Here is a 115,343-nt window from a genome sequence, read left to right on the forward strand (position 1 = left end):
TGTCCATCGCGGTGAGATATTCGCGCTTCGGCGCCGGCTGCCGCGGATGCAGCAGGCTGGCCTCGAGCGTCGCCGCCGCCAGGATCTCCAGATTAGTACGGCCGACTTCGGCGTTCGAATATTTGCTGGAGATGATCTCGCCCTGCTCGGTGATGCGGATCTGGCCGTTCACGGCGCCGCCGGGCTGCGCGATGATGGCGTCATAGCTCGGGCCGCCGCCGCGGCCGACCGAACCGCCGCGACCGTGGAACAGCCGGAGCCGAATGCCGTGGCGCTCGAAGATGTCGACCAGCCCGATCTCGGCCTTGTAGAGCTCCCAGCCCGAGGTGACGAAGCCGCCGTCCTTGTTGCTGTCGGAATAGCCGAGCATGACCTCCTGCACGGCGCCGCGGCTGTCGACGAGGCGGCGATAATCGTGCAGCGCCAGCATCCGGTCCATGATGCCGCTGGAGGCCTGCAGATCCTCGATGGTCTCGAACAGCGGCACGATGTTGACAGCGCAGCGACCGGAGGGATCGATCAGCCCGACCTCCTTCAACAGCAGCGCGACCTCCAGCATGTCCGACATGCCCTTGCACATCGAGATGATGCACTGGGAAATCACGTCGGCGCCGAACGTCGCGTGCGCCTCTGCGGCGGCACGGAACAGGTCGAGCTCGCCGACCGTCTCGTCGCTGTACTTGACGAATTGCGACACCAGCGGCCTGTTATTGCGCAGCTCGCTCACCAGCAGGCCGACGCGCGCATCCTCGCTCAGCGCCATGTAGGACATGCCGGGCATCGCGGTGTCGATCAGCTCGGCCACCGTGCGCTCGTGCACCGCCGAGTTCTGGCGGATGTCGAGCCGCGCCAGATGGAAGCCGAAGCAGTCGACCGCACGCCGCAGCATCCGCAGGCGGCCGCGCGCGATCACCTCGGCATTGTTGGCGATCAGCGAACGATGCAGCACGTCGAGATCGTCCTGCAGCTGCTTGACGCTGTCATAGGGCGCGACCGCCGCCACCGGCAGGCGGCTGATCTGGATGCCGAGCTTTTTCGCGGTGGCTGCGAGGCGCGCGTAGATGCCGGACACCGCCAGCCGATACGGCTCGCCGCTGCGATGGGGCGACGTGTCGGGGGAGCGCTCGGCGAGCACACGCAGCTCCTCGGAGACATCGGCGAGATGGGCCGCCATCGACAGCTCGCTGCCGAGCAGATGCAGCTCTTCAAGATAGTAGTGCAGCGCCAGGCTCGACTGCAGCTTCAGCGTGCCGCGCATCACCTCGGCGGTGACGAACGGATTGCCATCGCGGTCGCCGCCGATCCAGCTGCCCATGCGCAGGAACGACGCGAGGTCGCCCGCGACCTCGGCGCCGTCGTTCAGCCGGTCCTCCAAGCTGCACAACAGCCGCGGCACCTCGCGCAGGAAGGTGTAGTCGTAGAACGACAGCCCGTTGGTGACCTCGTCGAGCACGGTCAGCTTGGTCCGGCGCAGCAGATTGGTCTGCCACAGGGTCAGCACCGCGCGGCGCAGCGCCTCGTCATTGGCTTCGCGCTCGTCCGGGGTCAGCTGCATCCGCTCGCGGCGGTCGAGCAGCATCGCCACCTCCATCTCGCGATCCATCGTGCTCTTGCGCCGCACCTCGGTCGGATGCGCGGTCAGCACCGGACTGACGAGCGCGGTCGAGAAGAACTTGCGCAGCTCGGCGGCCTCGAAGCCCGCCGACTTGGCGTGCGCCAACGTCGCGGCCAGCATCCCGGCGCCGCCATTGCCATCACTCTTGGCGCGCATGCGGCGGATATTGTTCTGGTCCTCGGCGATGTTGGCGAGGTGGGAGAAATAGCTGAAGGCGCGGACGATCCGGACGGTCTCCGCCGTGGTCATGCCGTCGAGGATCTGCTCCAGCTCGCCCCTCGCCTGCCGATCCTCGTCCCTGTGGAAGCGCACCGACGTCTGGCGTATCAGCTCGACCAGGTCGAACACATCAGCGCCCTCCTGGTCGCGGACGGTGTCGCCGAGAATGCGGCCGAGCAGCCGGATGTCGTCACGGAGCCGCGCATCCTCCTCCATGGCTTGCGCCTCGGCGGCGCGGTTGGGACGGATTTCCTCTGGCATGACATCTTGTATGGCTTGCGGCGACATGGATGCGCTCTCCAGCAGCTGCCCATTTACGGGTCAGTCTGCCGTATCCGTACCGCAGCGCAAGATCAAGAAAGAGGCGTCGCCTGCCTTATTGAATGCGACGCTCACCTTCTGTCCCCGACGGCCGCATCAGATCTGCCGTCCCGCCCGTTCCCAATAGGGATCTCGCAGGCGTCGCTTGAAGATCTTGCCAGAATCCTCGCGGGGCAATTGGCCATGGATTTCGATGTGCCTGGGCACCTTGTAGTCGGCCAGCGACGCCTTCAGCCGCGCCTTGACCTCGCCGGTGTCCAGCGTCACGCCGGGCTGCGGCTCGACCACGGCCATCAGCGCCTCGCCGAACTCGGCATCGGGGATGCCGAACACGGCGCAATCATGCACACCGGGCACCGCGTGCAGCACGGCCTCGATCTCGGCCGGATAGATGTTGACGCCGCCGGAGATCACCATGTCGCGCTTGCGGTCGCAGAGGAACACGTAGCCCTCTTCGTCCATGTAGCCGACATCGCCGGAGGTGATGAAGCCGTCGCGGTCGATCTCAGCGCGCTTCTCCGGCTTGTTGTGATAGGTGAAGTCCGGATTGCCGGCGATGCGGGAATAGATCTCACCGACCTCGCCCTGCGGCAGGACACGGCCGTCCTCGCCGAGGAAGCGCAGTTCGGCGCCGGGCGAGATCTTGCCGACGGTGCCAGGCTTGCGCAGCGCATCTTCGGAGGTCGCGAAGGTCACCGCACCCGACTCGGTCGAGCCGTAGAACTCATAGATCACCGGTCCCCACCATTCGATCATCGCGCGCTTGACGTCGGCCGGGCAAGGCGCCGCGGCGTGGATGATATGGCGCAGCGAGGAGACGTCGTAGCGGCGGCGCACCTCCTCCGGCAGCTTCATCAGCCGGATGAACATCGTCGGCACCATGAAGATGGTGTCGATCCGTTCGGCCTGGATGACCTCCAGAAATGCCTCCGGCTCGAAGCGCGGCATCAGCACCAGCGCGCCGCCGAGCCGGCCGGCGCGCAGGCCGAAGGCGTTCGGAGCCGAATGATAAAGTGGTCCCGGAAGCAGCGCCCGCGAGCCAGGCCTCAGGCCATAGATCAGCGCCCGCATTCGTTCGGCGGAGGCCGCCTGCTCGACCGTCGGCGCGGCGCGGCGGACGCCCTTGGGGTGTCCGGTCGTGCCCGAGGTGTAGATCATGTTTTGCGGCTGCGGCACCTGCGGCCCCTCGTAGGGGGTCTGCTCGGCGAGCCAGTGCTCGAACTCGATCGCGAAGTCAGGCGTCTCCAGCAGCTCCGCGCTGATCTTGTAGTTCGACAGGATCTCCGGCGGTGTCGGCACGCTGAGCACAGTCACGCCGGCCGGAATCAGGCCACGAAGCTGATGCAGCAGGTCGGCATGGCCGATCAGCACCCGCGTCGCGGAATCCTTCAGGATGTAATCGATCTCCTCCGGCTTGAAATGCCAGTTCACCGGCACGCCATAGGCGCCGAGCCGCATCGCGCCATAGGCGGCCTCGATGAAGGCGATGTCGTTGCGCATCAGCATGCAGACGCAATCGCCCTGGCGCACGCCAAGCTGCGCAAGGCCGCTGGCGATCCGCGCGGCGCGGTCGGCGATGTCAGGGTGGCTGCGCCGGCGATCGCCGGAGATGATGCCGCAGAACAAAGAGGACGCTTCCATTCTTGTGGCCTTGTCCGATCTAACGTCGGTTCGAGTGTTGTCGTCATTCCGGGACGATGCGGAGCATCGAACCCGGACTCTCGAGATTCCGGGTCTGCTCCTTCGGAGCATCCCGGAATGACAGCGGGGTCAATCCGCGAATTTCGGCGCACGCTTCTCGATATTGGCCCGCACAGATTCGAGTTGGTTGGGACTACCGATCAGCTTTTGCTGCTCGACGGATTCAGCCAGCAGCGCCGGCCCCGGGTCGACCGAGAGATTGTTCAGCATCCGCTTGGCGGCGCGGATCGCATCGGGGTTCTTGCCCGCGATCTCCCGCGCCGTCTCCAGCGCCGCCGCCCGTGGATCGGCGCAGATGCGCGTGACGAGGCCGTAAGCCTGCCCCTCTTCCGGCGAGAACACCCGGCCGGTGTAGGTCAGCTCACGCAGGATGTCGTCGCGCATCAAGGTCGCGAGAACAGGCGTGCCGGCCATGTCGGGCACGAGACCCCATTTGATCTCCATGATCGACATCTTGGTATCAGGCGCGACGTAGCGCATGTCGGCGCCGAGCGCGAGCTGGAAGCCGCCGCCATAGGCCACGCCATGCACCGCAGCAATCACCGGCACCGGCAGTTGTCGCCAGCCCCATACCGCCTGCTGGGCGAAGTTCGCCTTGCCGTGGGTGCGAATGGTGAGATCACGCTTCTCGCCGCCAGCGATACCATTGCCGCCGGACTCCTTCATCGCCGCGAAGCGGCCCATGTCGAGCCCGGCGCAGAACGCGCGGCCCTCGCCGGACAACACCACGGCGCGCAGCCCCTTCTCGTTCGCCAGCCGTTCGGTCGCCGCCACCAGCGCCGCGAACATCTCCTGATCGAGCGCATTCATCTTGTCGGCGCGGATCAGGCGGACGTCGGCGACGCCGTCCTTGATCTCGATCGCGATGCGGTTGTCCATCGGGCGGTCTCCTCACGATTGTCTTTGTGACTTTACAGAAGGCTGCCGGAGCAGTTTAGTCAATCGACCAATTAACTCACAACATGTCAGGCGGAAACTTCCATGTTCAAGGACAATCTCCTCGAGGGTCGACGCATTCTGGTGACCGGCGGCGGCACCGGCCTCGGCAAGGCGATGGCCGCCCGCTTCCTCCAGCTCGGCGCGGAAGTGCATATTTGCGGACGGCGGAAAATCGTCTGCGACGAGACCGCGACCGAGCTGATGGATCTCTATGGCGGCCGCGTCACCAGCCACGGCGTCGACATCCGCAACGCAATGGCGGTCGAGGAGATGATCGAGGCGATCTTCCAGGAAGGCGGACTGACCGATCTCATCAACAACGCCGCCGGCAATTTCATTTCCCGCACCGAGGAATTGAGCCCGCGCGGATTCGACGCAGTCGCGAACATCGTCATGCACGGCACGTTCTACGTGACGCATGCGGTCGGCAAGCGCTGGATCGCGGCGAAGCAGCCGGGCAATGTGGTGTCGATCACGGTGACCTGGGTGCGCAACGGCTCGCCTTACGTAGTGCCGTCGGCGATGAGCAAGTCGGCGATCCACGCGATGACTATGTCGCTCGCGACCGAATGGGGCCGCTACGGCATCCGCCTCAACACCATCGCGCCCGGCGAGATCCCCACTGAGGGCATGAGCAAGCGCATCAAGCCGGGCGACGAGGCCGGCGCGCGCACCAAGGCGATGAACCCGATGGGCCGCGTCGGCACCATGGAGGAGTTGCAGAACCTCGCGGTGTTCCTGATCTCCGGCGGCTGCAACTGGATCAACGGCGAGACCATCGCGATGGACGGCGCCCAGGCGCTGGCGATGGGCGGCAATTTCTATCAGCTGCGCGACTGGAGCGACGACGACTGGACCAAGGCCAAGGAGTCGATCAAGGCGCAGAACGAGAAGGACCGGGCGACGCGGACCAGCTGACGACGCTGTTGATCGGCGGCGTGCGGTCGGTAGACTGATTGCAAGATGCTCGCTCCGGGGCAATCCGGGGCGAGAACGACAAGAATATAAAACGAAGAACACGGCACAATCGGAGGGGAAACATGTCCGTAACGACGGCAGCGTCGACGCTCGTCGATGTCGTGCGGAAGCAGGCGCAGGCACTCGGCTCCGCGACCGCCTATGAGTTCGAGGGCCGCAGCACCAGCTTCGCCGAATTCGACCGCAAGACCAATCAGGTCGCCAACGCGCTGAAGGCGCTCGGCCTGAAGCCGCATGAACGGATCGCCTATTTCGGCAAGAACAGCGACGTCTATTTCGAGCTCCTGGTCGGCGCCATGAAGGCCAACGTCGTGATGGCGCCGGTGAACTGGCGGCTCGCTGGCCCAGAAGTCGCCTTCATCGTCGAGGACTGCAAGGCCCCTGCCCTGTTCGTCGGACCCGAGTTCATCACCATGATCCGGCAGATCCGCGATCAGATCCCGAGCGTGCGGCACATCATCACCACCGAAGGCGGCGCGCCGGAGTGGCAAGACTATCCGGCGTGGCGCGACGCGCAAAATGCCGATGATCCGGGCGTTGATATCACGCCGAAGGACATCGCGCTGCAGCTCTACACGTCAGGCACGACGGGCAAGCCGAAGGGCGCGATGCTGTCGCACGCGAACTTCCTCAACCTCGTCAACACCGGCAATCCGGAGGAGAAGCCGGACTGGAACAAATGGTCGACCGACGACGTGTCGCTGATCGCGATGCCGATCTTCCATATCGGCGGCTCCGGCTGGGGTCTGATGAGCCTCTACCACGGCGCCCGCGGCGTCATCGCGCGCGAGTTCGATCCGACCAGGATCCTCGACTTCTTCGAGCAGTCCGGCATCACCAAACTGTTCATGGTGCCCGCCGCGATGCAGTTCGTGGTGCGGCAGCCGCGCGCGAGGCAGGTCGATTTCTCGCGGCTGAAATACATGCTGTACGGCGCCTCGCCGATCCCGGCCGCGCTGCTGAAGGAATGCATCGACGTCTTCAAATGCGGCTTCGTGCAGATGTACGGGATGACCGAGACCACCGGCACCATCATCGCGCTGCCGCCGGAGGACCATGTCGAGGGGCTGGAGCGGATGCGCTCGGCCGGCAAGCCGCTGCCCGGCGTCGAGGTCGCGATCATCGACCCGCTTGGCAATCCGCTGCCGCCGCGCGAGGTCGGCGAAATCGCGACCCGCTCCGGCTCCAACATGGCAGGCTACTGGAATCTGCCGGAGGCAACGGCGCGCACGCTCGGCAAGAACGGCTGGCTGCGCACCGGTGACGCCGGCTACATGGATGAGGACGGCTACGTCTACATCCACGACCGCATCAAGGACATGATCATCTCCGGCGGCGAGAACATCTATCCCGCCGAGGTCGAAAGCGCGATCTGCGATCATCCTGACGTCGCCGAGGCTGCCGTGATCGGCATCCCCGACGACAAGTGGGGCGAGGCGGTGAAGGCGATCGTCGTGATGAAGCCGGGAAAGCAGGTAACCGCGACCGACATCATCAACTTCACCCGCACCCGCATCGCCGGCTTCAAGACGCCCAAGACCGTGGATTTCCTCGATGCGCTGCCGCGAAATCCCTCGGGCAAGATCTTACGGCGAAATTTGCGCGACCCGTATTGGGCTGGAAAGGACAGACAAGTGAATTGACCAAGGGCTTGCCCGACGACTCCTGGATCGCTTCGCTTGCGCTCGCGATGACGTGGAGAGAGTGTGCGCTCTCTCAACACCGTCATTGCGAGGCGCCCTTGCGCCGAAGCAATCCAGGGGCCAAGTGACAGGTCTGAATCGCCGCCCTGACGCTTACGATGACCATACTCAAACGACGACCACCTTACCTCTTGTTCGCCCCCATATACCCGAACAGGAAGCCCGCGACTTTCCGCATCTGGATCTCCTCACTGCCCTCCGTGATGCGGTAGCGGCGGTGGTGGCGGTAGATGTGCTCGAACGGCTTATGGCGCGAATAGCCCATGCCGCCGTGGACCTGGATGGCGCGGTCGGCCGCCTCGCAGCACAGGCGGTTAGCCCAGTAGTTGCACATCGAGACCTTGTCGGACAGCGTGTGCTCCACCTGCGCCTGGGTCAGTTGGTCCATCTCCCAGGCGGTCTTGCGGATCAGCAGCCGCAGCATCTCGGCCTGCGTCGCAAGCTCCACCAACGGCCACTGGATCGCCTGGTTCTCCGCCAGCGCCTTGCCGAACGGCTTCCGCTCCCGCGCGTAATTCACGCTCTCATTGATGCAGAACACCGCGGCGCCGAGCGAGCTCGCCGCCTGCCGGATGCGATTTTCGTGCACGAAGCATTGCGCCAGCGACAGCCCACGCCCGACCTCGCCGAAGACAGCATCCTCCGGCACGAACACATCGGTGAAGCTGACGCGAGGGTGATCGGTGGGCATGTTGAAGGTCCAGAGATACTCCTCGACCTTCACGCCCTCACTCTTCGCCGGCACCAGGAAGCAGGTGATGCCGCGCGCATCGCCGTCATTGCCCGAGGTGCGCGCGAACAGCGCGCAATGGGTGGCGACGTGCATGCCGGTCGTCCACATCTTCTCGCCGTTGATCAGCCAACCCTTGACGTTGTCGCGCGTGGCCGGAACAGCCTTGGTCTCCATATGGGTCGCGTCCGAGCCGTGATGCGGCTCGGTGAGGCCGAAGGTGATGCGGTACTTGCCGGTGATCGAGCCGTCGATCATGGCCTTCTGGTCGTCGCGGCCATAGCGGTCGAGCATGGTGACGATCGGCAGGTTGCCGACGATCGAGTGCTCGTTCTGCAGATCGTTGTGCAGCCCGAGGCCCTTCGAGGCAAAATGTTCGCGGATGACGGCCATCCAGAGATTGGAGCCGTCCTTGCCGCCGTAGCGCTTCGGGATCGCGAAGCGCAGATGCCCGGCCGCGTCGGCGCGGTCCTTGGCCTTGCGCAGCAGCTGCTCCCACTCATGCCGCGGCAGCCCGCCATTCTCGAAATCGGTCCGCGCCCATTCGCGGCGATGATCGAAGAAGCGGATGTTGTCGTCGGCCTCCTCCAGCGGCTTGATCTCGGCGGCGATGAAGCGGTCGAGCTCGTCGAGATAGGCGACCAATTCCTTCGGCAAGGAAAAATCCATGGCGTGTCTCCCTGTGTGTTGTTGTTCTTAATCTTGGTCGTGCCGGCTCTCCGCCGCGTGCTTGTGGCGCGCAGCGCGGTTGCGTATTTGGATGACCGCAGATGCAGCGCAGGCGCTAAGCTCGCGCAACGTTGCCAATCACCAACCAGGAGGAGCGGCCGATGGAGCTGAAGTTTTCGAAGGTCACGCGCAAGGGACCGGTCACGATCGTCACCCTTGCCCGTCCCGAGGTCTACAACGCGCTGCATACCGACGCGCATTACGAGCTCGAGGCGGTGTTCGACGGCTTCGCGGCCGATCCCGAGCAATGGGTTGCGATCATCACAGGTGAAGGCGACAAGGCGTTCTGTGCCGGCAATGATCTGAAATGGCAGGCGGCCGGCGGCAAGCGCGGCTGGGGACGGAGCGGCTTCGGTGGCCTCACCTCGCGCTTCGACTGCGACAAGCCGCTGATCGCCGCCGTCAACGGCGTCGCGATGGGCGGCGGCTTCGAGATCGCATTGGCCTGCGACCTGATCATCGCGTCGGAGAATGCCACCTTTGCGCTGCCCGAGCCACGTGTCGGCCTCGCGGCATTGGCCGGCGGCCTGCAGCGGCTGCCGCGCCAGATCGGCATGAAGCGCGCGATGGGCATGATCCTCACGGGGCGCCATGTCGGCGCGCGCGAGGGCCACGAGCTCGGCTTCGTCAACGAGGTGGTGCCGCAGGGCGAAGCGCTGGCGGCCGCGGAGCGCTGGGCAGAGACGATCGCCAAGAACTCGCCGATGTCGATCCGCGCCTCCAAGCAGGCGATCGAGAAGGGTCTGGCAGTGTCGCTGGAGCAGGCCATCACCGAGCAGCGCGACTATCCAGCGGTGCAGGCGATGATCCATTCGCAGGACTACATCGAGGGACCGAAGGCGTTCTCGGAGAAGCGGCCGCCGAAGTGGCTGGGGCGATAACTCCTCGCTGAGCTCGTCATTCCCGGGCGCGACGCAGTCGCGAGCCTGGAATTTACATCCGCGATCGGGAATATGGATTCCGGGCTTGCGCCTTACGGCGCATCCCGGAATGACGGTGGAGATGGTGGACGGACCTGCTCCGCTCTCACCCCCGTCATTGCGAACGAAGCGAAGCAATCCAGACTGCATCTGCAGAAACAGTCTGGATTGCTTCGTCGCTGACGCTCCTCGCAATGACAAGGGAGAGTTAGGCGCCATCGTGGCCCCTCCCCGCCTCGCGCTTGTAGGATGCGTAGTTGGGTTGGTCGACGGCGAGCTTATCGAGCGTGGTCTGCCAGAGGTGCTCCTTCAACCCTGGCGTCGCGACGTCGACGGCGCCGCTCGCGATCTGCTCCGCCAGAGCACGATTGAGGTCGGGCAGCGCGCCGTCTTGCCTCAGCAGCTGTTTCAGCCGCGCATGCTCCATCGCATCGGCTGCAGCCGCCTGCGTCAGCTGACGCACGACAAGATCGAGCGCATTGATGCCGACGCGCAGCTTGAAGGCTTGATGACCCGAGATCAGCGGGGCGATATCGTTGCGCAGGAAGTCGGCTACCGCTTGCACCAGTTCAGTCGGCGTCGGTTCGTCCTGCATCAGCCCTCTCCTCGCGGTGCCAAAAGCCGCAACAGATCGATCTCGGTCTCCGACGCCCGGCGTCCGATCATGGCGCGCTCCATCGAGTGGTCAGGACCTTCGCGAAACCGCTGCATCATGCCGCAACACATCACGCCCCAGCGCAACGTGCCCATGACCTCCCAGAATTTCACCCTGTCGGGATCGACCTTGCGCCCGGCGGCCTCGTAGCCGGCGAACAGATCCTCCCGTGCGCCGAAGCCGCCGACGGGCTTGTCGATTTCGCCGAAGCGCCAGGAGTTGACGCAGATCCAGCCGAGGTCCTCCATGGGATCGCCGAGATGGGCGAGCTCCCAGTCGAGCACGGCGCGCACGCCGTCGGGCCCGATGATCAGGTTGCCGTTGCGGAAATCGCCGTGCACCAACGTCACCTCGGCCGAGGGACCGGGATCGTTCTGCGCCAGCCAGCGCAGCGCCAGCTCGAACACCGGGCGCGGCCACTCGAAGCTGTGATATTCGCGCGCGAGCTCCGCGATCTCCGTGGTCGCGTTCATCTCGCGCAACGATGGCAATGCCTCGCGCGCGATCCCGTGGATGCCGGCGGCGATGCCGCCGAGCTGGCACGCGAGACGCGGCCGCGCCTCGGCGAATTCAGCATCGCGCAGAATCTTGCGTGCGATGGTCTCACCCTCGACCCGGCGCATGATGAAGCCGGTGCCGAGACCGTCCTCCGGCCGCAGCACGTGCAGCACTTCCGGCGACGGCACGCCGGCAGCGTGCGCCAGCCGCATCAGCGCCGCTTCATTGTCGAGCCCAGCAGCGCGGCCGGGCGCGGCGCCGTAGCCCTTCGGCGAGCGGCGCAGGATGGCACCGATATCGCCGTCGGGATGGAGGATGTCGAAGCGCCACGTCTCCTGGCTGGCGCCGCCGGAGAGTTTTGCGGCGCCACGCACGCCGGTCGCTCCCGACATGAACGCGGCGACGCAGCGGGACAGCTCGGTCTCGATCATTGGCCCTTGAACTTGGCCGGACGCTTCTCGAGGAACGCGGTGACGCCTTCCTTGAAGTCCGAGGTGCTGCCCGCGATGCGCTGCGACTGGAATTCCTCGTTGAGCTGCTCCTCGAACGAGTTCTCCGGGCTCTCCCAATACAGCCGGCGGATCTGCGCCAGCGCCACCGTCGGCCCGTTGGCGAGTTCGTACGCGAGCTTCATCGTCTCCTCCTTCAGCGCCACGTCGTCGTAAACGCGGTTGACGAGGCCCCATTGCAGCGCCGTCTCGGCCGGTAGCTTCTCACCCAGCAGCGACAGCTCGATCGCGCGCGCCTTGCCGACCAGGCGCGGCAACAGCCAGGTCGAGCCGCAATCCGGCACGAGGCCAATGCGGCGGAAGGCCTGCAGGAAGTAGGCGGATTTGGCGCACAGGATCATGTCGCCCATCAGCGCGAAGCTCATGCCTGCGCCCGCGGCCGGGCCGTTGACCGAGGTCACGATCGGGCAATGCAAATTGCGCAGGCGGCGCAGGAACGGATGGAAGGCGGTCTCGAGCGCGGCGCCGGCATTGCTGCGGCCGGGCTTGGCCTGCGCGTTGCGCCCTTGCAGATTGGCGCCGGTGCAGAACGCGCGGCCCGCGCCGGTCACGACGAGGCAGCGCACATCCGCCTTCCTCTCCTCGATCTCGTCGAGCGCCTCGGCGAGACCGCCGAGCATGTCGATCGACACCGCATTCATCACCTCCTGATGATCGAGCGTGAGGATGGCGACGGGCTCGTCGAAATCGAGCGTGACGTGCTTGAACTGCATTGTTTCCTCTCAAGAGCTTGTCGAGCGCTGCATTCTTCGCGGCGGAAATTCGCAGCACCGCTAGGTTCGTGCAGCATATTTGATTTTTGCGCTTCGCTTGTCCATGCTTGCGTCATCCAAATAACCGAAGCGCTGAGAGCGCGCTCGCACCTCATGGAAACGCTCATGACCATGTTCGATCTCACCGGCCGAGTGGCCGTCGTCACCGGCGGCAATGGAGGCATAGGCCTCGGCATCGCCCAGGCACTTGCGTCCAGTGGCTGCAACGTCTCGATCTGGGGGCGCAACGCCGAGAAGAACAAGGCGGCCGCGGCATCGATGGCCGCAGGCCCTGGCGAGGTCGATACGCGCATCTGCGACGTCACGAGCCCCGCCTCCGTCGCGGAGGCGATGAAGGCGACGCTCGACACGTTCGGCCGCGTCGACGGCTGCTTCGCCAATGCCGGCATCGGCGGCGGCGGCCGCAAGCCCTTCATCGAGCGCAGCGAGGAGGAATGGCGCGCGATGTTCGCGACCAATCTCGACGGCGTCTTCCATGCCTTCCAGGCCGCAGCGAAGCACATGACCGCGCGCGCCGACGCCGGTGATCCGTTCGGCCGCCTGGTTGCGACATCGAGCCTCGCGTCGCTGTTCGGCACCGCGCGCAACGAGCACTATGCCGCGACGAAAGCCGCGCTCAACGCGCTGTGCCGGGCGCTGGCGGTCGAGCTCGCCCGCTACGGCGTCACGGCGAACGCGATCCTGCCGGGCTGGATCAAGAGCGACATGACGGCGGGCATCATGGGCAACGAGAAGTTCGTCGCTAATGTCATGCCACGCATCCCGGTGCGCCGCTTCGGCGAGCCGTCGGATTTCGGTGGTATCGCCGTCTACCTCATGAGCAAGGCGTCGTCCTATCACACTGCCGACTGCTTCGTGATCGACGGCGGCTATACGGCGTTCTGAGCCGCTCCGGCGCAAGGTGGACCGGTGCGCCGGTCCACGAAACCGGGATTTGTTCCCGCCCCATATTCCAAGATTTCCGAAATTTAATCCGGGCTCGGGTGCCACGCCCCCGTGACCTCGGCGTTGTCTCGCATCACATGACGGGGAGACATTCAGGGGAAGGATGCCATGAAGCGCGGTGTGACGGTTTTGGCCTGTGTCTCTGCCCTGGCTGTGGCCGGTTACTTTGCGATGGCCAAATGGGGCATCCAGCACGAGAGCCGTGAATTCTATGACGCTGCGCGGCAGCGGCCGATCAATGTCGATATCGCGGTCCGCAAGGACTACGAGATGAAGGCCAATGCCGGGCTGTGGCGCCTGCCGGTCGCGGTCATCTCCAACGGCAACACCGTGAAGAACACCGAGTACTCGTTCCTCGCGAACGTCTTCGCCGCGCGCGGCTATCTCGTCGCGAGCGTCCAGCAGGATTTGCCGACGGACCCGCCGCTCGTCACCAAGGTCGGGCTGCCCTATGTCGGCCGGCTCGACGTCTACAAGAAGGGCGAGGCCAACATCCTGTGCGTGCTGAACGAGATGAAGAAGCGGCATCCCAATGCCGATTATGATCATCTCACTTTGGTCGGCCATTCCAATGGCGGCGACACCGCGATGTATTTCGCCAAGGAGCATCCGAACATCGTCTCCCAGGTGGTGACGCTGGATAATCTACGCGTGCCCTTCGTCATCAGGGACAAGCTCAAGATCCTGTCGTTCCGCTCCGACGATCCGCAATTCCAGACCGATCCGGACGTGCTGCCCAAGCAGCTCGGCAAGAAGAGCGGCATCGACATCATCAAGACCGAGTTCCAGCATACCTGGATGAGCGACCGTGGTCCCTATACGGCGCGCGAGCGGATCCAGGCGACGCTCGACAAATATCTCGGCGGCGATGCGACCAGCGAGCTGGCGCCGGCGGATACGGACAATCTGATCGTCACGAACGGCGCGGCCGCCCTGCCGTAATACGGCTGAGATTCTTGGGGCTTCATTATGAGAGCGCGAGAATGAAGCGAGGCGGCTGCGCAGGCAGCCGCCTCCCCGCATGCGGATTTACTCCTGAGGCTTCTTGGCCGGCGGGCCGTTCTTGTTGCCCGGCATGCCCTTGATGTTCGAAGGATCCTGGGCGCTGACGTCGGGGTTCTGCCGGTTGATGGTCGAGGACGAGCCCACCGTGCCCGAGTCGGTTGCCGATGGCCCGTTCTTGTTGCCGGGCGCGCCCTGGATGCCCGCTCCGGAATTCTGCGCGCTCGGCGGCGTGGTGGTTGGCTGCTGGGTGCCCTGCGCCCAGGCCGAGCTGGCCGAGACGATGAACGCGCACGCAATCAGGCTGATCATGGGTTTCACGGCGTGACCTCCATTTGTAGTTGCTGTGCTGTTCGAACGTGGCGTCGCCGGAGCCGTTCCAGGGAACACCGAATTTCGCCGGGCGATCGCCGCGGATGCACGCAGCCTTTGCCCGCTTTATCGGCTTCCGCAACGCAGCGTCGCCGACTACGGTCGGCTCACCAACGCATCAGGGGCCGCGACACATGCAATACCTCTCCACCGATCTCAGCCCGCGGGAGCGCTACAAGATCCTGACCTCCTTCGTGTTGCCGCGGCCGATCGCCTGGGTCACGACCAAGGGCGAGAACGGCGTGGTCAACGCCGCCCCGTTCTCGTTCTTCAACGTGATGGGCGAGGATCCGCCGCTGTGCGTGTTCGCGATCAATCTGCGGCCGGACGGCCGGGTGAAGGACACGCTGGTCAACATCCGCCGCGCGGGCGAGTTCGTCGTCCACATCACCGACGAGCCGCTGGCCCAGGCGATGCACGAAACCGGCGGCGACTTCCCGCCCGAGATCGGCGAGCCCGATCATCTCGGATTGAAGCTTGCGCCATCGCAGATGATCGGCGTGCCGCGGCTGGCGGACGCGCCGTTCGCGATGGAGTGCAAGACCTGGCAGCTGATCGACGTCAACGGCGATCGCGTGCTGGTGCTCGGCGAGGGCCTTGCCTTCCACATCCGCGATGAATTGTGGGACAGCGAAAAGATGCGGGTCGAGATGGAGCTGTTCCATCCCGTGGGACGCATGTTCGCCGATCGCTATTGCCGCACGAACGACCGGATGGATTTTCCGCCGGCGAAGGGCGCCGGCTGCGCTGGCCGCGCCGGGCCGGAGGGTCAGTAGGTGGCAGCGAGATAGTCGACGATCTTGCCGACATCGGCATCGTCGATCGGAGCGCCATAGACCTTGATCATCTTGGTGACCTCGGCCTGCCAGAACTCCTTCTTGTTCTTCATCGGCGGCTGCGTCTTGATGTAGTCGGCGGAGTGGCAGGCCGTGCAATTGCCCTGCACGACGGCGAGATCGGGCCCCGGCTTGAAGGCCGCCGTCTCCTGCGGAATCTTATAGTTGACGGGGGCGGCGATGAGCGCGGCAGGCCCAGCCGCAAGACAACCGAGCCCGACAGCCAGCGCGGCGAGGAAAGACATCCGTTGCATGGTCGTGCTCCTCAAGCCGCGGTGACGCGGACGGTTTCAACGACGTTGCGCAGATAGCCGGCCGGATTCCAGCGCGGCGTCTCGGGCTGCGTCTCACCGGCATTGCTGGTGGCCCGCACCTTGAGCTCGTGCGCCCCGGCAGCGAGCTTCACCGGCAGCTTCCACTCCCGGAACGAGTACTTCCCGAGATCCCTGCCAAGCTTCGCGTCGGTCCAGGTCTGGCCGCCATCGGTCGAGACGGCGACCTGCTTGATCCCGCTCCCGCCATCGAAGGCGATGCCGCGCAGGACAGCCGTCCCAGCCTTGAGCTTCGCGCCATCGCTGACGCTGGTGATGAAGGAGCGCACCGTGAAGCGGTTGATCGGGATCGTCGCCTTCGGCGCAGTGCCGGGCTCGACCGCATTGTTCGGCGTGTCCGGAATGCGATACGCCGATTTCATCCAGAAGCCGTCGAACACATTGTCGATGACGGTGATCTGGTTGAGGTGTTTGACCCAGTAGGTGCCGTAATAGCCGGGAACAATCAGGCGCAGCGGAAAGCCGTTGAGGAACGGCAGATCCTCGCCGTTCATGGCGTGATCGACGTCCAGCGCTTTGACGAAGTCCGGCGTCTTGTCGACGATCGGGCCATCCATGCCGTTGAAGGTGACCTGCTTGGCGCCCGCCTGGACCCCGGCCATCTCGAGCACGGTCTTGAGCGGCACGCCGCGCCAGCGCGCATTGCCCATGGCGCCGTTGCCGAGCTGACCGCCGGCAACGCGCGGCTCGAAGAAGCCGCGGCTGTTGCCGGAGCACTGATTGACGGCGACGATCTCGGTCGCCTTCAGCTTGCGGATATCCTTGAGCGACAGCTTGATCGGCTTGTCGACCTTGCCTTTGATTTCCAGGGTGAACTTGTCCGGATCGAGGTCGTAGGGAAGCCCCGCCAGATGATAGCGAACGAAGAAGGCGTTGTTCGGCGTGATCACGCCGTCATTGAACACGGCGAACGGCGTCTCGAGCTGCGGCGGCCGGCTCGTCAGGCCGATCATCAATCGCTTCTGCGGATATTTCACCAGCGGGCGCTCGCCATTGGCGAACGGCAGGGTCACGATGTCCTCGGCCAGCGCACGGCTTGCGCCAAAGCTACCCAGCAAGGCGGCCAGCCCCGCTCCCTTCAGCAGATCACGCCTGTCGATCATGCAACTCCCTCCGGAGTGGACGTTCTCGCCCGAGGTCATCACCTCAGGCGAGGTCGTCAGTTAGTCCGGCGCGCGGCCAGATTTCTGCGGAAGATGATAGTTGCACGATTCTCTTGGGCCGAGAAACGATGTGAAGGTCGGAGGTCAAGCCATCGCGATCCGCCGCAGTGCGGCAAGAATTGCTTGAGCTTCGACCGCGGTGGATACGTAGGGTGGGCAAAGCGGCGCCGTCAGGCGGCGCGTGCCCACCGGCGCTGGTTGTGGGGGACGATGGTGGGCACGGCGCGCGCGAGCAGCTGTGCAAGTCTACAACGATTGAGGCGCGCCTTTGCCCACCCTACGGCAGCAACGTAACTACTTGCCCTGCCCGATCTTGTCCTGCGTCTTCGTGTCGAAATCGCTGGCGTCATGGCGTTCGTGGAGCTGGCTTGCGGGATCGCCGGAGACACGGTTGACCATGCGGCCGCGCTTGACCGGGGCACGCTGCGCGATCTGGTCGGTCCAGCGCTGGACGTTCTTGTAGTCCTGCACCGAGAGGAACTCGCCGCCTTCGTAGAGCAGGCCCTTGGCGAGCGCGCCATACCATGGCCACACCGCGATGTCGGCGATGGTGTAGTCGGGGCCGGCGAGATATTCGCTGTCGGCGAGGCGTCGGTCGAGCACGTCGAGCTGGCGCTTCACTTCCATCGAAAAGCGGTCGATGGCGTATTCGATCTTCATCGGAGCATAGGCATAGAAATGACCGAAGCCGCCGCCGAGATAAGGCGCGGCGCCCATCTGCCAGAACAGCCAGGACAGGCATTCGGCGCGCTTGGCAGGCTCGGTCGGCAGGAAGGCGCCGAACTTCTCGGCGAGATAGACCAGGATCGCACCGGATTCGAACACGCGGATCGGCTCGGGTCCGCTGCGGTCCAGGAGCGCCGGGATCTTCGAGTTCGGATTGATCGCGACGAAGCCCGAGCCGAACTGATCGCCCTCGCCGATGCGGATCAGCCAGGCATCATACTCAGCGCCGCTGTGCCCGAGCGCCAGGAGCTCCTCGAGCATCACGGTGACCTTCACGCCGTTCGGCGTGCCCAGCGAATACAATTGCAAGGGATGACGGCCGACAGGCAATTCCTTCTCATGCGTCGGCCCTGCGATCGGGCGGTTGATGTTGGCGAAGCGGCCGCCGCTGGCCTTGTTCCAGGTCCAGACCTTGGGCGGCACATAGCTGTTCTGTTCGGACACGACTGACTCCGGCGTGAGCGGCAAAAGGAGCGACGGTTTTAGGCGCTTATGCCGCCGAGCGGAAGCCATGCCGCGCGCGGGCGGCCTCGGCATTTTCTGCATTGCGCGGTCGAACCTGCGATGACAGAACGAAGACAAGATCACAATGACGGTTCGCCACGAACCGCTTTTCGGAAACGCCCATGACTGCTGCTGCCCTCCCCCCGGACCGCATTCCCGTGATCGTCGGCGTCGGCGAGATCGTCGACCGTCCGAAGGACGTCGCGGAGGGGCTGGAGCCACTGGCGCTGCTAGAACAGGCGATCCGTCGCGCGGAAAATGATGCGGGCGCCAAGCTGATCCAGGACACCGGCTCGCTCGATGTCGTCAACTTCCTGAGCTGGCGCTATCGCGATCCCGAGCAATTGCTCGCGCAGCGGCTCGGCGCGAAGCCGGCGCACTGCACTTACGGCCCGGTCGGCGGCGAGAGCCCGATCCGCTATCTGCATGAGGCGGCGCTGCGGATCGCGCGCGGCGAATGCGAGGTCGCCGTCGTCTGCGGCGCGGAGGCACAGTCGACCGCGACCAAGGCGGAGCGCGCCGGCGTGACCTTGCCGTGGACGCCGTTTGCCCATGACGTCGAGGAGCCGAAGCGCGGGGCGGCATTCCAGAAGCCGCTCGCGGTGAAGCTCGGCGTGTTCCGCCCGGTCTCGGTCTATCCGTTCTACGAGGTCGCGAGCGCAGCCAAATGGGGCCAGGCGCCGCGGCAGGCGCTCGCCGAATCCGGCGAGCTGTGGTCGCGCTTCTCGGCGGTCGCCGCCTACAATCCGAACGCTTGGCTGAAGCGACACTTCGCGCCGGACGAGATCACGACGCCTTCCGCCGACAATCGCCCGATCGCCTGGCCCTACACCAAGCTGATGGTCGCCAATCCCATGGTCAACATGGGCGCCGCGTTGATCCTGACGAGTCTCGCGAAGGCGCGCGCCGAAGGCGTTCCCGAGAACCGCATGATCTATCCCCTCGGCGGGGCCTCGGCGGAGGATCCGCGTGATTATCTGACGCGCGATCAGTTCGCCGAAAGCCATCCGCAGAACGCCGTGCTGCAGGCGGCGATGAATCTCGTCGGTAGCAAAGGCACGGCGTTCGACGTGATCGAGCTCTACAGCTGCTTCCCGTGCGTGCCGAAGATGGCGCGGCGGACGCTCGGGCTCGGCGCCGATGTCGGGCCGACCGTCACCGGCGGGCTGACGTTCTTCGGCGCGCCGCTCAACACCTACATGACGCACGCGGCCTGCGCGATGGTCCGGCGGCTGCGCGGCGGCGGCGCCAGGCGCGGCCTGCTGTATGGCCAGGGCGGCTTCGTCACCAAGCATCATGCGCTGGTGATCTCGCGCGAGCCGCCCTCGTCGCTGTCACAGGACGTCAGCGTGCAGGCGGAGGCCGATCGTCATCGCGGCCCAGCGCCGACGTTCGTGAGCGAAGCGTCCGGCAACGGCAAGGTCGAGAGCTTCACCGCGCTGTACGATCGCAACGGCGAGGTCGAGCACGGCGTGGTGATGCTGCGCACCGAGCAGGACACGCGCACGCTGGCGCGCGTGCCGGCTCAGGACAAGGCGACGCTGGCGCGGCTGATGGACCTGGACCGGACTCCGGTCGGCACGGTCGGTGCGATCAAGATGGCCGCCGATGGCGTGCCGGAGTGGCGGGTGAGTTAGATCGACCAGCGGACGCGATCACTCGTAGCTAGACCTCCCGCGCCTCGCGCTGCCAGCGCGCATAGGCCGTGTCCCAACCGGGATCGGCGTCGGCCGGGAAGCCGAGCGTCTTGCCGCCACCGAGATCGCGAAAGCCGATCATGGCGCGGCGGTGCGCGCCGCTCCTGACATAAGCGCGCATGCTGGCCTCGTCGCGCCACACCGTCAGCGTGTGATAGATGCCATCGACGGGCCGCAGCTCGACGCGCAGGTTTCCCGGAGCACCGCGCGCCTGCCTCACGGCACGCGAGGTGTGCCACCAGAAGCGCAGCAGCCGGACCAGCCCGGGATGCGGACGGAAGCCGGTGACGGAAACGTAAACGCTCATGAGGCGCCCCTGGGATCACGGACCGCGCCGCACGGCAACGGCTGCTGCGGATCGGCGTGAGCACAACGATGCAGGGAGCGTTCTGGATGTCATGCCGCTCAGCGCGCGGTGCGCTTGGGCTTCGCATCCTCAGGGAGCGTACCCGTGGTCTCGGCAGGCGCTGGACCGGGGCGGCCGTCGCCGGCCAGCACCTGCTCGCGCTTGCGTGCGAGCGCATCGTCGCGGCGCGCCACCGCGGTCGCCAGCTCCGGGTTCAGCTTCAGGGCCTGGTTGAAGTCGGCGAGCGCGCGGTCGTAGCGCCCCTTCGCCAGCCAGACCGCGCCGCGATCGCTGTACAGTTCGGCGTCGCTGAAGCTCATGCGCACCGCGCGATCGAGATCCACCAGCGCCTCGTCGAGCTCGCCGGTCTGCTGCAGCGCCAGCGCGCGATCATGCAGCAGCGCCGGATTGTTGGGATCGAGCCGGATCGCCTTTTCATAGTCCGCCACGGCGCGGTCCCAGCGGCCCCTGCGGCCGAGGTCCCGCGCGCGATAGCGGTAGAGGTCGGCATTGCGCGGCGCGAGCTGGACGGCCTCGTCGAAATCGGCGATGGCGCCGTCGAGGTCACCCTGCTGGCTGCGCTCCAGCGCCCGCCTGACGAAGCCGGCCGCGGTGGTCGGCTGTGCCGGCGAGACCTGCTGTTCAGCGGTTGCTTCCTTGGCCGGAGACGGCGCCGGGCTTGCTTCAGGCGCCGGTGGCGCGACCGGCAGCACCGCACCCGTCGCGTCCTGGGCGGCCGTCGCCGCTTCGCCACCGACGTCGCGCGGCGGCTCGAAGCGAGGCTGCGCTGGAGGTTGCAGGGTCACCGAGCGCGTCGTTGGCGACCGAATTGTCCAATCGCCGAGCGAGGGAAACAGCAGGATTTCCAGACCTATCAGGATCGCACTGAGCACCGTGGTCGCGGCGGTGAACTGGAAGATCGCGTCCCAGCGTTCGCGCCGGATCCGCGCGCGCTCGGAGGCGAGCTCCTCGTCATATTCGGCGCGGCGGCCGGGATCGCGCAGGACGTTGTAGGCGATAATGATCAGCTTGAGCTGATGCTCGGACGCGGCGTCGCGCCCTCCCGTGAGGTCGGGATGATGCGCCTTGGCGGCCTGCCGGAACGCCTTCTTGATCGTATCGAGATCGGCGCGCGGCGAAACCCCGAGCACCTCGTAATGCGTTTTCATCAATCTGCCTCGCGGCCCCCTTCCGCGCTCGCGTCGTGATCATGCCGAGAACATGTCGAGCGCATAATGGGCGCCGTCGCGAACGAGCCGGCCAAATCCGGGCCATGGAAAATGCGAGCCGCAGATCAGCATGCCGTCTGCGACCACCCTGTCGAGCAATCTGCGCCGGCTGACCTCCGCAGCCGGAGCATCCTGGTCATAGGCACCGTGCCATTCGGGATGGCGCAGGCTGAGCGCCGGCACATAGGCCGTGTCGCCGGAGATCATCAGCTGCTCCTGGCCGGAGCTGAGGTGAAAGGCGGTATGTCCGGGCGTGTGGCCGTGGACGCTGACGAAATGGATGCCGGGCACCACCTCATCCTCGCCCTCGACCGGCAGCACGTTCTTCCAGCTCGGGATCACGCTCTGGATGCGGCGGGCCAGCGCCTGCCGCCACGGCGGCAGGCGGCTGGTCAAGGTTGGATCGGTCCAGAACTTGTACTCGGCCGCGGCCACGATGATCTCGGCGTTGGGAAACACCGGCGCGTTGCTGTCTTCGCCGAGCAGTCCAAAAATATGATCGGGATGAAAATGCGAGATCAGGATGGTGTCGATGTCCTGCGGACGAAGGCCGGCCGCCTTCAGATTGTCCAGCATGCGGCCCGACAGAAAGATCGAATCGGAATTGTAGCCCTGCACCTGGCCGCCGCCGCCGGCGTCGCACAGCACCGTCTTGCCCTTCAGCCGCACCACATAGGTGCTGATCGGCACGGGGACGAAAGCCGGGCTGAGGCCGGCTGCGCGCAGCGCCGCCTTGACGTCGTTGACGCCGGCATTGCTCAGGAAGCCCGCCTCATGCGGCTTCTCCCAGATGCCGTCATAGAGCGCGATCACCTCGGCCTCGCCGACGGTGAGCCGACGGAAGCCGCGCTCCGGGTCCACGGTGCGGCGGCGAGGCTTGGCGGCGATGGCGAGCGGCGCGTCGAGACCGAAGCCCGCCGCCGCGATGGCGGCCGACAGCACCAAGGTCCTGCGCGAAGGTCCGCACGCGATCACATTGCCCGCCAATAATTTGTACCGCTGGTTGAACAAATCTTGGATGCAAGGAACCTTTGCACCTTAGCGGGATTATGGCGTGACGGCGACGTTTGTGGTTGCTGCGGTGCTTCCTGGCCAAGCGATGCACGAAACGCACAGTTCAGCCCGGCCGGCAGGCGAACCCAAGGGCCGCGCTGCGAACGGCTGGCAGATTCAGGTTTTCTCGGCCGCCGATGTCGAACGACAAACGGCGCCCAGCGGGCGCCGTTCAACTATCGCACCTGATGTGGCCAGTCCGGTCTTCGGCCGCCGAGCTCAGGCGGCGCGGACCGACTGGAGGAAGCGGCTGACCTCCTGCTTGAGGCGGTTACTGTCGCCCGAGAGCTGGCGCGCGGCGGTCAGCACGAGGCTCGACGTGTCCCCCGTCTCGTTGGCGCCGCGCTGAACGTCGGTGATGTTGACTGACACCTGCTGCGTGCCGGTCGCGGCGTGCTGAATGTTACGGGAGATCTCGGAGGTGGCGGCGCCCTGCTCCTCGACTGCCGCGGCGACCGCGGCGGCAATCTCGGACAGCCGTTCGATCGTCGTCGAGATCTCCCGGATGGCGCCGACGGATTCGTTGGTGGCAGCCTGGATGCCGGAAATCTGCTGGCCGATCTCGCCGGTCGCCTTGGCCGTCTGCTCGGCCAGCGCCTTGACCTCGGAGGCGACCACCGCGAAGCCACGGCCCGCTTCGCCCGCACGCGCAGCCTCGATGGTGGCGTTGAGCGCCAGCAGGTTGGTCTGGCCGGCAATGGTGTTGATCAGTTCGACGACGTCGCCGATGCGGGTGGCCGCCTTCGACAGTTCGCCGACCCGGTCGTTGGTCCGCCGCGCCTGATCGACGGCGTCGGAGGCGATGCGCGCGGATTCCTGCACTTGGCGGCTGATCTCCTTGACCGAGGACGTCAGCTCCTCCGTTGCGGAGGCGACGGCCTGGACGTTGGCCGATGCCTCTTCGGAGGCTGCGGCCACGGTCGTCGACAGCTCCTGCCCGCGCAGAGCGGTGCTCGACAGCGAATTCGCCGAGCTCTCCAGATTGCCGGAGGCCGAGGAGACGGTGTCGACGATTCTGCCGATGGCCCCTTCGAAACTATTCGCGAGCTCCGACATCTCCTGCTTGCGGGTGCGCTGGGCCCGCTGCTCCTGCTCGATCAGCTCCCTGGCATTGAAGCGCACCATCGTCTGCACGGTCTGCAGGTTGCGCAGGGCGCGCCCGATCTCGTCGTCGCGCTCGATGCGCATGCGGGTGTCGAGCTTGCCCTGGGTGATGCTCTCCATCGTCTCGTTGAGATGATCGAGCGGGCCGACGATGACCTTCATCGTGCGAAGGCCGATCGCTCCGCACAGCAGGATACCCGCCGCCGCGATCATGGCGCCCAGTCCGCCCTCACCGAACGAGATCGCGCCGAGCACGATGAAAAACACGGTCTGCACCGCGATCAGCGTGCTCAGCCGCGACACGATCTTGCCGGTGAACATCGCGAGATGATCGAACATCGACCGGCGGCGGACGATGCCGTCCTCGATCTTGTAGCCGTGCGGCTTCTTCTCGCGGATCGCCGCATAGACCTGCTCGGCCTCGGCCCGCTGGTCGGACGGCAGCTTGGTGCGCACCGACGTATAGCCGACGACCTGGCCATCTTTCCGGATCGGCGACGCCGTCGCCAGAACCCAGTAGTAGTCGCCGTTCTTGCGGCGGTTCTTGACCGCGCCGACCCAAGGCCGCCCTGCCTTCAGGGTGCTCCAGAGATTGTCGAACGCCTCCGGGGGCATGTCGGGATGGCGCACGATGTTGTGCGGCTGGCCCATCAGCTCGGCCTCGGTGAAGCCGGCGGCCTTGACGAAATCCTCGTTGAAGAACGTCAGCTTGCCCTTGGTGTCGGTCTTCGACACGATCAGGGTGTCATCCGTGATCGGATATTCGACGTTGGTGACAGGCAGGTTTTTGCGCATGGCGCGGCTTCCGATCTCAAAGGATGGGGTGAGGTCACGCCGGCGCTGGCATGACTAATGTTTCAGCACTCGATGTGCCGAGTATCTCCGCAGTCCATTAACCTAGGCTAAAACGCCTCAACCGCGAAAATACGGTCATCGACGCTAACGCTTCCTGGTTGCAAGCCCGCGCGAGTTGGCGGCGCCCTCGATTCCGGACAGAGCAAAACAGCGGCGAATGCGTTTGCCGCCGTCCGCTCTGATTGTCGGTAGTCGTCCCGATCAGGCGGCGCGCACCGTCTGCAGGAAACGCGAGACTTCCGCCTTGAGGCGCGTGCTGTTGGCGGAGAGCGATTGCGCGGCCGAGAGCACCTGCGACGAGGCGCTGCCGGTCTCGGTGGCGCCGCGCTGAACATGCGCGACGTTGGAGGACACCTCGCCGGTGCCCGCGGCCGCCTGCTGGACGTTGCGGGCGATCTCCTGGGTCGCGGCGCCCTGCTCCTCGACGGCGGCGGCGATGGTCGAGGAGATCTCCGACAGCTTCTCGATCGTGATCGAGATCTCCCTGATCGCGCCGACCGAATCCTGCGTCGCCGCCTGGATGCTGCCGATCTGCTGGCCGATCTCTCCGGTGGCTTTCGACGTCTGCTCGGCCAGCGCCTTGACCTCGGAGGCCACCACAGCGAAGCCGCGGCCGGCCTCGCCGGCGCGCGCCGCCTCGATGGTCGCATTGAGCGCGAGCAGGTTGGTCTGGCCGGCAATGGTGTTGATGAGCTCGACGACGTCGCCGATGCGGGTCGCGGCCTTCGACAGTTCGCCGACGCGATCGGTGGTCGAGCGCGCCTGGCCGACGGCCTCGCCCGCCATCCGCGCCGATTGCTGCACCTGGCGGCTGATTTCGGTGACTGACGACGACAGTTGCTCCGTCGCCGATGCAACGGACTGGACGTTGGTCGATGCCTCCTCTGACGCCGACGCGACGGTGGTGGCGAGATGCCTGGAGCGATCCGCGCTCGACGACAACGACGTCGCGGACGCCTCCAATTCGGCGGACGCCGAGGTCACCGTCTCGATGATCTGGCCCACCACCGCCTCGAAGTTGTCGGCCATCTGCTGCATCTCGGCGCGCCGCTGCTGCGCGGCGATCTGGTCCTGTGCCAGCTTGGCCTCGGCCTCCTGCCGCGCCTTCTCGGCGAGCATGTTGCCGACGCCCTCGACCGCGCGCGCGGTGTCGCCGATCTCGTCCTTGCGGCCGAGGCCGACCATCGCTGGCGACTCGCCGCGGGCCATCCGCTGCAGCACCTCCGCAAGCGCCTGCATCGGCCGCGCGATTCCGAAGACACCGACGGCCAGGGCGGCGCCGATGGCCATGATCGTCGCGATGGCGGCCAGGACGAGCGTGGTGCGCGTGTCGGCGGCGACCGCATCGTGCTGTTCGGCGGCCTTGAACTCAGAGAAAGCCACCACATCGCTGACGGCTTTCAGCAAGTCGGTGATCGCCGTGTTGAGAACCGGGCTGCACTCGGCGCGCAGCTTCTCCCCAGCCTTGGCACTCTGCTCGGGAGTCGTCGCCTTGCTCGCAACTTGAATGGCCGGATCGCAGCCCGCAAAAGCGCGGTTGAAGAGCTCGGCGATCTTGCCGGTCTGCTCGGCCTTCTCGGGCAGATCGGTCCTGACCTTGTCCAGCCCGCTCCTCACCTGCGCTGCCGCATCCTGTGTCGCCTTGAGCAGACGGGCGTTGCCCGCATCGGTCGCCTCGGCGACCAGCTCGAAAGCGGACGCGCGATAGGTCTCCGCCCGGCGGCCCGTCCGCGCCAGCAGCACAGTGGTACTGTCTATCCGCTTGACCACGTCGGTGTAGCCGCGATCGACCGCCGACATCTGTAGCGACATGTAGCTGGCGAGACCGATCATCGCCGCCCCCATCAGGAGAGCGATGAGGCCGACCTTGAAAACCATGCGAAGATTGCTGAGCACGACAATGAGTTCCGTATTCCTGAACAAAAGGTTGTAACAACGTCGACACTCGCCGATTTGGAATTAACGCAAGTTAAAGATCGGCCGGCTTGCACGGGATTTCACGGGCCCCTGCACCGGGCGCATGGTTCGCTGACATCACGCCGGCAAAGCACACGCAGGCAAAGCAAAAGGGCGCGGCCCTGAGGCCACGCCCTGATGTGTTGCGGCTGATGAATGAGCTTACGCGGCGCGCACGGTCTCCAGGAAGCGGCTGACCTCGGCCTTCAGGCGATTGCTGTCGGACGACAGCGCCTGCGCGGCGGTCAGCACTTCCGAGGAGGCCGAGCCGGTTTCGCTGGCGCCACGCTGCACCTCGATGATGTTGGTCGACACGTCCTTGGTGCCCTGCGAGGCGTGCTGGACGTTGCGCGAGATCTCCTGGGTCGCGGCGCCCTGCTCCTCGACGGCGGCGGCGATGGTCGAGGCGATCTCGGAGAGGCGCTCGATGGTGCCGGAAATCTCCTTGATGGCGCCGACCGATTCCTGGGTCGCGCTCTGGATGCCGGAGATCTGCTGGCCGATCTCTCCGGTGGCTTTCGACGTCTGCTCGGCCAGCGCCTTGACCTCGGTGGCGACGACCGCGAAGCCGCGGCCGGCTTCACCGGCGCGCGCCGCCTCGATGGTCGCGTTGAGCGCCAGCAGATTCGTCTGGCCGGCGATGGTGTTGATCAGTTCGACGACGTCGCCGATGCGCGCGGCGGCCTTGGACAGCTCGCTCACCTGATCGTTGGTCCGCCGCGCCTGGTTGACGGCCTCGCTCGCCATGCGGGCCGATTCCTGCACCTGCCGGCTGATCTCGGTGACCGACGAGGACAGCTCCTCGGTGGCGGAAGCAACCGACTGCACGTTGCTCGAGGCGAGCTCCGAGGCGGAGGTCACGGTGGTCGTCAGCTCCTGCGCCCGCTCGGCGGAGCGGCGCAGCGTGTTGGCGGAGCCTTCCAGACGGCCCGACGCGCTCGACACGGCATTGACGATGTCGCCGACGGTCTGCTCGAAGCGGCCGGCGAGATCCATCATGTCGCGCCGGCGGTTCTCGGCCTGGCGACGCTCGGTCTCCTTCTGCTCGGCTTCGAGCGCCTGGACGCGGATGGCGTTGTCCTTGAAGATCTGCACCGCCTTGGCCATCTCGCCGACTTCGTCGCGGCGATCGGCATAGGGGATGGTGACGCTGAGATCGTTGTTGGCGAGCCGTCCCATCGCGGCGGTCATGCTGGTGATGCCGCGGGTCACGGCGGCATTCAACACGAGCAACGAGACGACCGCGATCAGCGCCATGACGATGCCGCCGGTGATGATCGCCGTCTTCGACGAGGAGAGCGCCGCATCGGCCGCGTCCGCGCGGGTCTGCAGCAGCGACGCTTCGGCGTCGATGACCTCCTTCACCAGGGCGCGGAGAGCGTCCATGTGTTTCTTGCCGGCCCCGGAGGTTTCGATGTTGCGCGCCTCAGCCACCGTCTGCGGATTGCGCATCAGCGCGATCTCTTTCTCCGCGATGTCCTGGCGCCAGCTGGCCGCGGCCTTCGCGATCTCGTCGAAGCGACGCCCCTGCGTCGGATTGTCCGAGGTCAGCTGCTTCACCTCAGCCAGCGCCTTCTTGAAGGCGATGTCGGAATTCTTGTAGGGCTCGAGGAAATTGTCGGTGCCGCCGACCAGGAAGCCGCGCACGCCGGTCTCGGCATCGACCATCGCGGAGACCAGCGCCTTGGTCTGATCAATGACCTGATAGGTGTGGACGGTCCAGCCGTTGTTCTGCGCCAGCGTGGAGAGGTTCTGCCACGTGATCAGGCTGGCGACCACGGAGACGATGATCGTCATGAGGAAGCCGGCCGCGAGCTTGCGCGACGTCTTCATGTTCATCAGCAGGGAAAGCATCAGGTTCTTCTCTCGGAGGCTGGACCTCCTGCAGCACGCAGGAGGCGAGTTGGGTTGAATTTCAATCAATTCGCCAGAGCAGATTGAAACATACGTTAAGTTTTAAGCCCGTGGTTTCCACGCGACAGCGGCGCGCGCGGCTACGGCCGCTGCGGCGGATGGCCCTGGGCGAGGCGATGGCATGCAAGCGCCGGCTTCTGCTGAAGCCTGACGAATCGAACGTCTCGCGCTGCAAACGAATGAGATCTTAATTTTCCGTCCCGTAGGACTCCGGCCCGGCAGCAGCGGACAGAAATGACGAGACGCGCGGTGCGACCGCGCGTCTGGTGCCGAACCTGTTGACGTTGTTAGGCAGCGCGCACGGTGTCCAGGAAACGGCCGACCTCGAGCTTCAGCCGATTGCTGTCGCCCGACAGCATCTGGGCCGCGGACAGCACCTGCGACGAGGCCGAGCCGGTCTCGTTGGCGCCGCGCTGCACCTCGACAATGTTGGCGGACACCTGCTGGGTACCGATCGAGGCCTGCTGGATGTTGCGCGAGATCTCCTGGGTCGCCGCGCCCTGCTCTTCGACTGCGGCGGCGATGGCCGACGAAATCTCCGACAGCCGCTCGATGGTGCCCGAGATCTCTCTGATAGCACCGACAGACTCCTGCGTCGCTGCCTGGATGCTGCCGACCTGCTGGCCGATCTCGCCGGTCGCCTTCGCCGTCTGCTCGGCCAAGGCCTTGACCTCGGAGGCGACGACCGCAAAGCCCCGCCCGGCTTCGCCGGCGCGGGCCGCTTCGATGGTCGCGTTGAGAGCCAATAGGTTGGTCTGGCCTGCGATCGCATTGATCAATTCGACGACGTCGCCGATGCGGCTCGCGGCCTGCGACAATTCACCGACGCGATCATTGGTGCGCCGGGCCTGCTGAACGGCATCGCTCGCCATGCGCGCGGATTCCTGAACCTGCCGGCTGATCTCGTTGACGGAGGACGCCATCTCCTCCGTGGCCGAGGCAACCGACTGCACGTTGGTCGAGGCTTCCTCGGAAGCCGCAGCAACCGTGGTCGCCAGCGTCTGCGAACGCGCCGCGGTCGAGCTCAGCGACGTCGCCGACGCTTCGAGCTCGGTCGACGCGTGCGACACCGTGCCGACGATCTGCCCGACCGCCTGTTCGAAGCCGTTCGCCATCTGGTGCATCTCGGCGCGGCGCTTCTCGGCCATCAGCTTGTCCATGGCGATCTTGGCCTCGGCCTCCTGCTGCGCCTTCTCGGCCAGCATGATCTTGATCGCGTTGACGGCCTGCGCCGTCTCGCCGATCTCATCGCCGCGGCTCTCACCGGAGATCGCGACGTCCTCACCCCTGGCCATCCGCTGCAGCACCGCCACCAGCGCCCGCATCGGCTTGGCGATGCCGAACTGGCCGATGACGAAGCCGAGCGACAGGCCAAGCACGATGCCGACAGCCGCCACCAGGATCAGCATCCGCGAGGTCTGCTGATACTGCTCATCGGCGGCCTTGGCGAGATTCTCGACCCGCGCGTTCAGGCGATCGGCGACCTCCCTGATCTTGCCCTGGAGCCTCTCGGAATTGGCGCGGCTCTTCATCGCGGCATCGCGCATCTTCTCGGTCTGCTCGCTCAGCTGCGTATCTTTGGCGGCACCGATGACGCGGAAGGTCTCCTCCATGCCCTTGATATACTCTTCGTACAAGCTGCGGACCTCGGGGATCATCGCCCGCGCCTGATCGTCCTTGGTCTTGGCGACCTCCTCCAGGCGCTCGGCAAACAGCTTGCGCTGCTCCTCGACGACCTTCAGCGCGGCCTCGCGGTTGTCGTTGCGCGGATCGAGCGCAGCGCGGAATTCGGCACGGTTCAAGGCGATGACGTTCTGATTGGCGCGGGCGGCAAGCAACGATCGGTTCGCCGCGGCCTTCATGAGGACGGCGCCTTCCGCGACGGTTTCAAGCGCGCCGATGGCGAACCAGCTGATGATGCCGGCCACGATGGCCATCAGCACCACGATGGCGAGGATCTTGGTGAGAACACGGAAGCGGGACAGGAGCGACATCGATGACCTCGTCGGAGCTCTCTGATGCGGCAGACGAGGACCGTGTGACCGTGAAGCGAAACGCTCGTCCGGCATCATTGGCGGATGTGAAACCGCGCCAGTCTGTTCCGTGCGCACCCCAAATTGATTAAAATTCGGTGCCGTAGAAACCCGTCCGGAACGCCCCGGTGAGGTTGCGTCCCTTTCGACCGACCAGCGCCACGGAAGGTCGTCGCGACGCGGGAAGAATGAAGGGCGTCACCAACGGCGACGCCCTTCAGTGATGGCCGGTGTCCTGCGCTCAGGCCGCGCGCACCGTGTCCAGGAAACGGCCGACCTCGAGCTTCAGCCGGTTGCTGTCGCCGGACAGCATCTGCGCCGCCGACAGCACCTGCGATGATGCCGAGCCGGTCTCGTTGGCGCCGCGTTGCACCTCGGCGATGTTGACCGACACCTGCTGGGTGCCGATCGAGGCTTGCTGAATATTGCGCGAGATCTCCTGAGTGGCGGCACCCTGCTCTTCGACTGCGGCGGCGATGGCCGACGAAATCTCCGATAGCCGCTCGATGGTGCCCGAGATCTCTCTGATAGCGCCGACCGACTCCTGCGTCGCCGCCTGGATGCTGCCGACCTGCTGGCCGATCTCGCCGGTGGCCTTCGCAGTCTGCTCGGCCAAGGCCTTGACCTCGGAAGCGACGACCGCAAAGCCCCGCCCGGCCTCACCGGCGCGGGCCGCTTCGATGGTCGCGTTGAGCGCCAAGAGGTTGGTCTGGCCTGCGATCGCATTGATCAATTCGACGACGTCGCCGATGCGGCTCGCGGCCTGCGACAATTCACCGACGCGATCATTGGTGCGCCGGGCCTGCTGAACGGCATCGCTCGCCATGCGCGCGGATTCCTGCACCTGCCTGCTGATTTCGTTGACCGAGGACGCCATCTCCTCCGTCGCCGAGGCGACCGACTGCACGTTGGTCGAGGCTTCCTCCGAAGCCGCAGCAACCGTGGTCGCCAGCGTCTGCGAACGCGCCGCGGTCGAGCTCAGCGACGTCGCCGAGGCTTCGAGTTCGGTCGAGGCATGCGATACCGTGCCGACGATCTGCCCGACCGCCTGCTCGAAGCCGTTGGCCATCTGGTGCATCTCGGCGCGGCGCGTCTCGGCCATCAGCTTGTCCATCGCGATCTTGGCCTCGGCCTCCTGCTGCGCCTTCTCCGCCAGCATGACCTTGATCGCATTGACAGCCTGCGCGGTCTCGCCGATCTCGTCGCCGCGGCCCTCGCCCGAGATCGCGACCTCCTCACCCCTCGCCATCCGCTGCAGCACCGCCACCAGCGCTCGCATCGGCTTAGCGATGCCGTACTGGCCGATCAGGCCGCCCATCAGCAGGCCGGCAATGATGCTGATGCCGGAGATGAGCATCATTTCCCGTGATGTCTCGACATACTCTTCGGCCGTCGACTTGGCCAATTCCTCGACCCGGTGGTCCATCCGCTCGGCCACCGCTCGCATCCTGGTCCGGAGCGTCTCGGCAACGGCATCGCTAGCCTTGACAGCCTCGAGCAATTTCTGCGCGGAGTCGCTGATCTGGTTGGAGGACGCCGCCTCGACAACGGCCATCGTCTTGGCGATGCTGCCCTGATAGGCCGCGAGCGCGTCGCGCACGCCGCCGAGCATCGCCTGGGCTTCCTGATCGCTGGTCTTGGCGACTTCGTCGAGGCGTTCCTTGAAGACCTTCATCTGCTCGTCGATGATGCGGTGGGCTGCATTGCGGTTGTCGTCCCGGGGATCGAGAGCGCTGCGATACTCGGCGCCGACGATCGACATCACGTTGGTGTTGGCGCGCGCCGCCAGCATCGAGCGCCGCGCGGCACGCGCCATGCGCTCGGCATTGTCGTTGAGGTCACGCATGGCTCCGGTCGCAATGTAGCTCAGCACGCCCATCATGGCGCTGAGCAGGAGCACGATCGCAAGAATCTTTGTGAGCACGCGGAAGCGGGATAGGAAGGACATCGTTAGCCTCTGATGCAATTCACGAGCGGATGGGCCATGGCGGTCCCGGCGGAAAAGCGCCGATCCGAGATCGTGAGTGGCGTTGAATCAAAGCGAGTCTGATCCGTTCAAACCGCGTTTGTGTTAATTTGTCCGCCCGTGGAACTCCGAGCCGGACAAATACGGAGGGCGCGCCGACGGTCAGACGGCGCGCCCCGAACTCCGAAGACTGATCCGTTCTTGGCTACGCCGCGCGGACGGTTTCCAGGAAGCGGCTGACTTCGGTCTTCAACCGATTGCTGTCAGTCGACAACGACTTTGCGGCGGACAGAACCTGCGAAGAGGCCGAGCCGGTCTCGCTCGCGCCACGCTGCACGTCGGCGATGTTGGCGGAGACCTCCTGGGTGCCTCGCGCAGCCTGCTGGACGTTGCGCGAGATCTCCTGCGTCGCCGCACCCTGCTCCTCCACCGCAGCCGCGATGGCGGACGCGATCTCCGACAGCCGTTCGATCGTGCCCGAAATCGTCCGGATCGCATTGACCGATTCCTGCGTCGCGGCCTGGATGCCGGAAATCTGCTGCCCGATCTCGCCGGTGGCCTTCGACGTCTGCTCGGCCAGCGCCTTGACTTCGGTGGCGACGACGGCAAAGCCCTTGCCGGCTTCGCCGGCGCGCGCCGCCTCGATGGTGGCGTTGAGAGCCAACAGGTTGGTCTGCCCTGCGATGGTGTTGATCAGCTCGACCACGTCGCCGATGCGGGCGGCCGCCTTCGACAACTCGCCCACCTGATCGTTGGTGGTGCGCGCCTGCGTCACCGCCTCGCTGGCCATCCGCGCCGACTCTTGCACCTGGCGGCTGATCTCGGTCACCGACGAAGACAGCTCCTCCGTTGCGGAAGCGACCGACTGGACATTGGTCGACGCCTCCTCGGAGGCGGAGGCAACCGTGGTCGCCAGCCGCTGCGAGCGATCGGCCGTCGAGGTCAATGTATCAGCCGACGATTCGAGCTGACGCGACGCCGAGAACACCGTGTTGACGATGTCGCCGACGACGGTCTCGAACTGACGCGTCACCGCGTCGACCCTGCGGCCGCGCTCGATCTTCGCCTCGGCGTCCTTGGCGGCGGCTTCGTCCGCCGCCTTCTTGGCGATCAGGGCATCCTTGAAGATCTGCAGCGCGTCGGCCATCACGCCCATCTCGGTCTTCGCGCCGCGGTGCGGGATGTTTGCCGACAAATCCCCTTCGCCCAGCGCCTGCATCGGCTTCACGATCGAGGCGATGCCCGCCGAGATGCTTCGCACCATCAGGAAGCTGACCAGCGCGCCGAGCAGCAGCATGACGGCGTTGATCGCGCCGAGCGTTGCGAACGAGCTCGAATAGGTCGAGGCCGCGTCGGTCGACGCCTTGTCGGCGCCGGCATTGTTGAGATCGATGCTCTTCCTCAGCACCTCATCCGCCTCGAGGCCGATCTTGTTGACGGTCCCCTGGTTCAACACGTGGGCCTCGTGCGGCACCTGGCCAACCGCCTTGCGCGACAGCTCCATCACCTTCTGGGCGCCCTCGAGATATCGATCCCAGACCGCCTTCCACTGCTGATAGATGGCCCGCTCCTGCGGCGTGGAGATCATCGACTCGTACGTCGTTGCCGCCTTCTTGATGGTCTCGAACACCGTCAGAGCCGTCTTGTCCTGCGCCTGCTTGTCCTCGAGCGTCTCCGCCAGCATGTGCTCGCGCACGACGTTGCGGTAGGTGATCGTGCCGGCCCGGAGGTCGCCGAGGACCCGCACGCTCGGCAGCCAGTTGCTGGTGATGTCGACCGTGTTGGCGTTCATCGCGCGCATGCTGGAGATGGCGAGCAGGCCCACGCCGGTGAGGACGAGGAGAAGCAGCGCGACGACGGACATGATCTTGGTGCGGATGGACATGCTGGCAAACATCAAAGGCCCCCTCGGATCGGCGTTGATCCGTGATGCGGCCGGTCAGCAAGACGCCCGGCCACACAACGTTAAAAAACTCCCTACATCTTTAGAGACGCATGGACGGAACCTCGTTAACATCGCGCACCGTAGAGTTACGGAGGCGAGCGGGACTCTGCTGACGGCCCGCTCTGCCCAGAAACAAAAAGGGCGCGGCCTGTGGCCACGCCCCTCGAAAACGTAGCGTCCATCAATCAAGCCGCGCGCACGGTCTCCAGGAAGCGAGATACCTCCGTCTTCAGCCGGCTGCTGTCGCCGGACAGCATCTGAGCGGCGGACAGCACCTGCGACGAGGCCGAGCCGGTCTCCGTGGCGCCGCGCTGCACGTCGGTGATGTTGGACGAGACCTGCTCGGTGCCGGCGGCCGCCTGCTGCACGTTGCGGGCAATCTCCTGGGTGGCTGCGCCCTGCTCCTCGACGGCAGCGGCAATAGCCGAGGAGATCTCCGACAGTTTCTCGATGGTGCCGGAGATCGCCCGGATCGCATTCACCGACTCCTGCGTCGCCGCCTGGATGCCGGCGATCTGCTGGCCGATCTCGCCGGTGGCCTTCGAGGTCTGCTCGGCCAGCGCCTTCACCTCGGTGGCGACGACGGCAAAGCCCTTGCCGGCTTCGCCGGCGCGCGCCGCCTCGATCGTGGCGTTGAGTGCCAGCAGGTTGGTCTGGCCGGCGATGGTGTTGATCAGCTCGACGACATCGCCGATGCGGGCCGCGGCCCTCGACAATTCGCCGACCTGATCGTTGGTCTTGCGCGCCTGCTCGACCGCACCGCTGGCCATCCGCGCCGAGTCCTGCACCTGGCGGCTGATCTCGGTGACCGACGATGACAGCTCTTCGGTGGCCGAGGCGACGGACTGCACGTTGGTCGACGCCTCCTCGGATGCGGAGGCAACGGTGATCGCCAGCTGCTGCGACCGCTCCGCGGTCGCGGTCAGGGTCCTGGCCGAGGCTTCGAGTTCGTCGGACGCCGAGGACACCGTGCCGATGATCTGGCCGACCGAGGACTCGAAGGCATCGGCAAGCTGGTGCATCTCACGCTTGCGCTGCTCGGCGGCCTTCTTGTCGGCGATCGCCTTGGCTTCCGCCTCCTCCCGCGCCTTGGCCTCGGCATTCTCTCTGATGACGACGACGTTCTTGGCCATGTCGCCGATCTCGTCGCCGCGGCTCGCGCCGGGGATCTTGATGGCGATATCGCCCGAGGCCATGCGGCCCAGCGCGCCGTCGAGCAAGGTGATCGGCCGCGCCACGCCCAGGAAGCCGAAGGCGACCGAGCCCACCAGCACGAGCACCATCACGCCGGACAGGATCAGGCTGACACGTCCGGCGCTCGCGAGCTCGGCATCAGCCGCCTGCTTCGCCTCGCTCGCACGCTGCTCCGCGCTCGCAACCGCTTCGCCCATCAGCTTGGTCGCTTCGGCTGCGGCAGGCCGCGCCTTCTCGGTCACGCTCCTGTTCTTGGCCTCTTCCGCAGCGACGGTCTGGCCGACCGAATCGCCATAGCTCTTCAACAGACCGCGCAAGCGTTCGACATCGGACTTCGCCGCCGGCAGATTTGCAAGCGCCGAGGACAGCTCGTCTCCGGCCAGCTTGATGCGCTTGATGATTTCGTCCTTGAGCGCGGCCTCGTTGGTGGCGGCGAAGCGCCAGGCTGCGGCGCGGACGGCCGTCATCGCGGAGTCAGCCGCATAGATATGCTTCTCGCTTTCGGCAGCCTCGGCCGAGGCCTTGATGGCGGCCGAGCCGAGCAGCGCATCGACCTGCTTGCGCCAATCGCTGGAGATGACGTTGCGCGCCTCCTGCAGCGACAGCATCTGCTTGTGCAGCTTGGCTGTCTCCTCTGCCGCCGTCATGTAGTCCGAGGTGAGCGATTTGATCTTCAGCAGCCGGTCCTTATTGGCCGGGACCTTCGCCAGCTCCGCGCCGGCATCGATGCTTTTGCCGATCTTGGTCAGCGCCTGCCGCTCCTCGTCGAGAAACTTGTCGACTTCAGCCGCCGTCTTCGAGAGGCGAACGCCGCGGTTGGCGAGTTGCAGATTGCGTAGATCGGCATCCGCCATCAGCACGCTCTTGCGGATCGAATTCTGCGTATCGGCAGCCTTCATCGCTCCATCGATCGCGCTCTGCGACGACTGCTGGTTCATCAGCATGCCGAGCGACAGGAGGATGCCGACGAGGCCGGCGGCTCCCATCTTGTAGCCGATGCGATTGAGCTTGATCATGTAGCCTTCCTCTGAATCGATCGCGGCCCGAGAGACCGGGTTGCTTGCCGCGCGAAAAATTGTTCCAAGTTGGCGCCAATCTCGAAGTCAGAGTTCTAGGAAGACTTAACCACCCGGTCCGTATGATTACGGAGCTGCAAGGCGCGAGACATACGTCCACACGCTCTTCGTTCCACACTCGCCTCTTACATGCGCGCCGGCTGCCGAACCGGCGGCCTTGGGCCGCTCGTCACTCCAGCTCGATCGCCTGATAGGCGCCGGTCTCGTCGAGCGCCGTGCCCCAGATCTTGTGCGAGGCCTGGTGCTCGGCGGGGCCGAAATTGAGCAAGGCGCCAAGACCGAGATCGATGTTGCGCATGGATTCGAGCGTCTCGATCAGCCGCTCGGTATCGAGCTGCGGACCCGTCCGCTTCAGGGCTTGAACGAGGATGCTCGCCTCGATGTAGCCCTCGAGCGACGTGTAGTCCGGCGGCTCGCCGGGAAAGTGCTTGGCAAGCGATGCCTTGTACTCCAACACCAGGCTGGAATAGCCGGAGACGGCGGGGACCGCCTGGGTCACCACGACACCCGCTGCATAGCGCGGGCCGAGCAAGGTGAGCTCATTGGCAAGCGCCGAGGCGCCGACCGCCGACACGTTGACGAAGATGACGCCGGGAAGCGCGGCGTGCGCCTTCTCGATGAACTTTGCTGCCGCGCGCGAGGTCGCGACCATGATGACTGCGCGGACGGGCGTCTTCTGCGCCTTCAGCTGATTGATCGCGGGCTCCACATCCACCGTGTTGCGGACGTAGTTCGCGCGCAGGATGGCAGCGTCGTTGAGCCCGAGGGTGCGAAACGCCTTGGCCACGCCGGCGAAGCCGGCATCGCCGAAGGAATCGTCCTGGGCGAACAGCGCGATCTGGCGCGGCGGCACGCGGCGCAGCTTCACCAGATAGCGCACCAGCGCATCGGCTTCCTCCGAATAGCTCGGACGGTAGTTGAAGACGTAACGGTCGGGCGGATCGTGCCGCGTGACGTTGGCGCCGGTGTAGGGGCTGAAGAACAGCACGCGCCGTTCGAGCGCATAGGGGATGGCGACGGCCGCCGTCGCCGTCCCGAAGCTGCCGACGAAGCCGAACACCTGCTCCTTCTCATAGAGCTGCTTCATGGCGTCCAGCGTGCGGTTCGGATCGTAGCCATCGTCGGCGACGGCAAGCCTGAGCATCCGGCCGTGGACACCGCCGGCCTCGTTGGCGCGGTTGAAGGCGGCTTCGATCCCCAGCTTGAGCAGGCGGCCGGATTCCTTGTTCGCGCCCGACAGCGGCACGACGCTGCCGAACGTGATCTCGCGCTCCGTGACGCCGCGAGCCGGCGATCCGGCGATGGCGCCGACTGCGGCGACGGTGAGCCTGTCGTCGGGCGCAGCATGCGCCGGAGCCGCGAACATGAGGGCGAGGATGAGGGGCGAACGATATGCAACGAAGCGCGTGCGGGTCACGACCTTGCTGCGAGGCCGGACGGGACGAAAGATCATCATGACAGGAGTTCAAACTCGTTGAGGGATGTTGGAGCTGGCGTCGGCTAATGGTGCGGTCGATGCAGGCCTGTCAGGAGGCGCGGACCGATTGCAGGAAATGGCTCACCTCGCGTTTCAGCCGGTTGCTGTCCGTCGACAGTCCTTGCGCCGCCTCCAGCACCTGGGTCGAAGCCGAGCCGATCTCTTTGGCGCCGCGCTGCACGTCGGTGATGTTGACAGAGACCTGCTGGGTGCCCTGCGCGGCCTGCTGCACGTTGCGCGAGATCTCCTTGGTGGCGGCGTTCTGCTCCTCCACCGCCGCGGCGATGGTCGAGGACACTTCCGACAGCCGCTCGATGCTGCCGGAGATCAGCCGGATGGCATTCACCGACTCCTGCGTGGCCGTCTGGATGCCGGCCACCTGCTGGCCGATCTCGTCGGTCGCCTTGGCGGTCTGCTCCGCGAGCGCCTTCACCTCGGCAGCGACCACGGCAAAGCCGCGTCCGGCCTCCCCTGCCCGCGCCGCCTCGATGGTGGCGTTCAGCGCCAGAAGATTGGTCTGCCCGGCGATGCTGTTGATCAGCTCGACGACATCGCCGATGCGGCTCGCGGCGCGCGAGAGTTCGCTGACGCGCTCGTTCGTTCGCTTCGCCTGCTCCACCGTCTCCGTGGCCATGCGCGCCGATTCATGAACCTGACGGCCGATCTCGGTCACTGACGACGTCATCTCCTCGGTGGCGGAGGCCACGGACTGCACATTGGTCGAAGCTTCCTCGGACGCCGCCGCGACGGCGGTGGCGAGCTCGCCGGCGCGCACCGCCGTCTTGCTCAGCGTGTCCGCCGACACTTCCAGCCGCGACGAGGCGGACGACACGGTCTCGACAATCTCGCCGATCGCCGCTTCAAAATCGTCGGCCATCTTGTGCATGTCCGCCTTGCGCCGGGCGAGCGCCCGCTGCTCGCCTTCCTTCTGCTCGGCCTCGAGCGCCTGACGCTCGATGGCATTGCTCTTGAACACTTCGACAGCGCCGGCCATCTCGCCGATCTCGTCGCCGCGTCCGATCCCTGGCACGTCGACGTCGAGACGGCCGCCGGCGAGACTCTTCATCGCCGCGGTCATCCGATGCAGCGGGCCGGTAATGCCGCGTCCGACGATGGTCGACACAACGAGCAGAACGAGAAGCACGAGCCCTGCCGCCATCAGCGACTGGCGAGTCGAGGCCCACGCCTGCGCCGAGAGGTCGTCGATGTACACGCCGGTGCCGACCAGCCAATTCCACGGCGCGAAGCCCGCGACATGGGTGAGCTTCGGCTGCGGCGTCTCGGAGCCGGGCTTCGGCCAATCATAGTCGACGAAGCCGCGGCCGTGCTGCCGCACGACGTCGACCATCTCGACGAACAGCTTCTTGCCGTTGGGATCCTTCATGTCGGCGACGTCCTGCCCGACCAGCTTGGTCGAGATCGGATGCATCAGCATGCGCGCCGACATGTCGGTGACGAAAAAGTACTCGCTGCCGCTATAACGCAGCTGAGAGGCGCGCTCCAGCGCGCGCTTCTGCGCATCTGCGACCGAGATAGCTCCCTTCTGCGCGGCCGCATGCTCTTCGGCGAAAATAGCGAGCGCGAGCTCGGTCAGATGCCGGAGCTCGAGCTGCTTCTGCTGCTTGAGACCGGCGGAAAGCTCACGCGAATTGAAGGCGGTCAGGCCGATCAGGCCGATAAAGCTCAGGCCAATCAGCGCATAGATCTTGATGCCGATTGTGAGCTTGAAACGCTGGGGTAGTGCAAGCGACATGTCAGTCTCCACGGGCGCGACTGTTTGAGAGGGCGCTCGGGGACAGACCGTGTCGTCGATGGGCTGGGCTCGCCCGTCCTGTGCACGCTAACGGGCCCCACCGCCCATAGGTGCAAACGTAGGGACCACCGGGTTAGGCCGGGTTAACGCGATGTCCGTGCAAATACGGAGCGACGGCCGAAATTGGTCGTCACCCTGCCCAGATCGGTAACGCGCTCCGGCCTGGCCGTGCGGCGCGTTGTCTCATGTGCTGCGGCCGGACCAGACAAGCGCCGTTTTGCCCGTGGAGCTCGACTGCGTATCGGCCGCTGATGACGCGACCCTAAGGGCCGGAAGTTAAAGCAAGTTAAAAACCTGGATTGACTACGCAGGTTATTTTGCCAGAGCGGCGACACGACCGGCGCCCTTGCGCGCCCGCCGAACGAAAAAGCCGCAGGCGTTGCGCCTGCGGCTGAGTGAGAATCGGCGAACGACGCAGCGACTATGCGGCGCGCACCGTCTGCAGGAAGCGGCCGACTTCGAGCTTGAGTCGGTTGCTGTCGGTCGACAAGGTCTGCGCCGAAGGCAGCCGCCCCGATCGGCGACGTGGTCGAACTGATCAACACCATTGCAGGACAGACCAACCAGCTGGCGCTCAACGCCACCATCGAGGCGGCGCGAGCCGGAGAGGCCGGCGGGGTTTTTGTCGTCGTCGCCACCGAGGTCAAGGTGCTGACCGAGCAGACCTCCAAGGCGACCGGCGATCTCGGCCAGCAGATCTCCAGCATTCAGGTCGCGACGCAGGAGTTGGTCAAGGCCATCCGGACCATCTCCGGCACGGTCGAAGCGCAGCGCGCAAAGGTAAAAGGCCGGAGCGTCGCCGCTCCGGCCTTTTCACAAACTCAGCAAGCTGTCAGTGGCCGCAATCGGCGTTAGGCCGCCCGCACCGATGACAGGAAGCTCGCGACCTCCTGCTTCAGTCGGCTGCTGTCCCCCGACAGCGCCTGCGCCGCCGACAGCACCTGCGAGGAGGCCGAGCCGGTCTCCGCCGCGCCGCGCTCGACCTCGGTGATGTTGGCTGAGACCTGCTGCGTGCCGTGCGCCGCCTGCTGCACGTTGCGGGAGATTTCCTGCGTCGCTGCGCCCTGCTCTTCGACCGCCGCGGCGATCGTCGAGGAGATTTCCGACAGCTTCTCGATCGTAGAGGAGATCTCCTTGATGGCGGTGACCGACTCCTGCGTCGCGACCTGGATGCTCGAGATCTGCTGGCCGATCTCGCCGGTCGCCTTCGCCGTCTGCTCCGCCAGCGCCTTGACCTCGGAGGCGACGACCGCGAAGCCGCGGCCAGCGTCGCCGGCGCGCGCCGCCTCGATCGTGGCGTTGAGCGCCAGGAGGTTGGTCTGTCCCGCAATCGTGTTGATCAGCTCGACGACATCGCCGATGCGCGTCGCAGCCTTCGACAGCTCGCTGACGCGGCCGGTGGTGGTGCGGGCCTGGCCGACGGCATCGTTGGCGATGCGCGCGGATTCCTGCACCTGGCGGCTGATCTCGGTCACCGACGAGGCCATCTGCTCGGTCGCGGACGCCACCGACTGCACGTTGGTGGTGGCCTCCTCGGAGGCCGCGGCCACCGCCGTCGTCAGTCCCTGAGACCGCGACGCGGCCTCGGTCAACGTCGTGGCCGACTGCTCGAGCTGGCTCGAGGCCGAGGACACGGTGTTGACGATCTCGCCCACCGCGGCCTCGAACTGCTCGGCGAGCCGCTGCATGTCGGCCCTGCGCTGGCGTGCCGCGATCGCGTCCTGCGCGCTCTTCTCGCCGGCCTCGGCGCGCGCCTTCTCCTCGGCATTGCTCTGAATCACCGTCACGGTCTTGGCGAGATCGCCGATCTCGTCACCGCGCGATGCGCCGGGAATGACGATGTCGAGGCGGCCGCGCGCCATCTCGCCCAGCGCCCCGTTCAGCCGCGTCAACGGCCGCGCGATTCCGAGGAACGAGAACACGACCGAGCCGATCACCGACAGCAGCACGGCAAGTCCGACGAACAGCGTGATGTAGCTCGCCCGCGCGGCGACCTGGTCGGCATCGAACCGGGCGCTGGCGTTGCGCGCGCGCGCGTCCTGGATCGCCGCATTCATCAGCTCGCCGGCCTCGCCGAGATAGATCAGGGTGCGGTCGCGCAGCACGGCCTCCTTGATCCCCTCGATCTTCACCACCTCATCGTTGGCGGCGACGAAGTCGGAGGCAATCCCATTCAGCTTGGTGATCGTGGCCTGGACCTCGCGATCGTCGGCCAGCATGCGCGCATCGGTCAGCGAGCTCTTCAGGCCCGGGATCGTCTGCTTGACCGTCTTGATCGTCGCGGCATCGCCGGTCATGCCGAAGCGCCAGGCCTGGGCGCGCATGTAGTTCAGCTTGGCGTCGGCCGTTTGAAGCTGACGCTCGACGCGTTCGCGGAAGGCGAGGTTCGGCAGCGCCGGGGAAGCCAGCAGGGCCTTCAGACCGTTGCTCCATTCGTTGGACACCCCGCTGCGCTTGTCGATCTGGATCAACAGCGCCTTTTGCGCCTCGGCGAGATCGACCGCGCCCGCGGCATAGCTCGTCATCAGCTCCTTGATCCGGGTGAGCCGGGTGCGGTTCTCGGCCGTCGACACGTTGGTGAGCGCCGCGTCGATGTCGGTGACCATCGCGGTCGAGAACTGCTGAATGTCGGCAGCAGCCTTCTCCGCCTCGGCCTGCGACCGCGCCAGCCGCGCCGAGCGGCCGCCGAGCTGGGTCTGCTGCATGTTGGCGCTGGCCGACAACACGCTCTCGACCACCCGCCGCGCGCGCTCGGCCTGCTGGTTGGCCTGGTTGACCGCTCTCTCCGCCATCATCTGGTTGGCGATCATGCCGACCGCGAGAGATGCGCCGATGGCGCCAGCAAGCCCGAGTTTGTAGCCGATCCGATTCAGTTTCATTGCCCTACCCACAGAAGAACGCGCGCCGCGCGACGGTCCGTGTAGGAGGTATAGAGGTGAGGTCCATAGAGACCGTTAATTTACGGGAGTCATCGTGCATTACACGCGAAAAACTTCTGCATTTTCTGTGTGCGTCCCGATGCTTATGGCGGCACGACGCGCTGGCGCGCCGTGTTAAGGCTCACAAACTATGCAGACTATGCAGGGAATCGCGCCGCTACACCGGAGCGTTCCGAAATCCGGAACGGGGTGGCGCTCATAGCCCGTCGAGGCGGGCTAGCGCATCAACTCCAGCGCGTCGGCAAAGAAGCGCGGCCCACCGAAATTGCCGGACTTCAACGCCAGCAGCATCTCGCCGTCGGCAGCGCCGATCGCGCGCAGCACCGGCACGCCGGCCGCGATCTCCGGCCCGACCAGGAAACCCGGAATCCCGAGCCGATCGACCACGGCGCCCGAGGTCTCGCCACCCGCGACAATCAGTTGCCTGACGCCGGCGTCGATCAATCCCTCCGCCAGATCGGCCATCGCCTGCTCGATCGCGTGTCCCGCCGCCTCGCGGCCATGCCTCGCCTGCAGCGCACTGACCTGATCGGGCGTTGCGCTGGAGGCGATCAGCACCGGGCCCTTGCCGATACGCTCGCGCGCCCAGGCGAGCGCCCGCTGCGCCTCGTCGGCACCGGCGACCAGGCCCGCGGCGTCGAGATGCAGCACCGGCATGATCGCCTCGGCCTGCGCGATCTGCTGCAACGTCGCCTGCGAGCAGCTACCCGCGAGGCACGCCGCGAGGCCGCCGACCGGCGCATCGTGGTGATGCCCCAGACCGTGCGAATGCACATGCCCGGCCGCGACCAGCGCCCGCGCCAGCCCGAGCCCGATGCCGGAGGCGCCGACCGAGACCTTGTGCTTCAAGGCCGCCGCGCCGATCGCGGTCAGGTCGGCATCGAACACGGCGTCAACGACGGCCGCGCCGATGCCCTGCCCTGACAACTCCTGCAGCCGGTGTCCGATCGCCTCGGGACCATGCACGACGGTCGCGAGATCGACGAGGCCGATCTTGCGGCGGCTCTGGCGTCCGAGCACGCGCACCAGATTGGCGTCGTGCATCGGGTTGAGCGGATGATCCTTCAGCGGGCTCTCATTGAGCGGCACGTGGCCCACGAACAGGTTACCCTGATAGACGGTGCGCTTGGTCTCCGGGAAGGCCGGCGTCACGAGCACGATGTCGTCACCGGCGTCGCCAGCGAGCGCATCCATCACCGGACCGATGTTGCCGGCGTCAGTGGAATCGAAGGTCGAGCAGATCTTGAACAGGACATGACGGGCGCCCCGGGCGCGCAGCCACGTGTCAGCCTCGCGCGAGCGAGCGACCGCCTGCGAGGCCTCGATCGAGCGGCTCTTCAGCGACACCACGACGGCGTCAACCTCAGGCAGCGCGAGATCGGAGGCCGGCACGCCGATGGTCTGTACCGTGCGCAGCCCGGCGCGGGTGAGCGTGTTGGCGAGGTCGGAGGCGCCGGTGTAGTCGTCGGCGATGCAGCCGAGCTTCAATGTCACGGCTTCACTCCCTTGTAGGCTGCGAACCAGCCGAGCCCGTCCTCGGTGCGGCCGCGCGGATTGTATTCGCAGCCGACGAAGCCGGCATAGCCGAGCCGGTCGAGCTCCTCGAACAGGAACGGATAGTTCAGCTCCTCACGGTCGGGCTCGTTACGCGAGGGAATGCTGGCGATCTGGATGTGGCCGATGATGTCCATCATCGCGCGCAGCCGCATGGTGACGTCGCCGTGGATGATCTGGCAGTGGTAGATATCGAACTGCAGCTTCAAATTCGGGATCTTGAGCTCGCGGATCAGATCGCGGGCGAAGCCGAAATCGTTGAGGAAATACCCGGGCACGTTGCGCGAATTGATCGGCTCGATGACGACGTCGAGGCCATGGGGCGCGAAGAACTCCGCCGCCCAGGCGACCGACTTGTAATAGGCTTCGACCGCTTTGGCATCATGGCGGTCGGCGATGCCGGCCATCAAATGCAGCCGCTTCACGCCGGTGGCCTTGGCATAAGGCAGCGCCGTCTCGAGACTCGCCTTGAGATCATCGAAGCGCTCCGGCAGCGCCGCAAAGCCCTTCTCGCCGGCGTCCCAATTGCCGGGCGGTAGGTTGAACAGCGCCTGCGTCAGGCCGTTGCCGTGCAGCCGCTTGCCGACCTCCTCGACCGGATGATCGTAGGGAAACAGAAATTCGACCGCGGTGAAGCCGGCCTTGGCCGCGGCTTCGAAGCGGTCGAGGAACGGATGCTCGGTGAACATCATCGAGAGGTTGGCGGCGAAACGGGGCATGGCGAACTCGCGTCCTATTATTACTATTTGGATGAGCCCGGCAGCGTCGTGCCAGTGACCTGCGCGTACATCCGCGCCACCGATGCGTCATCGTCGCGGCCCATGCCGGCGGCCGCCGTCATCAGGAACATCTGCAGCGCGGCGGCCGAGACCGGCACCGGGAAGCGGTGATTGCGCGCCATGTCCTGGATGATGCCGAGGTCCTTGACGAAGATCTCGACCGCGCTGCGCGGCGTGTAGTCGCCGTCGAGCACATGCGGCATGCGGTTCTCGAACATCCAGGAATTGCCGGCCGAGGCGGTGATGACCTCATAGACCTTTCTGATGTCGAGGCCCTGCTTGGCGGCAAACGCAATCGCCTCGCTGGCGGCGGCGATATGCACGCCGGCGAGCAGCTGGTTGATCATCTTGAACGCGGCGCCCTGCCCCGCGGCATCGCCGAGCTCGTAGAGCTTGGCCGCCATCGCATCGAGCGCCGGCCGCGCCTTGGCAAACGCCGCCGTGCTGCCCGAGGCCAGAATGGTTAGCTCGCCCTGCGCCGCCCGCTGCGCGCCGCCGGAGATCGGCGCGTCGAGATAATGCCGGCCGGTCGCCTCCAACTGCTTGGCGAGACGCCGCGCCACGTCCGGGTCCATGGTCGCGGAGGAGACGAACACGGACTCCTTCGGCATCGTCTCGGCCGCGCCGCCCGGACCGAACAGAATGGCTTCGGTCTGCGCCGCATTGACGACGACGCTGACGACGATATCAGCCCCCGCGGCCGCCTCGGCCGGGCTCTTGGCGCCCTTGCCGCCATCGGCCACGAACCGCGTCACCGCATCTGCCGAGACGTCGCATCCGGTCACCGCGAAGCCCGCGCGCTTGAGCGAGGTCGCCATGCCATATCCCATCGAGCCGAGCCCGATCACGGCGACGTTCAATTGCGATGACGACATGCAGCAAATCCTCGAAGCGTTTCCCGACCTGTCCGGTTGATCCGGCTCGTCCCTGGGTATCACGGCTTGGCCACGCTGCCAAAGCGTGAGACAAAGCATCGAGGGAACGAGGAAGAATCCGTGGCGGACACTGCGATTCGCGAGGCCATCTGCCGGTTCGGCCGCTCGCTGTTCGAGCGCGGGCTGACGCCGGGCTCGTCCGGCAATATCAGCGTGCGGCTGGATGATGGCGGCTGGCTGGTGACGCCGACCAATGCCTCGCTTGGCTTTCTCGATCCGGCCAAGCTGTCGCGGCTTGATGCGAGCGGCAGGCTGGTCTCGGGCGATGCGCCGACCAAGGAGGTGCCGCTGCACACGGCGCTATACCAGACGCGTGAGGCCGCCCGCGCCGTGGTGCATCTGCACTCCACGCATTCGGTCGCGATCTCGATGCTGCCGGAGATCGATCCACTGATGGCGCTGCCGCCGCTGACGCCTTATTATTTGATGCGCTGCGGTCAGACCGCGCTTATCCCCTATCATCGTCCGGGAGATGCCGCCGTCGCCGACGCCATCAAGGGCCTCGCCGGCAAATACGCCTCCGTGCTGCTCGCCAATCACGGCCCCGTCGTCTCCGGCGACACGCTGGAAGCCGCGGTATTCGCCATGGAGGAGCTGGAGGAAACGGCCAAACTCTATCTGCTGCTGCGCGGGCTCAATCCCCGGCACCTGTCGCCGCAGCAGGTCGCCGATCTCGTCAAAGTGTTCGGCCTCACCCTGCCCGATCACGACGATCATCATTGACCGAACCGGCGGCCGATGCGCATGCAGTACCCTGCACCTTCGCCCGCCGAGATCGAAGCCGCTGCCCGCGTGCTGTTCGAGGAAGCTCGCTTCTATCGCTGGTTTCCGATCACGACTGATTCCTACGAGATCTTCGCCGAATCCGATCGAATCGGGGTCGCGGAATTACGCGGCATTGCCGAACGCATGTTGACGGCGGCAGCCGTGGCCAAATTGCAGACGCGGTTGCGCTAGCCTGGGGAGGCTGCACCGTCATGTCGCCCGACGCACCGCCTTGCCTCTGATCGGCTTTGATGCCTAATATTCAGGCAGAAATCGGCTGCGCAGGCAATCAGCGGCCGCTCGATCGATAGGCAGACGCGCCCCGGTCTGACGCACAATCGCGGCCAGAGCCTCTACCATCGATTGCAGCGGATTCCGCTCCACACGCCTGATGCACAGACAGGAACAGGCAAAGTGCCTCCACGACACCGTGGTTGCTGCTGTTTTCCCGGCCTATCGCACGGGATGTGCCCGGCCGACGCCGATGCAGACGGCTCGCGGCCGCCGATTGCATACGCATCGCCGAGAGCGCGCGCTCTTTATGCACAGGGCCATCCGGCTGCCAGCCATTGGCATATCCGTTGCAGACACCACGCAGGTCGGGAGCCGGGCGCCCGACCGCGCGAACCATGAGTCATGCCCGGGTCTCGATAATGACGGACGATATGGAGGGCGGATGGCGGCGGGCGCGAGCTTGGAACTGGTGAAGGTGACGAAGATGTACGGTCACGTCACCGCCGTCGACGCAATCGACCTGCGGATTCCCGCCGGCTCCTATTGCTGCCTGCTCGGTCCCTCAGGCTGCGGCAAGACCTCGACGTTGCGCATGATCGCAGGCCATGAGTCCGCGACCTCAGGCGACATCATCGTCGGCGCCAAGAACGTCACCGAGCTGCCGCCCGCGGGCCGCGGCACCGCGATGATGTTCCAGTCCTACGCGCTGTTTCCGCATCTCTCCGTCATCGACAACGTCGCCTTCGCGCTGAAGATGAAGGGCGTATCGAAGCCCGAGCGTCACGCCAAAGCGCGCGAGCTGCTCGAGCTCGTGGACATGCAGAGCTATGCCGGCCGCCTGCCCGCGCAGCTCTCCGGCGGCCAGCAGCAGCGCGTGGCGCTGGCGCGCGCACTGATCACCTCGCCGCAGATCCTGCTGCTCGACGAGCCCCTGTCGGCGCTCGATCCGTTCCTGCGGCTGCGGATGCGCGCCGAGCTGAAGCGGCTGCAGCGCGAGCTCGGCCTCACCTTCATCCACGTTACCCACGGCCAGGACGAGGCGATGGCGCTGTCCGATCTGGTCGTGCTGATGAATGGCGGCAAGATCGAGCAGCAGGGCACCCCGCGCGAAATCTTCAACCATCCGCGCACGGAATTCGCCGCGCGCTTCATCGGCGGCCACAACGTCATCCCGCTCAAGGGCGAGACCTTCGCCGTGCGCGTCGACCGCATCCAGCTGAAGGCGCCGAACGCCGCGATCGACGGCCCCGCCGTGCCCGGCACGATCAGCAAGATCGAATATCAGGGCACTTACGTGCAGGTCGCGGTGGCGACCGACGGCGGCCCGGAGATCTCGGCGCAGCTCAGCGACGACCAGTTCGACGCGGAGACCCACGTCATCGGCGAGCGCGTCGTCGTGACCTGGAATCCGGCGCAAGCCGACGCGCTGACGCCTCGCCCCGCAACTGCAGCCGCACCGGCTGCAGAACTCGTGGCCTGATTTTCTGGCCTGATTTCGCCTTCTCGTTTTTATCCCAAGAAGATGATCAAGGAGATGATCATGACTGATCGATCGAAGAAGACATCCATCAGCCGCCGCTCGCTGCTCAAGGGCGCGGCCGGCGTTGCCGGTCTCGCCGGTACGGGGACCCTGCTCAGCGCGCCCTATGTGCACGCCGCGGACCCGAAAGTGCTGAGCTATCTCGGCACCGCCGTGAACGAGGGCGACGAGATCGCCAAGAAGTGCCTCGCCGACACCGGCATCAAGATCGAATACATCACGGCGACGACCGATGACGTCACCAAGCGCGTCATCACCCAGCCGAACTCGTTCGACGTGCTCGACACCGAATATTTCTCGCTGAAGAAGCTCGTGCCGTCGGGCAACATCTTCCCGCTCGATGCGCGCAAGATCAAGGAGTTCGACAACATCACGCCCGTGTTCACCAAGGGCGAGCTGCCGAACGGCAAGAAGATCGGCGGCCAGGGCACCGCGCCGTGGAAGGTGCTGTATCTCGAGGGAGCGAACTCCAAGACGTTCTCGGCCACGCCCACCGAATACGTCACCTTGATCCCGACCGTGTACAACGCCGACACGCTCGGCATCCGTCCGGACCTGATCAAGCGTCCGATCAATTCCTGGGCCGAGCTGCTCAATCCCGAGTTCAAGGGCAAGGCCTCGATCCTCAACATCCCCTCGATCGGCATCATGGACGCCGCCCTCGTCGTCGAGGCGACCGGCCAGTACAAATATGCCGACAAGGGCAACATGACCAAGGCCGAGATCGACCTCACGATGAAGGTGCTGACCGAGGCCAAGAAGGCCGGCCAGTTCCGCGCGTTCTGGAAGGACTTCAACGAGTCGGTCAACCTGATGGCCTCCGGCGAGACGGTGATCCAGTCGATGTGGTCCCCGGCCGTCACCAAGGTGCGCTCGATGGGCATCGCCTGCACCTTCCAGCCGCTGAAGGAAGGCTATCGCTCCTGGGCGTCGGGCTTCTGCGTCTCCAAGGCCGTCGGCGGCAGCCCGAAGCTCGACTGGGCCTATGAGTTCGTCAACTGGTACCTGTCGGGCTGGGCCGGCGCCTATCTCAACCGCCAGGGCTACTATTCGGCCGTGCTCTCCACCGCCAAGGCCAACATGACCGAGGACGAGTGGGGCTACTGGATGGAAGGCAAGCCGGCCAAGAGCGACATCAAGGCGCCGGATGGCACCCTGATGGAGAAGGCCGGCGCGGTGCGCGACGGCGGCTCCTATGACGACCGCATGGGCGGCGTCGTCTGCTGGAACGCCGTCATGGACGAGAACGACTACATGGTCCGCAAGTGGAACGAGTTCATCGCCGCCTGATGTGACCGCCATTGCTGCCGCGCCCGCGCCGTAGTGGGCGCGGCAGTTTTCTCAGCCGTATCCTCCGCGACCGGACGACAGGTATTTTCCGTGGCCGTGACGATCGACAATTCGCCCGACACCGTAGCGCCGGCGCAAGGCACTCTCCGCAAACTGACCACGCGCTCGATAGCCTGGCTGCAAGCGGGGCCGATGACGCTGGTGTTCGCGCTGTTCTTCCTGCTGCCGCTCGTGCTCGTCGTGATCGTCAGCGTCTGGGACTACAATGAATATGAGATGATCCCGGCGCTCAGCTTCCGCGGCTACACCGATACGTTCGAAGGCTGCCTAGCCAACCTGCCCGAGCTGTGCACCATCCTGAAGACCTATCTGAAGACACTGAAGCTGTGCCTGCTCACCTGGGCCCTGACCTTGATGATCGGCTTCTGGGTCGCCTACTTCCTCGCCTTCCACGTCCGCAGCAAGACCTGGCAGATCGTGCTGTCGCTGCTGTGCACGATCCCGTTCTGGACCTCCAACGTCATCCGTATGATCGCCTGGATCCCCCTGCTCGGCCGCAACGGCTTGGTCAACCAGGGGCTCGTCGGCGCAGGTGTCGTCAACAAGCCGATCGAATGGCTGCTGTTCTCGGAATTTTCCGTGGTACTGGCGCTGGTGCACCTGTTCACGTTCTTCATGGTGGTGCCGATCTTCAATTCGATGATCCGCATCGACAAGCGCCTGATCGAGGCCGCCTATGACGCCGGCGCGTCGGGCTGGCAGACGCTGGTCAACATCGTCATTCCCTTGTCGAAGCCCGGCATCGTGATCGGCTCGATCTTCGTCATCACCATTGTGATGGGCGACTTCGTCACCATCGGCGTGATGGGCGGCCAGCAGATCGCCTCCGCCGGCAAGATCATCGAGGCGCGCCTCTCGGCGCTGCAATTCCCGGCGGCCGCCGCGAATGCCGTGATCCTGCTCGGCATCACCATCATCATCATCTCCGCGCTGACGCGGATCGTCGACGTGCGCAAGGAGCTCTGAGATGGGAGACAAGCGCCCCCGCTCCTTTTACATCCTCGCGCTATTCTTCACGGCCTATGTGCTGTTCCTGTACGGCCCGATGATCGCGATCTACATCCTGTCGTTCCAGGGCCCGGACGGCGGTCTTACCTTCCCGATGAACGGCGTCTCGCTGACCTGGTTCGGAAAAGTGTTTTCCGGCGGCGGTATCGTCGACATCGGCGCCGCCTTCAAACGGTCGCTGGCGCTGGGCCTCGTGGTGATGGTGATCACGGTGGTGCTGTCGGTCGCCGCCGGCATGGCGTTCCGCAAGCCGTTCCGCGGCGCCTCGATCCTGTTCTACACCGCGATCGCGAGCCTGATCATGCCCTCGATCATCACTTCGCTCGGCATCGCCTTGGAGTTCCGCCTGATCGACGACTTCATCAACAAGCACGCGGCTGATTACGGCTTGGGCTGGCTGGCCGAGGGCCACACCACCGCGATGGGCCTGTTCACGTCGGGCTTGGGAGCGCACCTGACCTGGACGCTGCCGTTCGGCCTCCTGATCATGTTCGCGATCTTCAACCGCTTCGACGGCCGCCTCGAAGAAGCCGCCCGCGACCTCGGCGCCACCCCCTGGCAAACCTTCCGCCACGTCGTGCTGCCGATCATCCTGCCGTCGGTCGTCGGCATCGGCCTGTTCGGCTTCACGCTGTCCTGGGATGAACTGGCGCGCTCGAGCCAGGCGATCGGCTCGGTCAACACCCTCCCGCTGGAATTGCAGGGGCTGACGACGACAGTGACTAAGCCCGACATCTACGCGCTGGGCACGCTGACCTCGGCGGTGTCCTTCGTGGTGATCTTCGCCGCCCTGTCAGTCATCCTGGTGCTGCAGGCCCGCCAGCGCCGACAGGGCTCGGATGCCGGCAAGGGGATGGTGTAGTTGCTTAGCTGGGCAGCCGTCGTGGTACAGCTCGTCGGCGCAGCTGTTATGAATAAGCAGCAAGCGCGGTGCTCATGAATGCGCCCTCGCCCCTTGTGGGAGAGGGCATGTATGACAGCGCAGCAAACTCGGTTGGGTGAGGGGTCTGCCTCAACAAGTCGGGCTTGCCGAGAGAACCCCTCACCCAACCGCGTACGCGGTAAGGCCGTACATGCCCTCTCCCACAAGGGGCGAGGGCACTATTGGGCACCGCGTGGATGCGCTAATAGGTCCGTAGGGTGGGCAAAGGAGCGCCCTACTCTTCATCGTGGAAATGATTGCTTCGCGCGCCGTGCCCACCGGCCGCACTCACCGGCACCGGCGGTGGGCACGCGACGCCTGACGGCGCCGCTTTGCCCACCCTACGAGGCCATTGCCTCACAGCCCCAGATACGCCTTCCTTACATCCTTGTTGCCGCTGATCTCCGCGGCGGTGCCCTGCATCAGCACACGGCCGGTCTGCAGGATGTACGCCCGGTCCGCGATCTCCAGACACTCCGCCATGCGCTGTTCCACGATCAGCACAGTCATGCCGGCGTCGCGGATTTTCTTCACGGCCTGGAAGATCTCATCCACCAGCTTCGGCATGATGCCCTGTGATGGCTCATCGAGCATCAGCAGCCGCGGCCTCGTCATCAGCGCGCGGCCGATCGCCAGCATCTGCTGCTCGCCGCCGGACAAGGTCTCGGCGCGCTGCTCGAGCCGCTCCGACAATCGCGGGAACAGCTTGAACACGAACTCCAGCGGCTCCTCGCGATTGGCCTCGCTGCGATAGAGGTAGCTCCCGAGACGGAGATTGTCGCGCACCGAGAGCCGCGGGAACAACCGGCGGTTCTCCGGCACATAAGCGATGCCGCGTGCCGTGATCAGATGCTGCGCCATGCCGTCGATGCGGTTGCCGTCGAAGGTGACACTGCCCGCGCGGGGCCGCTCGGCACCGGCGATCGATTTCAACAAGGTCGACTTGCCCGCGCCATTGGCGCCGGCGACGCAGACGATCTCGCCCTTCTCGACGTCGATCGAGACGTTCGAGATCGCAACCAGGCCCTGATAGGCGGTGGTGACGTCACGCACCGACAGCATGGCGGTCTCCAAGATAGGCGGAAATGACTTTGGGATCGCGGACGACGTCCTTGGGGATGCCCTCGATCAGCACCTTGCCGAGATCGAGCACGATGGCGCGGTCAACCAGCGGCATCACGATCTCCATGACGTGCTCGACCATCAACACCGTGATGCCGGTGTCGCGCACACGGCGCACGAGCTCGACACCCTTCTGCGATTCGACCGGCGTGAGACCGGTCAGCACCTCGTCCAGCAGCAGCAGCTTCGGCTCGGTCGCAAGCGCACGCGCCACCTCTAAGCGTCGCTTCTCCGACGGCACGAGGTCGCTCGCCAGCACGTCGGCGCGTGCATCGAGGCCGCAGAACGCCAGGACCTCATGCGCCTTGCGGCGGGCGTCGCGCATATTGGTGGTGCGCACCAGCGAGCCGACGATGACGTTCTCGATCACCGTCATGCTCTCGAAACTCTTCACGACCTGGAAGGTGCGGCCGATGCCGCGCTGGCAGCGCTCAGCCGCCGGCAGCGCGGTGACGTCCTCGCCGTCGAACAGGATCGTGCCTTCGGTCGGCTTGAACGCGCCGGCGATCAGGTTGAACAAGGTCGACTTGCCGGCGCCGTTCGGCCCGATCAGGCCGACGATCTCGCCGCGCCCGACCGAGATCGAAACGTCGGAGTTCGCCGTCAGGCCCGAGAAGCGCTGGGTGATGTTGCGGGTTTCCAACAATGCGGTCATGACGCCACCGCCTCTCGCGCCGGCTGCGCGGCCGGCTTCGGCTTGCGGGAGAACAGGCTGACCAGGCCTTGCGGCCGTGCCAGCGAGATCGCGATGATCAGGCCGCCATAGACGATCAGGTCGACGCCGCGGCCGGAGCCGCCGATATAGGAGCGCGTCAGCTCGGTCAGCGGGATCAGGATGACCGCGCCGAGCATCGGGCCCCAGAGCGTGCCGATGCCGCCAAGCACCGCGGGCAGCGCCATCAGCAGCGAGAACTGGAAGCCCATCACGCTCTCGGGATCGATGTAGGTGACGTACATCGCATAGAAACCGCCGCCGACGGCGACGAGGAACGCCGACACGGCCGCCGCGCCCATCTTGGAATTGAACACGACAACGCCCAGGCTCTCGGCCGCAACCGGATTGTCCTTCACGGCCCGCCACCAATAGCCCCACTTCGAATCCTCCAGCCACCAGGTCACGAACCAGGCGACGCAGGCCAGAGCGAGCGCGAAGTAGAAGTAAGGCAGCTTGTTCTTGGCGAATTGAAGGGTAAGCCAGCTATCCTGCTTCGACAGCGGGATCGTGACTCCGAGCGCTGCTCCCGCCCATTCCCAATTCTGGAACAGCACGAGTGCAATCTCGGCGATCACGATGGTAGCAATGACGAAGTAGTGTCCGCCCAGTCGGAAACAGGGATAGCCGAGCGCCATCGCGATGACCGCCGACAGCAGCCCGCCGGCGAACATGCCGAACCAGGGCAGCATCCCGAACTTGGTGTACAGAAGCGCGGTGACGTAAGCGCCGAGCCCGAAATACAACGCGTGGCCAAGCGAGATCTGGCCGCAATAGCCTGACAGGATGTTCCAGCTCTGCGATAGCGCTGCATACATCAGGGTCATGATCATCATGTTCTGGATGTACACATCGGTGACGTAGCGCGGCACCTGGGTCGCGAGCAGTGCTAGGCAGGCCGCGACGATCAGGTCGCGCCGGCGACGGTGAGTGAATGCCTTGTCCATCAGATCGATCCGAACAGGCCGCGCGGGCGGATGAAGACGACGAGGAGATAGACGCCATAGATGCCGACCGTCTTCAGCGACGGCGGCAGGATCAGCGTGGTGATGGCCTCGACGAGGCCGACGACGATGCCGCCGGCGAAGGCGCCGAACACGCTGCCGAAGCCGCCGAGCGCAACCGTTACATAGGCGATGGTGGCGAACGACGCGCCGACATCCGGGAAGACGTAGAAGAAGATCGCCATGACCGCGCCGGCGAGGCCGACCAGCGCCGCGCCCAGGCCCCAGCCGAGCGCGAACACCTTGTTCTTGTCGATGCCGACCAGAGCCACCGCCCCGGCATCCTCACGGGTCGCCTCCAGCGCGCGGCCGAAATCGGTGCGGTGGATGAAGAAGTACAGGCCGGCGAAGGCCGCGATCGCAATGAGCGCGCCGACCAGCTGCGGCTGCGGCAGATAGATGCCGGCAATCGAGATCGTCTTGCCGCCCAGATAGGAGTGCGGAATGCTGCGATAATCGGGGGTGAAGAAATACTGCGCGACGCCACGCATCAGCACCGCGAGACCGAAGGTGGAGAAGATCTGCACCATGCCGGTGTTGGCCTTGGCGCGGACGGCAAATCTGACAATCAGCAAATAGACCACCGCGCCGAAGACGAACAATCCGGCCGCGACGATCGGGGCCGACAGCAACGGGTCGAGCGCGAAATAGGCGAACAGGAAGAAGGTCGCGTACATCGCGATCATCAGGAACTCGCCATGCGCGAAGTTCACGACGTCCATCAGGCCGAAGATGAGCGCCAGGCCTACGGCGATCAGGCCGTAGAGCAGGCCCATCAACAGGCCGCTGGCGAGACTTTGGATGATTGTTTCTGCTGTCACAGATCTTGCCCCACTCTCGATGTGACTCGGGGTGTCGTCCTGGCGAACGCCAGGACCCATAACCACGACTGTTTGTGTGGGGCACGACGACAGCCAGTCATCGTCCAACCACGGCCTCGGCGTATGGGTCCCGGGTCAGCGCCGCCACGCGCTGGTGCGCGTCGCGGCTTGCCCGGGACGACATCCGAGAAAGTTACTTCATCGGCCAGCTGGCTTCGGCGACCGCGGCCTGGGTCGGGAAGATCGTGACGAACTTGCCGCCGACATATTGCAGCAGCACCGGATCGGCGTCGTTGTTCTGGCCGTTCTCGTCGAACTTCACCCGCTTCCACGGCATGATGGTCGCCTCACCCGGCATGTCGGTCGCGGCGAGCGCGTCGCGGATCTTCTCGCCGTCGGTGGACTTGGCGCGGTTGATGGCGTCGGCCATCACGATCAGGCCCATGAACTGGCGCGACGAGTAGTCGTTGAAGTCCTTGCCGGACTTGGCCTTGAACATGTCGTTGATCTTGCCGACCATCGGCCGCTTGGCGGCGAGGTCGAGCGAGAACGAGCCGCGCGAGATCACGCCTTCGAGCTTGTCGCCGACCGCGTCGTACAGCGCCTTTTCCGAGAAGCCGGCGTCCTGGGCCACGATCGCATTCGGCTTGTAGCCGAGCTCGGCCATGGTCTTGACTAGCAGGATGCCGTCGGTGGTGTAGCTCGACGGCATCAGCACGTCGGCATTGGCCGCCTTGAGCTGCTGCACTTCCGCCGACAGCGACGGCGAGTTGGCGCGATACTTGATGTCGGCGACGATCTTGTAGCCGCGCTCCTGGGCGAGCTTGAGCTGGGCGTTGCTGGAATCCGTGCCGAAGATGGTGTCCTCGTGGAACAGCGCCAGCGTCTCGATCTTGGTGCCCTTCTTCTTCATCGCGTCGAAGAAGTCGAACATCGCCTGCGAGAACATCTCGTCATGCGGCGCGGCGCGGAAATAATACTTGAGGCCGCGGCGATGCAGGCTCGGCGAGGAATTGTCGGCCGAGAGATACGGGATCTGGTAGCGCTCGCAGATCTGGCTCGCGGTCACCGCGACGGCGCTCTGGTAGGAACCGATGACGGCGGCGACCTTCTCCTGGGTGATGAGGCGCTCGGCCTCGGCGCGTCCCTTCTGCGGGTCGGCCTGGTGGTCGGCGAACACCAGCTTGATCTTGGCGCCGCCGAGGCCCGGCAGGCCTTCGGTGCGGGCGAGCGGCAGGTCGAAATCATACTTGCCGTTGATGATCTCGGCCGCGGTCTCGAATGCGCGCTGCGCGTCGACGCCGATCTGTGCGCTGGCGCCGGAGAACGGATAGATGACGCCGATCTTCACCTCGGAGGTCTGCGCGCGGGCGGCAAGCGGCCCGAGTGCGGCGGCAGCGGTGGCTCCAAGCAGGACGTTACGGCGCGTGATGGTCATGAGAAGATCCTCTGATGAAAGCGCATCGATGAAGCGGTTGAGGTCGGCGGTAAAGGCTCAATAAGCAGCATTGCTGCCTGATTAGAGGACGGCGAGATCCTTGTTCCTGAGATCGGTGATCAGCATCAGGCCCGGCGCATGGGTGATGGCGAACGGCAGCTTCGCCGCTGCGATCACCGCCTGCGGCGTCACTCCGCAGGCCCAGAATACGGGAATTTCGTCCGCGCCCACCCGCACCGGGTCACCGTAGTCAGGCTTATTGATATCGGCGATGCCGATCTGCTCGGGCAGGCCGAGATGCACCGGCGCGCCGTGCACGGCGGGAAAGCGCGTCGTGATCTGCACCGCGCGAATCGCCTGCGCCGGCTTGAACGGGCGCATCGACACCACCATGGGACCCGCGAACGGCCCGGACGGCGTGCAGGCGATGTTGGTGCGATACATCGGCACGCGGCAGCCCTGCTCGATATGGCGGATCGGCAGGCCGTCGGCCATTAGCGCTTCTTCGAACGAGAACGAGCAGCCGAGCACGAAGGTGACGAGATCGTCGCGCCAATGCGCCATCAAATCGGTCGGCTCCTCGACCATCTCGCCGTCGCGCCACACCCGATAGCGCGGCACGTCCGTGCGAATGTCGAGGTCGGCACCGAGTGCCGGAATATGAGGATTGCCCGGATCGGACATGCCGATGATCGGGCACGGTTTCGGATTCAGCTGACAGAAGCGGTGGAAGGCGCCGGCGTACTGCTCGGGAATGATCGCGAGATTGCCCTGGACGAAGCCGTTGGCGATTCCGGCCGTGCTCCAGCCCCTGCCGGTGCGATAATCCAGGCGGGCCTGATGGCTGGGGAGAAGCCCCCCTTGGTCGGCCGATTGCTGCAATGCCGCAGAAACAGTCATTTGTGCCATTTGCCTAATATCTCGACAAACTCACTCAACATCAGCCATGCTATAAAGTCTAATCTTCGTTTTTAATCAGGATCGATAAAACAAATTGATCCGAGGCGGCCCTGATGTTGGATTTCCGTTCCATCGAGACCTTTCTCTGGGTGGTCAAGCTCGGCAGCTTCCGCGGCGCCGCGCAGCGCCTCAACACCACGCAGCCGGCGATCTCCCAGCGGATCGCCCAGCTCGAGCGCGAGCTCGGCGTAAAGCTGCTCAACCGCGACCACCGCGTGGCCTCGCCAACCGCCGTCGGACGGCAGATGCTGGTCTATGCCGAGAAGCTGATCGGCCTGCGCGCGGAGATGCTGGCCGAGGTCGGCGACCGCTCGGCGATGCGCGGCGTGCTCCGGCTCGGCGTCGCCGAGACCATCGTGCATGACTGGCTGCCGCGGCTGATCAAGAGCGTCAACGAGAGCTATCCGAACCTGTCGCTGGAGATCGAGGTCGACGTCACGCCCCACCTGCATGCGCGGCTGCTCGCGCAGGAGATCGAGCTCGCCTTCGCGCTCGGCGCGCCCTCGGAGTCGGGCATCCGCAGCCGCGTGCTGTGCGACTATCCGATCAGCTTTCTTGCCAGCCCTGCCCTCGGCTTCGGCACAGGCATCGTCACCGCCGAGCAGATGGCGCGCTTCCCGATCATCACCTTCCCGCGCAACACCCAGCCCTATGACAATGTCCGCTCGCTGTTCAACCGCCCGCATCTGCCGCCGATGCGGCTGCACGCCAGCGCCTCGCTGGCGACGGTGATCCACATGGCAGTCGAGGGCCTCGGCGTCGCCGTGATTCCCGCCGCGATCGTGGCGCATGAGATCGAGCGCGGCCGCCTGCAGGAGCTGAAGACGGATTTGCGGATTCCGCCGCTGACGTTCACCGCGAGCTGGCTGTCGTCGCCCGAGATGGTCGCGATCGAGCGCGTTGCCGAGCTCGCAGCCCGGACGGCGCAGACGGCCAGCCATCCCACCGCATCAGTTGACGCGCTCGTCGCGGCGCGCGATGGACAGGATGCCGGAGTACAGGGATTTCAAGCATGAGCCGCGCCGTCACCAATCTGCAGATCGATTCCGCCCGCCTCTGGGACAGCATCCACGAGACCGCCAAGTTCGGCGGCACCCCGAAGGGCGGCGTGCGCCGGCTGACCCTGAGCCAGGAGGACAAGCAGGTCCGCGACTGGTTCCGGAAGGCGTGCGAGGACGCCGGCCTCGAGGTGCATGTCGATGCGCTCGGCTCGATGTTCGCACTGCGCAAGGGCCGCGACATGTCGAAGGCCCCGGTCGGGCTCGGCTCGCATCTCGACACCCAGCCCACGGGGGGCAAGTTCGACGGCATTCTGGGCACGCTCGGCGCGCTCGAAGTGATCCGCACGCTCAACGACGCCGGCATCGAGACCGACGCGCCGCTGTGCATCGTCAACTGGACCAATGAGGAAGGCTCGCGCTTCGCGCCGGCGATGATGGCCTCGGCGGCTTACGTCGGCGACTTCACCGTCGAGGACATTCTGTCGCGCAAGGACGCCGAGGGTGTCGCGGTCGGCGAGGCGCTGGATAGCATCGGCTACCGCGGCGAGACCAAGGTCGGCACGCAGAAATTCTCCGGCTTCGTCGAGCTGCATATCGAGCAGGGCCCGATCCTGGAGGCCGAGAACAAGACCATCGGCGTGGTCGATCACGGCCAGGGCGTGTTCTGGTACGACGGCAAGATCACGGGATTCGAGAGCCACGCCGGCTCGACGCCGATGCCGCTGCGCCGCGACGCGCTGCTGACGCTGTCGGAGTTCGCGCTGACCCTGGAGCAGATCGCGATCAAGCTCGGGCCGAACGCGGTCGCCACCATCGGCGAGGCCGTCATCGCCAATCCCTCGCGCAACGTCATCCCCGGCGAGATCGCCTTCACCATCGACTGCCGCAGCGCCAATGCCGACACGCTTGAGGCGCTCGACGCCAGCCTGCGCGCGGCGGCCGGCGAGATTTCCAAGAAGCGCAAGGTCGAGATCGCGATCGACCAGGTCTGGCGCAAGCCGCCGACGCATTTCGATCCCAAGCTGGTCGACGCCGTCGAGCGCGCCGCGGGCTCCCTCGGCTACTCCCACCGCCGCATCACCTCCGGCGCCGGCCACGACGCCTGCAACCTCAACACCATCATGCCGGCCGCGATGGTGTTCGTCCCCTGCAAGGACGGCATCAGCCACAACGAGCTGGAGGATGCCACCCAGTCCGACTGCGCCGCCGGTGCCAACGTGCTGCTGCACACAGTGCTGTCGCTGGCCGGCGTGGCGTCGTGAAGGGCTGTTAGTTACGGCTTCTTCCAACTATCATTGATGGAACACAGCTCTCGATCGCGCGGGCACACTGAGCTCCCCTCCCCCTTGCGGGGAGGGGTCGGGGGTGGGGGTCCCCACGGGCAGTCTCGCCTGGGCACCCCCACCCCGACCCTCCCCCGCAAGGGGGGAGGGAGCGCACCGCCGTCGCGGTTACAGCTCGGCTCAAACTGAGGAGACCACCCCGTGCGCGGAGTTTTCATCGACGCCAACGACTCACTGGCCGAGATCTTCGAGCGCCAGCGCCAATCCGGCGATCCCGAGATGCGCGTGCATCTCGATCCCGACATCAAGCCCGAGGATTGGCCGGCCATCCTCGACGGCGCCGAGATCGGCGTCGTCGACCACACCGCGCTGCCGACCGACGTCGCCAAGCAGTGCAAGAACCTCGAGCACGTGGTCTTCCTCGGCACCGGCGCGCGCAGCTACATGAACCCCGACGAGCTGGCCGAGCTCGGCATCACCGTCCACCTCATCAAGGGCTATGGCGACACGGCCGTGGCCGAAGCCGCGATCGCGCTGATGTGGGCCGCGGCCCGCGGCATCGCGCAGATGGACCGCGAGATGCGTGCCGGCAACTGGCTGCGCGACGACGGCATGCAGCTGACCGGCAAGACGCTCGGCCTGATCGGCTTCGGCGGCATCGCCGCCGAGGTCGCGCGCATCGCGGGCGGCAGCGGCATGAAGGTGATCGCCTGGAATCGCTCGCCGAAGAGCCATCCGGGCGTGGAGTTCGTGTCGCTCGATCAGTTGCTGACAACCAGCCACGTCGTGTCGCTGCATCTGCTGCTCAACGACGAGACCCGCGGCCTCTTGTCACGCGAGCGCATCGCGCAGATGCGCAAGGGCGTGATCTTCGTCAACACCGCCCGCGCCGCCATCGTCGACGAAACAGCGATGATCGACGCGCTCCGCTCCGGCCATATCCGCCACGCCGGCTTGGACGTCTTCACCACCGAGCCGCTGCCTGCGGATCACGTGCTGACGACCATCCCCAACGTGACGCTGTCGGCGCATTCCGCCTTCCGCACGCCCGAGGCCAGCGAGAACCTGATCCACGCGGCGTGGGAGCATTGCCGGCGCGTGGCGAAGGGTTAGTTGTCGTCGCGTAGGGTGGGCAAAGCAGCCGCCGCCAGGCGGCAGCGTGCCCACCATCGATCAGCGCACTCGCGGCAAGACGGTGGGCACGGCGCCACAACGATCTTATGTGCGGATACAGCGAGGCCCCGCCTTTGCCCACCCTACGGCTCCGCTCTCTTCTCCGTCATTGCGAGCGAAGCGACGTGTCCGCCACAGCCCGAAGGGCGACGGCGGAAGCAATCCAGGGCTGAATGCGCGACCCTGGATTGCTTCGTCGCTACGCTCCTCGCAATGACGGTGTTGGACGAGCGGCGACCCAAACCACCATCGTCGTCCCGGCGAACGCCGGGACCCATACCGCGTGATTTATCAGGAGCGAACGGTGGCAGACGCCCTGCCCGATAACAACGGTCGGTGGTTCCGGGCCCCGGCGTTCGCCGGGGCGACAACAATCAGCGTCGACTAACTAATCCACCATCTCCGCCACGGCCTTGCCGCACGCGACCGTATCCGCATTGCCACCCAGATCCCGCGTGCGCAACGTTCGCTCCGCCAGCGTCCGCTCGATGGCGCCGACGATCGACTGCGCCGCGGTTGTCTCGCCGAGATGCTCCAGCATCATCGCGCCCGACCAGATCATGCCGATCGGATTGGCGATCCCCTGCCCTGCAATGTCGGGCGCCGAGCCGTGCACCGGCTCGAACACCGACGGGAAATTGCGCTCCGGATTGATGTTGCCCGACGGTGCGATGCCGATGGTGCCGGTGCAGGCGGGGCCGAGATCCGACAGGATGTCACCGAACAGGTTGGAGCCGACGACGACGTCGAACCAATCAGGGTGCAGCACGAAGTTCGCGGTGAGGATGTCGATGTGGTACTTGTCCCACTTCACGCCCGGATAGTTCTTGGCCATCGCCTCGACCCGCTCGTCCCAATAGGGCATCGTGATCGAGATGCCGTTGGACTTGGTCGCCGACGTCAGATGCTTCTTCGGACGGGACTGCGCGAGCTCGAAGGCGAACTTCAGGATGCGGTCGACGCCGGTGCGGGTCATCACCGTCTGCTGGGTGACGAACTCGCGGTCGGTATCCGGGAACATGCGGCCGCCGACGGACGAGTACTCGCCCTCGGTGTTCTCGCGCACCACCCAGAAATCGATGTCGCCGGGCTTGCGGCCCGCCAGTGGCGACGGCACGCCGGGCATCAGACGCACCGGACGAAGATTGACATACTGATCGAATTCGCGGCGGAACTTGATCAGCGAGCCCCACAGCGAGACGTGGTCGGCGATCTTGGCCGGCCAGCCGACGGCGCCGAAATAGATCGCGTCATGGCTGCCGATCTGCGTCTTCCAATCGTCCGGCATCATCTGGCCGTGCTTCTCGTAATAGTCGTAGCTCGAGAAGTCGAAATGATCGAACTGCACCGCGACGCCGTGCTTCTTGGCGGCCGCTTCGATCACACGCAGCCCCTCGGGCATGACCTCCTTGCCGATGCCGTCGCCGGGAATGACTGCGATGCGATAGGGCTTCTTGCTCATCGAGCGGGTCCTTGCGTTGTCGCCGGTTGTCCCGGCCGAAATCGTCGATCGCCTGAATGGACCAAACGGCTGATAAGCGCAACGCTGCGGTGCAAGATTGACCGCATGGCTGACGCGCAAGACAATCCGCGCGTCTCCCCACCTCAGCGAGTATTGCCATGGACCTTCATCTGCGCGGCAAGCGCGTTCTCATCACCGGCGCCTCCAAGGGCATCGGCGCCGCGGCGGCCGAGGCGTTTGCCGAGGAAGGCTGTCACGTCCGCCTCGCGGCGCGCAGCGTCGACCGGCTGTCGGCGCTGGTCGAGCAGTTCCGCTCCAAACACCAGATCGATGCGGCGGCGCATGTGGTCGACCTGCGCAAATCCGAGGATGTCACGCGGCTGGCACAGGAGGCCGCCGACATCGACATCCTCGTCAACAATGCCGGCGACATTCCGGGCGGGCCGATCGACAAGATCGACGAGGCGGCCTGGCGGCATGCCTGGGACCTGAAGGTGTTCGGCTTCATCAATCTCGCGCGGCTGGTCTACGCGCAGATGAAGGCGCGCGGGTCGGGCGTGATCATCAACGACATCGGCGCAGCCGGCGAGAAGTTCGATTTCAACTACATCTGCGGCAGCGCCGGCAATGCCGCGCTGATGGCCTTCACCCGCGCGCTCGGCTCCAAGAGCCTCGCCGACAACATCCGCGTCGTCGGCATCAATCCCGGACCGGTCGGCACCGACCGTCATGTCACCCTGCTGAAGACTCGCGCCAAGCAGCAGTTCGGCGACGAGAGCCGCTACACGGAATTCCAGAAAGGCCTGCCGCTCGGCCGCCCCGCGCGTCCACGGGAGATCGCCGACCTGATGGCCTTCCTCGCCTCCGACCGCGCCGGCTATACGTCGGGCGTGATCTATACCGTCGATGGCGGCATCAGCGCAGGGTGGGGTTGAGCGCAGCGATCTTTCCACATTTAACGAAACGTGGTCTACGAAACGGCGCCGGGATGCTTCCAATCAGGAGAACCAAGCTTTGGCCGACCAGGGATTGATCCGCGAGACCGCCTGCGCCGTCGTCGACAAGTTGAAGGCCGGCGAGGTCACCCCGCTCGATTGCTTGGACGCGCTCGAGGCGCGCATCAAGGCCGTCGACGACAAGGTCAATGCGCTGCCGACGCTGTGCTTCGACCGCGCCCGCGATCATGCCAAGGCGCTCATGAAGAAGCCGGCCGGTGAACGCGGCCTGCTCGCCGGACTTCCTGTCCCGATCAAGGATCTCACCGACGTCGCGGGCGTGCTGACCACGCAGGGCTCGCCGATCTTCAAGGACCGGATTCCGGAACGCTCCGATCTCATGGTCGAGCATCTCGAGGCCAATGGCGGCGTGATCTACGCCAAGTCGAACACGCCGGAGTTCGGCGCCGGCGCCAACACCTTCAACGAAGTGTTCGGCGCGACGCGCAATCCCTGGGACACGTCCCGCTCGGCCGCCGGCTCCTCCGGCGGCGCCGCCGTGGCGCTCGCGACCGGCATGGCCTGGCTGGCGCATGGCTCGGACATGGGCGGCTCGCTGCGCAATCCTGCGAGCTTCTGCGGCATCGTCGGCCTGCGCCCGAGCTTTGGCCGCGTCGCGCATACACCGGCGGTCGCCGTCGACCGCAACCTCGGCGTCCAGGGCCCGATGGCGCGGACCGTGGACGATCTCGCGCTGCTGCTCGATGCGATGAGCGGCGAGTATGCCGCCGATCCGATCTCGCTGCCGTCGCCCGCGACCTCGTTCCTGGCCGCCGCGCGCTCCGGCAAGAAGCCGGTGCGCATCGCCTACTCGCCCGATCTCGGCATCACGCCCGTCGACCCGGAAGTCATCGCCGTCACCCGCAAGGCGGCGCAGCGCTTCGCTGAGTTGGGCGTGATCGTCGAGGAGGCGCATCCGGATTTCAGCGAGGCGCATGAATGCTTCCACGTGCTGCGCGCGCTCGACTTCGCGATGAGCAAGCAGGAGCTGCTGCGCACCAAGCGCGACCTGCTGAAGCCGGAGGTGATCTGGAACATCGAGGAAGGCCTGAAGCTGACGGTCGCGCAGATCGCGCGCGCCGAGGCGCAGCGCGTCGCGATCACGGGGCGCGCCGTGAAGTTTTTCGAGACCTATGATCTGCTGCTGGCGCCGGCGACGATCGTGCCGCCCTTCCCGGTCGAGAACCGCTACGTCGCCGAATGCGCCGGCCACAAGTTCGACAACTACGTGCAATGGCTGGGCATCGTCTACGCCATCACGCTCGCCTGCTGCCCGGCTCTGTCCCTGCCCTGCGGCTTCACCGCCTCCGGCCTGCCGGTCGGCCTGCAGGTGATCGCCCGCCCGCGCAACGACGCCGGCCTGCTGGCGGGCGCCAAGGTGCTGGAAGACATCCTCGGCGTCGCAAGCTCCACCCCGATCGATCCGCGCGCGCCGAAGTGAGACGGTCCTCCTCACTCTGAGGAGCCGCGCAGCGGCGTTTCGAAGGGCGAGACCGAGGCGCTGGCCTCATGGTTCGAGACGCCCGCCCTCAAGGGCGGGCTCCTCACCATGAGGGTCAAGCGTATCGCCAACCGACGTATTTCGTCCCTCTTGGACTCATCTTCCCCCTCACCCTGAGGAGCTCGCCGAAGGCGAGCGTCTCGAAGGGCGAGGCCCCGACTGGCGGCCTCATGGTTCGAGACGTGGGCGCTCCTCACCACCGTTGCAGCAGCCGCCCCAGAGTTCCGCCACCAGGAACATGGGACCCCTGCCATTATTCTATATTGGCAATCTCATCGGCTCCCGTAGAAGGGCCGAAAATCCTGCTTGCCCGGAGACCGGAAAATGACAGACCAGGCGATCGAGCCTGCCGTAGAGCCCGCCACGTCGATCGCGGACGTCGAGCGCCGCATCAAGGCGATCCTGATCGGCTCCGCCGGCAACCTCGTCGAATGGTACGACTTCTACGCCTACACCGCGTTCGCGCTGTATTTCGCCCCGGCGTTCTTCCCGTCGAAGGACCCCGTCGTCGAGCAGCTCAACGCCGCCGTGGTGTTCGCCGCGACCTTCCTGATGCGTCCGCTCGGCGGCTGGTTGTTCGGCTATCTCGCCGACCAGTATGGCCGCAGGCTGTCGCTGACCGTCTCCGTGCTCTGCATGTGCTTCGGCTCGCTGATCATCGCGGTGACGCCGACCTATGCCACGATCGGCATCGCCGCGCCGATCATCCTGGCACTCGCCCGCGTCATCGAGGGGCTGAGCCTCGGCGGCGAATACGGCGCCAGCGCGACCTATCTGTCGGAAGTCGCCGACGCCAAACATCGCGGCTTCTATTCGAGCTTCCAATACGTCACCCTGATCGGCGGCCAGCTCACCGCGATCATCGTGCTCCTGCTGTTGCAGAAGGTGTTCTTGACGACGGAGGAACTGAAGGCTTGGGGCTGGCGCATTCCCTTCTTCATCGGCGCCTGCCTTGCGATCTTCGTCGCGGTGATGCGGCGGAATCTGCACGAGACCGAAGCGTTCGTGGAGGCCAAGAAGAAGTCGGGCTCATCCAGCTCGATGGCCGCGTTGTTCAGATATCCGCGCGAGCTGCTGCTCGTCGTCGGCCTCACCGCCGGCGGCACCGCGGCGTTCTACACCTTCACCACCTACATGCAGACCTTCGTGAAGCTCTCGGTCGGCCTGACCGAGGACCAGACCACGATGGTGATCTTCGGCTCGCTGCTGTTCGCCTGCGTGCTGCAGCCGCTGTACGGCGCGATCTCCGACCGCATCGGCCGCAAGCCGCTCTTGATCTTCTTCGGCATCGCCGGCACCCTGTCGACCATCCCGATCCTGACTGCGCTGAAGGGCACCAAGGAGCCGTTCACCGCCTTCCTCCTGATCTGCGGCGCCTGGATCTTCACGGCAGGCTACACCTCGATCAACGCCGTGGTGAAGGCCGAGCTGTTCCCGACCAACATCCGCGCGCTCGGCGTCGGCCTGCCCTACGCGATCACCGTGTCGCTGTTCGGCGGCACCGCGCCTGCGATCGCGCTGTACTTCAAGAGCATCGGGCACGAGACCTGGTTCTATTATTACCTGTCGGGCGTCATCTTCCTCTCGCTGCTGATCTATGCGACCATGCGCGACACCAAGCATGCCTCCGCCATGCATAGACACGAATGAGCCCGCACAAATTGACGAGGTGCTGAGATGGCAGACGAGTCCGGGCTGCCGCCCGAGAGCAAGCTGACCCGCAGCAAGGAGTGCTGGGCGCGCGAGGGCAAATTCCTCACCGGCCGCATCGTCAGGCCGGAGGACGAGCGCCTGCCGCCCGGCCAACATCTGACCCGCGACTGGCCGGTGCTCGACCTCGGCCTGACGCCGAGCATCACCCGCGAGCGCTGGCGGCTCGACGTCTACGGCGCGGTCGAAAATCCGCTGTTCTGGGACTTCACCGCCTTCCTCGCCCAGGAGCAGCGGCAGTTCGTCTCCGACATCCATTGCGTCACGACCTGGTCGCGCTACGACAATCAATGGGAAGGTCTCGCCACGCGCGACCTGCTCGCCGCCTGCCGCCCGCGCGAGTCAGCCAATTTCGTCGTGCTGCATTCCTATGACGGCTACACCACCAACCTGACCCTGGAGGATTTCGCCGCCGAGGATGCCCTGCTCGCGCACAGCTGGTCCGGCGCGCCGATCACCGGTGAGCATGGCGGCCCGGTGCGCGTCGTCGTGCCGCATCTGTATTTCTGGAAGAGCGCGAAATGGCTCAAGGCGATCGAGTTTCTCGAGGCCGACAAGCCCGGCTATTGGGAAGTCCGCGGCTATCACAACCGCGGCGATCCCTGGGCCGAGCAGCGCTATTCGGATTGATAGACCAACAGAACGTAGGGTGGGCAAAGACGCGCAGCGTCGTGCCCACCGTCGTTCCCCGAAAAGACAGGAATGGTGGGCACGCTTCGCTTTGCCCACCCTACGGACTGCATGCTATCGCTTCCGCATCAAACGCGGACGCCGCAATATCCGAACGTGCCAGAGATCCAGCATGGAGTTCACCTCAGAAACCGGCAAGATCCCCAAGGGCTATGGGTATCTTCTCAAGCCGAGCGTCATCCTCGCCGCGTTGACCGCAAAGGAGCTCGGCGGCATCCGCATCCATCTCGTGCGCAGCCACGGCCGCCGTCTGTTCGACGCGCGCTACCGGCCGCCGGACGGCGACATTCCGTATGAGCGTCTCAACATCAAGGTCGGCACCGCGCACGAGCGCGACCTGCCCCCGCTTCGCCGTCAGGCGAAGGACGAAGCACTGCCGGCGCTGATTCGATGGATTACCGATCTTGTCGCGCAGGACCTGCCGACGGCGATCCGGAACGGTGAACAGGTGATTGAGCTCATACCTCCGCGCGAGTGACGCTTCGCGTGCGCGATTGCCGGTCAGGCTGGACCCCACTCGCATACAGAGATACGGATCCGTCCTCACGAACGCCCCCGTCAATGAGTTGCTCCGTCATGCCCGGGCTCGTCCCGCCTGCGCGGCCGAAGCCGCTTCGGCGCGGCGAAGGCCCGGGCATCCACGTCGTTCCCAGCATGCCGAACCACGTGGATGGCCGGGACAAGCCCGGCCATGACGATGCGGAGACAGTTGAGCGCCAAACTTCGCTCTCCGATAACGCTGAGCCCCAGGCGGTGTTGCCACCAATCATGCCGGCCCTCGACGAACTTTGCGTCCCCCAAACTTCCCTCTTGCCAATTTCTGAAAATCGTGATTTACTCCCCGCCATCCCGCCTCGTTGCAGAGGGACGGATCGCGATCGTCACGGACGTGGAGCGCGGGATGCGGTGGGCGCAACGGGTCGCAGTGTGGGTCTCCATGCGGACGAACGATCCGGTGCGCACGGCGAAATCGTGTGGTCTTGACGCCGCGGCGCTGGCGTCAAATCGCGGTGCAATGACGTGCATCGTGGTGACGGGGGCAAGACAGCCGTTCCCCGGAGAGAGCACGTATAAGCCGTTCCAACCATTGCGCAGGGAAGGCCGGGATGTCCTTTGGCCGAACCTGTGGTACCTGCCGCCTGCATTTTCTTCCGCAGGCGGGCCATGGGGGCGGCAGGCTCCCGACCTTCCCTGCGCCCTCTCGCTCGTGAGAGGCGCGACGATCCGCACAACTCGGGCCGAGCAGGCCGCGAGATGGCGTCATCATATCTGCACTTGATGCAGATGCAGCACGGGGTGTCGTTGCTGACGTCATCGCGTTCTTACTGAGCCCCTGGATTGCTTCGCTTGCGCTCGCAATGACGGCCGTGGCGGGCAGCGGACGCTCCATAAACTCCGTCATCGCGAGCGCAAGCGAAGCGATCCAGGAGCCGCACGAAAGGTGCCGATCGTTTCCACGCACCGACACATGCAGGCCCGATCTGTTATATGACAAAGTGAGATCATGCGGCGTCATCGCCGCGAGCGGACGCAACGACGGGGGACCACATCATGCCGACCGAACGCTTCCAGTTTGACGGCGCAAGCGGCGACAAACTGTCCGCGGCGCTCGACATGCCCGACGGCACGCCGCGCGCTTACGCGCTGTTCGCGCATTGCTTCTCCTGCGGCAAGGATACGCATGCGGCGCGGCGCATCGCGATGGCGCTGACGGCGCATGGCATCGCGGTGCTGCGGTTTGACTTCACCGGCCTCGGCTCCAGCGAAGGCGACTTCGCCAACGCGACGTTCTCCTCCAACGTCGCCGACCTCGTCCGCGCCGCCGATCATCTGCGCGAGACGCGACAGGCGCCCGCGATCCTGATCGGCCACAGCCTCGGCGGCGCCGCCGTGCTGGCCGCGGCCGGCGACATCCCGGATGCAAAGGCCGTGGTGACGATCGCTGCTCCGTCCGATCCGGCGCATGTCACCGACATGTTCAAGGACAGTCTCGAGGCGATCCGCCGCGACGGCTCGGCCGAGGTCTCGCTGGCAGGCCGTCCGTTCCGTATCAGCAGCTCCTTCCTCGACGACGTCGCCGAGCAGCGCCTGCTCGACAAGGTCAAGCATCTGCACAAGGCGCTCTTGGTGATGCATTCGCCCGTCGACGACACCGTCGGCATCGACAACGCGACCCACATCTTCGTCGCCGCCAAGCATCCGAAGAGCTTCATTTCGCTCGATCATGCCGATCATCTGATCAGCAGCAAGCAGGACGCCACCTACATCGCCGAGGTGATCGCGAGCTGGGCCACCCGCTATGTCGCGCCGGCGACGCCTGAGCCCGCCGCCACGGATGGTCCGCGCGACGTGATCGTGCGCGAGACCCGCTCCAGCAAGCTGCAGCAGAGCATCGCGCTCGGCCCGCATCATCTCACAGCTGACGAACCGCTTTCGGTCGGCGGCCAGGATACCGGCCCAGGCCCCTACGACCTGCTGCTCGCCGCGCTCGGCGCCTGCACCTCGATGACGATGCGGCTCTATGCCGACCGAAAATTCCTGCCGCTCGACCGCATCACCGTCACGCTCCGCCACAGCAAGATCCATGCGGAGGATTGCGCGGAATGCGAGACCAAGGTCGGGCTGATCGATCAGCTCGAACGCGATATCCACATGGACGGCGCGCTCGATCAGGAGCAGCGCAAGAAGCTGATGGAGATCGCCGACAAATGCCCGGTACACCGGACACTGACCTCGGAGATCCGCATCGTCACGCGCGCGGCGGAGTGATCAATGCGCGGTCTGCGGCTCGATCTTCAGCGGCCGCACCCGCAACGCCCCACGCAGGCCGATCGCTGTGCCGATAAAGATGCCGCCGATCGCCACGAAGGACGGCAGCGCCAGGGTCGACAGTCCCGTGAGCCCCTGCCCGACCGAGCAGCCCAGCGCCATGACGCCGCCGATGCCCATCAGCGCGGCGCCGCCGGCCGAGCGCAGCATATGCTGCGGCGAATGAAAGCCTTCGAGCTTGAAGCGGCGTGTGACGAGCGCGGTGACGAGACTGCCGGCGAGCACGCCAGCCACGGTGGCGATGCCAAAATTCACCGTCGAGCCGGTCGACAGCATGACATATTGCAGGCCGTCGGCAATCGGCGCAACAAAGGTCAACGAGGCCACCGGCACGGGGTTGAAATCGTCAGCGCCGAGATACCCGGTCGCAAACCAGCCGGCGGCGATCAGCAGGCCGACAACGAGGCCCGCCAGCATCTGGCCTGGCGCGCGCCGGAACGGCGCATGCGCGAAAGCGAAGACGAGCAGCGCGCCACCGAGCGCGAGCGCCGGCAGCAATCGCGCCGGTGCGCCGTGCAAGCCACCGATCGAGAGCAGCGCGGGAAGCGACGTCGCCGTTGCCGTGGTCTGCGAGCCCTGCATCAGCGCGATCCGCAGCGGCGCGACCAGGCCCTTCAACGTCATCTCCGCCGCGATCGCCAACACGATCACCACGACAAAGGAGCGGAGATTGCCGCGGCCGAGCAGCACCAGCGCGCGCGAGCCGCAGCCATTGGCCAGCACCATGCCGTAGCCGAACAGCGCGCCTCCGGCGAACATCAGCGGCACCGAGAAGGTCGGCTGCAGATAGATCGACTTGCCGAGATCGACAAAGCCATTGGCCGCGAGCAGCTGCGTAGCGATGACGGCGATGCCCATCGCCAGCGCGTAAGTCCGCACCTTCAGGCCGTCGCCGTCCGCCCACCAGCCGCGCAGACTGCTCATCATGCAGAAGCCGCTGAGCAGGCCGACGACGCCATAGACGAGGCCAATCCCGAGACCGGCCATGATGGCCACATCAGCAGCTTCCGGCACGCGGGGCAGTCCTTCTGGTTGCGGAAAAGAGGCGGCGGCACGCGGGCTCCGCAAGCATCGCTTTCGCTTGACGCGCGCAGAATATTCGCCACGATATCGCGCTTAACTAGTTCAGAATGCTTGTTCCAACAAGCATCACCGGGAGAGAACGCCGTGGTTTCAGAAGCGCATCCTCATGCGCCGGTCTTGGCTTGCGCACGGCCGGAGGCCGGCCGATGAGCGGAGCGGTGCCCCTCTCTCCCGACGCCCTCGCCCGGGCCTGCGCGGATGCAATGTGGCAGGACGATCGCGCCAGCCAGGGGCTGGGCATGCAGATCGTCGAGATCGGCCCGGGCCGCGCGATTCTGCGGATGACGATCCAGCCGCACATGGTCAACGGCCACGGCATCGCCCATGGCGGCTTCATCTTCACGCTCGCCGATTCCGCGTTTGCGTTCGCCTGCAACTCCCACAACGACCGCACCGTGGCCGCGCAGGGCAGCATCAGCTTCATCCGGCCGGGCAAGCTCGGCGATGTCTTGACCGCCAGCGCCCACGAGGTGTCGCGCAGCGGCCGCTCCGGCATCTACGACGTGCGCGTCGCCGCGGGTGAGACCGTCATTGCCGAATTCCGCGGCCATTCCCGCAGCATCGGCGGCACGCTGGTTTCGACCGGCACGCGAGAGGCCGCAAGCTGATCCGCCGGAGGACCTGACCCATGACCAAGCATCAATCGGCCGGCGGCTACGTTCCCGAGATGGACTTAACCGAACGCGCCTCGCGCGACGAGATCATTGCGCTGCAGACCAAGCGCCTCGCCTGGTCGCTGAAGCACGCCTACGACAACGTCGCCCATTACCGCCGCGCCTTCGACAAGGCGGGCGTGCAGCCGTCGGATTTTCGCGAGCTGGCAGACCTCGCGAAATTCCCGTTCACGGTGAAGACCGACCTGCGCGACAACTACCCGTTCAACATGTTCGCCGTGCCGCGCGAGCAACTGGTGCGCGTGCACGCTTCGTCCGGCACGACCGGCAAGCCGATCGTCGTCGGCTACACCAGAGGCGACATCGCGACCTGGTCGGCGGTCATGGCGCGCTCGATCCGCGCCGCCGGCGGGCGCAGCGGCATGATCATTCACAATGCCTATGGCTACGGCCTGTTCACCGGCGGGCTCGGCGTCCACTACGGCGCCGAGGAGCTCGGCTGCACCGTGGTGCCGATCTCCGGCGGCATGACCGAGCGGCAGGTGCAGCTGATCAACGATTTCCGGCCCGAGATCATCACGGTGACGCCGAGCTACATGCTGGCGATCCTCGACGAGTTCAGGCGCCAGGGACTCGATCCCAGGCAGAGCTCGCTGAAAATCGGCATCTTCGGCGCCGAGCCCTGGACCAACGCGATGCGCGCCGAGATCGAGGATGCGTTCGCGATGGATGCGACCGACATCTACGGCCTGTCCGAGGTGATCGGCCCTGGCGTCGCGCAGGAATGCCTGGAAACCAAGGACGGGCTGCACATCTGGGAGGATCATTTCTACCCGGAGATCGTCGATCCCGACACCGGCCGTGTGCTGCCCGACGGCGAGATGGGCGAACTGGTGTTCACCTCGCTGACCAAGGAAGCCTTTCCCGTCATCCGCTATCGCACCCGCGACCTGACGCGGCTGCTGCCGGGTACGGCGCGGCCGGGCATGCGGCGGATGGAGAAGGTCACCGGCCGCTCCGACGACATGATCATTCTGCGCGGCGTCAACCTGTTCCCCTCGCAGATCGAGGAGATCCTGCTGACCACCGAATGGTGTGGCGGCCATTTCATGCTGGAATTGACGCGCGAAGGCCGCATGGACGAGCTGACCATCTACGCGGAGTCGCGGCCGGAGCATTGGGACGAGAGCGGGCTCGGCGAGCATGCGGAGCGGATCTCGATCCACATCAAGAACACGATTGGAGTGACGGCGAAGGTGAAGGCGGTGCCGCCCGACACGCTGGAGCGCTCGGCGGGCAAGGCGAAGCGGATCAAGGATAGACGGCCGATGGAGTAATGGACCCGCACCTGATGGAGGCACCATACTGCAACGGCGATGCTGCGCTCCCTCTCCCCGTTCTTCACGGGGAGAGGGTTGGGGTGAGGGGCAGCCGCACGGGAAGTGTTCGCGGTAAGACCTGTACCCCCTCACCCGGATTGCATCTTGCGATGCAATCCGACCTCTCCCCGCAAGCGGGGCGAGGTTGCACCGAGCCCGCCGCTAGAGCGAGCGCTCCTCAAGTCATTATCAATAGGCGGCGAGCTCCGAGCTTGCCCTCTCACACATGATCGTAGTCCACCACCACCCGCTCCGTCACCGGCTTCGCCTGGCAGGTCAGCACGAAGCCGGCCTGCAGCTCCCAGGGCTCGAGCGAGTAGTTCAGCTCCATCTCGGCCTTGCCGTCGACCAGCTTGGCGCGGCAGGTGGAGCACATGCCGCCCTTGCAGGCGAACGGCAGATCGACGCCGGCACGCAACGCAGCGTCCAGAATGGCCTCACCCTCGGCGACCGGGACCTCGCGGCGCTTGCCGTCGATGATCAAAGCGGCGATCGCCTTGGGCGGCGCCGAGTCGGGAACGACCATCTTCGGCCGCGGCTTGCCGCCGGCGCCGGAGACGAAGCGCTCGACATGAACGCGGTCATCGGCGATCCCCAGCGCGCGGCAGGCGGACTCAATGTCCTCGCTCATCCCGGTGGGACCGCAAATGAAGACGTGGTCGACGCTCTCCGCCGGCACCAGCGAACGCAAGAGCACGCGCACCTTCTCGCCATCAAGACGGCCGTGCAGGATCGGCAGGTCCTGCTCCTCGCCGGAGATGACGTGGAACACCGAGAAGCGCTGGAGGAAACGGTCCTTCAGCTCCTCGAGCTGCTCGCGGAACAGCATGCCGGCGGTGGTGCGGTTGCCGTAGAACAGGAAGAAGCGGCTGTCCGGCTCGCGCGCGAGCACGGCCTTCACGATCGACAGGATCGGCGTGATGCCCGATCCCGCCGCGAAGCCGACATGGGTGCGCGCGGCTGCCGGATCGAGCGCCACGCCGAAACGGCCGGTCGGCGTCATCACGTCGATCTCGTCGCCGCGCTTCAACTCGTCGGTGACGAAGCTGGAGAACGCGCCGCCATCGACCCGCTTCACCGCGATGCGGATTTCGTTGTCGTCGGGGCCGGAGCAGATCGAATAGGAGCGCCGGACCTCTTCGCCGCCGAGCGTGGTCTTCAGCGTGAGATATTGCCCGGGCGCGAACTGATAGTCCGCGGCCAACTCGTTCGGAATGGCAAAAGTCAGCGACACCGCATCCGGCGCCTCGCGGCGCAAATCACGAACGGCAAGGCGGTGAAAGCGCGGCGTTGTCGACATCGACTCTCTCCCCGCGTCATTGCGAGCGCAGCGAAGCAATCCAGGACTGCGCACCTGACTCTGGATTGCTTCGCTGCGCTCGCAATGACGGATGTGGCGGCATCAGTGGCACTTGAAATAATCGAACGGCTCGCGGCACGCTTTGCAGCGCCACAGCGCCTTGCAGGAGGTCGAGCCGAACTCGGCGAGTTGCTCGGTGTCATCCGAGCCGCATTGCGGGCACGCCACCTCGGCGACGCCGAACAGCGCGCGGCGGCCGCTCGACGGCCGCGGCGGCGCGATGCCGTAGTCGCGCAGCTTGCGGCGCCCCTCTTCGCTCATCCAATCCGTGGTCCAGGCCGGCGACAGCACGGTGCGGACGCTGGCCCCGCGAAAACCGGCGCGCTCCAGCGCGAGCTCGATCTCCAGCGCGATCATGTTCATGGCCGGGCAACCCGAATAGGTCGGCGTGATCGCGACCTCGACGCGGTCGCCGACCACTTCGACCTCGCGCAGCACGCCGAGATCGTCGATCGTCAGCACCGGAATCTCCGGATCGGCCACCGACGCCGCCGCCTCCCAGGCGCGCTGGCGCAGTTCGGCCGGGCTGATGTCGGCGACTACCACGTCACACCGGGGAAGCTGCGCTGCATGTGTTGCAGTTCGCTGAGGAGATGGCCGAGATGCTCGCTGTGGCGGCCGTCGCGGCCGCCCTGCTGCATCCAGTCGTGCTCGGGCAGCACCAGCGTCGCCTCGCGCACGACATGCGAGACGATCGCCAGCCATTCCGGCAGCAGCATCGTCGGATCGATCGCGATTCCGGCGTCGATCAAACCGCGCTCGCTATCGTCGACGCTGAACATCTCGCCGGTGAAAGCCCAGAGTTCATCGACCGCTCCTTGCGCGCGGCGGTGGCTCTCATCGGTGCCATCGCCGAGCCGGATCACCCATTCGCTGGAATGGCGCAGATGATAGGCGAACTCCTTCTCCGACTTGGCCGCGATGGCCGCGAGGGTCGCATCGGTCGAACCCATCATGCCGCGCCAATACAGATCGGCGAACGCTGCGTAGAACAGCTGCCGCACCATCGTCTGCGCGAAGTCGCCATTGGGCCGCTCGACCAGCAGCAGATTGCGGTACTGCCTGACGTCGCGAAGATAAGCGAGCTTGTCCTCGTCATTGTCGCGGCCTTCGACCTTCGCCGCATAGCCATAGAGCTCGCGCGCCTGTCCGATCAGGTCGAGCGCCATGTTCGAGAGCGCCATGTCCTCTTCGAGCATGGGCGCATGGCCGCACCATTCGGACAGGCGATGCCCGAGGATCAGCGCGTCGTCGGCACGGCGCAAGGTGTAGAGCACCAGCGGCGTTTCGGAGACGATGATCGAGGGTGCGGTCATGGTGTGTCTGCCTTAGAGCCACGCATTCGACCTCATCCTGAGGAGCCCGCCGCCGGCGGGCGTCTCGAAGGATGGGCCACAAGCGGTATCGGGCCTCATGGTTCGAGACGGCGCTGCGCGCCTCCTCACCATGACGAGTTACTACATGTGCCCGACTTCCTCGGGCACTTCGTAGAACGTCGGGTGACGATAGATCTTCGTCTCCGCCGGCTCGAACATCATGCCCTTGTCAGCCGGATCGGACGCGGTGATGGCGCTCGACGGCACCACCCAGATCGACAGGCCCTCGCCGCGGCGGGTGTAGAGGTCGCGCGCGGCCTGCAGCGCCATGGTCGCGTCCGGCGCGTGCAGCGAGCCGCAATGCTTGTGCGCAAGCCCGTTGCGGCTGCGGATGAAGACCTCCCACAACGGCGTGTTCGGCGTTGCCATCACGATCTCCCCTGTCTATTCGGCAGCTTGCGCCGTCGGACGCCGCGCGCGCTTCTCGGCATAGGCTGCGGCCGCCTCGCGCACCCAGGCGCCGTCGGCATGCGCCTTGCGGCGCGCCGCCAGCCGATCGCGGTTGCACGGGCCGTTGCCAGCCAGCACCTGCTTGAACTCGTTCCAGTCGATCGGGCCGTGCCGCCAATGGCCCTGGTCGTCCTGCTTCATCTCGGGATCAGGCATCGTCAGCCCGAGGTACTGCGCCTGAGGCACGGTGGCATCGATGAACTTCTGGCGCAGCTCGTCATTCGAGAAGCGCTTGATCTTCCACTTGGTCGAGGTGTCGCTGTGCTGGCTGGCTTGATCAGGGGGGCCGAACATCATCAGCACCGGCCACCACCATCGGTTCAGCGCATCCTGCGCCATCGCCTTCTGCTCCGCCGTGCCACGGCACAGCGTGAGCATGATCTCGTAGCCCTGGCGCTGGTGGAACGACTCTTCCTTGCAGACGCGGATCATCGCGCGCGCATAGGGCCCGTAGGAGCAGCGGCACAGCGGGATCTGATTCATGATCGCGGCGCCGTCGACGAGCCAGCCGATCACGCCGATGTCCGCCCAGGTGAGCGTCGGGTAATTGAAGATCGAGGAGTACTTGGCCTTGCCGGCGAGCATCGCGTCGACCAATTCCTCCCGCGAGGCGCCGAGCGTCTCGGCGGCGGCGTAGAGATAGAGGCCGTGGCCGCATTCGTCCTGGACCTTGGCGAGCAGCGCAGCCTTGCGGCGCAGGCTCGGCGCGCGCGTGATCCAATTGCCCTCGGGCAGCATGCCGACAATTTCGGAATGAGCGTGCTGGGAGATCTGCCGCACCAGCGTTTTGCGATAGGCCGCCGGCATCCAGTCGTTCGGCTCGATGCGCTCCTCGGCATCGATGCGGGCCTGAAAGCGTTGGGCGCGCACGGCGTCCTCGGCGAGGCTGCCCTCCTCGGGCGAATTAAGCGCCTGCGTATACATGCGGCGGCGTCCTCCCAGGACTTGGTTGCCGCCAACATATTACAAAATTCGAGAGATGCAATCGAATTCCGTAATATATCAACGCGCCTCATCCGCGTCGGCGAACCGCCGCATCAGGGCCGCGCCGGCCGCCGGCAACGGCCCGTCCTCGTTGGTGGCGTGCGCATCGAGCCAGCGCTCGGCGCCGGGCAGCAGCAGCCGGTAGATCTCACCGCACAGCGCCCGCGCCTGCCGCCCCGGCCAGTTCCCGGGCAGCAGCTCGGCCGGCAGCAGCGGATCGCGCAGCACGATACGGCGATAGTGGTGGATCAGCAGGATCCGCGCGGTGAAGGCCTGGCCGTCGGTCAGCGCCTCGCCGCGTTCGATGCTGGCCTTGAGCGGCGCGAAGGACGCGCTGAACTTGCGGTAGGCCTCCGCCGCGCGCTCCAGCGCCCAGCTTTCGGCAACCAGCCGCCGCGCCATGTCGGAGCCGGCGGAGGCCTGCAGACGGATCGCTCCCTCCACGGCGTCGGGCACGGCGATGCTCGAGGGCGCGACGAACACGCCGGGCAGCGGGCTGCCGAAGCCGGCGTCGCGCAGCGCAGTGCGCGCCTGCTCGCGATCCTCAGTGCTGCCGATCAGCACCAGCTCGAAGCTGCCGTTCCATTCGGCCGGCGGCGAATCGTAGATGTGCCGGGTGGCGCCAGCGAAGGTCTGCTCGCCGCGCCGGGTCAGGCGATAGAAGCTATTGCGGCCGCTTTTGGTGCGCTCGAACCAGCCCTCCGCGGTCAGCCGCGACATCGCGGTGCGAACGACGCTGCCGTCGATCGCGAGCCCTTCGAAGAAGGCGAGCAGAGTGCCCAGCCAGACGCTGCCGCCGCGCGGCACGATGGCGTCGCCGAACACCGTGATGATCAGCGATCCCGTGCGCGACGGCTCGCTCTTCAACTCGTTGACGATGCGGGACAGCGGCTGCGGCATGGCCACGGCTTTAGCCGGTTTCGTCCGTTCGCAAAAGAAAAGGCCCGCGAGACGCGGGCCTTGAAGATCGATCGACTGACGCGGGAAGCGCGATCAGGCGGTCTTGTTGTAGGCCTTCGCCATGTTCTCCTGGGCAACCTTGGCGCCCTCGGTGACGAGCTTGCCGACATACTCGCTGGTCGACTTGGCGCGGGCGACGAGCGCCTCGCCGCGGGCACGGGCGAGCTCACCCTGGATCGCAACGGCTTCGCTGATCGACTTGGCGGAGGCCAGTCTGTCGAGGCCGTCGAAGAATGCCTCGGTGTCCTGGTACAGCGCCTGCTGGATGTTGCGGCTGATCTTGCCGGCCTCGGTGACGCCGTCGAACACGGCGGTCTCGATCGCCGAGGTCACCTTCTCGGAGCCGGCGAGGGCCTCCGCAGCGCGCTCCTTGGCGGTCGACGCGGTCTTCTTGACGAACTCCCGCGCGGACTCCGGCACTTCCATAGTCTGCAGGTTCTTAAGCGCGTCCGTCATCGGCGCAAAGGCGTCCTTGACGGTTTCGAACACTTTGTTGGTCTCGGTGGTCATGGTCGTCTCCATCCTCGTTTGAGCTATGGCTCTCGCTCCGTCCCTAAGAAAACCGGAGTGACTCAGCTATACCATCAACCATGGTGCGATGCAACATTAATGTTGCAATGCACCATTCCGGGAGGATGTGAAAATGATGTGAAAATAGAGGCCGGTTAGGCGCCCTGCTTCTTGTTGCGCGACTTGCCGTGCCGGGCCGGCTCGGGGGCCTTCGGGGCCTCAGCCGCGGGAGCAGCGTCGGTTGCGACAGCCGCCTCGGCGGCAGCGGGTGCAGCCTCGCCCACCTGCTGCGGTTGCTTTACCAGTACGTCGAGTGCGTCCCGGATCTCGCGTAACTCCGTCTCGATCCCGGCCGTCGCTGCAGGAGCTGGCGCCCGCGCATCCTTCAGAAGCTGGTCGAGCAGCACCTTGATCTCGCTCAACTGCGGCGTGACGTCGATGGGCGGCTTCGCGTCCGGCTGAGGCGCCTTGGAGGCGGCCACAAGCTTACTTAGCAAGGCCTTGATCTCATTGAGCTCAGGGGTGACGTCCACCGGAGCCTGCACGACCGGCGGCGGGACCTTGGATGCCGCGACAAGCACATCGAGCAAGCCTTTGATCTCGTTCAGCTGAGGACCCAGGTCTCGAACTGGCTTCTCCGCAGGCGGCGGTGCCTTGGTTGCGGCCAGCAGCTCCTTCAGCAGCGCCCGCGTCTCCGCCAGTTCGCTCTCGATCGAGGTCAGCCGCTCGCTCAGCGCGGTGAGCTGGCCGCGGCTCGGCACGTTCATGCCGGCGAAGTAGTTTTCCATGAGATCAGCCATGGGCTTCTGTCCGTTTCCAGAAGTTGCGGGATCATTGGAGGCGCTGGTCGCTGCGCCCATCGGGCGCAGCCGCGTGAAGGCCGTGAAGCTCTTCTGCATCTCACCGACCATCTGCTGCCAGAACGCGATCGGGTCGCCGGATTTGTTCGTCATCGGCACGCTCCTTCAGGCTACGCGAAGACTCAAAGCACAACCTCTCATAGCACGGTTACGTTGCAATGCGGGAGACGCGGTCTGCTTCTCTCCATCGGCGGAACCGTGGCATAGAAGACCCGTTGGCCTTGAAAGAGGATTCCCGTGACAGCCACCGCTCATCAGCCGCCGCAGATCGCGCGCGCCAACGGTATCGACATCTGCTACGAGACGTTCGGCGATCCCACGGCGCCCCCGCTCCTGCTGATCATGGGCTTGGGCGGCCAGATGATCATCTGGTACGACGAGTTCTGCGAGCAGCTCGCAAGCCGCGGCTTCCACGTCATCCGCTTCGACAACCGCGACGTCGGCCAATCCAGCAAGCTGCATGGCGGACGCCGGCTGACGCCGTTCGAGCTACTCAAGCTGCGCTTCTTCAACATTCCGGTCGCAGCGCCCTACAAGCTGCTCGACATGGCCAAGGACACGGTCGGGCTGATGGACGCGCTCGACATCAAGTCGGCGCATCTGGTCGGCGCGTCCATGGGCGGCATGATCGCCCAGGAGATCGCGATCAGCTTCCCGCACCGGATGCGCTCGCTGACCTCGATCATGTCGACCACCGGCAACCCGCGCCTGCCGCCGCCGACCCGCGAGGTCGCGATGATGCTGATGGCGCCGCCGCCCAAGACCAAGGACGAGTACATCAGGCGCTTCCTGAGGACATGGAAGGTGCTGCGTGCCGGCTCGTTCCCCGAGGATGAGGCCCGCGACGTGGCGCTGGCCGAGCGCTGTTTCGCTCGCGGCACCAGCCCCGCCGGTGTCGGCCGCCAGCTGCGCGCCATTCTCGCCTCCGGCAGCCGCAAGCCGCGGCTGCACGCGGTCACGGCACCCACGCTGGTGATCCACGGCAAGGTCGACCCGCTGGTGCATCACACCGCGGGCAAGGACACCGCGGAGTCGATTCCCAACGCCAGGCTGCTGATGCTCGACCAGATGGGACATGCGATCCCGACACCGACCTGGCCTGTGATTATCGACGCGATCGCCGAGCACGCGCATAGCGCGAATGCGGAGGCGGCGTAGCATCAGCGCGAAGGGTCTTGGGGCTGCGCGAAGGGTCTGGGGCAAGCTGCCCGCCAACCGCTCAGCTGTCGTCCCGGCGAAAGCCGGGACCCATAACCACCGGCCGTCGTGGTTGCGACGCGCTGTGGCTCCAGTCCGCTTCAGCCATCAGGGACGGTGGCTATGGATCCCGGATCGGCGCCCGCCGACGCATTGCGTCGGCAGGCTTGTCCGGGATGACACCGGTTGTGGAGAAGCCGCTGTTGCCTCTCACGCGACGCGACTCAAGCGAACTAGCCGTTCTCAGCCGAACTGCCCCGCCCTACCCGAACCTCCGCCGCCGCCATTCGATCAGCTTCGCGCTGACCTCCACCGGCTGCTCCTGCTGGGTCCAATGGCCGCTGTCGCGGACGAGGTGCTTCTCCAGGTCCGGCACCAGCTTCTCCATCCCGTCGGCCGCGGACGGCGGCAGCACGGCGTCGTTCTCGGCCATGATCATCAGCGAGGGCACGCGCACGGTGTGGTCGAGCCCTTCCGAGCGCTGCCAGTTGCGGGTCATGTTGCGATACCAATTGATGCCGCCGGTGAAGCCGGTGCGCGAGAACGTCTCGACGAACACCCGCTTTTCCGCCTCCGACAGGATCGGCTGTCGCGCATCCTTGGCCGCGTCATAAGCCGCGATCATCTGCGGGAACGCGAGGTTCAGCGACGGCGACGCCGCGATGCCGCCGGCCGGCGGCTCGGTCGACGGCGGGTCGTTGCGCGGCAGCGGCTTGCGCATGAAGGCGTCGAAGGTCTGCTCGACGCGGCTGGCGAAGATGCGGTCGGGCTCGCGCGCGGGATCCTGAAACTGCACGATGTACATCAGGTCGCCGAAGCGCTTGCGCATGATCGCGATCGGATCGGCCGGCGCGCGCGGCAGATGCGGCGTGTTGATGCCGACCACACCGGCGACGCGGTCGGGGTATCGCAGCGGCATCTGCCAGACGACGAAGCCGCCCCAGTCGTGGCCGACGAAGATCGCCTTGTCGATGCTGAGATGATCGAGCAGGCCGACGAGATCCGCGGTGAGATGTTCGAGATCGTAGGCCTCGACCGGCTCCGGCCGGTCGGTTGCGCCATAGCCGCGCTGGTCGGGCGCGATGACGCGGATACCGACCTCCGCAAGCGCCCTGATCTGGTGGCGCCAGGAGAAGGCGATCTCGGGCCAGCCGTGGCAGAGGATGATCGGCGGCTTGTCCGTCGCGGGGCCCGCCTCGTAGAAGCCCATCCGTATGCCGTTCGTCAGCGCGAACTGCAGCGGCGGCATTCCGGCCGGATCGCTCATGCATCCTCCCTGAATTTGGTCAGCCGGCCTTGTTGGCCGGTCTTTGACGACGGCAGGGAGCCCGCTCCATGCCTGCATGTTACGCGCGCAAAGCCTGACGAGTTCCGCGCCGATGTCGCCGAGAGCTTCGGGCGCTCAGGCCGACTTCTTGTCGCTCGACCGGCTGCCGCCGAGCCCCGTCATGGTCAGCATCAGGTCCTGAAACCGCTCGGCCAAGCGCGGATCGAAGGTGAACCAGCTCTGCATGATCGCCTCGGGCGTCAGCTTGTCGATATTGCTGGTCATCTGGTGCTGCAGCCGGTCCATCACCGCCGACTGCATCGGACCGACGTCGGGAAGTCCGAAAAACTGCCGCGCCTCGAGCGGGGTGCAATCGATCTCGATATTGACTTTCATATCCGCTCCGCTCGGTTCAAACCACGCCCCACACCGTCTTCCCTGGCGGGTCCGGTGACCGGACTCGCCGGGAAGGCGTACAGTATCACCGCGCCGGCCCCCCTCTAGCAAGCGGCGCGTTGCTGCAGGTGCGCAATTCCCGGGACATGGTCAACCCCGGCCGCGCCAGCACCGGCCCCTCGCGTGCGCTGCACAGCAGCGCCATAACCATATCGTTGAGGCTTCAACAAACTGGCTTGTGTGCCGCCGCTGAACTCTGGCAACATCTTGCGCATCGATGTGCCGCCAGTCGTACGGCGCAGCGCCAGCCGACAGTCTCCGGATCGTTCCGGCTCGGCATCAGACTTGTCGGCATCAGACTTGCAAGCATATCGCCGGCGTCTTGTTGCTTCTTGAAGTTCGTGCAAGAGGCGCTGCTGAGATCACGAACTTCGAGACAGACTCCAAGCCAAGGCAGGCCGGATCAATCGCGCCTGCCGCGAAAACAAGCGTCAAACGCGGAGAATTTGAACATATGTCGGGACGCAAATCCCTGCTGATCGCGGCAGCGGTCGCATTCGTCGGCTTCGCCATGCCGGCCTCGGCGCAGACCCTGCGCTACGCCAACCAGGGTACCCTGAAGTCGCTCGATCCTTATACCTTCAAGGAATCGACCACGATTGCGCATCACGCCCATGTCTATGAGGGTCTCACCGCGCGCGACAAGGATCTCAAGATCATCCCGGGCCTGGCGGAAAGCTGGGAAACACCCGAGCCGACCCGCTGGCGCTTTCATCTGCGCAAGGGCGTCAAGTTCCACAATGGTGAACCCTTCACCGCCGACGACGTGATCTTCTCCGCCGACCGCGTCCGCGCCACCGGCTCGAACTTCTTGTCGAACGTTCCGCCCGACGCAAAATTCATCAAGGTCGACGACTACACCGTCGACGTGAAGCTCGATGCGCCCAATCCCATCCTGATCTCGCAGTGGGATACGTGGTTCATCATGAGCAAGAAGTGGTGCGAGGAGAACAACTCGGTCGCGCCGACGCCGGTCTCGGCAACCACGCCGAGCTTCGCCTCGCTGCACGAGAACGGCACCGGACCCTTCATCATCGAGAGCCATCAGCCGGGCGTGAAGACCGTCTTCAAGGTCAATCCGAACTGGTGGGGCAAGCCCGAGCATAACCTCAAGGAGATCGTGTTCACGACCATCTCCTCGGATGCCACGCGCGTCGCGGCGCTGTTGTCCGGCGAGGTCGACATCATCGAGCCGGTTCCGGTGCAGGACATCGGCCGCGTCGATTCCAGCCCGAACGCGCAGGTGCTCAAGGGACCGGAGTTGCGCACGATCTTCCTCGGCATGGACGAGACGCGCGACGAGCTGCTCTACTCCAACATCAAGGGCAAGAACCCGTTCAAGGACATCCGCGTCCGCGAGGCCTTCTACAAGGCCATCGACGTCGAGCTGATCAAGACGCGCGTCATGCGCGGCCTGTCGACGCCGTCGGCGCTGATGGTCGCCCCGCAGCTCTATGCGCTGTCGAAGGATTTCACCCGTCCGAAATATGATCCGGACGCGGCCAAGAAGCTGCTGACCGAGGCCGGCTATCCCGACGGCTTCGAGGTCGGCATGGACTGCCCGAACGACCGCTACGTCAACGACGCCGCGATCTGCCAGGCCGTGGTCGGCATGCTCGCCCGCATCGGCGTCAAGGTGAACCTGAACGCGCAGCCCAAGGCGCAGTATTTCGCCAAGGTGCTGAAGCCGGGCGGCTACAACACATCGTTCTTCCTGCTCGGCTGGACGCCGTCGTCGATGGACTCCCACAACGTGATGCACGACATCATGGGCTGCCGTGACGACGCCAAGGATCCGACCCGCGGTGAGGCCAATCTCGGCAACTACTGCAACAAGGAGTTCGACGCGCTGACCGACAAGGTCCTGGTCGAAGCCGACCCGGCCAAGCGCGATCAGCTGATCAAGCAGGCGTTCGAGATCGGCATCAAGGACTACGGCTACATCCCGCTGCATCAGCAGGCTGTGGCCTGGGGCGTGTCGAAGAAGGTCAAGATCCCGCTGCGCGCCGACAACGCCGTGCTGATGTTCTGGGCCAACAAGACCGAGTAGTTCGTCTGACGACCACGAGTCCCGGAAAGCAGAACCTGCTTTTCGGGACTTTTCATTTTCCGTGGCAGGTGCTACCCGCCGCGCGATCGAGAGGACTGAAAGGACCAGATGCTCGCCTTCACGCTTCGCCGAGCAATTCAGGCCATCGGCGTCATGATCGCCGTCGGGATCATCGCGTTCGCGATGTTCCGCTTCGCCGGCGACCCGGTCAGCCAGCTCGTGGCGATCGACGCATCGTCGGCGGAACGCGCCCAGATCCGCCAGTCCCTCGGACTCGACGATCCCTTCATCGTGCAGTTCGGGCGCTATCTGTTCGATGCCGCGCAGTTCAAGTTCGGTGTCTCCTACCAGTTCCGGCAGCCCGTCTCCGATCTCCTCAAGGAGCGCATGCCGGCGACCCTGGAGCTCGCGGTCTGCGCCACGATCCTCGCGCTGTTCTTCGGCATCATCATGGGCGTGTTCTCGGCGCTGCGCCGCGAGTCCCTGATGGCGAAGCTGTTCCAGATGGTGTCGCTGATCGGCATCTCCTTGCCGACGTTCCTGATCGGCATCCTCCTGATCTATCTGTTCTCGGTGACGCTCGGCTGGCTGCCCTCCTTCGGCCGCGGCGACGTCGTGAAGCTCGGCTGGTGGTCGACCGGCCTGCTCACGCTCTCCGGCTGGAAGGCGCTGATCATGCCCTCGATCACGCTCGGCCTGTTCCAGATGACGCTGATCATGCGGCTGGTCCGCGCCGAGATGCTCGAGGTGCTGCGCACCGACTACATCCGCTTCGCCCGCGCCCGCGGGCTGACCACGCGCGCCATCCATTTCGGCCATGCGCTGCGCAACACGCTGGTTCCGGTCATCACGGTGGTCGGCCTGCAGTTCGGCTCGGTCATCGCCTTCTCGATCATCACCGAGCAAGTGTTCCAATGGCCGGGCATGGGCCTGTTGTTCGTGCAGGCGGTGCAGAACGTCGACATCCCGATCATGGCGGCCTACCTGATGATGGTGTCGCTGATCTTCGTCACCATCAATCTCGTGGTTGATATCCTCTACACCGTGGTCGATCCGCGCCTGCGCGCGACCATCAGCCGTCCGGCCTGATCATGAGCGACGCAGCCCTGCCCCATCCCACGCCCGCCGAGGCCCCGCGCGCAGCCGCCGATGGCTGGCTGAAGCGCGCGCTGGCGAGCGACCTGTTCTACTCGTTCCGCCGCTCCAAGCTGACGGTGGCCGCCGCCATCGTTACGCTGCTGTTCTTCCTGCTCGCAATCTTCGCGCCGCTGCTGTCGCCGCAGAACCCGTTCGATCCGGCGCAGCTGCAGCTCCTCAATTCCCGCATCGCGCCGCTGTGGACCGCGGACGGTCAGAGCCCGTTCCTGCTCGGCACCGACGAGCAGGGCCGCGACGTGCTGTCCGCGATTCTCTATGGCCTGCGGATCTCGCTGCTGGTCGGCATTCTCGGCGTCGTCTTTTCTGGCGTGCTCGGCATCGGCCTCGGCCTCGTCGCCGGCTATTTCGGCGGCCGCGTCGACACCGTGATCATGCGCATCGCCGACGTGCAGCTCACCTTCCCGCCGATCCTGATCGCGCTGCTGGTCAACGGCATCGCCAAATCCGTCTCCGGCAATCATCTGGACTGGCTGAGCATGCTGGGCGTGCTGGTGCTGGCCATCGGCCTGTCGTTCTGGGTGCAATATGCGCGCACGGTGCGCAGCTCGGTGCTGGTCGAGAAGAACAAGGACTATGTCGCCGCCGCCCAGCTGATCGGCCTGCCCGCGCCCGTCATCATGCTGCGCCACGTGCTGCCCAACACGACGGGTCCGGTGCTGGTCATCGCGACGATCAATCTTGCGCTCGCGATCATCACCGAGGCGACGCTGTCGTTTCTCGGCTCCGGTATGCCGGAGACGATGCCATCGCTCGGAACCCTGATCCGCATCGGCAACAACTATCTGTTCGCCGGCGAATGGTGGATCGTCGCCTTCCCCGGCATCGCGCTGGCCGGCCTGATCCTCGCGATCAACCTGCTTGGCGACTGGCTGCGCGACGCGCTGAATCCGAAACTGCGATGACCCCGTTCATGCGTTGCGAAGGCTTGACCTCATGACCGCCCCCGTTCTGTCCGTGCGCAATCTGCAGGTCGAGTTCGAGACACGGCGCGGCACCCTGCGCGCGATCGACGGCGTCTCCTACGACATCGCCAAGGGCGAGGTGCTCGGCGTGGTCGGCGAATCCGGCGCCGGCAAGTCCGTCACCGGCCTCGCCGTGATCGGCCTGATCGACCGCCCCGGCCGCATCTCCGGCGGCGAGATCCTGCTGTCGGGCCTGCGGATCGATAACTTGCCGCCGGAAGAGATGCGCAAGGTGCGCGGCAAGCGCATCGGCATGATCTTCCAGGATCCGCTGACCTCGCTCAATCCGCTGTACCGCGTCGGCGACCAGATCGTCGAGACCATCAAGACCCACACCAATCTCACCGACCAGCAGGCGCGCAAGCGCGCCATCGATCTGCTCGCCGAGGTCGGCATTCCCGCCCCCGAGAAGCGCATCGACGGCTATCCGCACGAATTCTCCGGCGGCATGCGCCAGCGCGTCGTGATCGCGCTCGCGCTGTGCGCCGAGCCGGAGCTGATCATTGCCGACGAACCGACCACCGCGCTCGACGTCTCCGTGCAGGCGCAGATCATCTCGCTGATCAAGCGGCTCGGCCGCGACCACGGCACCGCCGTGATGCTGGTGACCCACGACATGGGCGTGATCGCCGAGACCTGCGACCGCGTGGCCGTGATGTATGCCGGCCGCGTCGCCGAGATCGGCCCGGTGCAGGAGGTCATCAAGAACCCGCTGCATCCCTACGCCAAGGGCCTGATGGGCGCGATCCCAACCTTGGCGGGCGAGGACAAGCGGCTGGTGCAGATCCCCGGCTCGATGCCGCGGCTGTCGGTGATTCCGCCGGGCTGCTCGTTCAATCCGCGTTGCAGCTTCGCTTTCGACCGCTGCCGCATCGACCGGCCGGAGCCGCTGCGCCAGGGCACGCAGGCGGTCGCCTGCCATCTGTATGATCGCGCGACGGAGACCGCGGCATGAGCGATTTCGTCGAGGTTAAAAATCTGCGCCGGGTGTTCGACGTCTCGAAACCCTGGCTGAACCGTGTCATCGAGCGCCAGCCGCAAGAATTCCTGAAGGCGGTCGACGGCGTCAGCTTCGGCATCAAAAAGGGCGAGACGTTTGCGCTCGTCGGCGAGTCCGGCTCCGGCAAGACGACGGTCGCGCGCATGGTGGTCGGGCTGCTGGCGCCGACCTCCGGCGAGGTCATCATCGACGGCGTGTCGATGAGCGAGGCGCGTCAGGCGCAGGTGCGGCGCAAGCTGCGCCGGCGCATCCAGATGGTGTTCCAGGATCCGTACGCCAGCCTCAACCCCCGCTTCCGCGTCGAGTCCATCATCGCCGAGCCGATCCGCGCCTTCAACCTCATCGAGGGCGAGCGCCAGATCAAGGCTCGCGTCGGCGAGCTCCTGACCCTGGTCGGCCTGCACCCGGACGACGGCCAGAAGTTTCCGCACGAATTCTCCGGCGGCCAGCGCCAGCGCATCGCCATCGCGCGCGCGCTCGCCTCCGAGGCCGAGTTCATCGTCTGCGACGAGCCGACCTCGGCGCTCGACGTCTCCGTGCAGGCGCAGATCCTCAATTTGATGCGCGACCTGCAGGACAAGTTCGGCCTGACCTATCTGTTCATCAGCCACAACCTCGCGGTCGTGCGCCACATGGCGAGCCGAATCGGCGTGATGTATCTGGGCCGCATCGTCGAGATCGCGGAGGGACGCGCGCTCTTCAACGATCCCCGCATGCCCTACACCAAGATGCTGCTCGGCGCGGTGCCGGACCTCTCGATGTCCGGCCGCCAGCGCATTCCGGTGAAGGGCGAGATCCCCAACCCGATCAATCCGCCGTCGGGCTGCACGTTCAACCCGCGTTGTCCCCTGGCGTTCGATCTTTGCCGGCAGAAGTCCCCGGAGCTGATCGGCGGCGTCGCTTGCCATGCAGTGAACCAGCCGGCCACGACGGCCGTTCCAACTGCATCGGTTGCGTGAAGCCACACGACGGAATTCAAATGGGTCGTCATTGCGAGGAGCGAAGCGACGAAGCAATCCAGGGGCGTCATGCACGGCCCTGGATTGCTTCGCTTCGCTCGCAATGACGGCGAGTACTTAGGATAGGTCAACGCCGCCCATGAGCTTCATCAACCCCGATCCCTTCACGACCCGCCCCGAGATCGACGGCACCTTCGGCGTCGTCACCTCGACCCACTGGCTCGCGACCGCCGTCGGCATGGCGATGCTGGAGCGCGGCGGCAACGCCTTCGATGCCGGCGTCGCGGCGGCGTTCACCTTGCAGGTTGTCGAGCCGCATCTCAACGGCCCCGGCGGCGACGTGCCGATCATCCTGCACGACGTGAAGCGCGGGCGCACCGAGGTGATCTGCGGCCAGGGCCCCGCGCCATCAGGCGCCACCATCGCGCACTACAAGCGCGAAGGCCTGGACATGGTGCCCGGTACCGGCCTGCTCGCGGCCTGCGTTCCCGGCACCTTCGAGTCCTGGATGCTGCTGTTGCGCGACTACGGCACGATGCGGCTGCGCGACGTGCTGGAGCCGGCGATCTCCTACGCGCGCGACGGCTATCCTCTGGTCGAGCGCGTCTCGGCCACGATCCAGACCGTCGAGCAGCTGTTCAAGACGCATTGGCCGACCTCGGCCGCGCTGTACCTGCCGAACGGCGAGGTGCCGCGCCCCGGCACGCTGTTCACCAATCCGCAGCTTGCCGAGACCTACGCGCGCATCCTCAGCGAAGGCGAGAGCGCCGGGGAGAATCGCGACGCGCAGATCGAGCGCGCGCGCAAGGCGTGGTCGCAAGGCTTCGTTGCCGAAGCAATCGACCGCTTCTGCCGGACGCAGGACGTGATGGACGTCTCGGGCACGCGCCACAAGGGCGTGCTGACCGCCGACGACATGGCGCGCTGGCAGCCGACCATCGAAGCTCCTCTGACTTACGAGTACGGCCGCTACACCGTGTGCAAGGCCGGGGTCTGGAGCCAGGGCCCGGTGCTCTTGCAGCAGCTCGCGCTGCTCAAGGGTTTTGCGCTCGACGGCCTAGATCCGACGGGGCCGGATTTCATCCATTGGCAGATCGAAGCCGCCAAGCTCGCCTTCGCCGATCGCGAGGCGTTCTACGGCGATCCGAACTTTGCCGACATTCCGATCCAGACTTTGCTGTCCGATGCCTACAACGACGAGCGGCGCAAGCTGATCACCGACAAGGCTTCGCTGGAGCTTCGGCCGGGCAAGCTCGACGGCTATGGCGCCGAGGTGAAGCTGCGCGAGGCCGCAGGCAACCGCGAGGCGGTCGGCGCGATGGGCTCGGGCGAGCCGACCGTCGGTCGCTTCGGCGAGGTGCGCGGCGACACCGTGCATTTCGACATCATCGACCGTGACGGCAACATGATCTCGGCGACGCCCTCCGGCGGCTGGCTGCAATCCTCACCCGTCATTCCCAAGCTCGGCTTCTGCCTCGGCACGCGCGCGCAGATGTTCTGGCTCGAGGAGAACCATCCGGCCGCGCTGGTGCCGGGCAAGCGGCCGCGCACCACGCTGTCGCCGACCATGGCGCTGCGCGACGGCGAGCCCTACGTCGCCTGGGGCTCGCCCGGCGGCGACCAGCAGGATCAGTGGAACACGCAGTTCTTCCTGCGCCACGTCCATGCCGGCATGAACCTGCAGGAGTCCATCGACGCGCCGGCGTGGCACTCCGAGCACTTCCCGATCTCGTTCTGGCCGCGCACCGCACGCCCCGGCGTGCTCGTGGTCGAGAACCGCGTGCCGAAGGCCACCATCGAGGAGCTGCGCCGCCGCGGTCATGTCGTCGAGGTCGGCCCAGACTGGTCGGAGGGCCGCCTGACGGCCGCCTCGCGCGTCGGCCGCCGCCGTCGGGCCGCGGCCAATCCGCGGGGCATGCAGGGCTACGCCGCGGGACGCTGAGAGGCGACGATGACCTGGTCGATCATTGCCAAGGACGATTCAACCGGCCGGATCGGCATCGCCGTTTCCACGCGCTTCTTCGCCGTCGGCGCGCGCGTGCCGTTCATCGTTGCCGGTCGCGGCGGCATCGCCACGCAGGCGCTGGTCAACCCCTACTACGGCATCGACGGCGCGACGCTGCTGCGCGACGGCCGGCATCCGCGCGACATCGTGCAGCTGCTGACAGCAGCCGATCCCGGCCGCGAAAGCCGGCAGATCCACATGCTCGATCTCAACGGCCAGATCGCGGCGCATACCGGCCGCGACTGCATCGACTGGTGCGGCCATCTCGAAGGCCAGGGCTTTTCGATTGCCGGCAACATGCTGGCCGGCCCGCAGGTGCTGAACGAAACCGCGAACGCGTATCTCGCCCACAGCGCCCTGCCCTTCGCGCAGCGCCTGATCGCGGCGATGAAGGCTGGCGAGGCCGCCGGCGGCGACAAGCGCGGCAGGCAGTCGGCCGCACTGCTCGTGCACGGCAAGGACGAATGGTCCGAGCTCGATTTGCGCGTCGACGATCATCCCGATCCGCTCGCCGAACTCGAGCGGCTGGAGAGCGTGAGCCGCAAGCATTGGGCGGTGTTCCGGCAGTTCATGCCGACCCGCGAGAACCCGGCTGGCGTGACCGATCGCGCCACCATCGATGCCGGCATCGCCGCGGCGCTCGCGAACCCGACATGAGCCCCGGAAGGACTGCATCTGGCTGGGGTTGGTATGATTAGTGCAACAGCGCAGGCTGCATTCGTAGGGGACATCCGATGATCAGGAATTGGTGCTTGGCCGCTGCGGCGGCCACTGTGATGGTGACGTGCAGCCCGGCTGCGCAGGCACAGACCACGTTGCGCATCGGACTGGCCGAGGATGCCGACATTCTCGATCCCACCATGGCGCGGACCTATGTCGGCCGCATCGTGTTCGCCGCCGTCTGCGACAAGTTGTTCGATATCGACGAGAAGCTGAACATCGTGCCGCAGCTCGCGCTGTCGCACGAGACCTCCGCCGACGGCAAGGAGGTCATTATCAAGCTGCGGCCCGGCGTGAAATTCCAGGACGGCGAGCCGTTCGATGCCGAGGCAGCGAAGTTCTCGCTCGACCGCCATCTCTCGACACCAGGCTCGTTCCGCAAGCCCGAGATCGCCTCGCTCGACCATGTCGATGTCGTCGATCCCCTCACGATCAAGCTGGTGCTGAAGACGCCGTTCTCGCCGCTGCTCGCCCAGCTCACCGACCGCGCCGGCATGATGGTGTCGCCGAAGGCCGCTAAGGAGGCCGGCGACAAGTTCGGCCTGCGCCCGGTCTGCGCCGGTCCCTACAAATTCGTCGAGCGCGTCCAGCAGGACCGCATCGTGTTCGAGAAGTTCGCCGACTACTGGAACAAGGACAACGTCTTCATCGACAAGATCGTCTATCAGCCGATCGTCGACTCCACCGTGCGGCTGGCGAACCTCAAATCCGGCAGCCTCGACATCATCGAGCGGCTGCTAGCGACCGATATCAAGGACGTCACCAGCGACAAGCGCCTGAAGCTGTCGACCGGGACCAGCCTCGGCTATCGCGGTCTCACGCTCAACATCGGCAAGGACAAGGCCAAGGGCCCGCTGAGCCAGTCCGCCAAGGTGCGCCAGGCGCTCGACCTGTCGATCGACCGTGAGGCGCTCAACCAGGTGGTGTTCAACGGCGAGTTCAAGCCGGGCAATCAGTTCGTCAATCCCGAGAATCCCTACTACCAGACCGCCTTCCCGGTGCGCGGCCGCGACCTCGAGAAGGCCAAGGCGCTGCTGAAGGAGGCCGGCGTGACGCCGCCGTTGACGGTCGACTTCATGGTGTCGAAGGACAGCGAGAGCGAGGCCGCAGCGCAGGTACTGCAGGCGATGGCCGCCGAGGCCGGTTTCGACCTCAAGATCCGCGTGACCGAGTTCGCCACGGCGCTGAAGCAGGCCGAGGCCGGCGAGTATCAGGCCTTCTCGCTGGAATGGAGCGGCCGCAGCGATCCCGACGGCAACACCTACAACCACCTGCATTCGGGTGCCGCGCTCAACTACAGCGCCTGGAGCAACGCCGCCGCCGACAAGGCGCTGGAAGACGCCCGCCTCGTCACCGACCCGGCCAAGCGCAAGGCGATCTACGAAACGCTGGTGCGCGAGCAGCAGGCCGACGAGCCGATCCTCTACCTCTACCATCGCAAGTTCCTGTTCGCGCAGACCACGAAGCTCCAGGGCTTCAAGCCGATGCCGGACGGTCTGCTGCGCGTGGTGGGGCTGAAGCTGAAGTGAGCGATGACGTGGCCCCTGCTTATTGGGAGGCGACACTGACGCCCCGCGCCCGCTGCGCTCCCTCCCCCCTTGTGGGGGAAGGAACGCTGGGGGTTGCTCATCGTGAGCATGCTCCTCGGCGCGCGAGGCTCTGGCCATGCTGACCTTCCTCGCCCGCCGCCTCGCGCAGATCATCCCGACCTTGATCTTCGTCTCGATCCTCATCTTCTCCTTGCAGCAGCTGCTGCCCGGCGACCCCGCCCTCGTCATGGCTGGCGAGGAGCGTGATCCCGCTGTCATCGAGCAAATCCGCAAGCAGTATCGCCTCGATCAGCCCCTGCCCGTCCAGTACGGCTACTGGATCAAGGGCGTGCTCACAGGCGATTTTGGCGAGTCGCTGCGCATCAAGATGCCGGTGCGCGATCTCATCCTGCAGAAGCTGCCGGTGACCTTGCAGCTCGCGTCGATGGCGATCGTGATCGCGTTCCTGATCGGCATTCCCGCCGGCATCATCTCCGCCGTGAAGCGCGGCACAGCCTGGGACTATGCCGCCAATCTGTTTGCACTGTGGGGGATCTCGACGCCGAATTTCTGGCTCGGGATCATGCTGATCTTCGTGTTCTCGATCCAGCTCGGCTGGCTGCCTGCCTCAGGCTATGTCTCGCTGGCCGAGGACTGGCGCGCCAGCCTCGCCGCGACCATCATGCCGGCCTTCGTGCTCGGCAACGCCATCGCCGCGATCCTGATGCGCCACACCCGCAGCGCCATGCTGCAGGTGTTGGGCAGCGACTACATCCGCACCGCCCGCGCCAAGGGCATCTCGGAGCGCCAGGTCATCCTGCGCCACGCGCTGCGCAACGCGCTGACGCCCGTCATCACGCTGGGCGCGCTGGAGCTCGGTACGCTACTCTCCGGCGCGGTGCTGACCGAGCAGATCTTCTCCATCCCCGGCTTCGGCAAGCTGATCGTCGACGCCGTGTTCAACCGCGACTACGCCGTCGTGCAGGGCGTCGTGCTGGTCACCGCCACCGTCTACATCATGCTGAACCTGATCGCCGATCTTGCTTATGTGCTCGTCAATCCGCGGCTGAGGAGCTGACATGGCCGAGACCACGCTGTCAGCACCGGGCATCCGCACCCTCGCCCCGCTCGAGCGGCCGATGCAGCGCACCTGGCGCCGCCTGGTGAAGCGCAAGGGAGCCATGGTCGGGCTCGGCCTGATCACGGCCTTCATCCTGCTCGCAATATCAGCCCCGCTAGTGGCGCCGTACGATCCGATCAAGACGAGCTGGGCGCTGGTGCGGAAAGCACCGTCGGCGGCGCATTGGTTCGGCACCGACGATCTCGGCCGCGACGTGCTGGCCCGTGTCATCCATGGCGCGCGCGCCTCGCTGATGGCGGGCGCGATCTCCGTCGTCATCGCGCTGGCGATCGGCGTGCCGATCGGCATGATCGCCGGCTATCGCGGCGGCGTCATCGACGCGCTGATCAGCCGCATCACCGACGCGATGCTCGCCTGCCCGTTCCTGATCCTGGCGATCGCGCTGGCGGCGTTCCTTGGGCCGAGCCTTGGCAACGCGATGATCGCGATCGGCATCTCGGCGACCCCCATCTTCGTCCGGCTCACGCGCGGCGAGGTGCTGAGCGTCAAGGTCGAAGAGTATGTCGAGGCCGCGCGCAGCGTCGGCGACACCGACCTGCAGATCGCCGTCCGGCACATCCTGCCGAACATCATGCCGGCGCTGCTGGTGCAGGCGACCTTGTCGGTCGCCGCCGCCATCATCGCCGAGGCCGCGCTGTCGTTCCTGGGGTTGGGCCAGCAGCCGCCGGCGCCGTCCTGGGGCAGCATGCTCAACGCCGCACAACGCTTCCTCACCAACGCGCCGTGGATGGCGATCTGGCCGGGGCTCGCGATCTTCCTGGTCGTGCTGTCGCTCAACCTGCTGGGCGACGGCCTGCGCGACGCGCTGGATCCGCAGCAGGAGGAGTGAGGCCTCGCGGAGGAGGCCTCGCGATCATGCGCCTGACAGATCAATCATCGCAGCCGCTCCACATTCGCTGTCGTCCCGGCCTCCGAGCCGGGACCCATAGCCACCGACAGCGGTTCGAGGCAGGCGCGGAGTGACCGTCTCGCGCAACAACACCCGCCGGTGGTTATGGGTCCCGGCGTTCGCCGGGACGACAGCTGGGGGTGTTGAAAGACCTCCAAAACAAAACGGCGGCTGCCATAGCAGCCGCCGTTGATTATCAGATGAACGCTCGCGTCACGTCGCCTTCAGCGCGTGGTCCGGCTCGGCATCGAACTGGGCGATCTCGCGGGCGCGCTTCGACTTCGCCGCGGCCTGGTGGTCGGTGGCGATGACGGTGTAGACGGCCGGCAGCACGAACAGCGTGAACAGCGTGCCGATCGACATGCCGGCGACGACGACGAGGCCGATCGAGAAGCGGCTGGCGGCGCCGGCGCCGGACGCGGTCAAGAGCGGGATCAGGCCGGTGACCATCGCTGCCGTGGTCATCAGGATCGGCCGCAGACGAATGCGTGCCGAGGTCTGGATCGCGGTGCGGCGGTCGACACCCTCGTTCAGTTGCAGCTCGTTGGCGAACTCCACCATGAGGATGCCGTGCTTGGTGATCAGGCCGACCAGCGTGAGCAGACCGACCTGGGTGTAGATGTTCATCGTCGCCAGCCCGAAGAACAGCGGGATCAGCGCGCCGACGATCGCCATGGGCACGCTGATCATGATCACCAGCGGATCCCGCAGGCTCTCGAACTGCGCCGCCAGCACCAGGAAGATGATGATCAGCGCGAAGCCGAAGGTGATGGCGAGCTGATTGCCTTCCTGGACGTATTGCCGGGCGTCGGCGAGATAATCATGGCTGAAGCCCGACGGCAGGTTCTTGGCCTGCTTCTCCAGGAAGTCGACCGCTTGGCCGACCGTGACGCCCGGCATCGGCACCGCCGAGAAGGTGGCCGAGTTGAGCTGGTTGAAATGCGTCAGCGAGTTCGGGTCGGTCGCGGTCTCGATATTGACCACCGTCGACAGCGGCACCTGCTGGCCCGTCGCGCTCGCGACGTAGTAGCCGGCCAGCGATTCCGGCGACAGCCGCTTGTCGCGCGGCACCTGCGGGATCACCTGGTAGGAGCGACCCTCGAGGTTGAAGCGGTTGATGTAGTTGCCGCCGAGCAGCACGGCCAGCGTGTTGCCGATCGACTGCATGGTGATGCCGAGATCGCTCGCCTTGCTGCGGTTGATCCAAACCTTCACCACCGGCTGGTTGAAGTCGAGATCGCTGTCGGAGACGATGAAGATGCCGCTCTTGCGCGCGGCGTCCTTCAGCTTGGCCATCTGCTCATAGACAGCCTGGAAGCCGCTGGTCGAGCTGATCACCATCTGGACCGGCAGGCCGCCGGGGCCGCCCGGCAGCGCCGGCAGGTTGAAGGCGAAGGCATTGATGCCTTCGATCTTGGACAGCTCCGCCTGCACCAGCGGCTTCAGCTTGATCGAGGAGCGCGTGCGCTCGTCCCAGGGCTTCAGCAGCATTCCGGCAAAGCCGCCCTGCGGGCCCTGGATGCCGTTCAGGATGAAGCGCAGGTCGGTCTCCGGAAACTTCGCGAACGCCTTGTCGACCTTGTCGGTGTAAAAATTGATGTAGTCGATATTGGCGTATTTCGGCGCCTTGGTGATCGAGAACACGATGCCCTGATCCTCCTCCGGCGCCAGCTCCTTGGAGGTGTGCATATAGAGGAAGCCCACCAGCCCGAGGATCGTCAGCGCGAACAGGCCGGTCACCGGCCGGTAGTCGAGCGAGCGGTCGAGCTGCCGGCCATACCAGCGGGTCATCGCGCCGAACACGCGGTTGACGAGCCGAGCGAAACGGCCCTCCTCCGCGCTCGTCAGCAGCACCGAGCACATCATCGGCGACAAGGTCAGCGCGATGACGCCGGAGACGATCACCGAGCCTGCGAGCGTGAACGCGAATTCGCGGAACAGCGAACCGGTCAGGCCACCGAGGAAGCCGATCGGCGCGTACACCGCAGCCAGCGTGATCGTCATCGAGATGACGGGTCCGACGATCTCGCGCGCGCCCTGCAGCGCCGCCTGCACCGGTGTCTTGCCCTCCTCGAGATGGCGGTGGATGTTCTCCACCACCACGATGGCGTCGTCGACGACCAGGCCAATCGCGAGCACCATGGCGAGCAGGGTCAGCAGGTTGATGGAGAAGCCGAGCGCCAGCATCATCGTGCAGACGCCGATCAGAGAGAGCGGGATCGTGACGACGGGAATGATGACCGAGCGCAGCGACGCCAGGAACAGGAAGATGACGACGATGACGATCAGCACGGCCTCGCCGAGCGTGTGCTCGACTTCGTCGATCGAGGATTGGATGAACTTGGTGGAATCGTAGGCCACCTTCATCTTCATCGACGGCGGCAGATTGCGCTCCAGGTCCGGGAACAGCGCGCGCACGCCCTTGACGATGTTGAGCGGATTGCCCTGCGGCGTGGCGTCGACGCCGATGAAGATCGCGCGCTCGCCGTTGAAGGCGACGCTGGCGTCGGTGCTTTGCGCCGCCAGCTCGACGGTCGCGATGTCCTCCATGCGGACGAAGCCGCCGTCCTTGGCCTTCACGATCATCCGCTTGAACTGGTTGACGTCGGTCAGGCCGGTATTGGTCGTGACGTTGGAGACGATGAAATAGCCCTTGGCCTGACCGGCGGCGGACTGGAAGTTGTTGGCGGCGATCGCCGTCGCCACGTCGGTCGGCGAGACGTTGCGGCCGGCCATCTTTTCCGGATTGAGCCAGATGCGCATCGCGAAGGTCTGGCCGCCCAGGATGTTCGCGGCGGCGACGCCATCCACCGTCGACAGCACCGGTTGAACGACGCGCGTGAGATAGTCCGAGATCGCCGACCCCGACAGCTCCTCGCTGGAGAAGCCGAGATACATCACCGAGGTCGTCTGCCCCGTGGTCTTGGTGACGATCGGGTCGTTCGACTCCTTCGGAATCAGGTAACGAACCGAATTCACCTTGGCGAGCACCTCGGTGAGCGCCTGGTTCGGATCGAAATTGAGCTTGACGAACACCTGGATCGTGCTGGTGCCCTGCACCGACGACGAGGTGATGTAGTCGACGCCCTCGGCCGAGGCGACGGCCTGCTCCAGCGGCGTGGTGATGAAGCCCTGGATCAGGTCGGCGGACGCGCCGGGATAGACCGTCGTGACGTTCACGACCGTGTTCGACAGCTTTGGATATTGCCGGATCGGCAGCTCGAAGGCGGCGCGCAGGCCGAGCAGCAGGATGAGCATGCTGACCACCAGCGACAGCACCGGCCGCTTGATGAAGATATCGGTGAAACGCATCGCGGCAATCCTGTCAGCAGACGTCAGGTGAGGACCGAACGGGCCGCCTGCTCGCGGCGGCCCGGCATTGGCTCAGATGTTCGCTCAGTAGCGCGGCGGCTTCGCCGGCACCGGCGGCGGCGGATCGGTCGAGATCGCAACCGCAGCGCCGGACTGGATCTTGAGCTGGCCGACGGCGATGACGCGGTCGCCCTCCTTCAGGCCCTTGATGATCACGGCGCGGCCGTTGATGCGATCGCCGGTCTGCACATAGGTGCGGTCGGCGGTCAGCGTGGTCTTGCCGTCGTCGGTCTTCTTCTCGTTGATGACGAACACGGAGTCGCCATACAGCGTGTAGTCGACCGCGGTCTCCGGCACCGTCAGCACCGGCGGCTTGTCCGGCAGCACCACGGTGGTGGTGGCGAACATGCCGGGCTTCAGGATGTGCTCGGGATTGGCGATCGTCGCCTGCACGCGGATGTTGCGGGTGTCGGTCGCGATCTGCGGCTCGATCGTGGTGATCTTGCCCTCGAAGGTCTTGCCCGGATAGGCGTCGACGCCGATGCGCACGGTCTGCCCGACCTTGAGCTGGCCACTGTCCTTCTCGGTCACCGTGAAGTTGACCCACAGCTGCGACAGGTCGGTCAGCGACACGATCTGCGTGCCGGCGGACAGATACTGGCCGACCTCGACCTTGCGGACGCCGAGATCGCCGTCGAACGGCGCGCGCACCAGCTTCTGCGCGATCAGCGCCTCGGTCTTGGCGACACCGGCCTGCGCCTGATCGTAGGCGGCCTGGGCCTGGTCGACGGTCGCCTGCGGGCCGAACTGGCGCGACGCCAGCTGCTTGGCGCGCTCGAGCGACAGCTGCGCCACCGTCACTTGCGCCTTGTAGTTGGCGAGATCGCCCTGCTCCGGCGCGTCATAGAGCTGCACCAGCGGCGTGCCCTGCTTCACCGTCGTACCCGGCGTGAACATGATGTCGGTGATGCGGCCCGACGCATCCGAGGTGACGTTGACCTGATGCACGGCGGCAAGATCGCCGACGGCGGTCAACAGGTTCGGCACTGTCTCCGGCGTCGCCGTGGCGACGCTGACATTGATCGGCGGCGGCTTCATGTTGGCGAAGAACTGCGCGATCATCTTGTCGCGGAACATGTTGAACCACACGAAGCCGCCAACCAGCGCCGCGAGCAGGATGCCGACGATGATGAACCACAGCACCGGGCGGGTGCGCTTGCGCGGCTTGTCGTCGAACGGCTTTCCAGAGAGCTTGGGTTCCGTCGCAATGTTCATGTCATGCACTTTCTGCCGTCGCCGGCCGGGCCGGAGGTTGCGACAATTCGTGGTCGAGATAGCACGCGATCGCGGCGTCGGTCAGTCCGATGCCGCGCAGGATGAACTCGCTGAGCTGGCGCTCCAGGCTCGCTGCGGTTCCATAAGCCAGACACGGGGTCGATGGAAGCCGCGTCAATGCGGCCATCAACACGGTATGATGCGCAAACCAGAACAGGTCACGCGGCGTGGCTGCTGATCGAACGGCATCACCACAGGCGAAGGCCGTTTCCAGCGAGTCAACGAATTTGGCGCCGATCAGGTCATCGATCTTGGCGTAGATGAGCCGCGCGAACTCGCCATCGTCGAGATGGCTGGTCGCCATCAGCCGCAGCCGCTGCTCCTCTTGGTCGTTGGGACCGTCGGCGATGCTGAGAAAATGGCGCACCATCCCGGCCATCAGCTTGACCACCGTCGCGGTCGAAGGTTCCTGCCCGAGCAGCAGCTCGAAATCCGGATCGGTCTCGCATTCCTCGCTCAGGATCTCGGCATAGAGCGCCGCCTTCGAGGAGAAATGCTTGAACAGCAGCGCTTCAGAAATGGCGGCGGCCGCGGCCACGCTCTTGGTCGTGGTGCCGGCATAGCCATGACGCGCGAAGCAGCGCTTGGCCGCACCGAGGATCAGCTGCCTCCGGAGATCGCTTGTCATGCGCAAAGTGGACATCGCCTGTGAGTAAATACTCACTTGATTGATGTCAAGAAACATGCCGCGGCGCAGCAGGGTTCGGCAGCCAAGTCCCTGAAATCATTACTGAGAAACAGCAGCGCCGAAGGCAATTTGGTACCGTTACACTAAGGCGGATCTGCGGCACGCATGGGTGGTGACCCGGGAGAGACACACCGCCAGGCGGATTTTCTTCCCTCTCCGTCCATGCGACCGTCGCCGCAACAAACGAGAATCGGCCGGGAGGACCTGACATGACCGACGACGCAGCGCTCGCCGAAAGCTTCGACCTCGAGAGCCTGACGCCGGAGTTCTATGCCGACCCCTACCCGACCTATCGCGCGCTGCGCCGGCATGCCCCGGTCAAGCGCCTGCGCAACGGCTCCTGTTTTCTCACGCGTTATGACGATCTCGTCACCGCCTACAAGGTGACCAAGGTGTTCTCGTCGGACAAGAAGCGCGAGTTCGCGCCGAAATACGGCGACTCGCTCTTGTACGAGCATCACACCACCAGCCTCGTATTCAACGACCAGCCGGCGCATACGCGCGTCCGCCGCCTGATCATGGGCGCGCTGTCGCCGCGCGCGATCGCCGAGATGGAGCCGGCGCTGATCGCGCTGGTCGACGGGCTGCTGGACCGGATTGCGGCCAAGCAGACATTCGAGCTGATCGAGGATTTCGCCGCGGCGATCCCGATCGAGGTGATCGGCAATCTGCTCGGCGTGCCGCATGAGGAACGCGCCCCCTTGCGCGACTGGTCGCTCGCCATTCTCGGCGCGCTGGAGCCGGTGCTGACGCCTGCGCAGTTTGCCCGCGGCAACACGGCCGTCGGTGACTTCCTCGCCTATCTCGAAACGCTGGTCGCGCGCCGCCGCGCCGCGCCCGGCCATCCCGAGCGCGACGTGTTGACGCGGCTGATCCAGGGCGAGGCCGACGGCGAGCGGCTCAGCGAAAAGGAGCTGCTGCACAACTGCATCTTCCTGCTCAACGCCGGACACGAGACCACGACCAACCTGATCGGCAACGGCCTCGTGCTGCTGTGCCAGCATCCGGAAGAGCGCCGGAAGCTGCTTGAGGCGCCCGCCTTGATCCGCACCGCCGTGGAGGAAATCCTGCGCTACGAAAGCTCCAACCAGCTCGGCAATCGCATGACGACGGAGGCTGTCGAACTCGGCGGCGTGATGCTCGACGCCGGCACCTCCGTCACCCTGTGCATCGGCGCCGCCAACCGCGACCCCGCCCAGTTCGACGACCCCGAACGCTTCGACATCACCCGCCTCGCCAACCGCCACCTCGCCTTCGGCACGGGCGCGCATCAATGCGCGGGGATGGCGCTGGCACGCCTGGAGGGCGCAGTGGCGATCGCGCGGTTTGTGAGCCGGTTTCCGAACTATCAGCTCGCGGGCGAGCCGGTGCGCGGCGGGCGGGTGCGGTTTCGCGGCTTTGCGAGCGTGCCGTGTGTAGCTGAGGGGTGAGAGGAAGCACGCTCAAGCAAGCACTTGGCTTCGGCTTCGGTTGCCGCGCTAAATCTACCGATCACGCACATGCTGACCCCACATCACTAAATCGCGCGCCTCAACCGGTCAGGATCACGCGAGAGACAGAATGCGCATTTTCGTTCGCGTCTCCTCAACTGCAGGATTGACCATTCACGTAAAATCTTCAAATATGAACATCATTACTTGTGGTTGAGCCTATGAAGGTAGGCGTGGCGATGGCCGGACAGCCGCTGGACAGTAGTTTTTTGACGATAGTGGGTCATAGCCTTTCAAGCGTAGCCGGCGCGATCGTAGCTTGGTTAGCTGGCGGCTCAGCTCAGATGACTGCTGCTCTGACCGCCGGTCTTGCGCTAGCTGCAGGGATGTGCACGTTCATTTTTTCCGTGCTGTACCATCGGACATTTGGAGTGCTCAGCTCCGGAGGAGCACGTAAAGGAAGCGCAGCAAGAGCTGCCTATGACGCGCTACGTGAAAGTCTGGCCGGAACAAATATTGCCACGCGGATCTACAACAGTCTCCTAAGCGCATTTCTCAATGGGGTTGAGCGCTTCTTAGGAGATGTCGGCATGGCGAACCGCTCACTGTTTCCTCGAGCTTTCGGCCTAGCCACACCAGCACCACTCTGGACAGTCCCCGCATTCGATCGTTGCCTTTGGCTGGCGCTGATTTATCCGTTCGCAACGATCGTCCTGATCTGGATGATATCTGGCCACGCTGGTCCAGCAGAGACCGCCTTGGGCCTGAAAGCCAGTCACTCCGCATGGGAACGGGCAGTTGCTATACCATTGGGTGCAGTGACTGCTTTTGCAGTCTGGCTGTCACATCGTGCCAAGAACAAGACCAACATTCTCGCATGGATCGCATTGATTCTAGCTATCGCGACAATCTTCGCGAGCGTTGGCAGCAACATAATAGTTGTCTACGGAGTGTGTGCTATAGCAATCGCTATCGCAACGACCGGCTCTCTCTCGTTCCGATATGCTGGCGCGCTCGCCGTCGCTTTCACAGTGTTCTTTGCTGCCATCTTTGTGGTGGTCGTCTCTGGCGCTTTCTCGATCGCCAGCGCGGCGGCCAGCCCTTACTACGGCAGCAGCCCCGCCATAGTAATCATTGCCCTATCTTTCATTGTTATCGCTGTTGCGGTCACAATTGCCTCAGCATTTGCGTTCGCGTTTGTCATTATATACCCTATCGGATGGGCCGTAAGCGTTCTCGCCGAAGCGAACGATAGACAGGGGATATTTCTTTCAGCGCTTACAGCCGGGATGATTGCCTGTTGCATTGCTTCGCCAGCTCTTTTTGCATCAAAGGGATCTTCTGATTCGTCAGGCCCACTCCTGCTTTTTCTCGGTCTTCTCACACTGATCAACGCTCCCTTTGATTGGGCTTCACTGGGACTGACACGAGCACTCCTGCACCGAGGGCTGGAACGGGGCGGATGGTGGCCATACTTTTTTGCGCTTATAGATGCGGTTCTCGCGACAATCATCATTACGCTTCTGGCGCTCGCAATGGTCTTAAGTGTTCAGGCGTTCGATACTGTGAGGGTTCACAACGGCGGTCAGCGCGTTCTTCCTTTGCAACCGATATTTGACGGCATAGCTAACCATCCAGCTGAGCCGGAGTATTGGTGGCTGTATGTGCTTTTACTGTCGTCCATGATCCCAAGCTTTGTGAATCTGATGTTCGGAGGAGTAGCATTTTTGCGCGGTATTCCGGGAGTAAGGTGGCTATTGCTGAGATTCCTTCCAAAAGGCCAAGCAGTGGCGCCGTTTGATCGCGCTTGGATCTCGCTCGTACTCACAGTCCAAACGTTTTTGGGAGCGTTCCTGGGACTAGCCGCTCAGGTTTTACTTGCAGTCGGCATCGTCGGCTATGCAATGCCCTGGTTAGGGTTCCATATTCTCGAAGCAGCGCGGTCTGTCGCTAACTTAGATCTGCCGGAGCGCGTCTGGACCCTGGTCTTCGGATAGATATTGGCAATAACTCTTAGCCGAAAAATTCCTCTTTCTTTTTTTCAGAATTCATGTATATCTTGTCTCATCCCGTCTCACACGAGGGACGCTTCGCGGTCGTCACGAACGTCGAGGCGGGATGCGGTGGGCGTGTCGGTGCTGCGGCGTGGGTTTCCACCCGGACGAACGGCAGCGATGCGCACGGTCAAGTCGCGTGGTCCTGACACCCCGAAGCTGGTGTCACGTCTGCGTCGGCGCTCACGCGCCGCGCGGGCAACGGTGGCCAGAAAGCCCGGCGCACCGGGGAGAGCGCGAAGCAGCCGTCAAACCATCGCGCGGGGAATGCCGGGTGTTTCTCGGCTGAACCTGTGGTTCCTGCCGCCTGCATTTTTTTCCGCAGGCGGGCCATGGGTGCGGCCAGCGCCCGGCATTCCCCGTGCCCTCTTTTTAGGAGAGGGCAGGACGAAAGGCAAAGCTCGGACGCGAAACGCGCCGCGAGATGGTGACCGCATGTTTCACCACCACAGTCAACGTAGGCCTCACTGCGCCAAAACGACTCTCACCACCGTCATTGCGAGCGCAGCGACGCAATCCAGGACCACGCGCGTGACCCTGGATTGCTTCGTCGCTTCGCTCCTCGCAATGACGGCGCGAACAATGAGGCCGCGCGGAGGCGCTTCAATAGATTGCTCGTCATGCCCGGGCTTGACCCGGGCATCCATCCTCCTCGCGAAGAGTGATGGATGGCCGGGTCAAGCCCGGCCATGACGAGGCGATATCTAAGCTCAAAACACCGCGTGGTCACCGCGTTCGGCTTCGGCCTCGCCGCGGATAAGCCTGGCGTAGTAGTCGAACAAAGTCTCGGAACCTGTCGACGGCGTCGCGTCGGCGTCGTAGCCGCCTGTGCTTGGATTCAACACCAGCATCGACTCCGTCGCGTAGTAGCGGCCGATGCGAGCGAGTTCGGCCTTGTCGGCGAGCGACGGCACGAGGCGCTTGGCGATGTCGAGCCCGCCGATGATGACGTCGAGCAACGCCACCGGCACGCGGCGAATGGTCGGCTTGCGTCCGAGCAGCGCAAACAGGTGCTCGGCCTGCTCGATCGGCGCGATCGCGGGTCCGGGGCCGCCGATCGGCAGCACGCGATTCCAGCGGCTTTCGTCGTCGAGACAGCCGGCGAGATAGTCGCCGAGATCGGCGTCGCTGATCGGCTTGCAGGCGGTGAGACGGCCATCGCCGAACACGAGATAAGGCCGGCCCTGCCGCACGCGCGCGACCTGGCCCGACAGGGATTTGAAGAACGCAGTGGGACGGACGATGGAGTACGTCAGGCCTGCCGTCATCAGTTGCGCTTCAAACGCCAGCTTGGCCTTCTGAAATGCCAGCAGCGGCTTCTGCACGCAGATGGCCGACAGCAGCACGAACTGCGTGACGCCTGCATCGCGGACCGCATTCAGAACGTTCACGTGAGCCTGATAGTCGATCGCCTGGGCGTCTCTCGGCACGCCGGTCCGCGACGCCATGCAGGACACGATGGCGTCGAAATGTTCGCCGCGAAAACCATCGCGCGCGAGCGAGACGGGATCGGTGACGTCGCCGGTCCTGACGGTGGCGCCCGGGATCGTCACAGCGTCGCTGCGCGAACGGACGAAGCAGACCACCTCGTGCCCGCGCGCGACGAGCGCGCGCACGGTGGCGCGGCCGATCGTCCCGGTTGCGCCAAGCATGAAGACGCGGCGCGGACGCATGGCGGCAGCGGGATCAGACAGCGACATCGGCGGGAACGAGGCTCCGAGAACGTCGGCGATCTATATCACGTGCCGCCGGCCTGGGATGCGGCCTGTGTCGCCATGACCATGCTGCTCACGCACGCGCTAAAGAGGCACGCTGCGATCTCCCCCCTCATGGTGAGGAGCGCCGCAGGCGCGTCTCGAACCATGAGGCCGCTGGCCTCGCCCTTCGAGACGCCCGCCTTCGGCGGGCTCCTCAGGGTGAGGATCAAAGAGCGCGGTCTGAGGACCGAAGCAGGTTTCCATCAAATGCGCCGCGTGGGGCAAGGTCTGACTCATGCGCCGCAGCCAACCACCTCACTCCGCCGCTTGCGGCGTCTTCTCCAGGATCAGCGTGTGAATGCCGCAGGTGCCGCTGTAGAGACTCATCACTCGCGTGCCGGGCTTGCGCCCTGCCCTGGGCTCGGAGACCTGCAAGCCTGCCGCGAGCAGGCGGGCGCGGGTGGCCTCGATGTCGGCGACGCGCCAGCTCAGGCCCCACAGCTTGTCGTTGGCCTTGTCGTTGCCGGCGACTGGGCGCTTCACCACCTCGACGATCAGGTCGCCGCAGCGGAAGAACATCAGCTGACCCCATTCCTGGTGGCTGCGGTCGAGCGCCATGTCCAGGCCAAGCCGCGCGCCGTAAAGGGCAGCGGCCCGCTCGGGATCCTCGGTGGAGACGACGATGTGGTCGAGGCCGAGCACCGCGCTGTCGGCGGTCTTCTCCGACACCGGCCGCGGCCCTGCGAGCTCCAGGAAGAACATGCGCACGCCGCGGGTGAGATCGGTCATCGCGCGCGTACGCTTCCAGTGCAACGTCGCACCCGAAACGCGGTCGGTGCTGTCGACCTCGGCGATCGGGTCCGGCTTCAGCGCCACGCGTTCGAGCCGCCGATGCATCTTGCCGATGTCCGATGTCGCGAAGCAGATGCTGGCGAGCCCCTCACCCCAGATCTTGAGGACGTTGCGGATGCGGTCGGCGCCGGGGCTCTGGCCCACCGGCGCCATCAATTCCAGGGTCATATTGTCGAGCGTGAACAGCACGCGGTCGGCGCCGTCGCCCGAATTCTGCCAGGACGGCTTGCGCCCCAGCAGCGTCTCGAACGCGGCGCTGCCCGCGTTGATATCCTCGAGCAGGACGACGACGTGGTCGAGACCGGTGATCACGGGAACAGCCCTCGCGTGTTCTTGGCGTTGCGCACCTTCTCGACGCCGATCGCCATGGCCGCCGTCCGGTGCGCGATGTTGTCGGCCTTGGCGCGCGCCAGCATGCGCTCGAAGGCGCGGTCGAGGATCTGGTACTCCCGCCGCATCACCTCTTCCTCTTCCCAGAACAGCTGCTGCAAATCCTGCACCCATTCGAAGTAGCTGACGATGACGCCGCCGGAGTTGCAGAGAATGTCGGGAATGAGAAAGATCTCCTTGCGGCGCTGGCCGAGCACCAGATCGGCATCCGGCGTGGTCGGACCGTTGGCGGCTTCGGCCACGATGCGGCACTTCAGGTTCGCCGCCACGTTGGCGTCGATCACGCGCTCGACCGCCGCCGGAACGAGGATGTCGCAGGCCAGCGTGAGAATGTCCTTGGGGTCGAACGCGAGCTCCGTGGAGAAGCCGGCGATGCTGCCCCGCGCGCTGGCATGCTCCATCAGCTTGGGGATATCGAGCCCGCGCGGATCGTAGAGCGCGCCGGTATGATCGCTGACGGCAATCACCTTCATGCCCATCTGGTGGAAGCCGAGCGCGGCATAGGAGCCGACATTGCCGAAACCCTGCACGACGGCGGTGGACTTGGCAGGGTCTATGCCGAGCTCATCCATCACGCGGCGGGAGACATGGGCGACGCCGCGCCCCGTCGCCTCGCGGCGCCCGAGCGTGCCGCCGGAGAATACCGGCTTGCCAGTGACGATCTCGGTCACGGTCTGCCCCTGATACATGGAATACGTATCCATGAACCAGGCCATCACCTGCTCGTTGGTGCCCATGTCCGGCGCCATCACGTCGGTGTGCGGGCCGACGAAGGGGATCATCTCCTGCATGTAGCGGCGCGACAGGGATTCGAGCTCGCGCCGCGAGAGTTTCGAAAGGTCGACATTGACGCCGCCCTTGGCGCCACCATAAGGCAGCCCGACCAGCGCGCATTTCCAGCTCATCCAGATCGCGAGCGCCGCGACCTCGCCGATGTCGACGGTCGGGGCAAAGCGGGTGCCGCCCTTGGTCGGCCCCATGGTCAGAAGATGCTGGACGCGGTATCCCTCGTACACGGCAATGGTGCCGTCGTCCTTGTGGATCGGACACGAGACGGTGATCGCCCGCTTGGGCAGCAGCAACCGGTCGCGCTCATCTCCTGGGATGCCAAGATGGTCGGCAATCACGTTGAACTGATTGGTCGCCATCTCGAAGACCGGACCCGCATAGACAGTCATCTTCCACTCCCGAATCTGCTCCTGCAGGCCGGCAACCATAGCGCGACCCGTGCATGGGCGGCAGGGGGCCGCCGGTTGCAAAGGGCCGATCTCAACCACCATGGTGACGATTTGACGAAGAATTTCAGCGTTGATCCGCTTTAACCGCTTGCTAATCTGCGGCGCCGGGGCCGCAACACCCCTCGAGTGAGACAGAAATGCCAATGCAGGCCCTCTTCATCGGACAGACCTACATCGACGTCACGTTCATCACCGACCACATGCCGACCGGAGACGAGAAGCACGTCGCCTCCGACTACGCGGTGTCGTTCGGCGGCAATGCGGTCACTGCGGCATTTTGCTGCGCCAAACTGGGCATCGTGCCCGACCTGATCGCAACGATTGCGAATGACTGGCTGGGGCGGATGTTCCAGGATATGACCGCCAAATACGGCATCTCCGTACATCCACGGAAAGTGAACGCCTCCTCGCTGTCCTTCATCATGCCGAAGGACGGCAAGCGCGCGATCGTTCGCTGCCGCGATGACGCCCACATCCATCCGTTCCCGCTGCTCAATCTCGGCAATTGCCGGGCGCTGCATGTCGACGGCCACCAGCCGGATGCGGCGCTGCATTATGCAAAACTGTGCCGCGAGGCCGGCATCCTGACCTCGCTCGACGGCGGCGGCCTGCGCACCAACACGCATGAGCTTTTGGAATATATCGACGTCGCCATCGTCGCGGAGCGGCTATGCGAGCAGATGGACCTCACGCCGGAGAAGATGCTCGACTATCTCAAGAGCCGCGGCTGCCGCATCGGCGGTGTGACCCAGGGCGAGAAGGGCCTGCTCTGGTACGACGAGGTCGGCGCAGTGCATACCTTGCCCGCCTATCCGATCCCGCGCGAGCGCGTCATCGACACCAACGGCGCCGGCGACGTGTTCCATGGCGCCTATGTGTATTCGTATCTCGCCAATCCCGCGAAGAGCTGGAAGGAGCATTTCGAGTTCGCCCGCGCGGCCTCGACCTTCAAGATCCAGAAGCTGGGCAACGAGGCCGGCCTGCCGACGCTCGCGGATATCGAGCTGGTGAAGCAGGAATTCGAAGCCCGCGTCTAGCGGCCGTTGGGGAGAGAGCGGATGGGGCGGGTCGTCGTTGCCGGCAGCATCAACATGGATGTGGTGGCCACCGCCGAGCGCCATCCCCGCGTCGGCGAAACCGTCGCGGGGCAATCGGTGATGTATTTTCCTGGCGGCAAAGGCGCCAACCAGGCGGTGTCATCCGCGAAGCTCGGCGCGCCGACCGTGATGATCGGCCGTCTCGGCCGCGATGCGTTCGGCGAGCAGTTGCGCGTATTCCTTGCCGATCAGGGCATCGATCTCGCGGCGGTGAAGGACAGCGCGAGCGCATCGACGGGCACGGCGATCATCACGCTGGCGAATGCCGACAACACGATCGTGGTGATCCCAGGCACCAACGCCGAAGTCAGTGCTGATGACATCGGGGCCGTGAGTTTGGCGGAAGGCGACGTGGCGGTGAGCCAATTCGAGATCCCGCAAGCGAGCATCGCCGCGTTTTTCCAGCGCGCGAAAGCCGCCGGCGCGACGACGATCCTCAACCCTGCTCCCGCCAGCACCTTCGCTCAGGGACTGTTCGCTCTGGTCGACGTCCTCGTGCTCAACGAAACCGAATTGGGCTTCTTGTCCGGCGTCGAACTCGGCGACACGCCAACGCCGCAGCAGGTCGTCGATGCCGTTGGGGCGCTCGATCCGCGCACGGACCAGACGATCTGCGTCACGCTCGGCGCACGCGGCGCGATCGCTGTTCGTGGCGGCGACGCGAAGCTTGTCGAGGGCCGCGCGGTGAAAGCGGTGGATACCACAGGCGCCGGCGACTGCTTCGTCGGCGCGCTGGCCGCGCGGCTGTCTCAGAGCGCAGCGATCGCTGATGCCATCGCCTACGCCAACGTTGCGGCGTCCATCTCCGTGCAGCGGATGGGTGCCGGCCCATCGATGCCGACAGCAGAGGAGGTGCGCGCGCTGCTCTAGACGAGAGCGCTCTTCAGGTCGAAGCTCACATCAGCAGCCTTGGCCGCATCGATCGTGCCGCCCGCAGCCAAGAGCTTGCGGCCGAACATGTGGTCACCGGCCTTGTTGACGGACTCGATGCCGACCAGCCGGCCTTCCTTGTAGCAGAATGCGGAGAATGCCTTTTGCGCCGGATCCCCGCGCAGCACGACCTGATCATAGCCCGTGGTGAGCCCCGCGATTTGGAGCTTGTCATTGGCCTGGTCGCTCCAGAACCATGGCTGCCCGTCGTACGGCTTGACGTCGCCCGTCAACCGCGCGGCGACGCAGCGGGCCTGGTCCGTGGCGTTCTGCACCGACTCGAGTCGCAAGGTCCCGCCGAAGCGCGGACTGGCGAACAGCGCGCAGTCACCGATTGCGGAGATGTGCGGATCGTGGGTGAGGAGATATTCGTCGACCACGATGCCAGAGGCGACCTGCAGACCCGCCTCCGCCGCGAGCTCGACGTTGGGCAGCACACCGACGCCGACCACGACGAGATCGGCCAGGATGTGCCGGCCGTCGCTCAGGCTGACACCGGTCACCTTGTTGCCGTCGGCCTCGATGCTGGTGGACTGCACCCCGAGATGGATGCGCACGCCGGCATCGGCATGCTGCTTCTGGAAGTAGTCGGAGATTTCCGCCGTCACCGCCCGCGCCATCACCCGCGCCCCGAGCTCGAGCACATCGACCTCGAGGCCCTTGATGCGCGCGGTCGCCGCGAATTCCAAGCCGATGAAGCCGGCGCCGATCACGACGACGCGCTTGGCGTCACCGAGCAGCCCGCGCAAGGCTTCGCTGTCGTCGAGGATGCGGAGATAACGCACGGCCGGAAGATTGGCGTTGGGAATATCGAGCAGGCGGTTGCGCGCGCCGGTCGCGAACACGAGGTGGCCGTAGTCGAGCGTCTTGCCCGAGGCAAGCAGCACCTTGCGCTGCTCGCGGTGGACCACGACAACTCGATCGTAGACGAGGTCGATGGTCTGGTCGGCATAAAACTTCTGCGGCCGGAACATCAGCGTCTCGGGACCGCCGGTGCCCTTGAGATACGCCTTCGACAGCGGCGGGCGCTGGTACGGCAGATGCGGCTCGTCGTTGATCAGGTGGATGGGATCGGCAAAGCCTGCCTGACGCAGCGAGGTCGCGAGCTGAAAGCCCGCATGCCCCGCGCCTACGATCACCACCGGTCCCTTCGTCACTGCGTCCTGCCCCATTTGATCCGTATCCCGTGTTTGCAAGCCTTGCCTGCTGCGGGTTTACCTCCCGTCGCGCCAGCGGAACCGCCTTGTCGCAGACTTCCCCGCCATTGTCACCGGGCCGCTATGCGCTCAAAATGCGGCAACAACCATACGAGGGAGGACTGAATGTCGGACGCAGCCGCGGAACCCGCTCGCCTGAGCATTGACGGCCCGATCGCAATGATCACCCTCGACCGCCCGGCAGCGTTCAACGCCATCAACCTCGCCATTGCCAAGCGCCTGGAGCAGCTCGCGGCGCAGGTCGAGGCTGATCCGGCACTCCGGGTGCTGGTGATCAAGGGCGAGGGCCGCGCCTTCTGTGCCGGCGGCGACCTGCAGACGATCGGCGCCGCGGCCGAGGCCGACACAATCACGCCGGTCGTGAGCGAGCTGCTGCATCACTACCACGCCTTCATCGCCAGCCTGCGCCGCATGCCGAAGATCGTGCTGGCGAGCGTGCATGGCTCGGCAGCCGGTGCCGGGATGTCGCTCGCATTCGCCGCCGACCTCTGCATCGCCGCCGAGGAAGCGCGCTTCACGCCCGCCTATGCCAAGCTCAGCGTCTCGCCCGACGGCGGCGGCACGGTGGGCGTCGTCGCCACCGCCGGTGTCCGACGCGCGCTGCAGATCTTCCTGGCCGAGGACAGCTTTACGGCTGCTCAAGCCTATGAATGGGGCCTTGTCGCGAAGGTCGTGCCAGCGTCCGAACTCGCTGCCGCGACTGAGGCGCTGGCGCAACGGCTGGCACAGAACATGCCGGCCGGGATCGCGGCGACGAAGGCGCTGATCCATCGCGCACCAAGCAGTTCGGTCGAGGACCAGCTCGCCGCCGAGCGCGATGCGATCATCAACTGCATGCATACCGATGGATTCCGCGCCGCCGTGAAGCGGTTCACCAGCAAGGGAAAATAGGACTGCGCTCAACCCTTTCCCTTCCTGCGCATGAAATCGAAATCGCAGCCGTCATCGGCCTGCAGGATCGTTTCATGAAACAGATGCGCATAGCCGCGCTCGGCCCAGTCAGGCATCGCCGCCGGCTTCAGCTCAGCGCGTCGCCGCTGAAGTTCTGTGTCTTCGACCAGCAGGTCGATGCTGCGTTTGGCGACATCGAGGCGGATCATATCGCCGGTCCGCACCAGCGCCAGCGGCCCGCCGACGGCGGACTCCGGCGTGATGTGCAGCACGATGGTGCCGAACGCCGTGCCGCTCATCCGCGCATCGGAGATCCGCACCATGTCCTTTGTGCCGCCGCGCGCGAGCTTTTTCGGGATCGGCAAATAGCCCGCCTCCGGCATCCCCGGTGCGCCCTTCGGCCCGGCATTGCGCAGCACGAGCACGTCGTCGGCCGAGACGTCGAGATCGGGATCATCGACCCGCAGCGTCATGTCCTCGACCGACTCGAACACGACGGCGCGCCCGGTGTGCTGGAGCAGCTTCGGGCTCGCCGCCGAGTGCTTGATCACGGCGCCTCGCGGCGCGAGATTGCCGCGCAGCACTGCGAGGCCGCCCTCCGGCTTGATCGCGTCATCGCGCGAGCGGATCACATCCTGGCCGGGCACGTCCTCGGCGGCAGCAACGATGTCGCGGAACGACTGACCGGTGATCGAGCGGCAATCGAGATCGATGAGATCGCCGAGCTGCTTCATCAGCTTCGGCACGCCCCCGGCGTGGTGGAAGTGCTCCATGTAGTGATCGCCGGACGGCTTGAGATCGACCAGGACCGGCACTTCGCGGCCGATCCGGTCGAACGCGTCGAGATCGATTGTGTGCGGCGTTCGACCGGCGATCGCGGTGAGATGCACGAGACCGTTGGTCGAGCCGCCGATCGCCTGCAGCACCACCTGCGCGTTCTTGAAGGCAGACGGCGTCAGCAGCTCGCTCGGCTTCGGCCCCTTCGCCTTGGCCATTTCCGCCGCGACCCTGCCGCTGGCCTCGGCCGAGCGGAAGCGCTCGGCATGCGGCGCCGGGATCGTGGCGCTCATCGGCAAAGACAGGCCGAGCGCCTCGGTGATACAGGCCATGGTCGAGGCCGTGCCCATCACCATGCAGGTGCCGACCGACGGCGCGAGCCGGCCGTTGACCGCCTCGATCTCGCTGTCGTCCATCTCGCCGGCGCGATACTTCGCCCACAAACGGCGACAATCGGTGCAGGCGCCGAGCACCTCGCCCTTGTGATGCCCGACGACCATCGGCCCGACCGGAATGACGACCGTCGGCAGATCGGCCGACACCGCGGCCATGATCTGCGCCGGCAGCGTCTTGTCGCAGCCGCCGATGACGACCACCGCATCCATCGGCTGCGCGCGGATCATCTCCTCGGTTTCCATCGCCATCAAATTGCGCAGATACATCGAGGTCGGATGCGCAAAGCTCTCGGCGATCGAGATGGTCGGGAACACGAACGGCATCGCGCCGGACAGCATGACGCCGCGCTTCACCGCCTCCAGGATCTGCGGCACGTTGCCGTGGCAGGGATTGTAGTCGCTGTAGGTATTGGTGATACCGACGATCGGACGATCCAGCGCGTCATCGGTATAGCCGGCCGCCTTGATGAAGGCCTTGCGCAGGAACAGCGAGAAGCCGGCATCGCCGTAAGCGGTCAGTCCCTTGCGCAAGCCGTCGGTCATGTCAGTCTCTTCGTTTCTGTTTCTTGTTATCTGTCGTCGTCATTCCGAGGCGCGGCTGCGCCCCGGAATGAGCAGGTCGTCTCAACCCCAGTCGATGATCCGGCTGATGTCGCCATCGAACTCCGTGGTGCAGAACGCGCCACCCTGGAAATAGTCCCCGATCGGATCGGCGGGCAGCTTGGCCTGCTCGGCAAGAGCGTGCTCGCGGAAATCCTCGGCGCGGCCGGTCGGACGATAGCCGAGATCATAGGCGCGCTGATTGTCCCACCAGGCGCGCTCGTTCAGCGACGCTCCGTAGAGCACCTCGAAATGGATGTCCGGATGCTCCAGGCCGATACGACAGAGCTGGACGAGATCCTCCGGCTTCAGCCAGATCGACAGCCGGCGCTTGTCGAGCGGCTTCTCGCCGAAATTGCCGATGCGCAGACACGTCACCTTCAGCCCATGCTTGTCGGCATAGAGCGAGCCCACCGCCTCGCCGAACACCTTGCTGACGCCGTAGCGGCCGTCGGGACGCGGCTGCACGTCATTGTCGATCTTGCGGTGGCGCGGATAGAAGCCGACGGCATGGTTCGACGACGCGAACACGACGCGCTTCACACCCTTGCGGCGCGCCGCCTCGAACAGGTTGTAGCCGCCGATGATATTGGCCTGCAGAATGTCGTTCCACGGACCCTCGACCGAATAGCCGCCGAAATGGATGATGCCGTCGACGCCTTCGCACAGCGCCTCGACCTGGGCGAGGTCGGCAAGATCGGCCGCCTTAAAGGTCTCCTGGCTGGAGAGATCGGCGGGCGCGCGGAGGTCGCTGAGCAGAAGGTCCGGATAGATCGGCGGCAGCAGCTTCCGCAAGGAAGAGCCGATTCCACCACTCGCACCGGTCATCAAGATACGTGGCATTTCATCCCTCGTGTTGGGTCCGCAGGTTTGCGATCGTGACAAGCCGATGATAGCAGAGATCGCCAGGGCACAATAACGGGACCAGCCAAATGTCCGACGGAAACGCTCACACGCAGGGCTGGCGCCCTGCCAC

Annotated in this window: 95 protein-coding genes and 1 pseudogene (2 of these 96 cut by a window edge); 42 read left to right on the top strand and 54 right to left on the bottom strand. The window is 65.4% G+C overall.

The annotated features are described in order from the left end of the window. The 3 genes from ppc to BRAD285_RS21235 all read right to left on the bottom strand — a co-directional run. Window positions 1-2,095 carry the 5' portion of a phosphoenolpyruvate carboxylase gene (ppc, locus tag BRAD285_RS21225; RefSeq protein ID WP_371507210.1) on the bottom strand. 674 nt of this gene lie to the left of the window's left edge, so only the first 2,095 of its 2,769 coding nucleotides appear in the window; its start codon is at window positions 2,093-2,095; the stop codon falls past the left edge of the window. 156 nt (window positions 2,096-2,251) lie between these two features. Next, window positions 2,252-3,796: an acyl-CoA synthetase gene (locus BRAD285_RS21230; protein ID WP_035647831.1), complete on the bottom strand. Its 1,545-nt coding sequence runs from the start codon at window positions 3,794-3,796 to the stop codon at window positions 2,252-2,254. 129 nt (window positions 3,797-3,925) lie between these two features. Further along, window positions 3,926-4,735: a crotonase/enoyl-CoA hydratase family protein gene (locus BRAD285_RS21235; protein WP_006613815.1), complete on the bottom strand. Its 810-nt coding sequence runs from the start codon at window positions 4,733-4,735 to the stop codon at window positions 3,926-3,928. Between the two features lie 102 nt (window positions 4,736-4,837). Here BRAD285_RS21235 and BRAD285_RS21240 point away from each other — a divergent pair, with 102 nt between their 5' ends. Beyond that, the gene (locus BRAD285_RS21240) at window positions 4,838-5,713 is read left to right on the top strand and encodes an SDR family oxidoreductase (RefSeq protein WP_006613814.1); all 876 of its coding nucleotides are present in this window, start codon (window positions 4,838-4,840) and stop codon (window positions 5,711-5,713) included. A 122-nt stretch (window positions 5,714-5,835) separates the two neighbouring features. Further along, window positions 5,836-7,416 (top strand): fatty acid--CoA ligase, encoded by a 1,581-nt coding sequence (locus BRAD285_RS21245; protein ID WP_006613813.1) that lies wholly within the window; start codon window positions 5,836-5,838, stop codon window positions 7,414-7,416. A gap of 184 nt (window positions 7,417-7,600) precedes the next feature. Here the strand turns inward: BRAD285_RS21245 and BRAD285_RS21250 are convergent, their stop codons facing one another. After that, window positions 7,601-8,875, bottom strand: coding sequence for an acyl-CoA dehydrogenase family protein (locus BRAD285_RS21250; RefSeq protein ID WP_006613812.1), 1,275 nt, complete (start codon window positions 8,873-8,875; stop codon window positions 7,601-7,603). Window positions 8,876-9,036: 161 nt separating this feature from the next. Here BRAD285_RS21250 and BRAD285_RS21255 point away from each other — a divergent pair, with 161 nt between their 5' ends. Beyond that, window positions 9,037-9,816 (top strand): enoyl-CoA hydratase-related protein, encoded by a 780-nt coding sequence (locus BRAD285_RS21255; RefSeq protein WP_006613811.1) that lies wholly within the window; start codon window positions 9,037-9,039, stop codon window positions 9,814-9,816. A 247-nt stretch (window positions 9,817-10,063) separates the two neighbouring features. Here BRAD285_RS21255 and BRAD285_RS21260 read toward each other — a convergent pair whose 3' ends face one another. Genes BRAD285_RS21260 through BRAD285_RS21270 form a run of 3 tightly spaced genes read right to left on the bottom strand, consistent with a single transcriptional unit; the run spans window position 10,064 to window position 12,230 of the window. Further along, window positions 10,064-10,450, bottom strand: coding sequence for a DUF6285 domain-containing protein (locus tag BRAD285_RS21260; protein WP_006613810.1), 387 nt, complete (start codon window positions 10,448-10,450; stop codon window positions 10,064-10,066). Then, the gene (locus BRAD285_RS21265; RefSeq protein ID WP_035647827.1) at window positions 10,450-11,439 is read right to left on the bottom strand and encodes a phosphotransferase family protein; all 990 of its coding nucleotides are present in this window, start codon (window positions 11,437-11,439) and stop codon (window positions 10,450-10,452) included. Before BRAD285_RS21265 ends, BRAD285_RS21260 begins: the two co-directional genes overlap by 1 nt. Beyond that, complete coding sequence (locus BRAD285_RS21270; protein WP_006613808.1) at window positions 11,436-12,230, bottom strand: enoyl-CoA hydratase/isomerase; 795 nt, start codon at window positions 12,228-12,230, stop codon at window positions 11,436-11,438. The genes BRAD285_RS21265 and BRAD285_RS21270 overlap by 4 nt, the downstream gene beginning before the upstream one ends. Window positions 12,231-12,395: 165 nt before the next feature. On the opposite strand from BRAD285_RS21270, the gene BRAD285_RS21275 reads away from it, so the two are divergent. Further along, window positions 12,396-13,175: an SDR family NAD(P)-dependent oxidoreductase gene (locus BRAD285_RS21275; RefSeq protein ID WP_006613807.1), complete on the top strand. Its 780-nt coding sequence runs from the start codon at window positions 12,396-12,398 to the stop codon at window positions 13,173-13,175. 168 nt (window positions 13,176-13,343) lie between these two features. After that, entirely contained in the window at window positions 13,344-14,177 is an 834-nt protein-coding gene (locus tag BRAD285_RS21280; RefSeq protein ID WP_006613806.1) for an alpha/beta hydrolase, read from the top strand. 87 nt (window positions 14,178-14,264) lie between these two features. Here BRAD285_RS21280 and BRAD285_RS21285 read toward each other — a convergent pair whose 3' ends face one another. Next, window positions 14,265-14,558: a hypothetical protein gene (locus BRAD285_RS21285; protein WP_006613805.1), complete on the bottom strand. Its 294-nt coding sequence runs from the start codon at window positions 14,556-14,558 to the stop codon at window positions 14,265-14,267. 185 nt (window positions 14,559-14,743) lie between these two features. Between BRAD285_RS21285 and BRAD285_RS21290 the strand changes: the two genes are divergently transcribed. Further along, window positions 14,744-15,385 (top strand): flavin reductase family protein, encoded by a 642-nt coding sequence (locus BRAD285_RS21290; RefSeq protein WP_006613804.1) that lies wholly within the window; start codon window positions 14,744-14,746, stop codon window positions 15,383-15,385. Here the strand turns inward: BRAD285_RS21290 and BRAD285_RS21295 are convergent. The 3 genes from BRAD285_RS21295 to yghU form a co-directional block, all read right to left on the bottom strand. Continuing rightward, window positions 15,379-15,699, bottom strand: a complete 321-nt coding sequence (locus BRAD285_RS21295) for a sulfite:cytochrome C oxidoreductase subunit B (protein ID WP_035647824.1) — start codon at window positions 15,697-15,699, stop codon at window positions 15,379-15,381. The two genes, BRAD285_RS21290 and BRAD285_RS21295, sit on opposite strands and share 7 nt — an antisense overlap. An 11-nt stretch (window positions 15,700-15,710) precedes the next feature. Further along, window positions 15,711-16,880, bottom strand: a complete 1,170-nt coding sequence (locus BRAD285_RS21300) for a molybdopterin-dependent oxidoreductase (RefSeq protein ID WP_035647821.1) — start codon at window positions 16,878-16,880, stop codon at window positions 15,711-15,713. A 354-nt stretch (window positions 16,881-17,234) separates the two neighbouring features. Then, a complete protein-coding gene (gene yghU, locus BRAD285_RS21305; protein ID WP_035647858.1) occupies window positions 17,235-18,110 on the bottom strand; it encodes a glutathione-dependent disulfide-bond oxidoreductase in 876 nt (291 codons plus the stop codon). Between the two features lie 182 nt (window positions 18,111-18,292). Between yghU and BRAD285_RS21310 the strand changes: the two genes are divergently transcribed. Beyond that, window positions 18,293-19,807: an acetyl-CoA acetyltransferase gene (locus BRAD285_RS21310; protein ID WP_006613800.1), complete on the top strand. Its 1,515-nt coding sequence runs from the start codon at window positions 18,293-18,295 to the stop codon at window positions 19,805-19,807. Window positions 19,808-19,835: 28 nt separating this feature from the next. Here the strand turns inward: BRAD285_RS21310 and BRAD285_RS21315 are convergent, their stop codons facing one another. From BRAD285_RS21315 to BRAD285_RS21370, 12 genes are all read right to left on the bottom strand, one after another. Continuing rightward, window positions 19,836-20,174, bottom strand: coding sequence for an antibiotic biosynthesis monooxygenase family protein (locus tag BRAD285_RS21315; RefSeq protein WP_006613799.1), 339 nt, complete (start codon window positions 20,172-20,174; stop codon window positions 19,836-19,838). 98 nt (window positions 20,175-20,272) lie between these two features. Continuing rightward, window positions 20,273-21,382, bottom strand: a complete 1,110-nt coding sequence (locus tag BRAD285_RS21320) for a J domain-containing protein (RefSeq protein ID WP_006613798.1) — start codon at window positions 21,380-21,382, stop codon at window positions 20,273-20,275. A gap of 39 nt (window positions 21,383-21,421) precedes the next feature. Next, window positions 21,422-22,384 (bottom strand): MBL fold metallo-hydrolase, encoded by a 963-nt coding sequence (locus BRAD285_RS21325; protein WP_035647856.1) that lies wholly within the window; start codon window positions 22,382-22,384, stop codon window positions 21,422-21,424. A 330-nt stretch (window positions 22,385-22,714) separates the two neighbouring features. After that, window positions 22,715-24,394, bottom strand: a complete 1,680-nt coding sequence (locus tag BRAD285_RS21330) for a methyl-accepting chemotaxis protein (RefSeq protein ID WP_006613796.1) — start codon at window positions 24,392-24,394, stop codon at window positions 22,715-22,717. A gap of 261 nt (window positions 24,395-24,655) precedes the next feature. Further along, window positions 24,656-26,332 (bottom strand): methyl-accepting chemotaxis protein, encoded by a 1,677-nt coding sequence (locus tag BRAD285_RS21335; protein ID WP_035647818.1) that lies wholly within the window; start codon window positions 26,330-26,332, stop codon window positions 24,656-24,658. A gap of 240 nt (window positions 26,333-26,572) precedes the next feature. Continuing rightward, window positions 26,573-28,207 carry a methyl-accepting chemotaxis protein gene (locus BRAD285_RS21340; RefSeq protein WP_006613794.1) on the bottom strand — a complete coding sequence of 545 codons (1,635 nt, stop codon included), beginning with the start codon at window positions 28,205-28,207 and terminating at the stop codon, window positions 26,573-26,575. A 404-nt stretch (window positions 28,208-28,611) separates the two neighbouring features. Then, the gene (locus tag BRAD285_RS21345; RefSeq protein WP_006613792.1) at window positions 28,612-30,318 is read right to left on the bottom strand and encodes a methyl-accepting chemotaxis protein; all 1,707 of its coding nucleotides are present in this window, start codon (window positions 30,316-30,318) and stop codon (window positions 28,612-28,614) included. A 280-nt stretch (window positions 30,319-30,598) separates the two neighbouring features. Further along, a complete protein-coding gene (locus tag BRAD285_RS21350; protein ID WP_006613791.1) occupies window positions 30,599-32,305 on the bottom strand; it encodes a methyl-accepting chemotaxis protein in 1,707 nt (568 codons plus the stop codon). A 223-nt stretch (window positions 32,306-32,528) separates the two neighbouring features. Then, on the bottom strand, window positions 32,529-34,220 hold the full coding sequence (locus tag BRAD285_RS21355; RefSeq protein ID WP_006613790.1) for a methyl-accepting chemotaxis protein: 1,692 nt from the start codon (window positions 34,218-34,220) through the stop codon (window positions 32,529-32,531). A gap of 233 nt (window positions 34,221-34,453) precedes the next feature. After that, window positions 34,454-36,478, bottom strand: a complete 2,025-nt coding sequence (locus BRAD285_RS21360; protein ID WP_006613789.1) for a methyl-accepting chemotaxis protein — start codon at window positions 36,476-36,478, stop codon at window positions 34,454-34,456. A 229-nt stretch (window positions 36,479-36,707) separates the two neighbouring features. Continuing rightward, window positions 36,708-37,991, bottom strand: a complete 1,284-nt coding sequence (locus BRAD285_RS21365; RefSeq protein WP_139020680.1) for an ABC transporter substrate-binding protein — start codon at window positions 37,989-37,991, stop codon at window positions 36,708-36,710. Between the two features lie 73 nt (window positions 37,992-38,064). Continuing rightward, window positions 38,065-39,768: a methyl-accepting chemotaxis protein gene (locus tag BRAD285_RS21370; protein WP_035647814.1), complete on the bottom strand. Its 1,704-nt coding sequence runs from the start codon at window positions 39,766-39,768 to the stop codon at window positions 38,065-38,067. A 561-nt stretch (window positions 39,769-40,329) separates the two neighbouring features. On the opposite strand from BRAD285_RS21370, the pseudogene BRAD285_RS21375 reads away from it, so the two are divergent. Next, window positions 40,330-40,593: pseudogene (locus BRAD285_RS21375) on the top strand (methyl-accepting chemotaxis protein); the annotation flags it as partial. An 86-nt stretch (window positions 40,594-40,679) separates the two neighbouring features. Here the strand turns inward: BRAD285_RS21375 and BRAD285_RS21380 are convergent. From BRAD285_RS21380 to ltnD, 4 genes are all read right to left on the bottom strand, one after another. Continuing rightward, window positions 40,680-42,707, bottom strand: a complete 2,028-nt coding sequence (locus BRAD285_RS21380; RefSeq protein ID WP_035647811.1) for a methyl-accepting chemotaxis protein — start codon at window positions 42,705-42,707, stop codon at window positions 40,680-40,682. Window positions 42,708-42,983: 276 nt separating this feature from the next. Then, window positions 42,984-44,261 (bottom strand): 3-oxo-tetronate kinase, encoded by a 1,278-nt coding sequence (gene otnK, locus BRAD285_RS21385; RefSeq protein ID WP_006613784.1) that lies wholly within the window; start codon window positions 44,259-44,261, stop codon window positions 42,984-42,986. After that, on the bottom strand, window positions 44,258-45,040 hold the full coding sequence (otnI, locus tag BRAD285_RS21390) for a 2-oxo-tetronate isomerase (protein WP_006613783.1): 783 nt from the start codon (window positions 45,038-45,040) through the stop codon (window positions 44,258-44,260). Before otnI ends, otnK begins: the two co-directional genes overlap by 4 nt. 23 nt (window positions 45,041-45,063) lie before the next feature. After that, complete coding sequence (ltnD, locus tag BRAD285_RS21395) at window positions 45,064-45,975, bottom strand: L-threonate dehydrogenase (protein ID WP_006613782.1); 912 nt, start codon at window positions 45,973-45,975, stop codon at window positions 45,064-45,066. A gap of 120 nt (window positions 45,976-46,095) precedes the next feature. On the opposite strand from ltnD, the gene BRAD285_RS21400 reads away from it, so the two are divergent. The 6 genes from BRAD285_RS21400 (at window position 46,096) to BRAD285_RS21425 (ending at window position 51,794) form a co-directional block, all read left to right on the top strand. After that, the gene (locus tag BRAD285_RS21400; RefSeq protein ID WP_006613781.1) at window positions 46,096-46,758 is read left to right on the top strand and encodes an aldolase; all 663 of its coding nucleotides are present in this window, start codon (window positions 46,096-46,098) and stop codon (window positions 46,756-46,758) included. 21 nt (window positions 46,759-46,779) lie between these two features. After that, the gene (locus BRAD285_RS21405; RefSeq protein WP_006613780.1) at window positions 46,780-46,992 is read left to right on the top strand and encodes a hypothetical protein; all 213 of its coding nucleotides are present in this window, start codon (window positions 46,780-46,782) and stop codon (window positions 46,990-46,992) included. 484 nt (window positions 46,993-47,476) lie between these two features. Beyond that, window positions 47,477-48,514, top strand: coding sequence for an ABC transporter ATP-binding protein (locus BRAD285_RS21410; RefSeq protein ID WP_006613779.1), 1,038 nt, complete (start codon window positions 47,477-47,479; stop codon window positions 48,512-48,514). 60 nt (window positions 48,515-48,574) lie between these two features. Further along, window positions 48,575-49,864: a PotD/PotF family extracellular solute-binding protein gene (locus BRAD285_RS21415; protein ID WP_006613778.1), complete on the top strand. Its 1,290-nt coding sequence runs from the start codon at window positions 48,575-48,577 to the stop codon at window positions 49,862-49,864. Between the two features lie 90 nt (window positions 49,865-49,954). Beyond that, window positions 49,955-50,890: an ABC transporter permease gene (locus BRAD285_RS21420; RefSeq protein ID WP_035647808.1), complete on the top strand. Its 936-nt coding sequence runs from the start codon at window positions 49,955-49,957 to the stop codon at window positions 50,888-50,890. Between the two features lies 1 nt (window position 50,891). After that, on the top strand, window positions 50,892-51,794 hold the full coding sequence (locus tag BRAD285_RS21425) for an ABC transporter permease (protein ID WP_006613776.1): 903 nt from the start codon (window positions 50,892-50,894) through the stop codon (window positions 51,792-51,794). 417 nt (window positions 51,795-52,211) lie between these two features. Here the strand turns inward: BRAD285_RS21425 and BRAD285_RS21430 are convergent, their stop codons facing one another. From BRAD285_RS21430 to BRAD285_RS21455, 6 genes are all read right to left on the bottom strand, one after another. Further along, complete coding sequence (locus tag BRAD285_RS21430; RefSeq protein ID WP_006613775.1) at window positions 52,212-52,916, bottom strand: ABC transporter ATP-binding protein; 705 nt, start codon at window positions 52,914-52,916, stop codon at window positions 52,212-52,214. Next, window positions 52,900-53,631 carry an ABC transporter ATP-binding protein gene (locus BRAD285_RS21435; RefSeq protein ID WP_006613774.1) on the bottom strand — a complete coding sequence of 244 codons (732 nt, stop codon included), beginning with the start codon at window positions 53,629-53,631 and terminating at the stop codon, window positions 52,900-52,902. The genes BRAD285_RS21430 and BRAD285_RS21435 overlap by 17 nt, the downstream gene beginning before the upstream one ends. After that, window positions 53,628-54,635: a branched-chain amino acid ABC transporter permease gene (locus BRAD285_RS21440; RefSeq protein WP_006613773.1), complete on the bottom strand. Its 1,008-nt coding sequence runs from the start codon at window positions 54,633-54,635 to the stop codon at window positions 53,628-53,630. The genes BRAD285_RS21435 and BRAD285_RS21440 overlap by 4 nt, the downstream gene beginning before the upstream one ends. Then, entirely contained in the window at window positions 54,635-55,468 is an 834-nt protein-coding gene (locus tag BRAD285_RS21445; RefSeq protein ID WP_006613772.1) for a branched-chain amino acid ABC transporter permease, read from the bottom strand. Before BRAD285_RS21445 ends, BRAD285_RS21440 begins: the two co-directional genes overlap by 1 nt. 238 nt (window positions 55,469-55,706) lie before the next feature. Further along, on the bottom strand, window positions 55,707-56,951 hold the full coding sequence (locus BRAD285_RS21450) for an ABC transporter substrate-binding protein (RefSeq protein ID WP_006613771.1): 1,245 nt from the start codon (window positions 56,949-56,951) through the stop codon (window positions 55,707-55,709). Between the two features lie 81 nt (window positions 56,952-57,032). After that, window positions 57,033-57,851: a putative hydro-lyase gene (locus tag BRAD285_RS21455; protein ID WP_035647802.1), complete on the bottom strand. Its 819-nt coding sequence runs from the start codon at window positions 57,849-57,851 to the stop codon at window positions 57,033-57,035. 113 nt (window positions 57,852-57,964) lie between these two features. On the opposite strand from BRAD285_RS21455, the gene BRAD285_RS21460 reads away from it, so the two are divergent. The 3 genes from BRAD285_RS21460 to BRAD285_RS21470 all read left to right on the top strand — a co-directional run bounded on the left by BRAD285_RS21460 (window position 57,965) and on the right by BRAD285_RS21470 (window position 61,308). Beyond that, window positions 57,965-58,927: a LysR family transcriptional regulator gene (locus BRAD285_RS21460; protein WP_006613769.1), complete on the top strand. Its 963-nt coding sequence runs from the start codon at window positions 57,965-57,967 to the stop codon at window positions 58,925-58,927. Further along, window positions 58,924-60,174, top strand: coding sequence for a Zn-dependent hydrolase (locus tag BRAD285_RS21465; protein WP_006613768.1), 1,251 nt, complete (start codon window positions 58,924-58,926; stop codon window positions 60,172-60,174). The genes BRAD285_RS21460 and BRAD285_RS21465 overlap by 4 nt, the downstream gene beginning before the upstream one ends. A 222-nt stretch (window positions 60,175-60,396) precedes the next feature. Continuing rightward, window positions 60,397-61,308, top strand: coding sequence for an NAD(P)-dependent oxidoreductase (locus tag BRAD285_RS21470; protein ID WP_006613628.1), 912 nt, complete (start codon window positions 60,397-60,399; stop codon window positions 61,306-61,308). A gap of 448 nt (window positions 61,309-61,756) precedes the next feature. Here BRAD285_RS21470 and BRAD285_RS21475 read toward each other — a convergent pair whose 3' ends face one another. After that, window positions 61,757-62,830, bottom strand: a complete 1,074-nt coding sequence (locus BRAD285_RS21475) for a tartrate dehydrogenase (protein WP_006613627.1) — start codon at window positions 62,828-62,830, stop codon at window positions 61,757-61,759. A 158-nt stretch (window positions 62,831-62,988) separates the two neighbouring features. On the opposite strand from BRAD285_RS21475, the gene BRAD285_RS21480 reads away from it, so the two are divergent. From BRAD285_RS21480 to BRAD285_RS21510, 6 genes are all read left to right on the top strand, one after another. Further along, on the top strand, window positions 62,989-63,765 hold the full coding sequence (locus BRAD285_RS21480; RefSeq protein WP_006613626.1) for an SDR family oxidoreductase: 777 nt from the start codon (window positions 62,989-62,991) through the stop codon (window positions 63,763-63,765). Window positions 63,766-63,844: 79 nt separating this feature from the next. After that, window positions 63,845-65,266, top strand: coding sequence for an amidase (locus BRAD285_RS21485; protein ID WP_006613625.1), 1,422 nt, complete (start codon window positions 63,845-63,847; stop codon window positions 65,264-65,266). A 384-nt stretch (window positions 65,267-65,650) separates the two neighbouring features. After that, window positions 65,651-66,976: an MFS transporter gene (locus BRAD285_RS21490; protein ID WP_035647703.1), complete on the top strand. Its 1,326-nt coding sequence runs from the start codon at window positions 65,651-65,653 to the stop codon at window positions 66,974-66,976. A 27-nt stretch (window positions 66,977-67,003) separates the two neighbouring features. Beyond that, window positions 67,004-67,666 (top strand): sulfite oxidase-like oxidoreductase, encoded by a 663-nt coding sequence (locus BRAD285_RS21495; protein ID WP_006613623.1) that lies wholly within the window; start codon window positions 67,004-67,006, stop codon window positions 67,664-67,666. Between the two features lie 172 nt (window positions 67,667-67,838). Then, complete coding sequence (locus tag BRAD285_RS21500) at window positions 67,839-68,204, top strand: hypothetical protein (protein ID WP_006613622.1); 366 nt, start codon at window positions 67,839-67,841, stop codon at window positions 68,202-68,204. 1,073 nt (window positions 68,205-69,277) lie between these two features. Next, complete coding sequence (locus tag BRAD285_RS21510; RefSeq protein WP_006613058.1) at window positions 69,278-70,495, top strand: bifunctional alpha/beta hydrolase/OsmC family protein; 1,218 nt, start codon at window positions 69,278-69,280, stop codon at window positions 70,493-70,495. Here the strand turns inward: BRAD285_RS21510 and BRAD285_RS21515 are convergent, their stop codons facing one another. Next, window positions 70,496-71,542, bottom strand: a complete 1,047-nt coding sequence (locus BRAD285_RS21515; protein WP_006613059.1) for a YeeE/YedE family protein — start codon at window positions 71,540-71,542, stop codon at window positions 70,496-70,498. It abuts the gene before it with no gap. 242 nt (window positions 71,543-71,784) lie between these two features. Between BRAD285_RS21515 and paaI the strand changes: the two genes are divergently transcribed. Further along, complete coding sequence (paaI, locus tag BRAD285_RS21520) at window positions 71,785-72,246, top strand: hydroxyphenylacetyl-CoA thioesterase PaaI (protein WP_006613060.1); 462 nt, start codon at window positions 71,785-71,787, stop codon at window positions 72,244-72,246. A 20-nt stretch (window positions 72,247-72,266) separates the two neighbouring features. Then, the gene (paaK, locus tag BRAD285_RS21525) at window positions 72,267-73,589 is read left to right on the top strand and encodes a phenylacetate--CoA ligase PaaK (protein WP_006613061.1); all 1,323 of its coding nucleotides are present in this window, start codon (window positions 72,267-72,269) and stop codon (window positions 73,587-73,589) included. A gap of 262 nt (window positions 73,590-73,851) precedes the next feature. Here the strand turns inward: paaK and paaE are convergent, their stop codons facing one another. The 8 genes from paaE to BRAD285_RS21565 all read right to left on the bottom strand — a co-directional run bounded on the left by paaE (window position 73,852) and on the right by BRAD285_RS21565 (window position 80,224). Continuing rightward, entirely contained in the window at window positions 73,852-74,931 is a 1,080-nt protein-coding gene (gene paaE, locus BRAD285_RS21530; protein ID WP_035647468.1) for a 1,2-phenylacetyl-CoA epoxidase subunit PaaE, read from the bottom strand. A gap of 102 nt (window positions 74,932-75,033) precedes the next feature. Then, window positions 75,034-75,537, bottom strand: coding sequence for a 1,2-phenylacetyl-CoA epoxidase subunit PaaD (paaD, locus tag BRAD285_RS21535; protein ID WP_006613351.1), 504 nt, complete (start codon window positions 75,535-75,537; stop codon window positions 75,034-75,036). Then, complete coding sequence (gene paaC, locus BRAD285_RS21540) at window positions 75,531-76,307, bottom strand: 1,2-phenylacetyl-CoA epoxidase subunit PaaC (RefSeq protein WP_006613352.1); 777 nt, start codon at window positions 76,305-76,307, stop codon at window positions 75,531-75,533. The genes paaD and paaC overlap by 7 nt, the downstream gene beginning before the upstream one ends. 141 nt (window positions 76,308-76,448) lie before the next feature. Further along, the gene (gene paaB, locus BRAD285_RS21545; protein WP_006613353.1) at window positions 76,449-76,736 is read right to left on the bottom strand and encodes a 1,2-phenylacetyl-CoA epoxidase subunit PaaB; all 288 of its coding nucleotides are present in this window, start codon (window positions 76,734-76,736) and stop codon (window positions 76,449-76,451) included. Window positions 76,737-76,751: 15 nt separating this feature from the next. Further along, on the bottom strand, window positions 76,752-77,741 hold the full coding sequence (gene paaA, locus BRAD285_RS21550; protein WP_006613354.1) for a 1,2-phenylacetyl-CoA epoxidase subunit PaaA: 990 nt from the start codon (window positions 77,739-77,741) through the stop codon (window positions 76,752-76,754). A gap of 78 nt (window positions 77,742-77,819) precedes the next feature. Further along, window positions 77,820-78,701, bottom strand: coding sequence for a phenylacetic acid degradation operon negative regulatory protein PaaX (gene paaX / locus BRAD285_RS21555; protein ID WP_006613355.1), 882 nt, complete (start codon window positions 78,699-78,701; stop codon window positions 77,820-77,822). Window positions 78,702-78,794: 93 nt separating this feature from the next. Beyond that, a complete protein-coding gene (locus BRAD285_RS21560; RefSeq protein ID WP_006613356.1) occupies window positions 78,795-79,271 on the bottom strand; it encodes a phasin in 477 nt (158 codons plus the stop codon). A gap of 155 nt (window positions 79,272-79,426) precedes the next feature. Beyond that, complete coding sequence (locus BRAD285_RS21565; protein ID WP_006613357.1) at window positions 79,427-80,224, bottom strand: hypothetical protein; 798 nt, start codon at window positions 80,222-80,224, stop codon at window positions 79,427-79,429. Between the two features lie 144 nt (window positions 80,225-80,368). On the opposite strand from BRAD285_RS21565, the gene BRAD285_RS21570 reads away from it, so the two are divergent. After that, complete coding sequence (locus BRAD285_RS21570; RefSeq protein ID WP_006613358.1) at window positions 80,369-81,289, top strand: alpha/beta fold hydrolase; 921 nt, start codon at window positions 80,369-80,371, stop codon at window positions 81,287-81,289. A 301-nt stretch (window positions 81,290-81,590) separates the two neighbouring features. On the opposite strand, the gene BRAD285_RS21575 is transcribed toward BRAD285_RS21570, so the two are convergent. Then, window positions 81,591-82,595, bottom strand: a complete 1,005-nt coding sequence (locus BRAD285_RS21575) for an alpha/beta fold hydrolase (RefSeq protein ID WP_006613359.1) — start codon at window positions 82,593-82,595, stop codon at window positions 81,591-81,593. Window positions 82,596-82,730: 135 nt separating this feature from the next. Further along, entirely contained in the window at window positions 82,731-82,991 is a 261-nt protein-coding gene (locus BRAD285_RS21580; protein ID WP_006613360.1) for a DUF6489 family protein, read from the bottom strand. Between the two features lie 514 nt (window positions 82,992-83,505). On the opposite strand from BRAD285_RS21580, the gene BRAD285_RS21585 reads away from it, so the two are divergent. The 10 genes from BRAD285_RS21585 to BRAD285_RS21630 all read left to right on the top strand — a co-directional run bounded on the left by BRAD285_RS21585 (window position 83,506) and on the right by BRAD285_RS21630 (window position 95,404). Further along, complete coding sequence (locus tag BRAD285_RS21585; RefSeq protein WP_006613361.1) at window positions 83,506-85,101, top strand: ABC transporter substrate-binding protein; 1,596 nt, start codon at window positions 83,506-83,508, stop codon at window positions 85,099-85,101. 108 nt (window positions 85,102-85,209) lie between these two features. Further along, a complete protein-coding gene (locus tag BRAD285_RS21590) occupies window positions 85,210-86,190 on the top strand; it encodes an ABC transporter permease (RefSeq protein WP_006613362.1) in 981 nt (326 codons plus the stop codon). A 2-nt stretch (window positions 86,191-86,192) separates the two neighbouring features. Next, a complete protein-coding gene (locus tag BRAD285_RS21595) occupies window positions 86,193-87,161 on the top strand; it encodes an ABC transporter permease (protein WP_006613363.1) in 969 nt (322 codons plus the stop codon). Between the two features lie 31 nt (window positions 87,162-87,192). Then, the gene (locus BRAD285_RS21600) at window positions 87,193-88,176 is read left to right on the top strand and encodes an ABC transporter ATP-binding protein (RefSeq protein ID WP_006613364.1); all 984 of its coding nucleotides are present in this window, start codon (window positions 87,193-87,195) and stop codon (window positions 88,174-88,176) included. Next, window positions 88,173-89,180 carry an ABC transporter ATP-binding protein gene (locus tag BRAD285_RS21605; RefSeq protein WP_035647471.1) on the top strand — a complete coding sequence of 336 codons (1,008 nt, stop codon included), beginning with the start codon at window positions 88,173-88,175 and terminating at the stop codon, window positions 89,178-89,180. Before BRAD285_RS21600 ends, BRAD285_RS21605 begins: the two co-directional genes overlap by 4 nt. A 139-nt stretch (window positions 89,181-89,319) precedes the next feature. Next, window positions 89,320-91,122, top strand: a complete 1,803-nt coding sequence (locus BRAD285_RS21610; RefSeq protein ID WP_006613366.1) for a gamma-glutamyltransferase family protein — start codon at window positions 89,320-89,322, stop codon at window positions 91,120-91,122. Window positions 91,123-91,131: 9 nt separating this feature from the next. Then, entirely contained in the window at window positions 91,132-91,842 is a 711-nt protein-coding gene (locus BRAD285_RS21615) for a DUF1028 domain-containing protein (RefSeq protein WP_006613367.1), read from the top strand. A 119-nt stretch (window positions 91,843-91,961) separates the two neighbouring features. Further along, a complete protein-coding gene (locus tag BRAD285_RS21620; protein WP_006613368.1) occupies window positions 91,962-93,434 on the top strand; it encodes an ABC transporter substrate-binding protein in 1,473 nt (490 codons plus the stop codon). A gap of 136 nt (window positions 93,435-93,570) precedes the next feature. Further along, complete coding sequence (locus BRAD285_RS21625) at window positions 93,571-94,512, top strand: ABC transporter permease (RefSeq protein WP_006613369.1); 942 nt, start codon at window positions 93,571-93,573, stop codon at window positions 94,510-94,512. A 61-nt stretch (window positions 94,513-94,573) separates the two neighbouring features. Continuing rightward, window positions 94,574-95,404 carry an ABC transporter permease gene (locus BRAD285_RS21630; protein ID WP_006613370.1) on the top strand — a complete coding sequence of 277 codons (831 nt, stop codon included), beginning with the start codon at window positions 94,574-94,576 and terminating at the stop codon, window positions 95,402-95,404. Window positions 95,405-95,677: 273 nt separating this feature from the next. Here BRAD285_RS21630 and BRAD285_RS21635 read toward each other — a convergent pair whose 3' ends face one another. From BRAD285_RS21635 to BRAD285_RS21645, 3 genes are all read right to left on the bottom strand, one after another. Beyond that, window positions 95,678-98,776: a MexW/MexI family multidrug efflux RND transporter permease subunit gene (locus BRAD285_RS21635; RefSeq protein WP_006613371.1), complete on the bottom strand. Its 3,099-nt coding sequence runs from the start codon at window positions 98,774-98,776 to the stop codon at window positions 95,678-95,680. Window positions 98,777-98,860: 84 nt separating this feature from the next. Beyond that, window positions 98,861-100,051: an efflux RND transporter periplasmic adaptor subunit gene (locus BRAD285_RS21640; protein ID WP_006613372.1), complete on the bottom strand. Its 1,191-nt coding sequence runs from the start codon at window positions 100,049-100,051 to the stop codon at window positions 98,861-98,863. 1 nt (window position 100,052) lies between these two features. Then, window positions 100,053-100,739 (bottom strand): TetR/AcrR family transcriptional regulator, encoded by a 687-nt coding sequence (locus tag BRAD285_RS21645; RefSeq protein ID WP_006613373.1) that lies wholly within the window; start codon window positions 100,737-100,739, stop codon window positions 100,053-100,055. Between the two features lie 269 nt (window positions 100,740-101,008). Here BRAD285_RS21645 and BRAD285_RS21650 point away from each other — a divergent pair, with 269 nt between their 5' ends. Together BRAD285_RS21650 and BRAD285_RS35465 are read left to right on the top strand one after the other, a co-directional pair. Continuing rightward, window positions 101,009-102,229 (top strand): cytochrome P450, encoded by a 1,221-nt coding sequence (locus tag BRAD285_RS21650; protein ID WP_006613374.1) that lies wholly within the window; start codon window positions 101,009-101,011, stop codon window positions 102,227-102,229. A gap of 233 nt (window positions 102,230-102,462) precedes the next feature. Then, the gene (locus BRAD285_RS35465; RefSeq protein ID WP_157681690.1) at window positions 102,463-104,226 is read left to right on the top strand and encodes a hypothetical protein; all 1,764 of its coding nucleotides are present in this window, start codon (window positions 102,463-102,465) and stop codon (window positions 104,224-104,226) included. A gap of 767 nt (window positions 104,227-104,993) precedes the next feature. Here BRAD285_RS35465 and BRAD285_RS21670 read toward each other — a convergent pair. The 3 genes from BRAD285_RS21670 to BRAD285_RS21685 all read right to left on the bottom strand — a co-directional run bounded on the left by BRAD285_RS21670 (window position 104,994) and on the right by BRAD285_RS21685 (window position 108,400). Beyond that, on the bottom strand, window positions 104,994-105,935 hold the full coding sequence (locus tag BRAD285_RS21670; protein ID WP_006613377.1) for an NAD(P)H-binding protein: 942 nt from the start codon (window positions 105,933-105,935) through the stop codon (window positions 104,994-104,996). A gap of 360 nt (window positions 105,936-106,295) precedes the next feature. Next, a complete protein-coding gene (locus BRAD285_RS21680) occupies window positions 106,296-107,144 on the bottom strand; it encodes a VOC family protein (protein ID WP_006613379.1) in 849 nt (282 codons plus the stop codon). Continuing rightward, on the bottom strand, window positions 107,141-108,400 hold the full coding sequence (locus tag BRAD285_RS21685) for a Glu/Leu/Phe/Val dehydrogenase (protein ID WP_035647506.1): 1,260 nt from the start codon (window positions 108,398-108,400) through the stop codon (window positions 107,141-107,143). The genes BRAD285_RS21680 and BRAD285_RS21685 overlap by 4 nt, the downstream gene beginning before the upstream one ends. 203 nt (window positions 108,401-108,603) lie before the next feature. Here BRAD285_RS21685 and BRAD285_RS21690 point away from each other — a divergent pair, with 203 nt between their 5' ends. Continuing rightward, window positions 108,604-109,497 (top strand): sugar kinase, encoded by an 894-nt coding sequence (locus BRAD285_RS21690; protein ID WP_035647487.1) that lies wholly within the window; start codon window positions 108,604-108,606, stop codon window positions 109,495-109,497. A 21-nt stretch (window positions 109,498-109,518) separates the two neighbouring features. Then, on the top strand, window positions 109,519-110,427 hold the full coding sequence (locus BRAD285_RS21695) for a ribokinase (RefSeq protein WP_006613382.1): 909 nt from the start codon (window positions 109,519-109,521) through the stop codon (window positions 110,425-110,427). Here the strand turns inward: BRAD285_RS21695 and BRAD285_RS21700 are convergent. Then, window positions 110,424-111,659 carry an NAD(P)/FAD-dependent oxidoreductase gene (locus tag BRAD285_RS21700; protein WP_006613383.1) on the bottom strand — a complete coding sequence of 412 codons (1,236 nt, stop codon included), beginning with the start codon at window positions 111,657-111,659 and terminating at the stop codon, window positions 110,424-110,426. The genes BRAD285_RS21695 and BRAD285_RS21700 overlap by 4 nt on opposite strands. Window positions 111,660-111,809: 150 nt before the next feature. On the opposite strand from BRAD285_RS21700, the gene BRAD285_RS21705 reads away from it, so the two are divergent. Further along, window positions 111,810-112,595, top strand: coding sequence for an enoyl-CoA hydratase/isomerase family protein (locus BRAD285_RS21705; RefSeq protein WP_006613384.1), 786 nt, complete (start codon window positions 111,810-111,812; stop codon window positions 112,593-112,595). 8 nt (window positions 112,596-112,603) lie between these two features. On the opposite strand, the gene BRAD285_RS21710 is transcribed toward BRAD285_RS21705, so the two are convergent. Both BRAD285_RS21710 and BRAD285_RS21715 read right to left on the bottom strand, forming a co-directional pair. After that, window positions 112,604-114,310, bottom strand: a complete 1,707-nt coding sequence (locus tag BRAD285_RS21710; protein WP_006613385.1) for an IlvD/Edd family dehydratase — start codon at window positions 114,308-114,310, stop codon at window positions 112,604-112,606. A gap of 81 nt (window positions 114,311-114,391) precedes the next feature. Then, window positions 114,392-115,210, bottom strand: coding sequence for an NAD(P)-dependent oxidoreductase (locus BRAD285_RS21715; protein ID WP_006613386.1), 819 nt, complete (start codon window positions 115,208-115,210; stop codon window positions 114,392-114,394). An 89-nt stretch (window positions 115,211-115,299) separates the two neighbouring features. Between BRAD285_RS21715 and BRAD285_RS21720 the strand changes: the two genes are divergently transcribed. Further along, window positions 115,300-115,343: the 5' end (the start) of an SMP-30/gluconolactonase/LRE family protein gene (locus tag BRAD285_RS21720; protein ID WP_006613387.1), read on the top strand. Its footprint extends 925 nt past the window's final position; 44 of the gene's 969 nt are visible here — the first part of the coding sequence; it begins with the start codon at window positions 115,300-115,302; its stop codon lies off the right edge, out of view.

Source organism: Bradyrhizobium sp. ORS 285 (genome assembly GCF_900176205.1).
Classification (GTDB): domain Bacteria; phylum Pseudomonadota; class Alphaproteobacteria; order Rhizobiales; family Xanthobacteraceae; genus Bradyrhizobium.

Bases quoted from the DNA above. Each gene is read 5' to 3' on its own strand.
- BRAD285_RS21265 (WP_035647827.1), bottom strand. From the start codon at position 11,439: ATGATCGAGACCGAGCTGTCCCGCTGCGTCGCCGCGTTCATGTCGGGA.
- BRAD285_RS21255 (WP_006613811.1), top strand. From the start codon at position 9,037: ATGGAGCTGAAGTTTTCGAAGGTCACGCGCAAGGGACCGGTCACGATC.
- BRAD285_RS21495 (WP_006613623.1), top strand. From the start codon at position 67,004: ATGGCAGACGAGTCCGGGCTGCCGCCCGAGAGCAAGCTGACCCGCAGC.
- BRAD285_RS21580 (WP_006613360.1), bottom strand. From the start codon at position 82,991: ATGAAAGTCAATATCGAGATCGATTGCACCCCGCTCGAGGCGCGGCAG.
- BRAD285_RS21560 (WP_006613356.1), bottom strand. From the start codon at position 79,271: ATGACCACCGAGACCAACAAAGTGTTCGAAACCGTCAAGGACGCCTTT.
- BRAD285_RS21460 (WP_006613769.1), top strand. From the start codon at position 57,965: ATGTTGGATTTCCGTTCCATCGAGACCTTTCTCTGGGTGGTCAAGCTC.
- paaK (WP_006613061.1), top strand. From the start codon at position 72,267: ATGACCAAGCATCAATCGGCCGGCGGCTACGTTCCCGAGATGGACTTA.
- BRAD285_RS21455 (WP_035647802.1), bottom strand. From the start codon at position 57,851: ATGACTGTTTCTGCGGCATTGCAGCAATCGGCCGACCAAGGGGGGCTT.
- BRAD285_RS21440 (WP_006613773.1), bottom strand. From the start codon at position 54,635: ATGGACAAGGCATTCACTCACCGTCGCCGGCGCGACCTGATCGTCGCG.
- BRAD285_RS21435 (WP_006613774.1), bottom strand. From the start codon at position 53,631: ATGACCGCATTGTTGGAAACCCGCAACATCACCCAGCGCTTCTCGGGC.
- BRAD285_RS21705 (WP_006613384.1), top strand. From the start codon at position 111,810: ATGTCGGACGCAGCCGCGGAACCCGCTCGCCTGAGCATTGACGGCCCG.
- BRAD285_RS21490 (WP_035647703.1), top strand. From the start codon at position 65,651: ATGACAGACCAGGCGATCGAGCCTGCCGTAGAGCCCGCCACGTCGATC.
- ltnD (WP_006613782.1), bottom strand. From the start codon at position 45,975: ATGTCGTCATCGCAATTGAACGTCGCCGTGATCGGGCTCGGCTCGATG.
- paaA (WP_006613354.1), bottom strand. From the start codon at position 77,741: ATGTATACGCAGGCGCTTAATTCGCCCGAGGAGGGCAGCCTCGCCGAG.
- BRAD285_RS21250 (WP_006613812.1), bottom strand. From the start codon at position 8,875: ATGGATTTTTCCTTGCCGAAGGAATTGGTCGCCTATCTCGACGAGCTC.
- BRAD285_RS21275 (WP_006613807.1), top strand. From the start codon at position 12,396: ATGACCATGTTCGATCTCACCGGCCGAGTGGCCGTCGTCACCGGCGGC.
- paaE (WP_035647468.1), bottom strand. From the start codon at position 74,931: ATGTCGACAACGCCGCGCTTTCACCGCCTTGCCGTTCGTGATTTGCGC.
- BRAD285_RS21330 (WP_006613796.1), bottom strand. From the start codon at position 24,394: ATGCGCAAAAACCTGCCTGTCACCAACGTCGAATATCCGATCACGGAT.
- BRAD285_RS21260 (WP_006613810.1), bottom strand. From the start codon at position 10,450: ATGCAGGACGAACCGACGCCGACTGAACTGGTGCAAGCGGTAGCCGAC.
- BRAD285_RS21370 (WP_035647814.1), bottom strand. From the start codon at position 39,768: ATGTCGCTTGCACTACCCCAGCGTTTCAAGCTCACAATCGGCATCAAG.
- BRAD285_RS21715 (WP_006613386.1), bottom strand. From the start codon at position 115,210: ATGCCACGTATCTTGATGACCGGTGCGAGTGGTGGAATCGGCTCTTCC.
- BRAD285_RS21240 (WP_006613814.1), top strand. From the start codon at position 4,838: ATGTTCAAGGACAATCTCCTCGAGGGTCGACGCATTCTGGTGACCGGC.
- BRAD285_RS21670 (WP_006613377.1), bottom strand. From the start codon at position 105,935: ATGCTTGGCGCAACCGGGACGATCGGCCGCGCCACCGTGCGCGCGCTC.
- BRAD285_RS21515 (WP_006613059.1), bottom strand. From the start codon at position 71,542: ATGGCCGGTCTCGGGATTGGCCTCGTCTATGGCGTCGTCGGCCTGCTC.
- BRAD285_RS21610 (WP_006613366.1), top strand. From the start codon at position 89,320: ATGAGCTTCATCAACCCCGATCCCTTCACGACCCGCCCCGAGATCGAC.
- BRAD285_RS21615 (WP_006613367.1), top strand. From the start codon at position 91,132: ATGACCTGGTCGATCATTGCCAAGGACGATTCAACCGGCCGGATCGGC.
- BRAD285_RS21595 (WP_006613363.1), top strand. From the start codon at position 86,193: ATGAGCGACGCAGCCCTGCCCCATCCCACGCCCGCCGAGGCCCCGCGC.
- paaX (WP_006613355.1), bottom strand. From the start codon at position 78,701: ATGCCGCAGCCGCTGTCCCGCATCGTCAACGAGTTGAAGAGCGAGCCG.
- BRAD285_RS21605 (WP_035647471.1), top strand. From the start codon at position 88,173: ATGAGCGATTTCGTCGAGGTTAAAAATCTGCGCCGGGTGTTCGACGTC.
- BRAD285_RS21635 (WP_006613371.1), bottom strand. From the start codon at position 98,776: ATGCGTTTCACCGATATCTTCATCAAGCGGCCGGTGCTGTCGCTGGTG.
- BRAD285_RS21415 (WP_006613778.1), top strand. From the start codon at position 48,575: ATGACTGATCGATCGAAGAAGACATCCATCAGCCGCCGCTCGCTGCTC.
- BRAD285_RS21335 (WP_035647818.1), bottom strand. From the start codon at position 26,332: ATGGTTTTCAAGGTCGGCCTCATCGCTCTCCTGATGGGGGCGGCGATG.
- BRAD285_RS21480 (WP_006613626.1), top strand. From the start codon at position 62,989: ATGGACCTTCATCTGCGCGGCAAGCGCGTTCTCATCACCGGCGCCTCC.
- BRAD285_RS21290 (WP_006613804.1), top strand. From the start codon at position 14,744: ATGCAATACCTCTCCACCGATCTCAGCCCGCGGGAGCGCTACAAGATC.
- BRAD285_RS21500 (WP_006613622.1), top strand. From the start codon at position 67,839: ATGGAGTTCACCTCAGAAACCGGCAAGATCCCCAAGGGCTATGGGTAT.
- BRAD285_RS21640 (WP_006613372.1), bottom strand. From the start codon at position 100,051: ATGAACATTGCGACGGAACCCAAGCTCTCTGGAAAGCCGTTCGACGAC.
- BRAD285_RS21650 (WP_006613374.1), top strand. From the start codon at position 101,009: ATGACCGACGACGCAGCGCTCGCCGAAAGCTTCGACCTCGAGAGCCTG.
- BRAD285_RS21235 (WP_006613815.1), bottom strand. From the start codon at position 4,735: ATGGACAACCGCATCGCGATCGAGATCAAGGACGGCGTCGCCGACGTC.
- BRAD285_RS21590 (WP_006613362.1), top strand. From the start codon at position 85,210: ATGCTCGCCTTCACGCTTCGCCGAGCAATTCAGGCCATCGGCGTCATG.
- BRAD285_RS21445 (WP_006613772.1), bottom strand. From the start codon at position 55,468: ATGGGCCTGCTCTACGGCCTGATCGCCGTAGGCCTGGCGCTCATCTTC.
- BRAD285_RS21450 (WP_006613771.1), bottom strand. From the start codon at position 56,951: ATGACCATCACGCGCCGTAACGTCCTGCTTGGAGCCACCGCTGCCGCC.
- BRAD285_RS21380 (WP_035647811.1), bottom strand. From the start codon at position 42,707: ATGAAACTGAATCGGATCGGCTACAAACTCGGGCTTGCTGGCGCCATC.
- BRAD285_RS21700 (WP_006613383.1), bottom strand. From the start codon at position 111,659: ATGGGGCAGGACGCAGTGACGAAGGGACCGGTGGTGATCGTAGGCGCG.
- paaC (WP_006613352.1), bottom strand. From the start codon at position 76,307: ATGACCGCACCCTCGATCATCGTCTCCGAAACGCCGCTGGTGCTCTAC.
- BRAD285_RS21405 (WP_006613780.1), top strand. From the start codon at position 46,780: ATGCAGTACCCTGCACCTTCGCCCGCCGAGATCGAAGCCGCTGCCCGC.
- BRAD285_RS21690 (WP_035647487.1), top strand. From the start codon at position 108,604: ATGCAGGCCCTCTTCATCGGACAGACCTACATCGACGTCACGTTCATC.
- BRAD285_RS21510 (WP_006613058.1), top strand. From the start codon at position 69,278: ATGCCGACCGAACGCTTCCAGTTTGACGGCGCAAGCGGCGACAAACTG.
- BRAD285_RS21345 (WP_006613792.1), bottom strand. From the start codon at position 30,318: ATGTCGCTCCTGTCCCGCTTCCGTGTTCTCACCAAGATCCTCGCCATC.
- BRAD285_RS21575 (WP_006613359.1), bottom strand. From the start codon at position 82,595: ATGAGCGATCCGGCCGGAATGCCGCCGCTGCAGTTCGCGCTGACGAAC.
- BRAD285_RS21475 (WP_006613627.1), bottom strand. From the start codon at position 62,830: ATGAGCAAGAAGCCCTATCGCATCGCAGTCATTCCCGGCGACGGCATC.
- BRAD285_RS21245 (WP_006613813.1), top strand. From the start codon at position 5,836: ATGTCCGTAACGACGGCAGCGTCGACGCTCGTCGATGTCGTGCGGAAG.
- BRAD285_RS21565 (WP_006613357.1), bottom strand. From the start codon at position 80,224: ATGACGAACAAATCCGGCGACCCGATCGCGTTCTGGCAGCAGATGGTC.
- BRAD285_RS21270 (WP_006613808.1), bottom strand. From the start codon at position 12,230: ATGCAGTTCAAGCACGTCACGCTCGATTTCGACGAGCCCGTCGCCATC.
- BRAD285_RS21360 (WP_006613789.1), bottom strand. From the start codon at position 36,478: ATGATCAAGCTCAATCGCATCGGCTACAAGATGGGAGCCGCCGGCCTC.
- BRAD285_RS21355 (WP_006613790.1), bottom strand. From the start codon at position 34,220: ATGTTTGCCAGCATGTCCATCCGCACCAAGATCATGTCCGTCGTCGCG.
- BRAD285_RS21295 (WP_035647824.1), bottom strand. From the start codon at position 15,699: ATGCAACGGATGTCTTTCCTCGCCGCGCTGGCTGTCGGGCTCGGTTGT.
- BRAD285_RS21320 (WP_006613798.1), bottom strand. From the start codon at position 21,382: ATGAAAACGCATTACGAGGTGCTCGGGGTTTCGCCGCGCGCCGATCTC.
- BRAD285_RS21585 (WP_006613361.1), top strand. From the start codon at position 83,506: ATGTCGGGACGCAAATCCCTGCTGATCGCGGCAGCGGTCGCATTCGTC.
- BRAD285_RS21280 (WP_006613806.1), top strand. From the start codon at position 13,344: ATGAAGCGCGGTGTGACGGTTTTGGCCTGTGTCTCTGCCCTGGCTGTG.
- otnI (WP_006613783.1), bottom strand. From the start codon at position 45,040: ATGCCCCGTTTCGCCGCCAACCTCTCGATGATGTTCACCGAGCATCCG.
- BRAD285_RS21315 (WP_006613799.1), bottom strand. From the start codon at position 20,174: ATGAGCGTTTACGTTTCCGTCACCGGCTTCCGTCCGCATCCCGGGCTG.
- BRAD285_RS21310 (WP_006613800.1), top strand. From the start codon at position 18,293: ATGACTGCTGCTGCCCTCCCCCCGGACCGCATTCCCGTGATCGTCGGC.
- BRAD285_RS21710 (WP_006613385.1), bottom strand. From the start codon at position 114,310: ATGACCGACGGCTTGCGCAAGGGACTGACCGCTTACGGCGATGCCGGC.
- BRAD285_RS21625 (WP_006613369.1), top strand. From the start codon at position 93,571: ATGCTGACCTTCCTCGCCCGCCGCCTCGCGCAGATCATCCCGACCTTG.
- BRAD285_RS21350 (WP_006613791.1), bottom strand. From the start codon at position 32,305: ATGTCCTTCCTATCCCGCTTCCGCGTGCTCACAAAGATTCTTGCGATC.
- BRAD285_RS21425 (WP_006613776.1), top strand. From the start codon at position 50,892: ATGGGAGACAAGCGCCCCCGCTCCTTTTACATCCTCGCGCTATTCTTC.
- BRAD285_RS21620 (WP_006613368.1), top strand. From the start codon at position 91,962: ATGGTGACGTGCAGCCCGGCTGCGCAGGCACAGACCACGTTGCGCATC.
- paaI (WP_006613060.1), top strand. From the start codon at position 71,785: ATGAGCGGAGCGGTGCCCCTCTCTCCCGACGCCCTCGCCCGGGCCTGC.
- BRAD285_RS21695 (WP_006613382.1), top strand. From the start codon at position 109,519: ATGGGGCGGGTCGTCGTTGCCGGCAGCATCAACATGGATGTGGTGGCC.
- BRAD285_RS21600 (WP_006613364.1), top strand. From the start codon at position 87,193: ATGACCGCCCCCGTTCTGTCCGTGCGCAATCTGCAGGTCGAGTTCGAG.
- BRAD285_RS21365 (WP_139020680.1), bottom strand. From the start codon at position 37,991: ATGATCTTTCGTCCCGTCCGGCCTCGCAGCAAGGTCGTGACCCGCACG.
- BRAD285_RS21430 (WP_006613775.1), bottom strand. From the start codon at position 52,916: ATGCTGTCGGTGCGTGACGTCACCACCGCCTATCAGGGCCTGGTTGCG.
- BRAD285_RS21340 (WP_006613794.1), bottom strand. From the start codon at position 28,207: ATGACGATCATCGTCTCCGTGGTCGCCAGCCTGATCACGTGGCAGAAC.
- BRAD285_RS21410 (WP_006613779.1), top strand. From the start codon at position 47,477: ATGGCGGCGGGCGCGAGCTTGGAACTGGTGAAGGTGACGAAGATGTAC.
- BRAD285_RS21300 (WP_035647821.1), bottom strand. From the start codon at position 16,880: ATGATCGACAGGCGTGATCTGCTGAAGGGAGCGGGGCTGGCCGCCTTG.
- BRAD285_RS21465 (WP_006613768.1), top strand. From the start codon at position 58,924: ATGAGCCGCGCCGTCACCAATCTGCAGATCGATTCCGCCCGCCTCTGG.
- BRAD285_RS21630 (WP_006613370.1), top strand. From the start codon at position 94,574: ATGCAGCGCACCTGGCGCCGCCTGGTGAAGCGCAAGGGAGCCATGGTC.
- paaB (WP_006613353.1), bottom strand. From the start codon at position 76,736: ATGGCAACGCCGAACACGCCGTTGTGGGAGGTCTTCATCCGCAGCCGC.
- BRAD285_RS21230 (WP_035647831.1), bottom strand. From the start codon at position 3,796: ATGGAAGCGTCCTCTTTGTTCTGCGGCATCATCTCCGGCGATCGCCGG.
- BRAD285_RS21645 (WP_006613373.1), bottom strand. From the start codon at position 100,739: ATGACAAGCGATCTCCGGAGGCAGCTGATCCTCGGTGCGGCCAAGCGC.
- BRAD285_RS21685 (WP_035647506.1), bottom strand. From the start codon at position 108,400: ATGACTGTCTATGCGGGTCCGGTCTTCGAGATGGCGACCAATCAGTTC.